The 115,343-nt window shown below is 40.2% G+C and carries 96 protein-coding genes and 10 tRNA genes (2 of these 106 cut by a window edge); 43 read left to right on the top strand and 63 right to left on the bottom strand.

Translation table 11 applies throughout. The annotated features are described in order from the left end of the window. From AOG27_RS11080 to AOG27_RS11055, 6 genes are all read left to right on the top strand, one after another. Positions 1–514 carry the 3' portion of a TonB-dependent receptor gene (locus tag AOG27_RS11080; RefSeq protein ID WP_054553075.1) on the top strand. 2,300 nt of this gene lie to the left of the window's left edge, so only the last 514 of its 2,814 coding nucleotides appear in the window; the start codon falls outside the window, past its left edge; the stop codon is at positions 512–514. Positions 515–562: 48 nt separating this feature from the next. Next, positions 563–1,867: a DUF5690 family protein gene (locus AOG27_RS11075; protein WP_054553074.1), complete on the top strand. Its 1,305-nt coding sequence runs from the start codon at positions 563–565 to the stop codon at positions 1,865–1,867. A gap of 20 nt (positions 1,868–1,887) precedes the next feature. Next, on the top strand, positions 1,888–2,697 hold the full coding sequence (phnX, locus tag AOG27_RS11070) for a phosphonoacetaldehyde hydrolase (RefSeq protein WP_054553073.1): 810 nt from the start codon (positions 1,888–1,890) through the stop codon (positions 2,695–2,697). Then, positions 2,697–4,091: an FAD-dependent oxidoreductase gene (locus AOG27_RS11065; RefSeq protein ID WP_054553072.1), complete on the top strand. Its 1,395-nt coding sequence runs from the start codon at positions 2,697–2,699 to the stop codon at positions 4,089–4,091. Before phnX ends, AOG27_RS11065 begins: the two co-directional genes overlap by 1 nt. Before the next feature lie 10 nt (positions 4,092–4,101). Next, positions 4,102–4,662: an HD domain-containing protein gene (locus tag AOG27_RS11060; protein WP_054553071.1), complete on the top strand. Its 561-nt coding sequence runs from the start codon at positions 4,102–4,104 to the stop codon at positions 4,660–4,662. A gap of 64 nt (positions 4,663–4,726) precedes the next feature. Continuing rightward, positions 4,727–5,413, top strand: a complete 687-nt coding sequence (locus tag AOG27_RS11055) for a UTRA domain-containing protein (protein ID WP_054553070.1) — start codon at positions 4,727–4,729, stop codon at positions 5,411–5,413. A gap of 56 nt (positions 5,414–5,469) precedes the next feature. On the opposite strand, the gene phnW is transcribed toward AOG27_RS11055, so the two are convergent. From phnW to AOG27_RS11030, 5 genes are all read right to left on the bottom strand, one after another. After that, complete coding sequence (phnW, locus tag AOG27_RS11050) at positions 5,470–6,564, bottom strand: 2-aminoethylphosphonate--pyruvate transaminase (RefSeq protein WP_054553069.1); 1,095 nt, start codon at positions 6,562–6,564, stop codon at positions 5,470–5,472. A 142-nt stretch (positions 6,565–6,706) separates the two neighbouring features. Beyond that, positions 6,707–9,613 (bottom strand): TonB-dependent receptor plug domain-containing protein, encoded by a 2,907-nt coding sequence (locus AOG27_RS11045; protein WP_371319654.1) that lies wholly within the window; start codon positions 9,611–9,613, stop codon positions 6,707–6,709. Positions 9,614–9,738: 125 nt separating this feature from the next. After that, complete coding sequence (locus AOG27_RS11040; protein WP_054553067.1) at positions 9,739–10,809, bottom strand: FecR family protein; 1,071 nt, start codon at positions 10,807–10,809, stop codon at positions 9,739–9,741. After that, positions 10,806–11,366, bottom strand: coding sequence for an RNA polymerase sigma factor (locus AOG27_RS11035; RefSeq protein WP_054553066.1), 561 nt, complete (start codon positions 11,364–11,366; stop codon positions 10,806–10,808). The genes AOG27_RS11040 and AOG27_RS11035 overlap by 4 nt, the downstream gene beginning before the upstream one ends. An 85-nt stretch (positions 11,367–11,451) precedes the next feature. Beyond that, positions 11,452–12,327, bottom strand: coding sequence for a LysR family transcriptional regulator (locus tag AOG27_RS11030; protein ID WP_054553094.1), 876 nt, complete (start codon positions 12,325–12,327; stop codon positions 11,452–11,454). 106 nt (positions 12,328–12,433) lie between these two features. Here AOG27_RS11030 and AOG27_RS11025 point away from each other — a divergent pair, with 106 nt between their 5' ends. The 10 genes from AOG27_RS11025 (at position 12,434) to AOG27_RS10980 (ending at position 25,770) form a co-directional block, all read left to right on the top strand. Next, positions 12,434–13,087 (top strand): peroxiredoxin-like family protein, encoded by a 654-nt coding sequence (locus tag AOG27_RS11025; RefSeq protein WP_054553065.1) that lies wholly within the window; start codon positions 12,434–12,436, stop codon positions 13,085–13,087. Between the two features lie 55 nt (positions 13,088–13,142). Further along, positions 13,143–13,835, top strand: a complete 693-nt coding sequence (locus AOG27_RS11020; RefSeq protein ID WP_054553093.1) for a haloacid dehalogenase type II — start codon at positions 13,143–13,145, stop codon at positions 13,833–13,835. 202 nt (positions 13,836–14,037) lie between these two features. After that, positions 14,038–15,243, top strand: a complete 1,206-nt coding sequence (locus AOG27_RS11015; protein ID WP_054553064.1) for an efflux RND transporter periplasmic adaptor subunit — start codon at positions 14,038–14,040, stop codon at positions 15,241–15,243. Between the two features lie 14 nt (positions 15,244–15,257). After that, positions 15,258–18,431 (top strand): efflux RND transporter permease subunit, encoded by a 3,174-nt coding sequence (locus tag AOG27_RS11010; RefSeq protein WP_054553063.1) that lies wholly within the window; start codon positions 15,258–15,260, stop codon positions 18,429–18,431. A gap of 105 nt (positions 18,432–18,536) precedes the next feature. Next, on the top strand, positions 18,537–19,130 hold the full coding sequence (locus AOG27_RS11005) for a PilZ domain-containing protein (protein ID WP_054553092.1): 594 nt from the start codon (positions 18,537–18,539) through the stop codon (positions 19,128–19,130). An 84-nt stretch (positions 19,131–19,214) separates the two neighbouring features. Beyond that, a complete protein-coding gene (locus AOG27_RS11000) occupies positions 19,215–20,273 on the top strand; it encodes an agmatine deiminase family protein (RefSeq protein WP_054553062.1) in 1,059 nt (352 codons plus the stop codon). Next, positions 20,266–21,159, top strand: a complete 894-nt coding sequence (locus AOG27_RS10995) for a carbon-nitrogen hydrolase (RefSeq protein WP_054553061.1) — start codon at positions 20,266–20,268, stop codon at positions 21,157–21,159. The genes AOG27_RS11000 and AOG27_RS10995 overlap by 8 nt, the downstream gene beginning before the upstream one ends. Before the next feature lie 29 nt (positions 21,160–21,188). After that, positions 21,189–24,662 carry a transcription-repair coupling factor gene (mfd, locus tag AOG27_RS10990; RefSeq protein ID WP_054553060.1) on the top strand — a complete coding sequence of 1,158 codons (3,474 nt, stop codon included), beginning with the start codon at positions 21,189–21,191 and terminating at the stop codon, positions 24,660–24,662. Further along, positions 24,662–25,495: a peptidoglycan binding protein CsiV gene (locus tag AOG27_RS10985; protein ID WP_054553059.1), complete on the top strand. Its 834-nt coding sequence runs from the start codon at positions 24,662–24,664 to the stop codon at positions 25,493–25,495. The genes mfd and AOG27_RS10985 overlap by 1 nt, the downstream gene beginning before the upstream one ends. Before the next feature lie 11 nt (positions 25,496–25,506). Continuing rightward, the gene (locus tag AOG27_RS10980) at positions 25,507–25,770 is read left to right on the top strand and encodes a hypothetical protein (protein ID WP_054553091.1); all 264 of its coding nucleotides are present in this window, start codon (positions 25,507–25,509) and stop codon (positions 25,768–25,770) included. A gap of 70 nt (positions 25,771–25,840) precedes the next feature. On the opposite strand, the gene AOG27_RS10975 is transcribed toward AOG27_RS10980, so the two are convergent. From AOG27_RS10975 to AOG27_RS10965, 3 genes are all read right to left on the bottom strand, one after another. Further along, complete coding sequence (locus AOG27_RS10975) at positions 25,841–27,217, bottom strand: hypothetical protein (protein WP_054553058.1); 1,377 nt, start codon at positions 27,215–27,217, stop codon at positions 25,841–25,843. A 108-nt stretch (positions 27,218–27,325) separates the two neighbouring features. Further along, positions 27,326–30,070: a TonB-dependent receptor plug domain-containing protein gene (locus tag AOG27_RS10970; RefSeq protein ID WP_054553057.1), complete on the bottom strand. Its 2,745-nt coding sequence runs from the start codon at positions 30,068–30,070 to the stop codon at positions 27,326–27,328. A gap of 589 nt (positions 30,071–30,659) precedes the next feature. Next, the gene (locus AOG27_RS10965) at positions 30,660–31,058 is read right to left on the bottom strand and encodes a hypothetical protein (RefSeq protein WP_138600035.1); all 399 of its coding nucleotides are present in this window, start codon (positions 31,056–31,058) and stop codon (positions 30,660–30,662) included. Positions 31,059–31,424: 366 nt separating this feature from the next. Here AOG27_RS10965 and ccoN point away from each other — a divergent pair, with 366 nt between their 5' ends. From ccoN to uspE, 10 genes are all read left to right on the top strand, one after another. Continuing rightward, complete coding sequence (gene ccoN, locus AOG27_RS10960) at positions 31,425–32,858, top strand: cytochrome-c oxidase, cbb3-type subunit I (protein ID WP_036967883.1); 1,434 nt, start codon at positions 31,425–31,427, stop codon at positions 32,856–32,858. A gap of 12 nt (positions 32,859–32,870) precedes the next feature. Beyond that, positions 32,871–33,545, top strand: coding sequence for a cytochrome-c oxidase, cbb3-type subunit II (ccoO, locus tag AOG27_RS10955; protein ID WP_054553056.1), 675 nt, complete (start codon positions 32,871–32,873; stop codon positions 33,543–33,545). A gap of 5 nt (positions 33,546–33,550) precedes the next feature. Next, complete coding sequence (locus AOG27_RS10950) at positions 33,551–33,736, top strand: cbb3-type cytochrome oxidase subunit 3 (protein ID WP_010373992.1); 186 nt, start codon at positions 33,551–33,553, stop codon at positions 33,734–33,736. Then, the gene (ccoP, locus tag AOG27_RS10945) at positions 33,733–34,698 is read left to right on the top strand and encodes a cytochrome-c oxidase, cbb3-type subunit III (protein WP_054553055.1); all 966 of its coding nucleotides are present in this window, start codon (positions 33,733–33,735) and stop codon (positions 34,696–34,698) included. The genes AOG27_RS10950 and ccoP overlap by 4 nt, the downstream gene beginning before the upstream one ends. A 149-nt stretch (positions 34,699–34,847) precedes the next feature. Continuing rightward, complete coding sequence (locus AOG27_RS10940; protein WP_054553054.1) at positions 34,848–35,339, top strand: FixH family protein; 492 nt, start codon at positions 34,848–34,850, stop codon at positions 35,337–35,339. A 9-nt stretch (positions 35,340–35,348) separates the two neighbouring features. After that, complete coding sequence (locus AOG27_RS10935) at positions 35,349–37,724, top strand: heavy metal translocating P-type ATPase (RefSeq protein WP_054553053.1); 2,376 nt, start codon at positions 35,349–35,351, stop codon at positions 37,722–37,724. Then, positions 37,721–37,888, top strand: coding sequence for a cbb3-type cytochrome oxidase assembly protein CcoS (ccoS, locus tag AOG27_RS10930; RefSeq protein WP_054553052.1), 168 nt, complete (start codon positions 37,721–37,723; stop codon positions 37,886–37,888). Before AOG27_RS10935 ends, ccoS begins: the two co-directional genes overlap by 4 nt. Next, positions 37,881–38,552, top strand: a complete 672-nt coding sequence (locus AOG27_RS10925; protein WP_054553051.1) for a sulfite exporter TauE/SafE family protein — start codon at positions 37,881–37,883, stop codon at positions 38,550–38,552. The genes ccoS and AOG27_RS10925 overlap by 8 nt, the downstream gene beginning before the upstream one ends. 36 nt (positions 38,553–38,588) lie before the next feature. Beyond that, on the top strand, positions 38,589–39,323 hold the full coding sequence (locus tag AOG27_RS10920) for an FNR family transcription factor (RefSeq protein WP_054553050.1): 735 nt from the start codon (positions 38,589–38,591) through the stop codon (positions 39,321–39,323). Positions 39,324–39,425: 102 nt separating this feature from the next. Next, positions 39,426–40,349, top strand: coding sequence for a universal stress protein UspE (gene uspE / locus AOG27_RS10915; protein ID WP_054553049.1), 924 nt, complete (start codon positions 39,426–39,428; stop codon positions 40,347–40,349). 64 nt (positions 40,350–40,413) lie between these two features. Here the strand turns inward: uspE and ttcA are convergent, their stop codons facing one another. From ttcA to AOG27_RS10875, 8 genes are all read right to left on the bottom strand, one after another. Next, a complete protein-coding gene (gene ttcA / locus AOG27_RS10910; RefSeq protein WP_054553048.1) occupies positions 40,414–41,307 on the bottom strand; it encodes a tRNA 2-thiocytidine(32) synthetase TtcA in 894 nt (297 codons plus the stop codon). Positions 41,308–41,549: 242 nt separating this feature from the next. Continuing rightward, positions 41,550–41,963: a hypothetical protein gene (locus tag AOG27_RS10905; RefSeq protein WP_054553047.1), complete on the bottom strand. Its 414-nt coding sequence runs from the start codon at positions 41,961–41,963 to the stop codon at positions 41,550–41,552. A 23-nt stretch (positions 41,964–41,986) separates the two neighbouring features. Beyond that, a complete protein-coding gene (locus AOG27_RS10900) occupies positions 41,987–42,502 on the bottom strand; it encodes a demethoxyubiquinone hydroxylase family protein (RefSeq protein WP_054553046.1) in 516 nt (171 codons plus the stop codon). Position 42,503: 1 nt separating this feature from the next. Then, positions 42,504–42,926 (bottom strand): hypothetical protein, encoded by a 423-nt coding sequence (locus tag AOG27_RS10895; RefSeq protein WP_054553045.1) that lies wholly within the window; start codon positions 42,924–42,926, stop codon positions 42,504–42,506. 117 nt (positions 42,927–43,043) lie between these two features. Continuing rightward, positions 43,044–43,358: a hypothetical protein gene (locus AOG27_RS10890; protein WP_054553044.1), complete on the bottom strand. Its 315-nt coding sequence runs from the start codon at positions 43,356–43,358 to the stop codon at positions 43,044–43,046. An 11-nt stretch (positions 43,359–43,369) separates the two neighbouring features. Next, positions 43,370–44,263: a polyphosphate kinase 2 gene (gene ppk2, locus AOG27_RS10885; protein ID WP_082389257.1), complete on the bottom strand. Its 894-nt coding sequence runs from the start codon at positions 44,261–44,263 to the stop codon at positions 43,370–43,372. Positions 44,264–44,763: 500 nt separating this feature from the next. Next, entirely contained in the window at positions 44,764–45,432 is a 669-nt protein-coding gene (locus AOG27_RS10880; protein ID WP_054553043.1) for a DUF2987 domain-containing protein, read from the bottom strand. After that, entirely contained in the window at positions 45,425–46,243 is an 819-nt protein-coding gene (locus tag AOG27_RS10875; protein WP_054553042.1) for a glucosaminidase domain-containing protein, read from the bottom strand. Before AOG27_RS10875 ends, AOG27_RS10880 begins: the two co-directional genes overlap by 8 nt. Before the next feature lie 214 nt (positions 46,244–46,457). Between AOG27_RS10875 and AOG27_RS10870 the strand changes: the two genes are divergently transcribed. After that, complete coding sequence (locus AOG27_RS10870) at positions 46,458–47,753, top strand: anti-phage deoxyguanosine triphosphatase (protein WP_054553041.1); 1,296 nt, start codon at positions 46,458–46,460, stop codon at positions 47,751–47,753. A 101-nt stretch (positions 47,754–47,854) separates the two neighbouring features. Then, positions 47,855–48,946 carry a DUF481 domain-containing protein gene (locus tag AOG27_RS10865; protein WP_054553040.1) on the top strand — a complete coding sequence of 364 codons (1,092 nt, stop codon included), beginning with the start codon at positions 47,855–47,857 and terminating at the stop codon, positions 48,944–48,946. A 79-nt stretch (positions 48,947–49,025) separates the two neighbouring features. Here AOG27_RS10865 and AOG27_RS10860 read toward each other — a convergent pair whose 3' ends face one another. From AOG27_RS10860 to AOG27_RS10835, 6 genes are all read right to left on the bottom strand, one after another. Further along, positions 49,026–51,179: a prolyl oligopeptidase family serine peptidase gene (locus tag AOG27_RS10860; protein ID WP_054553039.1), complete on the bottom strand. Its 2,154-nt coding sequence runs from the start codon at positions 51,177–51,179 to the stop codon at positions 49,026–49,028. A gap of 161 nt (positions 51,180–51,340) precedes the next feature. Next, positions 51,341–52,342: a branched-chain amino acid aminotransferase gene (locus tag AOG27_RS10855; protein WP_268795040.1), complete on the bottom strand. Its 1,002-nt coding sequence runs from the start codon at positions 52,340–52,342 to the stop codon at positions 51,341–51,343. A 178-nt stretch (positions 52,343–52,520) separates the two neighbouring features. After that, complete coding sequence (locus tag AOG27_RS10850; protein WP_054553037.1) at positions 52,521–53,309, bottom strand: SDR family oxidoreductase; 789 nt, start codon at positions 53,307–53,309, stop codon at positions 52,521–52,523. Between the two features lie 21 nt (positions 53,310–53,330). Next, positions 53,331–53,834 carry a DUF962 domain-containing protein gene (locus AOG27_RS10845; protein ID WP_054553036.1) on the bottom strand — a complete coding sequence of 168 codons (504 nt, stop codon included), beginning with the start codon at positions 53,832–53,834 and terminating at the stop codon, positions 53,331–53,333. A 104-nt stretch (positions 53,835–53,938) separates the two neighbouring features. Next, positions 53,939–54,343, bottom strand: coding sequence for a hypothetical protein (locus tag AOG27_RS10840; protein WP_054553035.1), 405 nt, complete (start codon positions 54,341–54,343; stop codon positions 53,939–53,941). Positions 54,344–54,397: 54 nt separating this feature from the next. Beyond that, the gene (locus AOG27_RS10835) at positions 54,398–55,060 is read right to left on the bottom strand and encodes a Crp/Fnr family transcriptional regulator (protein ID WP_054553034.1); all 663 of its coding nucleotides are present in this window, start codon (positions 55,058–55,060) and stop codon (positions 54,398–54,400) included. Between the two features lie 109 nt (positions 55,061–55,169). Here AOG27_RS10835 and AOG27_RS10830 point away from each other — a divergent pair, with 109 nt between their 5' ends. Further along, a complete protein-coding gene (locus AOG27_RS10830) occupies positions 55,170–56,459 on the top strand; it encodes an amidohydrolase (RefSeq protein ID WP_054553033.1) in 1,290 nt (429 codons plus the stop codon). A gap of 116 nt (positions 56,460–56,575) precedes the next feature. Next, complete coding sequence (locus tag AOG27_RS10825; RefSeq protein ID WP_054553032.1) at positions 56,576–57,205, top strand: trimeric intracellular cation channel family protein; 630 nt, start codon at positions 56,576–56,578, stop codon at positions 57,203–57,205. On the opposite strand, the gene AOG27_RS10820 is transcribed toward AOG27_RS10825, so the two are convergent. From AOG27_RS10820 to AOG27_RS10780, 9 genes are all read right to left on the bottom strand, one after another. Then, complete coding sequence (locus AOG27_RS10820) at positions 57,202–57,657, bottom strand: GNAT family N-acetyltransferase (protein ID WP_054553031.1); 456 nt, start codon at positions 57,655–57,657, stop codon at positions 57,202–57,204. The genes AOG27_RS10825 and AOG27_RS10820 overlap by 4 nt on opposite strands. Then, complete coding sequence (recD, locus tag AOG27_RS10815) at positions 57,644–59,728, bottom strand: exodeoxyribonuclease V subunit alpha (protein WP_054553030.1); 2,085 nt, start codon at positions 59,726–59,728, stop codon at positions 57,644–57,646. Before recD ends, AOG27_RS10820 begins: the two co-directional genes overlap by 14 nt. Further along, on the bottom strand, positions 59,725–63,300 hold the full coding sequence (gene recB / locus AOG27_RS10810; protein WP_054553029.1) for an exodeoxyribonuclease V subunit beta: 3,576 nt from the start codon (positions 63,298–63,300) through the stop codon (positions 59,725–59,727). Before recB ends, recD begins: the two co-directional genes overlap by 4 nt. Further along, the gene (recC, locus tag AOG27_RS10805; protein WP_054553028.1) at positions 63,287–66,631 is read right to left on the bottom strand and encodes an exodeoxyribonuclease V subunit gamma; all 3,345 of its coding nucleotides are present in this window, start codon (positions 66,629–66,631) and stop codon (positions 63,287–63,289) included. The genes recB and recC overlap by 14 nt, the downstream gene beginning before the upstream one ends. 153 nt (positions 66,632–66,784) lie before the next feature. Next, a complete protein-coding gene (locus AOG27_RS10800) occupies positions 66,785–66,994 on the bottom strand; it encodes a hypothetical protein (RefSeq protein WP_054553027.1) in 210 nt (69 codons plus the stop codon). Between the two features lie 220 nt (positions 66,995–67,214). Further along, positions 67,215–68,108, bottom strand: coding sequence for an alkaline phosphatase D family protein (locus tag AOG27_RS10795; protein ID WP_082389255.1), 894 nt, complete (start codon positions 68,106–68,108; stop codon positions 67,215–67,217). Next, positions 68,105–69,232 carry an alkaline phosphatase family protein gene (locus tag AOG27_RS10790; RefSeq protein WP_054553026.1) on the bottom strand — a complete coding sequence of 376 codons (1,128 nt, stop codon included), beginning with the start codon at positions 69,230–69,232 and terminating at the stop codon, positions 68,105–68,107. Before AOG27_RS10790 ends, AOG27_RS10795 begins: the two co-directional genes overlap by 4 nt. Positions 69,233–69,289: 57 nt before the next feature. Then, complete coding sequence (locus AOG27_RS10785) at positions 69,290–71,647, bottom strand: TonB-dependent receptor domain-containing protein (RefSeq protein WP_054553025.1); 2,358 nt, start codon at positions 71,645–71,647, stop codon at positions 69,290–69,292. A gap of 212 nt (positions 71,648–71,859) precedes the next feature. Continuing rightward, positions 71,860–72,903 (bottom strand): alkene reductase, encoded by a 1,044-nt coding sequence (locus AOG27_RS10780; protein ID WP_054553024.1) that lies wholly within the window; start codon positions 72,901–72,903, stop codon positions 71,860–71,862. Between the two features lie 200 nt (positions 72,904–73,103). Between AOG27_RS10780 and AOG27_RS10775 the strand changes: the two genes are divergently transcribed. Next, positions 73,104–73,685 (top strand): TetR/AcrR family transcriptional regulator, encoded by a 582-nt coding sequence (locus AOG27_RS10775; RefSeq protein ID WP_054553023.1) that lies wholly within the window; start codon positions 73,104–73,106, stop codon positions 73,683–73,685. A gap of 85 nt (positions 73,686–73,770) precedes the next feature. Next, entirely contained in the window at positions 73,771–74,169 is a 399-nt protein-coding gene (locus AOG27_RS10770; RefSeq protein ID WP_054553022.1) for a DUF2750 domain-containing protein, read from the top strand. A 27-nt stretch (positions 74,170–74,196) separates the two neighbouring features. Here AOG27_RS10770 and AOG27_RS10765 read toward each other — a convergent pair whose 3' ends face one another. After that, complete coding sequence (locus AOG27_RS10765; RefSeq protein WP_054553021.1) at positions 74,197–75,081, bottom strand: AraC family transcriptional regulator; 885 nt, start codon at positions 75,079–75,081, stop codon at positions 74,197–74,199. Positions 75,082–75,310: 229 nt separating this feature from the next. Between AOG27_RS10765 and AOG27_RS10760 the strand changes: the two genes are divergently transcribed. After that, the gene (locus tag AOG27_RS10760) at positions 75,311–75,835 is read left to right on the top strand and encodes a carboxymuconolactone decarboxylase family protein (RefSeq protein WP_054553020.1); all 525 of its coding nucleotides are present in this window, start codon (positions 75,311–75,313) and stop codon (positions 75,833–75,835) included. Between the two features lie 114 nt (positions 75,836–75,949). Here AOG27_RS10760 and AOG27_RS10755 read toward each other — a convergent pair whose 3' ends face one another. The 22 genes from AOG27_RS10755 to AOG27_RS10650 all read right to left on the bottom strand — a co-directional run bounded on the left by AOG27_RS10755 (position 75,950) and on the right by AOG27_RS10650 (position 92,446). Next, positions 75,950–77,659, bottom strand: coding sequence for a hypothetical protein (locus AOG27_RS10755; RefSeq protein ID WP_054553019.1), 1,710 nt, complete (start codon positions 77,657–77,659; stop codon positions 75,950–75,952). A 988-nt stretch (positions 77,660–78,647) separates the two neighbouring features. After that, positions 78,648–78,735 (bottom strand) — tRNA-Ser (locus tag AOG27_RS10750). 152 nt (positions 78,736–78,887) lie between these two features. After that, positions 78,888–79,928 carry a quinolinate synthase NadA gene (gene nadA, locus AOG27_RS10745; RefSeq protein ID WP_054553018.1) on the bottom strand — a complete coding sequence of 347 codons (1,041 nt, stop codon included), beginning with the start codon at positions 79,926–79,928 and terminating at the stop codon, positions 78,888–78,890. Positions 79,929–80,057: 129 nt separating this feature from the next. Continuing rightward, positions 80,058–80,133, bottom strand: a tRNA-Lys gene (locus tag AOG27_RS10740). A gap of 51 nt (positions 80,134–80,184) precedes the next feature. Beyond that, positions 80,185–80,260 (bottom strand) — tRNA-Lys (locus tag AOG27_RS10735). A 51-nt stretch (positions 80,261–80,311) separates the two neighbouring features. Beyond that, positions 80,312–80,387, bottom strand: a tRNA-Lys gene (locus AOG27_RS10730). Between the two features lie 57 nt (positions 80,388–80,444). After that, positions 80,445–80,520, bottom strand: a tRNA-Lys gene (locus tag AOG27_RS10725). A gap of 56 nt (positions 80,521–80,576) precedes the next feature. Then, positions 80,577–80,652, bottom strand: a tRNA-Lys gene (locus AOG27_RS10720). Between the two features lie 55 nt (positions 80,653–80,707). After that, positions 80,708–80,783, bottom strand: a tRNA-Lys gene (locus tag AOG27_RS10715). Positions 80,784–80,838: 55 nt separating this feature from the next. After that, positions 80,839–80,914, bottom strand: a tRNA-Lys gene (locus AOG27_RS10710). A gap of 63 nt (positions 80,915–80,977) precedes the next feature. Beyond that, positions 80,978–81,053, bottom strand: a tRNA-Lys gene (locus AOG27_RS10705). 168 nt (positions 81,054–81,221) lie between these two features. Then, a complete protein-coding gene (gene ybgF, locus AOG27_RS10700) occupies positions 81,222–81,983 on the bottom strand; it encodes a tol-pal system protein YbgF (protein ID WP_054553017.1) in 762 nt (253 codons plus the stop codon). A 12-nt stretch (positions 81,984–81,995) separates the two neighbouring features. Further along, positions 81,996–82,538 (bottom strand): peptidoglycan-associated lipoprotein Pal, encoded by a 543-nt coding sequence (pal, locus tag AOG27_RS10695; RefSeq protein WP_054553016.1) that lies wholly within the window; start codon positions 82,536–82,538, stop codon positions 81,996–81,998. 34 nt (positions 82,539–82,572) lie between these two features. Then, positions 82,573–83,931 (bottom strand): Tol-Pal system beta propeller repeat protein TolB, encoded by a 1,359-nt coding sequence (gene tolB / locus AOG27_RS10690; protein ID WP_054553015.1) that lies wholly within the window; start codon positions 83,929–83,931, stop codon positions 82,573–82,575. Between the two features lie 9 nt (positions 83,932–83,940). After that, complete coding sequence (gene tolA, locus AOG27_RS10685; RefSeq protein WP_054553014.1) at positions 83,941–84,879, bottom strand: cell envelope integrity protein TolA; 939 nt, start codon at positions 84,877–84,879, stop codon at positions 83,941–83,943. A 1-nt stretch (position 84,880) separates the two neighbouring features. After that, complete coding sequence (gene tolR, locus AOG27_RS10680) at positions 84,881–85,306, bottom strand: protein TolR (protein WP_054553013.1); 426 nt, start codon at positions 85,304–85,306, stop codon at positions 84,881–84,883. Further along, positions 85,293–85,997 carry a protein TolQ gene (gene tolQ / locus AOG27_RS10675; RefSeq protein ID WP_054553012.1) on the bottom strand — a complete coding sequence of 235 codons (705 nt, stop codon included), beginning with the start codon at positions 85,995–85,997 and terminating at the stop codon, positions 85,293–85,295. The genes tolR and tolQ overlap by 14 nt, the downstream gene beginning before the upstream one ends. Positions 85,998–86,938: 941 nt before the next feature. Beyond that, on the bottom strand, positions 86,939–87,943 hold the full coding sequence (gene ruvB, locus AOG27_RS10670) for a Holliday junction branch migration DNA helicase RuvB (RefSeq protein WP_054553011.1): 1,005 nt from the start codon (positions 87,941–87,943) through the stop codon (positions 86,939–86,941). 7 nt (positions 87,944–87,950) lie between these two features. Then, positions 87,951–88,571: a Holliday junction branch migration protein RuvA gene (gene ruvA / locus AOG27_RS10665; RefSeq protein WP_054553010.1), complete on the bottom strand. Its 621-nt coding sequence runs from the start codon at positions 88,569–88,571 to the stop codon at positions 87,951–87,953. A gap of 1 nt (position 88,572) precedes the next feature. Further along, on the bottom strand, positions 88,573–89,097 hold the full coding sequence (ruvC, locus tag AOG27_RS10660) for a crossover junction endodeoxyribonuclease RuvC (protein WP_054553009.1): 525 nt from the start codon (positions 89,095–89,097) through the stop codon (positions 88,573–88,575). A gap of 138 nt (positions 89,098–89,235) precedes the next feature. Beyond that, positions 89,236–91,737, bottom strand: coding sequence for an ABC transporter permease (locus AOG27_RS10655; RefSeq protein ID WP_054553008.1), 2,502 nt, complete (start codon positions 91,735–91,737; stop codon positions 89,236–89,238). Next, complete coding sequence (locus AOG27_RS10650; protein ID WP_054553007.1) at positions 91,727–92,446, bottom strand: ABC transporter ATP-binding protein; 720 nt, start codon at positions 92,444–92,446, stop codon at positions 91,727–91,729. The genes AOG27_RS10655 and AOG27_RS10650 overlap by 11 nt, the downstream gene beginning before the upstream one ends. Between AOG27_RS10650 and AOG27_RS10645 the strand changes: the two genes are divergently transcribed. After that, positions 92,447–93,064 (top strand): arylesterase, encoded by a 618-nt coding sequence (locus AOG27_RS10645; RefSeq protein ID WP_054553006.1) that lies wholly within the window; start codon positions 92,447–92,449, stop codon positions 93,062–93,064. A gap of 105 nt (positions 93,065–93,169) precedes the next feature. Beyond that, positions 93,170–93,246, top strand: a tRNA-Pro gene (locus tag AOG27_RS10640). Between the two features lie 217 nt (positions 93,247–93,463). Here the strand turns inward: AOG27_RS10640 and AOG27_RS10635 are convergent. Next, positions 93,464–93,796 carry a hypothetical protein gene (locus tag AOG27_RS10635; RefSeq protein ID WP_054553005.1) on the bottom strand — a complete coding sequence of 111 codons (333 nt, stop codon included), beginning with the start codon at positions 93,794–93,796 and terminating at the stop codon, positions 93,464–93,466. Positions 93,797–93,904: 108 nt separating this feature from the next. On the opposite strand from AOG27_RS10635, the gene AOG27_RS10630 reads away from it, so the two are divergent. From AOG27_RS10630 to AOG27_RS10620, 3 genes are all read left to right on the top strand, one after another. Next, a complete protein-coding gene (locus tag AOG27_RS10630; protein ID WP_054553004.1) occupies positions 93,905–94,219 on the top strand; it encodes a hypothetical protein in 315 nt (104 codons plus the stop codon). A 49-nt stretch (positions 94,220–94,268) separates the two neighbouring features. Next, entirely contained in the window at positions 94,269–94,661 is a 393-nt protein-coding gene (locus tag AOG27_RS10625) for a hypothetical protein (RefSeq protein WP_054553003.1), read from the top strand. 744 nt (positions 94,662–95,405) lie between these two features. Further along, on the top strand, positions 95,406–95,642 hold the full coding sequence (locus tag AOG27_RS10620; RefSeq protein ID WP_054553002.1) for a hypothetical protein: 237 nt from the start codon (positions 95,406–95,408) through the stop codon (positions 95,640–95,642). A 126-nt stretch (positions 95,643–95,768) separates the two neighbouring features. Here AOG27_RS10620 and AOG27_RS10615 read toward each other — a convergent pair whose 3' ends face one another. The 3 genes from AOG27_RS10615 to AOG27_RS10605 all read right to left on the bottom strand — a co-directional run bounded on the left by AOG27_RS10615 (position 95,769) and on the right by AOG27_RS10605 (position 99,979). After that, a complete protein-coding gene (locus AOG27_RS10615; RefSeq protein ID WP_054553001.1) occupies positions 95,769–97,178 on the bottom strand; it encodes a UvrD-helicase domain-containing protein in 1,410 nt (469 codons plus the stop codon). Positions 97,179–97,181: 3 nt separating this feature from the next. After that, the gene (locus AOG27_RS10610) at positions 97,182–98,909 is read right to left on the bottom strand and encodes an ATP-dependent nuclease (RefSeq protein ID WP_054553000.1); all 1,728 of its coding nucleotides are present in this window, start codon (positions 98,907–98,909) and stop codon (positions 97,182–97,184) included. Between the two features lie 197 nt (positions 98,910–99,106). Further along, entirely contained in the window at positions 99,107–99,979 is an 873-nt protein-coding gene (locus AOG27_RS10605) for a hypothetical protein (protein WP_054552999.1), read from the bottom strand. A gap of 991 nt (positions 99,980–100,970) precedes the next feature. On the opposite strand from AOG27_RS10605, the gene AOG27_RS10595 reads away from it, so the two are divergent. The 3 genes from AOG27_RS10595 to AOG27_RS10585 all read left to right on the top strand — a co-directional run bounded on the left by AOG27_RS10595 (position 100,971) and on the right by AOG27_RS10585 (position 103,583). Next, positions 100,971–101,375 (top strand): hypothetical protein, encoded by a 405-nt coding sequence (locus AOG27_RS10595; protein WP_054552997.1) that lies wholly within the window; start codon positions 100,971–100,973, stop codon positions 101,373–101,375. Positions 101,376–102,142: 767 nt separating this feature from the next. Further along, the gene (locus AOG27_RS10590) at positions 102,143–102,379 is read left to right on the top strand and encodes a hypothetical protein (RefSeq protein WP_054552996.1); all 237 of its coding nucleotides are present in this window, start codon (positions 102,143–102,145) and stop codon (positions 102,377–102,379) included. A gap of 1 nt (position 102,380) precedes the next feature. Continuing rightward, positions 102,381–103,583 carry a tyrosine-type recombinase/integrase gene (locus AOG27_RS10585; RefSeq protein WP_054552995.1) on the top strand — a complete coding sequence of 401 codons (1,203 nt, stop codon included), beginning with the start codon at positions 102,381–102,383 and terminating at the stop codon, positions 103,581–103,583. A gap of 223 nt (positions 103,584–103,806) precedes the next feature. On the opposite strand, the gene AOG27_RS10580 is transcribed toward AOG27_RS10585, so the two are convergent. From AOG27_RS10580 to AOG27_RS10560, 5 genes are all read right to left on the bottom strand, one after another. Further along, entirely contained in the window at positions 103,807–107,280 is a 3,474-nt protein-coding gene (locus AOG27_RS10580; protein ID WP_054552994.1) for an ATP-binding protein, read from the bottom strand. 1 nt (position 107,281) lies between these two features. Beyond that, complete coding sequence (locus tag AOG27_RS10575; RefSeq protein WP_054552993.1) at positions 107,282–109,540, bottom strand: hybrid sensor histidine kinase/response regulator; 2,259 nt, start codon at positions 109,538–109,540, stop codon at positions 107,282–107,284. Positions 109,541–109,549: 9 nt separating this feature from the next. Beyond that, positions 109,550–110,818 (bottom strand): ABC transporter substrate-binding protein, encoded by a 1,269-nt coding sequence (locus AOG27_RS10570; RefSeq protein WP_054552992.1) that lies wholly within the window; start codon positions 110,816–110,818, stop codon positions 109,550–109,552. An 84-nt stretch (positions 110,819–110,902) separates the two neighbouring features. Beyond that, the gene (locus AOG27_RS10565; RefSeq protein WP_054552991.1) at positions 110,903–111,826 is read right to left on the bottom strand and encodes a diguanylate cyclase; all 924 of its coding nucleotides are present in this window, start codon (positions 111,824–111,826) and stop codon (positions 110,903–110,905) included. Further along, complete coding sequence (locus tag AOG27_RS10560) at positions 111,817–113,928, bottom strand: EAL domain-containing protein (protein ID WP_054552990.1); 2,112 nt, start codon at positions 113,926–113,928, stop codon at positions 111,817–111,819. The genes AOG27_RS10565 and AOG27_RS10560 overlap by 10 nt, the downstream gene beginning before the upstream one ends. A gap of 374 nt (positions 113,929–114,302) precedes the next feature. Between AOG27_RS10560 and AOG27_RS10555 the strand changes: the two genes are divergently transcribed. Together AOG27_RS10555 and tyrS are read left to right on the top strand one after the other, a co-directional pair. Next, positions 114,303–115,103, top strand: coding sequence for a response regulator transcription factor (locus AOG27_RS10555; protein ID WP_054552989.1), 801 nt, complete (start codon positions 114,303–114,305; stop codon positions 115,101–115,103). Between the two features lie 92 nt (positions 115,104–115,195). Further along, on the top strand, positions 115,196–115,343 hold the 5' portion of the coding sequence (gene tyrS, locus AOG27_RS10550; RefSeq protein ID WP_054552988.1) for a tyrosine--tRNA ligase. It continues 1,103 nt past the right edge of the window; 148 of the gene's 1,251 nt are visible here — the first part of the coding sequence; it begins with the start codon at positions 115,196–115,198; its stop codon lies beyond the right edge, outside the window.

The following is a 115,343-nucleotide window of genomic DNA, read 5'->3' as shown; positions in this document are numbered from 1 at the left end:
GTTCGGCAATAACACTGGGGTTAATATTATTCGCCCTGAAAATGGCGATAGCGCATGGCTTGCAGGTCTCGAGGTCGCGTTCAATCGTGATTTAGGGTTTATTACACCTGAACTAAATAACTTTGGCATCATGGCTAATGCGACCTTCATGGATTCAGAAATGACGATTCCAGATCGCGCAGACAAAGTCTCCATTCCTCGCCAAGCAGATAGTCTCTACAACTTTACGGTGTATTACGATAATACGCATTTTGCAGCTCGATTAGCCGTTAACTTCAAAGGTGAATACATTGAAGAGCATGGCAGCAGCAAACAATTTGATAGCTATTATGGCGACAATACAAGCGTTGACTTTACCACGTCATATCAGCTTAACGAAAACGCATTAGTCTACCTCGAACTGAATAACTTAACCAACGAGCCTCTTAAATACTACCTAGGCGATGAAAGCCGTCCTCTACAAGTAGAGTACTACGGTGTACGCGGCATGGTTGGCTTTAACTATCAGTTCTAATCAGTTTTTGAGTTGTATGCGGGGCCATTGCCCCGCAAAGGATACCTAATGTTTTCACACCCTAATTGGCTTAAACGTGCGCAAGGAACCGGTTTTGTGTTATTTGCAGCCAGTGCTGCATTTCTCACTTACTTTTCTATGTACGCATTTCGTAAGCCATTCACTGCAAATAGTTACACTGAATTCGACGATCCGAGTTGGCAGATAAGCTTTAAGATTGCACTGATTTTGGCGCAAGTTTTTGGCTATTTATGCGCTAAATTTATTGGCATAAAAGTTATTTCAGAGATGCAGCATCAGCAACGAGGTTTAACAATTATTGGCCTTATTGCCGCTGCAGAAATATCGCTGGTGTTATTTGCTATCACTCCGATTGGGTTAAATGTTATTTGGCTATTTTTTAATGGCCTCTCACTAGGCATGATTTGGGGACTTGTTTTTAGCTTTCTTGAAGGAAGAAAAACCAGTGAAATTCTAGGCGCTATTTTGAGTGTCACTTTTATATTGGCATCAGGGCTTGTTCGCAGTGTAGGCAAATGGCTTATTGATACACTAAATGTACCTGAACTTTGGATGCCTGCAGCAACAGGTGCGCTATTTTTCCCGCTGCTATTGTTTAGTGTTAAATGCTTAACCCTCATTCCAGAACCAACAATAGAGGACGAACAAGCAAGACAAAAACGCTTACCTATGGATGGCAAAGCTCGTTGGCAATTTTTTAAACAGTATTGGTTTGGTATTAGCAGCCTCATTTTAAGCTTCATGCTGTTTACTGGTTTTCGTGATTTCCGTGACAATTTTGCAGCTGAAATTTGGCAAGCTCTTGGCCATGGTGAAGAACCTGCCATTTTCGCCTACGCGGGGATCAGAATGTCATTTATTGTCCTTATCGCATTAGGCGCGATGGTTTTGGTAAAAAACAACAAAACCGCATTTTATGTCAATCACGGCTTTATTTTATTCGGTGCCGCTTTGTTATTGTCGAGCACCTTTGCTTTCGAAGCTAACTTGATATCCGCAAAAGCGTGGATGGTCTTACTTGGCTCAGGTCTCTATATCAGTTACATCCCGTATAACTGTTTTCTATTTGACCGAATGATTTCTGCCGTTGGCTCTGTCGCTAATGCTGTTTTTTTAATTTATCTTGCTGATTCTGCAGGCTATCTTGGCTCTGTCAGTATTTTACTGTACAGAACATTTGCTATGCCTGAACTCAGCTGGCTTAACTTCTTTATTAACGCTTGTTACTTAGTTGGCATTGTTGCCGCCGCTTTAGTTGCATGTTCACTGTGTTATTTCACAGTACGTTTATCCCCTATTCGAACTCATCACTCAAAACAGGTTGTGACCTGAAACAATTAAAAGAGAATCTTATGAAAAACATAGAAGCTATCATTTTAGATTGGGCTGGAACTGTCGTGGATTATGGCTCAGTTGCCCCCACTACCATTTTTGTTGAAGCATTTAAACAAGCTTATGACTTTGATATTTCACTTGCTGAAGCGCGTATTCCAATGGGTATGGGAAAATGGGATCACATTGCCACACTTGGAAAATTGGAGTCAGTTGCTTCACGCTGGCACTCACAGTTTGGCCGAGCAATGTCAGACTCAGATATTGATCACATCTATCAAACTTTCATGCCATTGCAAAAGGCAAAAGTAGCAGACAGAGCAATGCCTATTCCTGGTGCGCTTGAAGTGATCAATCGCTTGAAACAGCAAAACATCAAAGTAGGCAGTTGTTCGGGCTACCCTCGCCAAGTTATGGAAGTGTTAGTCAGTGCCGCTGCAGACTATGGCTATCAACCGGATCATTGGGTAGCAAGTGACGACCTTAAAGCCGGTTCTCGCCCTGGCCCTTGGATGGCTCTTGAAAATGTAAATGCTTTAGGCATTAAAAAAGTTGCTAACTGTATCAAAATTGATGATTCAGCCCCCGGCATCGAAGAAGGTTTGAATGCCGGCATGTGGACAATTGGCCTCGCATTAAGCGGTAATGCGGTTGGCTTAACAGAGCAAGAGTGGCAAGCATGTAGTGCTGAACAAAAGCAGCAACTGACACGTCAAGCTTACCAAAGCTTGTACTCTGCAGGTGCGCATTTCGTAGTTGACTCACTGGCTGATATTGAAGCTGTTTTAATGGAGATTGATGCAAAACTAAGCCGAGGGGAGCGCCCATAATGCAGTTTCAACCTTTTTGGTTTGATAATGCAATGCAAGAGGAAGCCTATGCGCTTCCTCTTTCATTACCTGCAAAGCACCAATGCGATGTATGTATCATAGGTGGTGGTTTTACAGGCCTTTGGACCGCTATCAAACTTAAGCAGCAACAAGCTAATTTAAAAGTTACCATCATTGAAAAAGGCTATTGCGGGCAAGGCGCATCAGGGCGAAATGGCGGTGCAATGTTAACTTGGTCAACTAAGCTGCCCAGTTTAAGTAAGTTAGTCGGTTTCGAAAAGGCACTGTTTTTAGTCAGAGAGTCTGAGTCAGCGGTTCATCAAATTGCAGAGTTTGTTTGTCAGCACGGTATCGACTGCGATTGTCGAATTGATGGCTGTTATTACACCGCCTCAAATGAAGCACAAAAGCACTTGTTAGCCCCCGCAATAAAAATGCTTGAGGATAACAATCTTAATGCATGGCAACACTGTGATACTCAAGCTCTTATCAATACAGGATCAGCCGCCAATATTAGCGGTCATTATTCACCTCATGGTGGTAGTATTCAGCCGGCAAAATTAGTTCGTGGTTTAAAACAGGTCGCTGAAAGTTTAGGCGTTACAATTATTGAACAGTGCCAGTACACAGCACATAGCGGACAGTCCCCCCTAAATGTTGAAACAAGCCAAGGTAATATTTGTGCTAATTATCTAGTATTTGCCGTTAATGCGTGGCTCCTTACCCTAAAGCCGCAGTTTCAACGTAATATCGTGCTGGTTTCAAGCGATATGGCAATTACTAAACCGATGCCTGAAACGCTAAATCATTTAAGTCTCAATCATGGCGCTGCAATAATAGACTCCCGTATTTTTGTAAACTATTACCGAACCACTACTGATGGTCGATTAATGCTTGGCAAAGGCGGAAATTATTTTAGCTTCGCAAACAGAATGAGTGATAAATTTGAGCAGCCGAGTCGCTATCAAACGCTATTAAATAACTCTTTATCACACTTTTTCCCTAACCATAATTTTGAAATTGATCGAACTTGGACAGGCCCTTCTGACCGAAGTGTCACTGGCTTCCCGTTTTTTGGACATTTGAATAATCAAGCAAACGTTATCTACGCCGGGGGTTATTCTGGTAATGGCGTCGTACAGTCTTTTTTAGGGGCAAATATTCTGTGTGCTTTAATTTTAAAAAATGCACCTGTTTGGCAACACTGTGGCCTTGTAAATCAAACATTAGACAACTTTGTAGTTGAGCCCTTTCGAACTGTCGGCGCTTACCTAATTCGTAATGCAATTCGTCGTAAAGAACGAGCAGAAGACAATAACACCCATGTAAATCCAATAGATACGTATCTTGCCAGCCTCATAGGCAGCGCAGGAAAAGTCGATATGAAATCGTAGAGTTTTTTAGATGACCATTACACACCAACAAACAATTACACAGATCTGTTATTTATTTGAGCAGTTTGGTTACCAACACTATGACGAAATTTGTACTCAGTATTCTCATGCAGCCCAGTGCGCTGGGCTTGCATTGCAGCAAAAATTAAGCGCTGATACTGTCGTTGCTGCATTTTTACATGATATTGGGCATTTAATCGCACAGCAGCAAAATCTCACGATGACCAAGCAAGGATATGTGAATCACTGCGAGCTTGGCGCAATTTTTTTAAAAGAAAATAACTTTAATGATGCTGTCGTTTCCATGGTTTCTCAACATGTTCAAGCTAAACGCTATTTAGTCGCAAAGAATGCAGGTTATGAGCAAACACTTTCGCCTGCCAGTACACTCACCTTGCAACAACAAGGTGGCCCTTTGTCGTTACAACAAGCTAATCAATTTTCAGCCCAGCCATTTTTTGAAGAAATTTTACAATTAAGAGAACTTGACGACTGTGCAAAAGATCCAAATATGCATATTGAACCACTTTCTTTTTGGCTAGATTACTTAGATAACTATTTAATTTCATAATCAAACGTTATAAATCCCTTTATTATCAGTTAAGCTAAAGCTGTATTTAGCAAAAAGGCACGGTATGCTTTTATATCAACAAATAAGAAATTACATACATCAATTACTAAGCGAAGGGACTCTGAACACGGGTGACAAACTCCCTTCTGAGCGTTTGTTACAAGAACAATTTAACTCGACCCGTATTACAGTCCGTGAGGCACTACTTCGTTTAGAAGCTGAAGGATTGATCTATAGCCAAACGCGCCGTGGTTGGTTTGTAACACCAACAAAACTTAAGTGGAATCCTGCCACTAAAGTAAATTTTTATGAACTTGCAAAACAGCAAGGCTTTGTTGCTGATACCCAAGTGATTAGCCATCAAGAAATTAGCAATCATGATTTAAAAGCAGAATTTTCTGCATCCACTTTGCACCATTTGCAGCGTGCCCGCAGCCTTGATGAGCGCTTAGTGATGTTTGAAGATATTTTTTGTGATGCTGCGCGTTTTGATAGCCTTGCTGAGCACAACCTAAATGGCTCGATAACACAAATAATGGCAAATCAATACGCAACAAATGTAGTCAATGAGCAGTGCGCAATTAGTGTGACTGTCCTTCCTGACGATGTAGCGCAGGTATTGCAAAAAAATAGTGGTACACCCTGTTTAAAAGTTATTCGTAAACGCTTTGATGAACTAGGCAGTTTAGTGGATTACAATATTGAGTATTGGTTGCATAATGCTATTGAAATGACTGTAGAAGGTCACTAAGGCAATAAATTAAAAAAGGCTTTGTTAAACAAAGCCTTTACACGGGTGAACATTCTTTATAACCAATATCTGCTGTTTGATATTGCTTTAATTAAACGTGTAATATCGTTTTCGAACACATGACCAATATTGCCAATTCTAAAGCAGTCAGCATCTGACACCTTACCTGGGTAAATCACAAACCCTTGGTTTTTAAGCAACAAGTAAAACTCTTTAAAGTCATACCCATTCGCTGTTGGAGAATAAAATGAGGTGATAATCGGTGAATGTAAGCTATCATCTAAGAGCGTTTGAAAACCTAACTCTCTCATCGCAGTGACTAAAAGTTGCTGATTGTCTTTATAACGCTTATGACGTGCTGCAACACCCCCCTCTTGTTCTAATTCAATAAGAGCTTGATGAAATGCGCGTACAACATGTGTAGGAGATGTGAAACGCCATTTACCTAGGTTGTTCTCCATACACTGCCACTGTGCATGTAAATCAAGTGACAACGAACGTGCAACCCCCTGTGATTCTTCAATTAACTCTCGCTTGCAAATTACAAAGCCAAAACCTGGAACACCTTGAATACACTTATTAGATGAGCTAATCATTACATCAATGTGCCAATCTGCTAAGTCAAACGGTACGCCACCAAAGCTGCTCATTGCGTCTAAAATATACACTTTGTTATGGCGTGATAATAGTTCGCCCACTTGCTTTGCTGGGTTTAGCATGCCGGTCGTCGTTTCGCAGTGCACCATTGCAACATGACTAATGTTTTCATCACTCAAGAGTGTTTTTTCAATGTCGTCACAGCTTGGTAGCTGAGTTTCAGTGTAATTTAAAACACAATGGTCAACACCTAAATACTGGGCAATTTCTGCCATCCGTTTACCATATGCGCCATTGTTTATTATTAATAACTTATGTTCATTTGCGACTAAACTACCTAAAGCACTTTCTACACTCGCAGTGCCACTGCCCTGCATTAATGTGCACGTATAGTCAGAACTTTTAGTGGCCAAAGTTACAAGTTTGCTGCGAATAGCCTGTACAACACCTAAGTTATAATCGTCATCCCATGTACACCAATCCTTTAACATCGATTGTTTTACACTGTCCGATGTTGTTAATGGGCCAGGAGTTAACAGTAAATATTCATTCATTTTTAATATCGCCTAAAATCTGGTCTAGTCCAGATATTATTAGGGATTTATGTTGATAAAAAAAGTGAAGTTTTTATGACTGCATTAAAAAAGGGCCTAACGGCCCTTTGCAAGTTAAATAATAAAGGAATCTAAAGGGAGTTTAGAACTTGTACTCTGCACCTACGTAGTAGTACGCACCGTTAAAACCAAATGGTGCTGAACGACGTGAGTAAGTGAATACACCAGGGCTTGAAACAATTGTGTTGCCGCTAGCATCAACAATCGTACCCGAGCGTGAATTACCAATGGTGTTCTTATCTGGGTAAACATCAAATAAGTTATTTGCACCAATGTTAAATGATAGGTTTTCGTTAAAGAAATAGTTAACTTTAACATCAGTTAAGATTTCAGCACCGTATGTTTGACGGCCACCATCTTCAACTGTGTATTCGCCGTAACGGTTTAAAGATAGGTTTACAGTCCAATCTTCTAAGCGGTAAAGCGCGCTTAAGTTAATGCGGTCTTCAGGTTGCCATTCTTCGATAATTGACGTTTCTTGGGCAGAAAACACATCTTCTACCGGAATAGTTTCAAGACCACTGCCTGATGGCGTGAATAAATCAACTACATCTGTTTTAGTAAAGTTAGCAGCAAAGGTGAAATCTAGCGTGCCGCCAAGGCCTTCTGTGTTCCATGTAGCAACTAAATCAACACCTTCTGTTTCTGTGTCGGCACCATTTAAGAAGAACTGACCCGCACCTGCGCCTGAGCTTTCAAGTGCAGCATCGAGCGTATCTGATAAACCTTTACCTAAACGGTTAGAAATAACGATACGGTCGTCGATATCAATCGAGTAGTAGTCAATGGTTAAATTGATATTGTCGGTCACGTTATACACAATACCTAAACTACGGTTTTGTGATTTTTCTTCTTTTAACTTAGGAATACCAATTGATTGCGCTAAGGTACTGTCGTTTCTAAACGTACCTACTTGCTCAGCCACTAAGCTGCCATCATCACCTACAACGAACTGTGTACTTACGTTATTAAAGTAAAGTTGTTGCATAGAAGGTGCTCTAAAACCTGTGCTTAATGCACCACGTAGAGACACATCTTCAGTGACAGACCAGTTACCTGCTAACTTAAAGTTAACGGTATCACCAAAGCCTTTGTAGTTATCGTAACGTACCGCACCTGAAATAATTACATCATCGATAACATAGGTTTCTGCATCCATATAGAATGAGATCACATCGCGCGACTCATCAACTGATGATGCCGGATCTGAACCACCAAAACCTTGTGTACCGCTTGCAGCGTCAACACTACCTACACCGCCATTTAAGCCAGAATAGATGCTCATACCATCAACAGTGTCATAATCACGGTATGCGTATTCGCTACCTTCAAGAATACGGAACTCATCGGTACGAAGCTCAGCACCTAGTGCTAATGAGAAGTTGTCGTAATCTTTGGTGTAATCAAGGTTTAGAGTTTGAAGCGATAATTCAAGGCCATATGCATATGCTGAACGCGGAATAGTGGCACGAATTTCATCAGCCGTTAAACCTTGGTCATAGCGAAGGTAGTTAGCATAAGAGCCGTTGATAGTGTCACTTGTGGTGTAATCAATGCTGTTTTCACCGTAGGTGTACGATAAATCAATGCTTGAGTCATTATCGAACGATTTTTTATAACCAAAGTTATAAGATACGTCATCAATGACAGTATTAATTTTCGGTAAGAAACCCATAGGAATGGTTGCATCACCATCTTGTAATACAGGGTTACCATTAGCATTTGCGTTATGACGGAAAAACGCAGCTGATTCGTTTTCACGATTTGAATAAGTGATGAAGCCATATAGCTCACCACCAGCAAGCTCATAGCCTGTATTAACGGTTAGAGCAAATTGCTGTGAATCTGCATCACCAATTCTAAACGTATCACGAGGTGCCGTTAACTCACGAGGGTCGCCTGCTAAAAGCGTACCGTCATCAAGTTCAGTACAGCCGTAAAATTGACATGAGCCATGAAGGCCAGCACGGTTTGTCGGCGCACGGTCACGGTAGTTGATTGTGGTATTTAAATAACCTTCATCACCTAAAGCAAAACCTTTGTTGAAATCAACAGTTACAGTTTCGCCATCGCCCTCTGAGTACTCACCGTAATTAATAGCCGCTTTACCGCCCTCTTCAGCGTCTTTTAATACGATATTAATAACGCCTGCGATGGCATCTGAACCATATTGCGCAGCAGCACCATCACGTAATACTTCAATACGTTTGATTGCAGCAGCAGGAATAGCATTCATGTCGGTACCCGCCGTACCACGACCTACTGACGTATTAATGTGAATAAGGCTCGCTTGGTGGCGGCGTTTACCATTGATAAGAACTAAGGTTTGATCTGGCCCTAAGCCACGTAATGTTGCAGGGCGAAGTGCATCAGTACCATCACTGATAGACGAGCTTGAAAAGTTAAAAGACGGTGCAATAGCCTGAAGCATACGGCCAACTTCTGTTTGACCTGTATTCTCGAGTGCTTCGGCACTTAAAATATCAACCGGAACCGGTAAATCTTCAACCGAGCGTCCTGCTACACGGCTACCGACAACGGCAATTTTTTCGATGTTTTGTTCTGCTGATTGATCTTCTGCTAACGCTTGCGTATTGGCGGCAAGCAGTAATGGCACGACTGCAGCGCTGACCCCTGATACTTTGATCATGTTATTATCTATCCTATCTACTTGTTTGAGTTTTATACTCAGCAAGCCTTGTTGATCAACAACCGCATCGAGCTCAGTGCCTTCTAGCATCGCATTCAGTGCATCAAGTTTGGTGTAAAAACCAAACACTGATTGCGCTTGATATTGCTTTGCTAATTCGAAAGAAAAAATGACTGTTTGTTCGGTTTGCTTTGCAAATTCGATTAACGCCAAATCAGCTCGTTGCGCTTTGATGTCAAATTGCAGCATTTGTTTTTCAGCCGCTATTGCTACTTGGCCTGCTGTAAGGCCATAAATAACAAAAGAGGCAGGTAACAACGGCAATTGCTTACTGCGCAATTTAAACAAACAAGTGAGGAAGAAAAATCCGCTATGTAAATTTAACTTTTTTTTAATTAATTTTTTGTGACGAGAAAGTGGCGCACAATTAACATCATTAGATTGGCGTATTCTCATAGACAGAACTAACCTTTTGCAGCGATAGTTAAGCTAACACGATGTTCACCTAAACGTTGATGTTCTACACCTAAGTTGACCTGTAAAGAATCAAGCAAACCTTTAATGTCACCAGTTTTAAACACGCCAGCCACTTTTAAAGAGGCAAGTTCTGGATCATTTAATTCAAAACGTGTGGCGGTATAACGACTCACCTCTTGCAGAGCTTCGTCTAAAGACTCGCCATTAAAAATCAGCATTTCTTGTTGCCATGCCAAATCACGTTGTACGTCATCAACCGATAACTGCTTAATTGGCTCAGTTTTACTTTGTTTTATCAGTGCTTTCTCACCAGATACAACAACGTTAGCGCGAAGTGCTTTAATATCTGCACTGTTATCTGAGGCATCTTTTAAACGATTAAAATCACTGGCATCAACCTGAGTACTCGGATCAGCAATCATCACCTTGCCCTCAGTCACCACAAGCTCTAAGTCTGAAGCAGTATTTCGCTGAACATTAAACACCGTACCAAGTGCAGTAAATGATTTATCACCAGCAATAACCGTAAACGGGCGGCTCGGATCTTTGGCAACATTAAAGCGCCCTTCACCGCGACTCAAAATTAATTGACGACGATCGCCTGTGTAAGCAACTTCAAGTTTAGTATTGGTATTGAGCTGCACAATAGTGCTGTCTGGTAACACAAATTCAGCTTGCTCACCCACTTTAGTGCGGTAAATTTTGCTAAATTTGGCGTAATCATTTTCTTCACTTTGCCAATAGCTTGAATAGATAAGCATGATACAACCAAGCAACATCACCACTAAAAAGCTAGCAGCGGTTGACAAACCAAATACAGCAGGTTGTTTTTGCGGTGCTTTATAAGGAAACAAACTACTTAACTCATTAAGCACACTCATTTCATCCCACAAGGTCGCAAGTTCAAACAGTGCCTCTTGATGAGCCATACTTTGATGAGCCCAGATATGTAATTGGCTTACTTCATCTTTAGATAAGCCACGATCAATGGCACTAACCCAATGACTCGCTTGCTCTTGAATCATGTCTTTTGATGAAAATGGATGAACATTACTCATTTGTTCACCTCTTTAGCAGTGAACTCTGTGGTAGGGATAAATGTATGAGGTTGTACATCGTGTGATTTCATTGCTCGGTGAACATGCAATAAGCCTTTAGCAATATGTTTTTCAACAGTACTCTCGCTGAGATCCATTTTAGCTGCAATTTCCTTTTGGCTTAAGCCATAGACTTTTTTTAAGATAAAACATTTTTTAACCTGAGGGCTTAATTCGTTAGTTACTCGGCAAAAAAACAAAAAACGCTCTTTAGAAGTCACTTCATCTTCAAGTGCCATTGAACGCATATGATGCTCAACCTGTTGTTGTTCATCTAACGATTCTTTGTATTTATTGTCCCATTTAGCAATATGATTAAGCGCCAAATGCTTAGCCGTTTTCAGCATGTAACTGTGAGTATATTCGATATTTTGCTTAAGATCAGCTTCATAACTTTTTATAAACGTCTCTTGCACAATATCTTCTACATCATCAGGGCTGACGATACGTGATACAAAGCGCCTAAGCTTGCTCGATATCTCGGTAAAAGCGGTGATAACCCCAGTTTGATCTGTCATCCTTAACTCACCTTTATTATATTTTTATTGCTTTAGGGTACGAGATTTCAGTTTAATTACAAGCCATTTGTTAAGTTTTTGTACCTTAAGTAAACAAAGATTTCATAAAGTCATAAAAAACCTCTGTTTTGCGCGTCACTAGGCTGTTTTGTGGTTTTAAAAACCACACTGGCGCGTCAGCATCAACAAGGCTATTAGGGAGTACTTCAATTAACCGCCCTTCGGCTAAATCTTCTTTAATTGCAATATAAGATTTAATCGCTATGCCATGGCCTGCAATCGCAGCCTGTGTCATGTTATCTGAATTAGATACAGTAAAACGCGTTCTCACATTATAATTAACTATTTGCCCGCCTTCGCTAAATTTAAGCTGTCGCTGCCATGGCAAACACACCCAGTAATGGTCTTTAAGATCAGCCACCGACTTAGGTTGCCCATATTTTTCAATATAGCTCGGTGCTGCGCACAAAATACGAGAGTTACTAACAAGCTTACGAGAAAGCAGGTTTGAATCTGCTAACTGACCAACTCGAATAGCCACATCTTGGGCATCATCCACAATATTCACAAATTGGTCTGTGATCATAAAATCGAGTTTTAAGTCGGGAAATTGCTGTTCAAAGTGGCCAAGCTCAGGCATCACAAATTTTGAAAATACCCAAGGCGGCATAGTGACTCGTAAAAGCCCTGTCACTGCTGAGCCCCGTGCGCCAATTTGATGCTCTGCATCATACAAGGCCTCTAAAATGGCACCAGCACGTTGATAAAACAGCTCTCCTGCTGGTGATAAGCGTATTCGCCGACTATCACGAAACAACAATACAGTACTTAATGCTTTTTCTAACTTACTTAAGCGATGACTTACCGTAGCTGGTGAGAGGCCCTGAGCTTTAGCGGCGGCAACTACACCTTGGTTTTCAACTATGGCAATAAAGGTTTCTAAATCACATAAACTGTACATGGCTTTCATTCAATATTTTCGAATTTAGGTTTCAGTTTTGTATTGTATATATAAATATTTAAAACTCTATACTTGCTACTAATTGTAAAAAATGATTGGAGCATGTATGTCTTTAAAAACCCAAATCGACGCCTTTGAAGTGCAAAAGAAAGCCAATGTCCCAGCTGATATCTTAAATTTGATGGATGTAACGACTGAAAAACTAATTGCTGAACAATTAAGTGAACATGCTTTAAAAGTCGGTGATAAGTTTCCAGCATTTGAATTACCCGACAGCAAGGGCAAACAAATCAGCTCGACTGAACTGCTAACTAAAGGCCCGCTTGTGCTGAGTTTTTACCGTGGTGGTTGGTGCCCGTATTGTAATTTAGAGCTTCGCGCGCTTAACAATATACAACAAGCATTTGCTGATCAAAATGCACAGTTAGTTGCTGTTTCGCCACAGTTACCTGATGAATCACTGTCTACCCAACAGCAAAACGAGCTAGCTTATACGGTGCTTTCTGATGTGTCTAACTCTTTGGCTAAAAAGTGTGGTTTGGTATTCACTTTGGATGAACGCTTGATCCCAGTTTACGATCAACTTGGTTTAGATATTCCAAAAGCCAATGGTGACGAAAGCTACGAATTACCACTACCAGCAACTTACGTTATTGATAGCCAAGGAGTGATTCAATTTGCATTTGCTCATGAAGATTACACTCTAAGAGCAGAGCCTTTAGATGTTCTTAACGCAGTTAAGGCACTAAATCATGTTTAAAAAAGTATTTTTTAGTCTAGTTTTATTGGTAACCCTAACTTACTCGGGAGGCACAATGGCAGAGTCTCAACACCAAGCAAAACCAAAAGTAATTGTGTTTGATGTCAACGAAACCTTGCTTGATCTTGAACAAATGCAAAGCTCAGTCGCTAAAGCGCTTGATGGTAATACCCAGCTATTACCACTTTGGTTTTCGACCATGCTGCATCATTCCTTAGTGAGTACGGTGTCGAATGATTATCATGACTTTGGTGAAATCGGCGTTGCAGCACTGATGATGGTGGCAAGTAATAATCAAATTTCGTTAACCAACGAGCAAGCTAAACAAGCGATTGTGCCACCGCTTTTATCTTTACCTGCGCATAGCGATGTTAAACCAGCTTTAGCGAAATTAAAGCAAAACTACAAACTGGTCAGCTTTACAAATTCGTCAAATAACGGTGTAAAAGCACAGTTCCAACATGCTGGTTTAACAGATTACTTTACTCACCGTTACAGTGTTGAAGATATTAAAGTGTATAAACCCGATCTGCGCGCTTACAAGTGGTTGCTTGAACAATTAAATGTAGCGCCTCACGAAGCTTTAATGGTTGCTGCTCACGGCTGGGATGTAGCAGGCGCTAAAGAAGCGGGTATGCAAACAGCGTTTATCGCAAGGCCCGGTAAAGCGCTTTACCCACTGGCAAAGCAACCAGATTACATTGTTAAAAACCTTGAAGAGTTAGCCTCTTTACTAACGAAAAAGTAAAAAACGATTTAAACCCTTAAATTAACGCAAAGCGAAAATGCTTTGCGTTTTTTTGTGCCTAATAAAAAAGTAAACTACAGGGTGTACCTTTCTCTTTTTTGGGTATAAACTAAACGCTAATTGAAAATGCATAGTGACGTCTTTCATCCTGATAGACTACTTTTTATGTATACCTACTTAACAATTGGACTGTGGAGTAAACATGCGTCTGCCTTTCGCACCTGCCAAATTATCATTATCTGCGTTGTTATTAGTTTCTGCTCCTTTGCTACTGCAAGGTTGTTCTGAAGCGCCACAGCAACAACAGGGTCAAATGCACCCCGCTGCTGTCGCGACTATGACAATGGAAACTCACGATGCACCCTTTACTATTGAGCTGCCAGCTACGCTGTCTGGTTCTAAAGAAGTTGAAGTTCGTGCCCGTGTCACCGGTATTCTTGAATCACGCAACTTTGAAGAAGGTCAGCGTGTAGAGCAAGGCCAATCACTGTTTACAATTGACCTTGAACCTTATCAACTTGCGGTTGATCGTGCGCAAGCAGCACTTGATGGTGCAAAAGCAGCGCTTGTTCAAGCTGATCGTGACGTTAAACGATTAGCTAAACTACGTGCCGAAAAATCTGTTTCACAACGTGATTACGATAACGCAAGCTCAGCCAATGATATTGCTAAGACAGATTTAGCCGCTGCAAAAGTTGCCTTAAAAGAAGCACAACTAAACCTTGAATATGCGCAAGTTAAAGCTCCTGTCGCAGGTGTAATGGGTCGTGAGTTTGTTTCTGAAGGCACTTATGTTTCTGGCCCAGATTTATTATTGACGCAAATGACTCAGTTTGATCCGATTCGAATTCGTTTTGGCTTATCTGAGCGTGAACAACTGCAAATGCGTCAAGATGTTAAAAATGGCTCACTGACATTACCTGAGCAAGGCCATTGGAAAACACAAATTAAACTGCAAGATGGCTCGTTATACGGACAAACCGGTGAAGTTAACTTCTCTGATGTGCGTATTAATCCAAACACAGGTACCAGTGAGTTTCAGGCAATTATTCCTAACCCTGATTTTCAACTTCGCCCGGGCCAATTCGTTCGCGTTGAGTTAAGTGGTGCAGTACGCAAAAACGCTTTCATTGTTCCGCAACGTGCAGTGCTTGATAACGGCACCGGTAAGTTTGTTTATGTAGTAAGTAAAAACGAGCAAGGTATGGATGTCGCTTTACCTGCCCCTGTTACTGTAGGTGAATGGATCAAAAAACCAGAAAACGAGCAATACCAAAACTTTTGGTTAATTCGCAGTGGGTTAAAAGAAGGTGACCAAGTTATTGTTGATGGCATGGCACGTATTTTCTTCCCGGGTATGCCAGTCAATGTTGGCCAACCTGCCGCTAACCAAAGCCACGCAAAATAAGCACAGGGAGTCTTATGTTTTCTCGTTACTTTATAGACAGACCCATTTTTGCGTTTGTTATCTCTATTGTTATTGTACTTGCGGGCCTTGCTGCGATGCGCAGCTTACCTGTGGCGCAATATCCTGAAATAGCCCCACCGGTTGTACAAGTAACCGCAGCCTACCCAGGTGCATCTGCCGATGTGCTTGAGCAAACGGTTGCGACACCGATTGAAAATGCCATTACCGGTGTTGAAGGCATGATGTATATGTCATCAACGTCAACCAGTGCAGGTTCAACGACCATCGAAGTTACTTTTGAAATTGGTACTGATGTTGACCAAGCAGCCGTTAACGTAAACAACCGTGTTAAGCAGGTTGAAGCGCGTTTACCTGAAGAAACACGCCGCCAAGGTGTGGTGGTTCAAAAAGGTTCTTCTAGCTTTTTACAAGTTCATGCCTTTTACTCACCAGATGGAACACGTTCAAGTTTATGGACATCAAACTATGTCACTATGAACGTGCTAGACCGTGTTAAACGTATTCCAGGCACTACCAGTGTACAAATTTTTGGTGCCAAAGATTACGCAATGCGTATTTGGCTGCGCCCTGATGTAATGAGCCAGTTAGGTGTTACTGTTGAAGAAATTGCAGGGGCAATTCGCGTACAAAATTCACAATATGCGGCAGGTAAAATTGGTGCAACACCAACTACACAATCTCCACAAGAGCTGGTTTACAGTGTAACTGCACAAGGGCGTTTGTCTGAGCCTGAGCAGTTTGAAAATATCATTATTCGTTCAAACACTGACGGCAGTAGCTTACGCTTAAAAGACGTTGCCCGCGTTGAGCTTGGCTCTAAAGATTATAACTTCAAAGGGACGATTAACGGTAAAGAAGCGGTACTGTTAGGTATCTTCTTGCAACCGGGTGCTAACGCTCTTGATGTAGCTGAAGAAGTAAACAGTGTTATTGAAGAAATGAAAAGCCAGTTCCCGACCGGACTTGCACATTTAACCTCGTACGACACAACCCGCTTTGTTGAAGTATCGATTCGTGAAGTTGTAAAAACACTGCTTGAAGCCATGGTATTAGTATTCTTAGTGGTGTACTTATTTTTACAAAACTGGCGCGCCACGCTTATTCCAACTCTTGCAGTGCCAGTATCACTACTGGGCACATTTGCCGGTATGTATATGCTGGGTTACTCAATTAACTCACTCACCTTATTCGGTATGGTGCTGTCGATTGGTATTGTTGTTGATGATGCCATCGTGGTACTTGAAAACGTTGAGCGTATCATGCACGAAGAAGGGCTCGGTGCTAGAGAAGCCGCTGTTAAAGCGATGGGCGAAGTAAGCGGCCCGGTGGTGGCAATTGTTTTAGTACTTTGCTCAGTGTTTGTGCCAATTGCGTTTTTAGGTGGCTTAACCGGTGAACTATTCCGCCAATTCGCTATTACTATTTCGATTGCTGTAAGTTTATCGGGTGTCGTTGCTTTAACGATGACGCCAGCGCTTTGTGTACTTATTTTAAAACAAGAACACAAGCAAACTGCCCGCTTCTTCTTATGGTTTAACGACATGTTTACCAAGATCACCGGCCGTTACGTTGGTGCTGTTGGATTTATGGTGCGCCGTGGCCTGTTAGGGCTTATCTTAATGACAGGTATGATTGCCGCAACGATTGGCCTTTGGCAAAACACCCCTGGTTCGCTTGTGCCAGATGAAGACCAAGGTTATTACATCTCTGCAATCTTCTTACCTGACGGTTCGTCACTTGAACGCACTGAGCAAGTCACGCAGCAAGTTGTTGAGGCCGTGCAATCAAACCCAGCGAACGAAAACGTGGTGGCGTTTACCGGTTTTGACTTTATTGGCGGTGGTTACAAAAACAGCGCTGCAACTTTATTCGTGACACAAAAACATTGGGATGAGCGTGAAGTTGATACCAAGGCACTGGTGCAAGAGCTCTTCATGAAAACAGCAGGTATTAAAGAGGCGCTCGTTCTTGCCTTTAATCCTCCGGCTATTTTTGGTTTAGGTAACACAGGTGGTTTTGAGTTTTACATTCAAAACAAAGGTGATAGCGACCCAGACAAACTTCAACATGCAATGCAGTTGATGACAGCTGAAGCGCAAAAGAGCCCTATCATCAGTGGTCTGCAAACACTTTGGCGCCCTGATGCACCACAGCTACGTGTTGATGTTGACCGTGAACAAGCCCGTGCCATGGGTGTCGAAATTGATGATGCATTTACTGCTCTTGCAGGTAACTTAGGGACTTATTACGTTAACGACTTCAATAAATTTGGTCGCGCATGGCAAGTACTAATGTCTGCAGACGCTGAATTTAGAATGAAGCCTGATGACATTGGCCGTATCTATGTTAAAAACAACCAAGGTACTATGGTGCCGCTTTCAGCCTTTACCACTATCGAGTATAGCCGTGGCCCAGAAAACCTAAATCGTTATAACAACTTACCTGCTGTTAAACTGATGGGTAATGCAGCGCCGGGTTACAGTTCGGGTCAAGCTATTGCTGAAGTTGAGCGTATTGCACAAGCCGTTTTACCACCTAATATGACCTACGAGTGGACAGGCTCTGCATTCCAAGAGAAACGCAGTTCAGGCACCACAGGAATTGCCTTAGGCCTTGCTGTGATCATGGTATTTTTGATTCTAGCAGCGCTATATGAGCGTTGGTCACTACCACTGTCTGTGATGCTTGCCCTGCCATTTGGTACCTTTGGTGCGCTTATAGCAGTTTGGGTTGTTGGCATGACAAACGATGTGTACTTCCAAATTGGTCTGGTAACACTACTTGGTCTTGCCAGTAAGAACGCGATTCTTATTGTTGAATACGCCTTGATGAAACATCAACAAGGCTGGAGCGCAAGTACGGCTGCTCTTGAGGCTGCACGTTTACGTTTTCGACCAATCATTATGACTTCGCTTGCTTTCATTTTGGGCGTTGTGCCTTTAGTACTAAGCTCTGGCGCAGGTGCAGGTGCCCGTCACAGTGTTGGTACCGGTGTCATGGGCGGTATGATGGCAGCGACATTCCTGGCTGTATTCTTTGTGCCGCTGTTCTTTTATTGGTTAACGGCGCGTAAGTTAACTGAAAAACGTTCAAGACAAGAGCTCGCTGATGAGATAGCAGAACATCATCAACAAGAACATGTTAAAACCCAAGAGGGTAACCTGTAAAAAATGAAGGGCAAACAATGAGTTTGCCCTTTTTTTTGATTATTTGATTACTAGCAATTTACTGCTTCGAACGCTAGTATTAAGGAAAGATGTGTGGAGTACAGCATGAATAATCAAAAATTAGCCGAATTTGAACAATATTTTCAAATCAACGAGAGCAACCGTGTCAATTTATATGCGGTTGAACCAAGTGCTGTGCCAAAAACCAATGCTGAACTTGAAGCGGATATCCCTGCCCTGTTTAAACTTGCCAACGAAGTAAACGAACTTGAGCAAACAAGCTTACGACCACTTCGTAATCTAGGTGATGTTGCACAAGAACTGGCGGCCTTTTTACAGGCGCAATCTCGTAAAATTGATTTAATCATGAGTCACATCTTAGCCTCAGAGCAACCTGACGATAACGCAAACTATTGCGATAGTTATGGCGGTGGCGGTGTAAAACTTACCTCCGCTGATGTGTATGAATTAGGGCAAACATTTCGCACTAAGTTATTCTTACAACACGAAGCATCAGCTATTTATTGCTATACCGAATTAGTGGCCATTGAAAAATGCGATGATGATAAATACCAATACACATTATTGTTTACTGCCATTCGCGATGCTGACCAAGATTTAGTCGTAAGAGCAGCCCTGCACGCACAAACACGCCAACTTAAAAAACGTCAGCAAGAAAACAATCAGCAAGACAAATAAAAATCACGCTGGATCGCGCACAAAAAGCTGACATCTATGGCTAAAATGCTAAACTAGCCCCACCTTAGTTTGTTTAATACCTTCATGAAATTTAGACTTTTACCTGAATGGGCTGAGCAAGATGCTGTTATGCTTACTTGGCCTCATCAAGACACAGATTGGGCAGCAAATTTAACCGCTGTTGAGCCTGTGTATGTAGCACTTTGCCAAGCAATAAGCCAACAACAAGATGTTGTGATTGTAGCTCATGATAATGCTCTCAAAGCACATATTGCAGCTTTACTTGCAAATGCAGAGGTTGATGCTAATCGCATTCACTTTGTGGTGACACCCTGTAACGATACCTGGGCACGTGACCATGGCCCATTGACCTGTGCGAATATTGATGACGCAACAGAATTGAAAGTAATGGATTTTATTTTTAATGGGTGGGGCAATAAGTTTGCAAGTGATCTTGATAATCAAATTAATCAAGTACTTGTAAAGCAAGTCGCTAATTCTAAAAATGGCTATCAGCAAAGTGAGCTGGTTCTTGAAGGCGGTGGCGTCGAAATCAATGAACACGGCGTGTTACTCACAACTAGCGAGTGCTTATTAAACCCAAATCGTAATCCTGAACTCACAAAAGCAGATATAGAACAAACGCTGGTTGAGCAACTAGGCGCTACGTCGTTTCTTTGGGTTGATCACGGTTACCTTGCGGGTGATGATACCGACAGCCATATTGATACGCTGGTACGTTTTGCTCCAAACAACACCCTTGTTTATGTTAAGTGCGACGATAAAAATGATGAGCATTTTGCAGCCCTTGATGCAATGGAAAAGCAACTGCAATCATTTAAAACAGCCGAGGGTGAAAACTACACGCTGATTGCCTTACCTTGGCCAAAAGCAGTGTTCGATGAAGATGGTGACAGATTACCTGCCACATACGCTAATTATTTAATTATCAATAAAACCGTTTTAGTACCAATTTATGGTGATGAAAACGATCAACTGGCGCTTGGTCAGGTTGCCAAAGCATACCCAGATCACACTGTAGTGGGTATTAATTGTGTGCCAATTATTCACCAATTTGGCAGCTTACACTGTATTACAATGCAATTACCGCGCGGCTTTTTAGCAGGAACAAACAATGACTAAACCAACGCATTTAAAGGTTGCTCTTGTCCAGCAATCAAACACCGATAATGCTCAAGACAATATGGCAAAATCAATTGCTGGTATTCGTGATGCAGCAAGCCAAGGCGCTAAGCTTATTGTTCTTCAAGAGCTACACCGTAGCTTGTATTTTTGCCAAACCGAAGATGTAGACGTTTTTGATTTAGCAGAAACAATCCCGGGCCCAAGCACAGACACCTTAGGTGCACTTGCTAAAGAACTTAATGTGGTGATCGTGTCATCATTATTCGAAAAGCGCGCTACAGGACTTTATCACAATACTGCTGTGGTACTTGAAACTGACGGCAGCATTGCCGGTAAATACCGTAAAATGCATATTCCTGATGACCCAGGCTTTTACGAGAAGTTTTATTTTACACCAGGTGATTTAGGTTTTGAGCCTATTCAAACCTCTGTCGGTAAACTTGGTGTATTAGTGTGTTGGGATCAATGGTTCCCTGAGGCTGCACGCTTAATGGCAATGGCCGGTGCTGAAATTTTAATTTACCCAACAGCCATTGGTTGGGACCCGCGTGATGAAAAAGACGAGCAAACACGTCAAAAAGACGCTTGGGTTATTTCCCAACGCGCTCATGCAGTTGCCAACGGCGTGCCGGTGATCAGCTGTAACCGTGTTGGCCACGAAAGTGATCCAAGCGGTCAAAGTGAAGGTATTCAGTTCTGGGGGAACTCGTTTATCGCGGGCCCTCAAGGTGAAATCTTAGCCGAAGCGAACAACAGCGATGAGCAATTATTAGTTGTTGAATTAGACCAAGCACGTAGTGAAAACATACGTCGAATTTGGCCTTACCTTCGTGATCGTCGTATAGATCACTATCAGGACTTAACCAAGATTTATCGAGACTAAGCAGTAAAAACAGTTTAAAGGAGTAGTAAATGGCGTTTGCGCAATGGGCAGCATTGCCTTGGGTAAAATCTGAAAAAGATAAAATTCAATGGGGACAACTTACCGGTAGCGGGCTTAGCATCGCTATCGCAGAAGGTGTAAAACAACACAACGAGCTGGTTGTGATTGTCACCCCAGATACGCCAAGCGCCCTACGCCTTGAAACTGAACTCGAATTTCTGTTGCCTGAAAACCCAGTCATGGTCTTTCCTGACTGGGAAACACTCCCATACGATCATTTTTCGCCGCATCAAGATATTATTTCTGCGCGCTTAGCCACGTTAAATACATTAAAAAAAGAACAACAAAGTGTATTAATCGTGCCAGTGTCGACCTTGATGCTGCGTACTGCCCCTGCTTCGTTTATTTATGGTTCAACCCTTAACTTTAAAGTGGGCGATACCTTAGATACGCACACACTACGTGAAAACTTAGAACAAGCGGGCTATTTACATGTACAACAAGTGATGGAGCACGGCGAATACGCGATTCGCGGCTCTATCGTTGACTTATACCCTATGGGTAGCCCGCACCCATTCCGTTTAGACTTTTTTGATGATGAACTGGACAGCATTCGCTTATTTGATGTTGAAAGCCAGCGCTCAGATGAAAAGGTCGACAAAATTGAGTTACTGCCAGCTCACGAATTCCCAACTAACGACGCTGACATTGAGCGTTTTCGTATCAACTATCGTGAACAATTTGGCGCAAGCTCTGAGCAAGACTCAATTTATATGCAGGTGACTAAAGGAACCTGGCCTGCGGGTATCGAATATTACATGCCACTGTTTTTTGATGAATTGGCAACTATCTTCGATTACCTACCAAGTAATACAACCTTTATGCATTTTGGCGATATTGAGCATGCTGCTGATCAGTTTTGGCATGATGTGAATGTACGCTATGAAAACCGCCGTGTTGATCCGCTCAGACCTTTACTTGAACCTGTAAAACTGTATCAAAACGTTAATGAACTATTTGGTGAGTTTGGTAAATACGCGCGTATTCGCTTATCACAAGCCAAGCTAGGTACCAAAGCGGGTCATACAAACCTGGCTAGTAAAGAGCTGCCAAATGTTCGTATTGATCATAAGTTACATGAACCGTACCAAGGTTTAATTGACTATGTTGCCAGTGAGAAAAAACAAAAAGGCCGCGTGCTGCTCTCGGTTGAATCAGATGGCCGCCGCGAATCATTACTCACTTTATTAAAGCCAAGTGGTTTAAAGCTTAAAGAATTTGAATCGTTTAGCGATTTTACCAATAGTTCGAGTGATGTTGGCCTAATCGTTTCGCCACTTGAGCAAAGTGTGGTGCTAGACGGTAAACCGCGTTTAACTATTATCACAGAGCAAGAATTACTAGGCATTAAGGTTTCGCAGCGTCGACGCCGTAAACATAAATACGAAGCCAGCCAAGATGCGCTTATTCGTAACCTTGCTGAGCTACGTGAAGGTCAACCTATTGTGCACCTCGATCACGGTGTAGGCCGCTACCAAGGCCTTGAAACCATTGATGCAGCCGGTGTGATCACTGAATTTGTTACGATCATCTACGCTAACGAGGCAAAACTATACGTGCCCGTTTCTGCGTTGCATATGCTGAGCCGCTACTCAGGTGGTGAAGAAGCCTCTGCCCCGCTCCATAAATTGGGCTCCGATGCGTGGGAAAAAGCAAAAAAACGTGCCGCTGAAAAAGTTCGTGATGTGGCTGCTGAGCTTTTAGATATTTACGCTAAACGCCAAGCAAAGCCTGGCAATAAATTTAAGCTTGATGGCAGTGCTTATCGTCAGTTTAGCGACAGCTTCCCATTTGAAGAAACTGACGATCAACGCAACGCCATTGAGTCTGTGCTCGGTGATATGCAAAGTAAGCAAGCGATGGACCGTTTAGTATGTGGTGACGTTGGCTTTGGTAAAACCGAAGTGGCAATGCGCGCAGCCTTTGTGGCAGTGAATGATAACAAGCAAGTTGCGGTACTTGTACCAACCACACTGCTTGCACAGCAGCATTATGAAAACTTTAAAGACCGCTTTGCCGATTTACCAATTGAGGTTGGCGTTTTATCGCGTTTTAACTCAACCAAAGAGCAAAAAGACACCCTAGATAAAATGGCTGAGGGTAAATTAGATATCGTGATTGGTACTCACAAGCTTATTCAACAAGATATTCAATTTAAAGATTTGGGCTTATTGATTGTTGACGAAGAGCACCGTTTTGGGGTGCGTCAAAAAGAAAAAATCAAAGCATTACGTGCCGATGTCGATATTTTAACGCTCACAGCAACCCCTATCCCACGTACATTAAACATGGCAATGAGTGGTATGCGCGACTTATCAATCATAGCCACACCGCCTGCGAAACGTTTAGCGGTTAAAACCTTTGTTAGACAAAGAGATGCTGAACTTATTCGTGAAGCAATTCTGCGTGAGATTAAACGCGGTGGTCAGGTGTATTTCTTACATAATAATGTTGAAACCATAGACCGAGTTGCTGAAGAAATTAGCGAATGGGTACCTGAAGCAAGCGTAACAACCGCACATGGTCAAATGCGAGAGCGCGAGCTTGAGCAAATTATGAGTGATTTTTATCACCAAAAATATAACGTGATTGTGTGTACCACTATTATCGAAACCGGTATCGATGTACCCACTGCCAACACCATTATTATGGATAGAGCAGATAAGCTGGGTCTGGCACAACTGCATCAGTTGCGTGGTCGTGTAGGCCGAAGCCATCACCAAGCGTATGCCTACCTACTGACTGGTAACCCTAAATCACTCAGTAAAGATGCGGTTAAACGCCTTGAAGCGATTGAATCCCTGGAAGACTTGGGTGCAGGTTTTGCGCTCGCAACCCATGACTTAGAAATTCGTGGTGCCGGTGAGCTGCTTGGTGATGATCAATCAGGTCAAATGCAAACCATTGGTTTTAGTTTGTATATGGAAATGCTTGAGCAAGCGGTTAACTCCCTCAAAGAAGGTAAAGAGCCAACCCTTGAGAACCTACTCGGTCAACAAACTGAAGTTGACTTAAAGCTGCCAGCGTTATTACCTGATGATTATATTCATGATGTAAACGTACGTTTAGGAATCTATAAACGCATTGCAAGCTGTGCTAACCTCAATGATATGGACGAGTTACAGGTAGAGCTGATTGACCGTTTTGGTCTACTGCCTGACGCCACGAAAAACTTATTCAGTTTGCAGCAATTAAAACTGCAAGCAAGTAATATTGGCATTAAGAAGATTGAAGCAAACCCGAAAGGCGGTTATTTTGAGTTTAGCCAGCATACAAAGGTTAACCCTAGCTTCATTATAGGTTTGATACAAAGTGCACCGCAGGTGTATAAAATGGATGGCGCAAATAAACTGCGCTTTGCAATTAGCGAAGCCAACGCTCGCGAACGCTTAAAAATGGTCACTGCAATGATTGCAGATTTCGAAAAAAAGGTTAGCCATTAATGTTGTTTAGAAATAGTTTACTACTGCTTTGTTGCTTATATACAAGCTCGTCATTTGCAGCACGTTGGTTCGAAATAGAAGTTCTTATTTATAAACAGCGCCCAGCCCCTTATTTACAGGAAGATTTCAGTTTAAAACACGATGAGATCAAGGCAAAGCGTAGCAAAGATTTATTATCTCCTGCATACACAGCACAAGCGAAACAAGCGTGTATTGAAGGTGATAGCCGCTTTCGCTCAAATTCGTTTACCGATTCTTTAGTGAATAGCAACCCTCACTCTAATGTATGTGACGACAGTGTTGATTTTTTAGCAAGCTATAATCAACTGCCTGTTACACCCGTTGTTGAGCCCCGTGAAGACACTGACGACATTTACTTAATGGCGCCAGAACAATTACAATTTGTTGAGCAAAAAAATCAGCTTGATAGAAAAGGCTTAACCCCTATTTTGCACACTGGCTGGCGTTTTCCTGAAATGAGTGAAAGAAACGCACCCAGTATCCGTTTATTTTCCGGTGAACACTTAGCAAAACACTCAACCCCAGTAGAGAATGAAAATAACGACTTTATAAGCCTAGTGGGCCCTACTGAGCGCTATATTCCCGACCAGCTGCAAAATGTGCCAAAGTGGGAATTTGATGGTTTAATGAAAATTTATGTTCGTCACTATCTATTTATAAACGCAGATTTTGATATTAGTCAGCGCCTAGAAAACGGTGATTACGAAAAAGCACGTTTTTCACAATTTAAACGTGTGATAAGTAACGAGATACATTATTTTGATCACCCACGTATGGGTATGATCGTGCAAATAAGACGCTACAACCATTAATGGATACAATTATGAAAAAATATATGGCAATTGCAGCAGCGGCTGCAACACTTACTTTAGCGGGTTGCTCAAAAGTAAATTTAGAGAACTACGAAAAAATTAAAATTGGCATGGATAAAACTGAGGTTGAAGCTATCTTAGGTTCAGCGGATAAGTGTGAAGAAAAGACATTACACACTAACTGTATTTGGGGTAACAAAGATAAAAATATCGAAATTACCCTAGTATCAGACAAAGTGTCGCTTTACAGCAAAACAGGTTTAGACGCTAAATAAACCGAAATGGGTGGCCAAGGCCACCCTTTCATCTTTCATCTTTCATCTTTCATCTTTCATCTTTCATCTTTCATCTTTCATCTTTCAGAATGTCAGTTTGTGAGTAAATACGCTCAATATTCACAATTTTGCTGCGATTTAACGTAATCTTGTAGCGCTGATACAAAGTTTCATCTTCGCTTTGTGTAAACACTAATACCACATTTAACTGATAACGCCTCTCTACGGCTTTCTTAGAGATTTTATTACTATCTAGATGATAGAGCTTACCTTCACCCCGCTTTAAATAGCGAGCAAACGGTGCCAAGCTAAATTGCATGGTTTGTTGCAAGGTATCGTAGCCAGGTAAAAACTCTTTCGCGTTAACTTGTGTTTCGCTTGCAAAATGCAGCCACTGAGCAGCCTGTTTATTTTGATGACGTCGCTTCGAAAAAATTCTTCTTACCGCTTTAGGCAGGCGTTTAAAACTGGTGTATTCAAGCCAAATGTATTGGCTGGCAATTTTGTCTTTAGTAATGCTATTTTTAAATTGAAAGCGCCATTTTGGTCGCCCTCTTACGATAGCTCGCCAGATCACCCGTGTTATGTCTTCTTTAAATATTTCACGAAGACCATAAATAACACCCAAGATCAAAATCAACGTCGCTGTTACTTCGGTAAAGTTTGAGCGAGCATTTAACACAACCAACATCACAAAGGCCATGATCACAGCGGTCACCGTACCCTTTACCATACGTTTTAAATAACTGTTTAAATGCCGTGTAGTGCGATTAAGTACCACCCCATGTTCAATTAAACGTTGTAACAGGCGCATTTTATTAGTGATACGGTTGGCATCTTCGAGTGTTGATTGCGAATTATATTCTTGCTCATCACGATAACTGTTTTCAGCTTTGCAGAACTCTAATAAATCACTGCGCTCTTTTGCAAAATCACTACTGCGCGGCCCTTCATCCAATAGTTTCAAAAATGACTGCTCTACATGCCAACTTAAGTAGTTATCAGCGTTTTTATAAAATGGCAGCAGCTTTTCATCATCTGGGGTATAGCGTCTTAGCTTTTTCAACAAGCCTTTGGTTTGCTCGCACAACTCAATGGCTGCAGGGTAAAACTCATCGGCTTCTTGGTGTTTTAGGGTGTCTTTGATATCTGCATTCAGCGCGAGTCGAACTTGATAACAATATAAGTTTAAGTTTTGCCGATAATCTTGCTGTTCACCTTTGTTTTTACTAACAAAGCGGCTTCTTACTAAGGGTAAGTGAATGTTGTTAGCGTTATACGCAAGGTGCGATTTAAAATTGTTGTTAAAGAATGATTCTTCGCTCAGTGTTTGTGGATTTACACTCATTTCATTCGGAATGGAGAAATACAGGTCGAGTCGTTGCTCTGTGCGTGGTTTAAGCTCAGGCTCAATAATGAAGGATAAGTTTTCGTCTTGTTTAAGCAATATCACCTCGTTTTTTAATAATGCTCCCTTAGTTTACGCGTTGATAGGCTTTCAGACAATAAAAAAGGCCCAGTAAAAACGGGGCCTTAGTAATCATTTCAAACTAGATTAGAACTTAACGTTAATACCAGCGTGGAAACGACGACCTAATACATCATATGTGTACGGGTCAGTGTTTGAGTCATTGTTACCAGTGTAATATGGTGGTTGTTTATCAAATAAGTTATTTACACCTGCAGAAAGTGTAATTGAGTCATTGATAAGGTATGAACCACTGATATCATGGTAAATAACCGTTGGTGTTGTAGGCGCATAACATGAATCTTCATCACCGATACATGCAAAACTATCCATACCAGCAATATAACGAGCTTGGTACTGAGCATCCCAGTTATCACCAGCAACATTAATTGTTAGGTTTGATTTAAGATCTGCATAACCACCAGAGCCTGACGTAATAACACCTGCGTAGTCAACAGGTTCACCAGTAACTTGAACAACATACTCGTCTAAGTAAGTTGTATCTAAGCCCGCTTTCCAGTTAAGGCCAGCAGCTTCAAATGAGTAAGAAAGATTTAAATCGATACCAGATGTTTTTTCAGAACCAATGTTTTGTAGCTGGTTATTGAAAATGATACGACCCGTTGAATCGATTGATACATTTGCCGAGTTACATAACGCAGAACCATTATTTGCATCTGTCTTCAAACACTGATCAACAATGTATTGGTTATCTACTGTCGCAATCGCATTTTCAATTTCGATATCGTAGTAATCTAGCGTCATGCTGAAGCCTTCAAACCACTCAGGCTCATAGACGATACCAGCAGTTAAAGTATCAGCTTCTTCAGGTGTTAAAGATGAGTTACCACCTACAGTAACTTCTGCTTGGTCTTGCGCACCAGGGTACTCAACTTGTTCGAATGAAGGTGAGTTACCAGAATAAAGCTCTGAAACAGTTGGTGCACGGAATGCTGTTGATACAACACTACGTAGCATTAACTCATCGTTTACTTTCCAAGTTAAACCAAGTTTCCAAGTCTCATCTGAACCAAATGTGCTGTAATCAAATGCACGGATAGCAGCGCTTAATTCTACATTTTGTGCAAGTGGCGCATCTGCAAGAAGTGGTAATGCAAATTCAACATATGCTTCGTTTACATCAAAACCACCTGATGTTGGCTCAACCATCGGATCATTAGCTAGGCCTTGAGCAGTTAAAGAATCAGGCGTGTACCAAGCTTTTTCTTGACGGCGCTCAACACCTGCTGCGAATGCTGCATAACCTGCTGGTAATTCAAATAACTCACCTGATACAGAAGCCGCTAGGATAAATAGTTGACTACCACCATTATTTACTTCAGTGTAAACGTTTCTACGGAAACCTTCAGAAGTCCAAGCATTTTGATCTAGTGGGTTAAATGTGCCCACAACTTGACCTTCATCATTCGTGTACATAATGCTATCAGTTAATGAACCAATATTGTGAAGGTTGCTCAATTTATCTACTGAATCATTACGACCAAAGTTAGCAGATACATCCCATGAATAGTCACCGATGAAACCATCAGCACCAATTACAGCACGAACAGTATCTACAGATTGCTCAAAATAACGTGCGCCAGTGTCTGACATACGACGACCGTAGAAAATTTTATCGCCATACGCGTAATTAGCTGTTTCAGTGATGTAGTTACCATCTGCATCACGGTCAGCAATACCATCGCCATCACGGTCAACTTTACTGTTATATGTTTGACCTAATAGTGAGTCACCCATTGATTCATCATAAGTAAAACCAAACCAAATTGGTTGAGCAGCCATTTGTTGCTCAGACCAACGCTTAGTATAAGTGAACTCAGTGAATAAACGCGTCTCGTCGCTTAGTTCATAAGTAGCAAGACCTGTTAAGTTTAAGCGCTCCATTGGCGTGTAAAGGTAGCTATCAGGTGCAAAGTTGTAACGATCAGCATCAGTAAATGGGTGTAAACCACCAAGACCGCTCAAACCATTATCTTGGTGGGCTAGGCCAGAAGTAATTGGATTACCATCTGCATCTACAGACTCACCCGCTTTATTTACATCACCAATTGTACCGTCTTGCCAAATGTGACCACCTTCAGCATAAACAGAACCGCCGTTACAGTTTAAACCATTAGCGCCTTCAGAGATTGGGCAATCAGAAAAGTCACGGTCAGATTGTTTTGCTTTGCCACGATCGGTGTATTGCATACCGATAACAATGTTACCTTTATCAAAAGACGAACCAACTGTGAAGTCGAATGAATTCTCTGTTGCATCACCTTCACCAGTGATTGCAGAGTTAACATTCATGTCAAGACCTTCAAAATCGTCTTTTAAGATGATGTTAACAACACCAGCTACCGCATCAGTACCGTAAACAGCAGAAGCACCGTCTTTAAGTACCTCAACAGATTTGATCATAGAAACAGGAATTGTATTTAAGTCAACAGTAGATGCCGCACCTGTACCAGATGCAATCATACGACGACCATTTACTAAAACTAATGTGCGGCTAGCACCTAAACCACGTAAATCAATACGTGCGTTACCACCAGAACCATTATTTACGCCTGGGTTAGTCATCGCGCCGCCTGTTGCGGTCATTTTTTGTAATACGCTATCGATGCTTGTTGCACCCATTGCTTTGATGTCATCTGCACCAATTAATGTTACTGGGCTTGCGTTTTCCATATCAGAACGCTTAATGCGAGAACCCGTAACTTGAATTTTTTCAATAGACTCTGCTGCATCATCAGCAGCTAAAACTTGCATGCTTGAGAACATTGGGATTGCTGAAACAACAGCTAAACCAAGAATTGATTTTTTCATGTGAAAACCCTACTTGTTGGAAATTTACCTTTAGTCAGGTAGCGCTCGTTATTATTAGAATCACGAGTCAGCGGAGGGCAACTTAGGCGCAGTTAACTGAACGAAAACTGAATGAAAGATCAAATAAAAAACAACCCAAAAATGGCGTACCAACTTTAGGTAATAAGGTTTCACGATGTATCAATGTTAATAAAAAAAAACACTTATACATCAGCAAAATAACATTATTAAGTAGCAAAAAAAACACGATTGAAATCAATTGCACGCACTTTGTAATCAAGTGTAATCAAAGCCCAATTAATGCTACAAATGAAATTTTTACAAGTTGATCACACAACGTTATAAAAACCGTAAAAGCTTGGTAAGACTGCTAACCATAGTTATTCACTTAAATTAACTAAATAGACAAAGTTAGTCTGTTAAACAGTGTATTAGAGGATGATTTTTTGTTTTTGTTCCGTCAGTTTGTAATACCGTATAAAAATACGGCTAATAAAGAACATCAAGTAAAAAAAGGTGAAGGAGAAATTGCGCTAATCACAGCTTTTAGATAATTAAAAACTGCGATCAACAATAATAAGGGAAGATGTTATCGAGTTTGCAGTGAATCGAAATAATAAAGCAAGGTTTGAGGTTGATTATCGCCAGAAGTGTAAGTGAGCATCATTTTCCAAGTCATAACAGGTTCAGAGCATGCGCCAACCATAGTATCAGCAACCCAAACTTGTCCTGTCTGTTTAAACTGCAGTGGGATAAAACCCATATACATGGTGACACCTTCAAGTTTTGCTGAGAGGTTTTTAGCCTCCTTTGGTAACTTTAGGTTAATCGTAAACGGTGTTTCTGGACTGATATCTGGGTTACTTAGCCAAACTTCTACATTATTAGGGTAATTGCAATGACTATTGTTCTGACAACTTGTACTTGTGCTGCCCTTATCTATACTTTGGCTATCACATGCAGCTAAAAAAAGACTAAAAAGGAACACGGGAAATAAGCTTATTCGCACTCTATTTGCCTGTATAAAATAAAGTCAGATACTAATTAGAATGCCCAAAAAAGACAACAGGCACCTAATAATAAGTCAATAAAAATACAATCTCTGACAAAAAATAACCAACAAAGCGCTAAAATTTGATTGATGTCATAATTTTATGCAATTGACCTATCTTTTTAAGGTCAAAAATTTTATCATTTCCATCGCAAAAATAAGGGTTTCTCGAGTTTGTTTTCTGAAGCTAGCACCGCTAAGTTGGCTTTAGGTAACATGCTTGTGAAGTAATAGTAGGCCCCACTTTGAATAAAAGTGGGTAATTCATTTCTAAAACGCATTTATTGCAGCGGAAGCCAGAAAATGAGCCAAACAGTAGCATCACAAACTGAGTACAATTATAAAGTTGTACGCCAATTCGCTATTATGACAGTGATTTGGGGCATCGTTGGCATGAGTGTTGGGGTTCTGATTGCTGCCCAATTAGCTTGGCCAGCACTTAACTTTGATACACCATGGTTAACTTACTCTCGACTACGTCCGTTACACACGAACGCAGTAATTTTCGCATTTGGTACAAGTGCACTTTTTGCGACGTCTTATTACGTCGTACAACGTACATGTCAAACGCGCCTTTTCTCAGATAAATTAGCAGCCTTCACCTTCTGGGGTTGGCAACTTGTTATCGTACTAGCAGCGATTACCTTACCATTAGGTATCACAAGCTCAAAAGAATACGCAGAACTTGAATGGCCAATCGATATTCTTATCGCCGTTGTTTGGGTAACTTACGCAGTGGTATTCTTTGGTACGTTAATCAAGCGTAAAGTATCGCACATCTATGTTGCGAACTGGTTCTACGCTGGTTTCATCATTACTGTTGCCGTTTTACACATCGTAAACAGCATGGCAATTCCAGTTTCACTTACTAAATCATACTCTATCTACGCAGGTGCTGTAGATGCAATGGTTCAGTGGTGGTACGGTCACAACGCTGTTGGTTTCTTATTAACTGCTGGTTTCTTAGGTATGATGTACTATTTCGTACCAAAACAAGCAGGCCGCCCTGTTTATTCTTACCGTTTATCGGTTGTTCACTTCTGGGCTCTTGTTTCTTTATACATCTGGGCAGGTCCTCACCACCTACATTACACTGCGCTTCCAGACTGGACGCAAAGCTTAGGTATGGTTATGTCAGTTATCCTATTCGTTCCATCTTGGGGTGGTATGATCAACGGTATCATGACGTTATCAGGTGCATGGCATAAACTACGTACTGACCCAGTACTTCGTTTCTTAGTTGTTTCTCTATCTTTCTACGGTATGTCTACGTTCGAAGGCCCGATGATGGCTATTAAGTCAGTTAACGCGCTTTCTCACTACACTGACTGGACTGTAGGTCACGTACACTCAGGTGCACTAGGTTGGGTTGCAATGATTTCTATCGGTGCTATCTATCACCTAATCCCTGCACTATTCTCACAAGGCCGTATGTACAGTGTTAAACTAGTTAACACGCACTTCTGGTTACACACTGTGGGTGTTGTTCTATACATCGTAGCAATGTGGATCTCTGGTGTAATGCAAGGTCTAATGTGGCGTGCAGTAAACTCAGACGGTACGTTAATGTACAGCTTTGTACAGTCATTAGAAGCTTCGTATCCGTTCTATATCATGCGTTTCCTAGGCGGTGTATTCATCGTAACAGGTATGCTAATTATGGCTTACAACGTTTATCGTACTATTGCAGCGAAGAAAGATTCGCTTCAACTAGACGCTGACGCACAATTGGCATAATGGAGTAGCACGATGAGCAATAATAATTCACAAAACAAACACGAAATAGTCGAAAAGAACGTTGGCCTAATGGCTATCTTGACTGTCTTTGCAATCAGCTTTGGTGCATTAGTTGAGATTACTCCACTAATGTTCCAAGACGATACGACTAAACCTGTTGATGGCTTACGCCCTCTTACAGCGTTAGAAATGGAAGGCCGTGATATCTACGTGCGTGAAGGTTGTTACAACTGTCACTCACAAATGATTCGTCCTTTCCGTGACGAAGTTGAGCGTTACGGTCACTACTCTGTAGCTGGTGAGTCAGTATGGGATCACCCATTCCAATGGGGTTCTAAGCGTACTGGTCCTGACTTAGCGCGTGTTGGTGAGCGTTACTCAGACGATTGGCACCATGCTCACTTAATGGATCCACGTGCAGTGGTTCCTGAGTCAAACATGCCAGCGTTTCCTTGGTTAGACGAAAACAGAGTCGATACGACCCATACACTTAAAAAGCTTCAAATATTCCGTGATAGCTTCGGAATTGATAAAGCGAGCGACCGTTACGACGGTAAAGGTTACGGAAGTGACGAAGAGCTACAAGCTGACATTGCGAAAATCGAAGCCATGAACGGTGGTCAAGGTGCAACTGAAATGCAAGCTCTAATCGCTTACTTACAACAGCTTGGCACACACTTGAAGTAATTATTATGGATTACGGAACATACAGAGGCATTTTGACTCTGGTAATTTTAGTACTGTTTATTGTGATTGTTGTATGGGCATACAGCAAGCGTAGCAAACGCCGTTTTGACGATGCTGCTAATGCCATATTTGAAGATGAAAAAAAACACAACAACACAATCTCTAATGAGGAAAAGGAGTCTGAGAAATGACTAGCTTTTGGAGTATATGGGTTATTGTATTAACCCTAGCGTGTCTTGCTATCATCTTCGGCCTACTTCTGTGGAACTTAAAAAACTACGCAGGTGTGAAAGAAGGCGAAAGCTGTGGTCACGAATTTGACGGCATTGAAGAACTTAACAACCCACTACCAAAATGGTGGACTTATATGTTCTTCGCGACATTTATTTGGTCTGTATACTACCTTGCTGCTTACCCAGGTTTAGGTAACTGGGAAGGTTTAGGTAAATGGACAAGTTCTAACCAAGGTATTACCTCTTTAGCTGAGTCTAAAGAAGCGACTGAACAAGCATTAGCTAACGGTGAGAACGTTCAATTAGACCAAGAATTTATCGCTGCTGATGAGCGTTTTGGCCCAATCTTTGAGTCATTCGCAAAACAAGATATTGAAACACTAGTTAAAGACGAAAAAGCGCTTGAGATTGGTCAACGTTTATTCTCTCAAAACTGTGCACAATGTCATGGTTCAGATGCACGTGGTGGTCAAGGCTTCCCTAACCTAACAGATAACGATTGGTTATACGGCGGTTCACCGGACAAGATCAAAGAAACACTTCTTTACGGTCGTGTTGCTGCGATGCCACCTTGGGGTGATGCGCTTGGCGAGCAAGGCATTAAAGAAATGACTGCTCACGTACTTAGCCTTTCTGGCCGTACTGTTAACCAAAAAGACGCTGCTGCAGGTGCTGCTAAGTTTGCAATGTGTGCTGCGTGTCACGGTGCTGACGGTAAAGGTTCAGTTGCACACAACTTACCATTTGGTGCACCTAACCTAACAGATAACATCTGGTTATACGGTGGTTCTAAACGTGCTGTTGAAGAAACACTAATCAATGGCCGCGCCGGTGTAATGCCAGCATGGAAAGACATTTTAGGTGAAGATAAAGTTCACTTATTAACAGCGTACGTTTACAGCTTATCGCAAGATAAATAACCACGCGGTTAATAAAATGTATAAACAATTAATCTTTTAATTCAATAGATTAATTAAGATCAAAAAAGCCTCCATCTGGAGGCTTTTTTTTAGTCTTTTGCTTTTAAATCCGATAAAATGCGTACAACGTTTTTAAAGGTATAAGTACTATGAAACCCACTCCTTGGTATAAAAACTTTTGGCCATGGTTTTTAATCTCTTTTCCTCTTGCAGCTATCATCGGCTGTGCTGGTCTTATTTATATGGCAATTGGCAACGGCCCAGATATGGTTGTTGACGATTATTATAAAAAAGGCAAGGCAATTAACCTTGAACTCAGCAAATTTAATAAAGCAAAAGCACTTTACTTACATGGCGATTTAAATGTTGCAGACGACAAAGTAACATTCACTTTCACCAAGGGTGATGCAAGCAATGTTCACTCTTTAAAAATGTCTTTTTATCATCGCACCATTAAAGCCAATGACTTTGATGTAAGCTTAATGAAAAACGCCCATGGCGATTTTACTGCCCTACTCGACACCCATGTTGACGGTGCATACACAGTGTTTATTGAACCAATCGATAACAGTTGGAAACTTAAAGAAGATGTCATTTTACCAACTGATAAAACGATTTCGATTAGCCCTGAATATAAGTAGTAAACTCTAATGTCCGATAATTGCTTTCATTGTCTTGAAAGTGTGCCAAAAGGCTTTAATGCGACTGTCGAAATAGACGGTAAGGCACAACCTATGTGTTGTATTGGTTGCCAAACGGTTGCTGAGAATATCGTCGCCCAAGGCATGACCGATTATTATAAATTTAGAACTGTTCGCTCTGGTAAAGTTGAACAGCTTGTTCCAGAGCAACTCGAGTTGATTAAAAGTTACGATAACGAAGATATTCAAGACGAGTTTATTTCAGCCACTAATGATTTATCAGAAGTACTATTAACGGTTGAAGGCATCACCTGTGCTGCCTGTGCTTGGTTAATCGAAAAACAACTACTTAACTTAAAAGCAATCAAACGTGTTGATGTAAATACTTCGACCAACCGTGCCATGATACAATGGGATAAATCGGTTACACCGCTTAGCCAAATTATCACCTCATTACATGAAATCGGCTATAAAGCCTACCCGTTTCAGGCAGACCTTGAAGCGAGCCAAAAACAACAAGCCGCGAAAGCTTATATCCGCCGTTTAGGGGTTGCCGGTCTGATGACCATGCAAGTAATGATGTTTGCTTTCGCTATGTATTTTGGCATGTTCTCTGGCATGGAAGAGAACTTCGAGCAGTATTTTCGCTGGATAAGCTTAGTACTTGCATCTCCTGTAATTCTTTACAGTGCCCTGCCATTCTTAACCAATGCTATTAATGGTTTAAAAGCCAAACAGCTGAATATGGATTTACCCGTCTCATTAGCGATTTTTGGTGCTTATGGGGCAAGCTGTTATGCCACATTAATGTCGGTTGGCGAAGTTTATTTTGAATCTATCTGTATGTTTACCTTCTTATTATTATTAGGTAAATATTTAGAATTTAGAGCCCGTTTAAAAGCCAGTGAATTTACCGCTAACTTGCAAAAGTTACTGCCTCTTACAGCTCGTATTATCGATGAGAATAACCAAGAATCGATAATTGCGGCCAAAAAACTAAAACTGGGTGATGTTGTGTTGATCAAAGCAGGTGAAACCATTCCTGCTGATGGTATTGTTACAAAAGGTCAAACAACCGTTGATGAAGCAATGATGACGGGCGAGCATCAACCCGTTAACAAGTTTATCAGTCATCAAGTTTACGCAGGTACTATTAATCACGATGGCGTTATCAGTATTGAGATCAACAAAATCGGTCAAAATACCCTGCTTAATCAAATTATTAAGTTGCAACACACAGCGTTAACCAAACGCCCGCGATTAGTTGAGATCACAGATAAAGTAGCACAGTGGTTTGTTGCCTGCTTATTAGTATTTGCCTCAATAACAGCGATTGGTTGGTATCAAATAGACCCCGAGCATGCCTTTTGGGTGACTATTTCTGTACTTGTTGCTACCTGCCCTTGTGCGCTTAGTTTAGCGATTCCAACTGCCCTAACTTGTGCAGTTGCAAGCTTAACAAAGCGTGGGATTTTAATTAAGCAAGCCCACGTATTAGAAACGCTACCACAATTAACTGATATCGCCTTTGATAAAACAGGTACCTTAACGCAAGGTCGCTTTACCATTGAACGCGTTGAGCTAGTAAACAGCCAGTACAGTGAAGCTGATGCATTACGCTTATCTGCCCAACTTGAAAGCTTCTCTGAGCACCCTATAGCTAATGCATTTGCTGGTTTCAACGACTCAATAAACCCTATTGAGAATGTGACTATCGAACCGGGTAAAGGCATTACCGCTTTACTCAATGATCAACACCTTGCGATAGGTAAAAGCGGTTGGTTTGATACCGAAAAAGCTGATGCTCAAGCAACCTTGTATATCGATAAACAAGTCATTGCGCGCTTTTACTTAGCAGACAGCTTACGTGATAACGCAGAAAAACTGGTTACTACACTTCATTCACAACAGCTCAAATGCCATATGTTAACGGGCGATGCCTCTAACAGTGGTGAGCGAATTGCAAAACAGCTAAATTTAGATACCGTGCATGCAGCATGCAGCCCTCGCGATAAACAAGCCCATGTTGAAACATTGGCAGCTAAAGGTGCCATTGTTGCTATGGTGGGTGATGGCGTGAATGACAGCCCGGTATTTGCCAGTGCCCATTTATCTATCGCAATGGAAACCGGCGCTGATATTTCCAAAAATAGTGCTGATGTGGTATTACTCAATAGTGATCTAACGGCTATAGAACATTTGCTTACTGTCTCGAAAAAGACGCGCCGTATTGTTAAGCAAAACTTGGCATTGTCACTTATTTACAATGGTTCGATCTTACCTCTGGCAGCCCTTGGGCTCGTTGCTCCTTGGATGGCCGTCATCGGTATGTCTGCAAGCTCCATTTTGGTTATTACCAACTCATTAAGGTTATTAAAACTATGAGTATCATCTATATGCTTATCCCAATTGCCATTTTATTTGTGCTAATTGCAATTGGGGTATTCTTTTGGGCTGTAAAAAGCGAGCAGTTTTCTGATTTAAATAAACAGGGTCACAGTATTCTGTTCGAAGACGATAAAGAGCAGCATAACAAAAGTAATGATTGATCCGCTGTTTATTAGTGCATTTATAATGGGCTTGTTAGGCAGTGGTCACTGCCTAGCTATGTGTGGCGGCATTGCCAGTAGTTTACAACTTGCTGCCAACAAAAATCGAGCAGTAAGCTTTTCGGTTGCATACAACCTAGGCCGAGCACTCAGTTATATGCTGGCCGGTGCACTCGTAGCTGGAATTAGTAGTCGCTTCGCGGCGCAAAATACCAGTATATCGGTAGCTTTGTCTTTTTTGAGTGGTATTTTTATGCTACTAGTTGGGGTTTACATAATGCGCTTAGCGGCAACCCTACAGTGGCTAGAAAAACTAGGCAAGGCGCTCATATGGCAGCATTTAGCTAAACTCAATCGTTTTTTATTACCGGTCGATACAACCCCTAAAGCCTTGCTTTATGGCGCTTTGTGGGGTTGGTTACCCTGTGGCCTAGTTTATTCTGCGTTAACCTGGGCACTCACAAGCCCATCAGCTCTTCACGGTGCAGGCGTAATGTTATTTTTTGCTTTGGGAACTTTTCCAGCAATGATCAGTGTTGGTCTTGTTAGTCAAAAAATAAATACTCTTTTTAACCATGTTTGGATAAGGGTTATTCTAGGCAGCGTAATAATATGGTACGGTATATACTTATTAATTATAGCAACCGATAAGTTAGTTCATTAACCTAAAGTTGTTAACCTATTTGAATGGATTTGATGTATGGACTTCTCACAAAACAAGTCAAAAGGCTTATGCACAATTAGCTGTAATAATTGCAGTATCAGCCAGCTATGTTTGCCATTTTCATTAAACGGTCAAGAAATGGATCGTCTCGATGAAATCATCGAACGTAAAAAGCCTCTACACAAAGGTGATTATTTATTTGAGTCTGGCGAAAGCTTAAATGCTATTTATGCGGTACGCTCTGGCTCGTTTAAGTCTTATACTTTGTCTGAACAAGGTGATGAACAAATTACTGGCTTTCACTTGGCTGGTGATTTAGTCGGTTTCGATGCAATCAACAAAATGGCTCATCAAAGCTTTTCGCAAGCCCTTGAAACTTCAATGGTATGTGAAATTCCATTCGATACTCTAGACGAATTAGCAGGTAAATTACCTAAGCTACGCCAACAAATTATGCGTTTAATGAGTAATGAGATTAACTACGACCAAGAAATGTTATTGTTACTCAATAAAAAGTCAGCTGAAGAGCGTCTAGCAAGTTTTATTTATAATCTTGCAGAGCGTTTTGGTGAACGTGGTTTCTCACGTAAAGAATTCCGTTTAACCATGACACGTGGTGAAATCGGTAATTATTTAGGCCTTACTGTTGAAACAATTAGCCGCCTTTTAAGCCGCTTCCAAAAAGCGGGCTTTATTAAAGTTGAAGGCAAATTTATCACCATTTTGGACCAGCAAGCGCTTGCAGCAACAGCAGCGATTAAATGTAAATAGAGTTTGATTTAACGCAACTTTATATTGTTTGCCCCTTTAACTGTTCTAAATTTAGGTTACACTCAAAGTACTACTTTTTGCGGAACAGTTAAGGAGCAGCACATGGACGCAATTAAACGAATTTTAGCAGTTATAGACCCAACCAAAGAGCAGCAACATAGTTTAAGCCGCTCAATTGATCTAGCCAAAAAATCTGGCGCGACCATCACCGCTTTCCTCAGTATCTACGACTTCTCTTATGAAATGACCACAATGCTTTCTGCTGATGAGCGTGAAGCAATGCGCGAAGCCGTAATAAAAGACCGCCAAGAATGGTTAAACGAGCAGATTGCCCTTTACCCAGAGCTTACCATTGATAGCTGTGTGGTTTGGCATAACCGCCCTTACGAAGCCATTATCAATACCGTGATCAACGATGGTTTTGACCTTGTTGTCAAAGGCACCCATCAACACGACACACTTAAGTCTGTTATTTTCACCCCAACTGACTGGCACCTCATTCGTAAGTGCCCTGCTCCAGTATTGCTTGTTAAAGAAAAAGAGTGGCCGGCAAAAGGCAATATTTTAGCTGCTGTAAACGCCGTGAGTGAGAATGAACAACACCTTGAACTTAATAAACGTATTATTAATGACGCTCGTTTCATTTGTGATTTAGCCAACGCAACGCTTAACCTTGTGAATGCCTACCCAGCAACGCCAGTTAATATCGCTATTGAAATTCCTGAGTTTAACCCTGGTGTTTACAACGAATCAGTTAAAAAACATCACTTTGAATCAACGCTTTCATTAGCTGAAGGCTTTGATATTGACCAAGCTCATTGCCATATTGAAGAAGGTTTACCTGAAGATGTTATTCCTGATGTGGCTGCACGCCTCAACAGCGAATTAGTAGTGATTGGTACAGTTGGACGTACTGGCTTAAGTGCAGCGCTTGTCGGTAACACAGCAGAGCATGTTATTGATAGCCTTGACTGCGATGTATTAGCACTAAAACCAGACGGCTATGTAAGCCCACTTGCTAAATAACCTATTGAATAGATATTAAAAAAGCCCCTATTTGGGGCTTTTTTATATATACAGTTTAAGAGTTTTATATATTTGTTACATCAATAAATAATGATTCATCAATGTTTGTTGATGAGACCACCGCCTCGCTAAAGTCATAGCTTTCACGATTGCCTTCTCTATCAAGTGGTAAATTTTCAAAATCAAATAAGTTTCTGTCTGCAAGCTGGCTTGGGCTAACATTTTGTAAAGACTTAAAGATACTCTCAACACGACCTGGAGTTTTTTTATCCCACTCTGTCAGCATCGCTTTGATTGATTGACGCTGCAGGTTTTCTTGTGAGCCACATAAATTACAAGGAATGATCGGGAAGTCTTTGTGCTCGGCGTATTTAATTAAATCTTTTTCACGGCAATATGACAACGGACGAATGACCACGTTACGTTCATCATCAGAGCGTAATTTTGGTGGCATCGCTTTTAGTCGTGAACCATGGAACATATTTAAGAACATTGTCTCAACGATATCATCCATGTGATGACCAAGTGCTAGTTTGGTTGCACCAATTTTTTCTGCAAATGAATAAAGTGTGCCGCGACGAAGTCGTGAACACAGACCACAGGTTGTTTTGCCCTCTGGTACTTTTTCTTTTACTACTGAGTAAGTATCTTTATCAACGATGTAATACGGAATATTTAGCGTCTCAAAGTAATCAGGCAAAATGTGCTCAGGAAAACCAGGCTGCTTCTGATCAAGGTTTACCGCAATAACTTCAAATTTAATCGGCGCTGCTTTTTGTAAATTAAGCAAAATATCTAGCATTGCAAAAGAATCTTTACCACCACTGATACATGCCATAACAACATCACCGTCTTCGATCATGTTATAATCAGTAATCGCGGTACCAACATGCCTTCTTAGACGCTTTTGAAGTTTATTAAATTCAAGAGTTTCTTTTCTAGTATCAGTTTGATTCATTTGCTCTGCTCATACAGGCTTTAGTAAGCCATGTTTCATAGTAAAAAGTTCGGCGTGGATTATACGGACTTTTTGAGCGAGTTGAAATGATTAGCGTGGGATAATTAAAACGCTTCTCTTGTAGAGATACCACGTACAGCACAGCGCTTTGGGAATGAAGGTTAAGGATTCAGGTTATTTATATTTAAAACAGGTTAAGTGGTGTTTTCTGGATTTACTAAATAATTTATATGAAACAACAATTAATCTAAAAAGTTCGAAGCAGCTACTTCCGCCTCGATTATGGCTCTATGCGCTTTTAAACCAATATTTGTTGAATAAAAATCTGCTGCTATTTTAAGCTCTTGTGGTGATAATAAACTAAGAATTTTAAGCTTAAAAGCCATCTTGGCGGCACTCATGTCTGTTGGCTCTGCCAATACCGATGTCCCCATCGCATTTATCAACAATTGCTTTTGACTTTCAGGTAAATCTTTTAGTGTATCTGCTAATATTTGCTTTGTATCGATCTCTACAATACCACCAAGGCCATTGAAGATTTCATCCATTTTCAATGCATTATAGAACCGTTCAAATTCTAATTCTGCATTTGGCTCAGACTGAGCCGAACAAACGATAAATGGCAACGAAAACAAAATCAGCAAACAAACTCTCATTTAATTATCCTTATTTTTTAGTTTTACAACTTAGTCGAAAGCCAAATAGCAAATTTAGTGGAGTGCTTAACGACTAATCTGATTGGTGAATAATAAAGTGAACTTGAACCATTCACTTTGCCTAGGTTCTGGTGTTCAATTTCATCTTGTTGAATGCTTAGTACCGTTTGATATGCGCTTTTATTATTTTTCTCTAAATAGCTTAATTGCCATTCTAGATGATGAAGAACCGTTGATTCAACGGCTTCTGTACACACCCAAATTGCTTTACGGCCAAATAAAGCAGTAATCAAACCTAAACAATAACCACCCAAAGACCAAAACCAGATTGCGTGGCAATGCCGTACTTTATGTTCCTTTAACCAACAATCAAAAGTTTTGAAATGCTCGATTTCATGATTTAGCATTTCTTTAAGCTGTACAGAGATATCTTGATATAAAAACTTAGCGACAAATAACTGAGCCTTATAAATGCTTATCGCCCCAAATTCACCTGCATGATCAACACGCACAATTCTAGCGACTTCTTTTGAGATCATCTTAATTGCTTACTGTGCATTTATAACGGGAAGCTGTACAAGCAAGATCAGCCCAGTCATCTCTACCCCAGCAATACTTATCATTTCTAAGTGGTTTTAGATGCCAAACTACTGGCTTGCCCTTATTATCTAAACGAGTTTCATTTTCAAGCTGCACACGGACTAAATTTTTCTCTGCTGAGAGAATATTATAAACGAAGGTTTTTCTCGCTTCAGACTCAGAAATATAGCCCTGTTCGTCATATGAGATTTCTAATGTGTTGTTTTTGAAAGCTACGGTATGAAAATTAGCTTCACAAACTGGGCTATTTGTAGACTGCCATGAGCCTTGCAACTTAGTTTGCATTTCTTGGTTGATAAGTGAATGACTACTACACGCTGAACATAGCAGTAAAATAACAAAAATAGACGCTAAAGGTTTCATTAAGATGCTTTTAAGTCCCTGAAAAATTGACATTTAGCATATCGAGAATCGTAAAAATGTCCAGCGATACGCTTAATAAAAACAAAGGGCACAATAGCCATGTGCCCTTTGTTAACTTTAAGCGCTTTTAGTTTTAGCTTTTTTATTCTTTGCCAATCGTTTGGCACGTTTTATAGCCGATTTTTTCGACGCATTTTTCTGCGCAATTTTTAACACTTTAGCCTCTTTTAATTGCTTTTTTGCTGCTTTAAAGCGCTTTTTAGCATTTTCAGCTAGGTTCTCAGCTTCGCTGGCACACTCTACAGCTGCTTGTGCTTTTAGTGCTGCATCTTTTGCAAGTTCAGTGGTTCTTGCCACTTCTTTTTTACTCTTTTCAAGAATTTTTTCGAGCTTAGCAAGACGTTTCTCAAATACTGACTGTGAATTTTGCATAGTATTCTCCTTCACTGGCGTATAGACATGCGGGTAGGTTCGGTAACAATAAGCGAGTCGACACAATTTACTACATCGTGATCTTTCTCCGGGTAATCTAAACAACTTAAGAAGTGGCGCATACAGTTGATTCTCCCGCGCTTTTTATCGTCAGAGCGAATTTGTGTCCAAGGTGCATCCTTAGTATGGGTATGAAACATCATGGCATCTTTGGCATCACTATAATCATGCCATTTAGCCAGTGATGCCATATCAACTGGGCTTAGCTTCCATTGTTTGAGTGGGTCGTTTTGGCGCGATTTAAAACGTCTAAATTGCTCTTCTCTACTGACCGAAAACCAATATTTAAATAGCTTGATACCGCTATTCACCAACATACGCTCAAGTTGAGGTGTTTGACGCATAAACTCCAAATATTCGTGATCATCGCAAAACCCCATTACCTTCTCAACACCGGCTCGGTTATACCAAGAACGATCGAAAAGTATGATTTCACCCTTAGTAGGTAAGTGGTTAATGTAACGCTGGAAGTACCACTGATCTCGCTCTCTAGTAGTTGGCTTTTCTAAGGCTACCACGTGTGCCCCGCGAGGATTTAAATGCTCCATAAAACGCTTTATAGTGCCACCTTTACCTGCCGCATCTCGACCTTCAAATAAAATCACAATTTGTTGTTCGGTCTCTTTTACCCAGCCTTGCATTTTTAAAAGCTCGATTTGCAATTCGTGTTTATGGCGCTCGTATTCAACTACGTCCATTTTGCGTTTATATGGGTATTTACCGTCAGCATTCCACTTTAAGCTTGGGTTTTTAACATCTAGATCAAAAACCACATCCTGTTTAGCATTGTGTTCGGATAAATTCTGCTGTTTTACTGATACAGGTTCGACATTGACTGTCTGCATAACGACTCCTATTAAACTATAACTACCTATATTGAGAACTTTATAGTTTTACTTTAAGCCAGTTATAGCTAAGTAACTTGATCTAAATCTATATTTTCATTCCTTAAAAATTCATTTAAAAATAGAAAGTTAGCACTTAATAATTAAGTAAAGATCAGGCTAGCAATATACAATCAAGTCTTTTTTCTATAATAAAAAACAATCAGAGAAAACTAATACATTCCGACTATTTCTATGTTTCAAAACACACTGAACCTTAAATACACAGCAATACAAATAGTTAGGAAAAATATGAATCAAGGGAATAATTTAGAGCAAAGAAACAGTCATAGTAATTGTACTAACTACGATGAATTTTCAATTTTGCTCATACGTCTAAATGCTGAGATAAACTTTTGAAAAAAGAAACATAAGAACTATCTGTGCTTCACAACGAAAAAAGGACCTAATTAAGGTCCCTTTTGTCGAAGTTTAAACGCTTTTAGCCAATATATAGTCCGTTATTTAACAATCCAAGGTGTGGCGCTGATAAGCTCAGCATGACTGTTAAACACTGTGTTATCGTCTTGCCAGTCATCTGTTACTTTTATTGAGCAACGCTGCTCTTTACAGCTAACGCCATTTGCCGAGATAGCGTCTTGACCATTAAATTTAAGTACAACACCTTGTTGTTCAGGAAGCAAAAACCACATTAATTTGCTGACAAAAAAGCCTGATAAATCAGATAACAGCTCGTCAAACTCTTCATTTAACGTATATAAGTTTGCTTTACTAAGTTCAAAATCTGCCAAATCAGTCGCTTCAATCTGTAACTTTAATTGGCATTCATGTTTAGGGTTTTCTGGTTGCACAACAATAACAGCTTTATCTGTATCTAATTGCTTATCAAAAGGTAAAAGTAACTGAGCTTTATCTGTATAAGTTAAGTCAAACTCTTGTTTTTCTGTAATTATTTTACCTGATTTAATAGTGCATACTTCGTTACTAGCAATATCAGACAAATAAAAGTTAACTTGAGCGTATTGAAACTCACCTTTATTCACGACTTTTAAACGATCATAAAAGCCATCATAAGCAATAACAAATTCAGTTGCTGCGGCTTTAGAGGAAACCGCGCTTAGCGCAACCGCGATAGTTGCGACTTTTAACCATGGAAGGAGTTTATTCATCAAAGTAAGCTCTATTTTGATTTATCATAGTGTTTAATTCATCAATATATGCTTCACGGCGCTCAGAGTATGATAACAAACCTTGTGTTAACTTGGTTGCTTCTATAGGTTTTTGCTGGCGACGTAAATCGGCACGAATTAATCGTAAATCTTTATACGCAGCATGGGTATTAATATTTTTAAAATATGAGCTTACAGCAGCACGTACCGATTTAAATGCTGTCACTTCATGGGCCGCTTCGTTAGCACGGCGACGAGGAACCATGCCACAACCCTTTTTGTAACACCATTGACCGAAAAAGTTTAAACCAATCCGTGCAAAGCGTGACGTGCCCCATGCTGATTCATTTGCTGCTTGCATTAGCGCAAGCTCTTTAGGAATGATATCAACTCGACGTAGTGCTTGGGTAAGCGATAAAGTGTCAATAGTGTTAGGCAACTTGTAGCTGGTAAGAATTTTTTTAATATCTGACTTTTGCTTGCTCGTAAGCGGCTCATTGTACTCAAGCATCATGCGCGCAATTTCTAGTTTAGCTCGCTGCTGTAAAATTTTTTTATTTTCGGCCTCAACATGTGGGCGAATAAAATCAAAAAAAGCATGTTTCTTTTCTTTTACATCAGTAAATGCTGCAAAGTCAGGCAGTTTTACATTATGTAATGGTTTTTCTTTTTTGATTACGCGCTGGGTTCCGGTAGGCGTGCTCTGAGTTTGTTCAGATTCTTCAACTGTCACTTCTTTTTCGATAAATGGCGAAAATAACGCCCATGCAAAAAAAGCGGTTAATAAAGCTCGAAAAACGTACTTAAGCATGTATTCTCTCAAATAAACTACTACTCATGTGCGGTTAACTCACGCACACACAAAGGCGAAGTATACCAAAGCAGATGATTTTTAGCGAATTCAGCACTATAAAACCACCCATAAAAGGGACAAACTATTGACGTAACAGTGTAGTTTGCTCGCAATTTTCAAGCGCTTGCGTATACTGAAAAGTAAGCAAACAAGGAATAGGAAGGTTATTTTTATGTGCCAATCTTGGCAAGCTCGCATTATTAATCAACAAAAATATCGTCCAAACGATAACCGCTCAGCTTGGCAGGTTGACCGCTCTCGAATCATACACGCCGCAGCATTTAGGCGTTTGCAGGCCAAAACTCAGATTATGGGTATTGGCTTAAATGATTTTTATAGAACTCGTCTTACTCATTCTTTAGAAGTTGCCCAAATTGGCAGTGGTTTATTACGCCATTTGAAAAAGCAGCACCCTGAATTTACGAATTTTCCTAGCGGTAGTTTACTCGAAACCTTATGCCTTGCTCATGATATTGGCCACCCTCCTTTTGGTCATGGTGGTGAAATAGCATTAAATTACATGATGCGCGATCATGGTGGCTTTGAAGGTAACGCGCAAACACTTAGAATTGTCTCTAAGCTTGAGCCCTATTCAAATGGCTATGGCATGAACTTAACCAGGCGCACCTTGTTAGGTTTTATTAAATATCCAGCCTTCATTGATGATTTGTGGCACAGCATTCCACCTTTGAGCGAGCAGCGTAGCTTTATTAAAGCTGACCATTGGCGACCAGCTAAGGGGTTATACACCGACGATAAAGATATTTTCGACTGGATAATGGAGCCACTGTCTAATAACGATAAAGCACTGCTGAGCAGTCATTATAAGGTTGATGAATTTAGAGCCAAAACCCACTATAAATCGATAGACTCAGCAATTATGGAATTAGCTGACGATATTGCGTATGCCGTTCACGATTTAGAAGACGCCATAGCTACAGAGGTTTTAACGCTGGCTGATTGGCAAAATCATGCCCTTGTACAATTACAAGAGCTTGACTCTGCGTGGCTAACCACTCATTTAAGCTCGATAACGGCCAGACTCTTTTCTCATCACGAGTATGAGCGTAAAGACGCCATTGGTGAGTTGGTAAACACCTTTATTATTAACGCTCAGTTAGTTGTACAAAACGCAGATTTCGAATCTGAAATATTACAGTACACGGTGAGTCTTCCAGATGAATTTGCCGAAATTCTTAACGTGCTAAAACATTTTGTTTTTAAACGCTTAATTCGTGAGCCGAAGATGCAGCAAGTGGAGTTTAAAGGGCAAAACCTGCTGATTGAATTATTTAGTGCTTTTGCCAGCGACCCAATGCGCTTATTACCAGAAACAACGCAAGAAATGTGGCTAAATGCGAACCAACAAGGCGATAATGCGATGCGCATAATCTGTGATTATTTGTCAGGAATGAGTGACGAATACGCCTACAAAACCTATCAGCGGTTGTTTTTGCCCTCTGCTTAAGTAATTTTTGAACACTATTTGATAGTGTTCTAAAATTAAGCAGGTTATTAATAAATAATCGCACTTCTTTAGATGCATTCTATTTAACATGGATTGAAATAATGCTCAAAAAATACCTGCTCATCAGTGCAGCTGTTGCAAGTTCATTTGCTTGCTATAGCGCAGAAACACTTCCAGATCCGCTTCTCGAAGAGCGCGGCATAATAATTAAAGATGCAACCCACTTTGATTGGATACGGCTTAATTCTGGCGAATGGCTCAAAGGCGAGCTTGTCTCTTTGTACGACAAAGAAGTTGAGTTTGACAGCGACATTCTTGATACATTAATGATTGATCGCGAAGATATCTATATGATTATTTCAGATCGCCATCATACGGTTCGCTTTAACGATGGCAATGAGCTCAGTGGTACACTTAATATATCGGGCGGTTATGTAAAAGTTGGCGAACAAGACGCTAAATACCGTTATCGCGATTTAGTCTCAATTGCTCCCTCAGTTGAAAGCGAACTCAGTGCATGGACTGTAAAGTTATCCATGGGTGCAGATTTGGCCCGTGGAAATACTGACCAAACTGAATATTCTATTAAAGCTGACATAAAGCGCCGTACTGCTTCAAGTCGATTTTTATCTGAGATTTTAGGCTATCGCACTACCAGTGATGATCAAATTACTAAAAACAATATTCGTGCTAACGGTACATTTGACTGGTTTTACACACAAAAAATGTATTATCGCCCTATTTTCTTCGAATACTATCGTGACCCGTTCCAAAATATCGCCAATAAATACACTGTCGGCGCCGGCGTTGGTTATTATGTGATAGATACCGACAAAACAGAATGGGATTTTACAGCGGGGCCTGCTTATCAAAAAACCCAATTTGACACTGTAGCAGCTGGAGAAGATAAGAGTAACTCATCAATGTCTTGGTTTATTTCTACAAATTATGAGTTAGAAATCACTAAGAAAATCGATTTTTCATTAAATTATCGCTACCTAACTGCAAGCAGTGATGCTGGCGGTGACTCACAATATGCTTTGGCTGCGTTTGAATTTGAAATCACAGATGATATCGATTTTGATGTGTCATTAGTTTGGGATTACCTTGCCGACCCGATTGCCGATGAAAACGGTGTAGTACCAGAAAAAGAAGATTACAAAATGATTTTCGCATTGGGTATCGATTTATAATATCAATTCGCTTGATCGATACAAAAACGCCGAGCTAAGCTCGGCGTTTTAATTTTAGTTAAGTAATATATACATTACCTTATAGCGATTTAACACCCATGTTGTATAGAGTAAAGCCATAAATATCAGCGTACTGATCGATGATCTTACTGGTTGGTGTTCCTGCACCGTGACCAGCATTTGTTTCAATACGAATCAGATACGGGTTTTGTTTTGCACCTTTTTCTTGCAGCTCGGCTGCAAACTTAAATGAATGCGCAGGCACAACACGGTCATCATGATCCCCAGTTGTCACTAAGGTTGCCGGATAACTAACACCCGCTTTAACATTGTGCACAGGTGAGTAGCCTTTTAAGTAATCAAACATTTCTTTACTTTGTTCACTCGTACCGTAGTCATACGCCCAACCAGCACCGGCTGTAAAGGTGTGGTAACGCAGCATATCTAAAACACCTACAGCAGGAAGCGCAACTTTAAATAGCTCAGGGCGCTGTGTCATAACCGCACCAACTAATAAGCCTCCATTTGAGCCACCACGTACCGCTAAGTAATCAGGTGAGCTGTATTGTTTTTTGTTTAAGTACTCAGCCGCAGCAATAAAGTCATCAAATACATTTTGTTTCTTAAGCTGTGTACCATTTACATGCCATTCTTTACCGTATTCGCCACCACCACGAATATTAGCAACAGCATAGATGCCACCGTGCTCAAGCCACGCCGCTACTGTAGGGCTATAACTTGGTGTTAGACTTACGTTAAAGCCACCATAGCCATATAAAATAGTCGGATTTTTACCGTTAAGCTCAGTGCCTTTTTTGTACGAAATAATCATCGGAACTTTGGTGCCATCTTTTGATGTATAGAAGACTTGCTCAGAGATATATTCTTCACTATTAAATTTAGCGCCCGACTTGCGATACACATCAGACTTTCCTGACTCAACATCAAACGAGTAGGTATTGCCTGGTGTAGTGTAATTCGTAAATGAGTAATACAGTGTTTGTGCATCGTGCTTACCGCTAAAGCCATATGCAGTACCTACACCTGGCAGGCTAATGTCACGCACCAATTTACCTGATTTATCGTATTGTTTTACTTGCGAAATCGCATCAACCATATACTTAGCAAAGAAGTAGTCACCGCCTTTCGAAATGCTAAGTACATTGTCAGTTTCAGGGATTAAATCTTGCCAATTTTCAGGTCTTGGATCAGCAGCATCCACTGTTACTACACGCATATTGGGTGCGTTTAAGTTAGTCACCAAATACAGTTTCGAGCCGTCATTATCAATAATTGAGGTATCTGAGTCAGTGTTATCTAAAATCGTCACTAGCTTGCTGTCAGTCTTAGTTAAATCTTTGATAAACAGTTTATTACCTGATGTTGAAGTACTTGCAGCAATAATTAAATAACGATTATCACGGGTCACATCAGCACCAATATAACGATGTTTCTGAGCCTCTGTGCCACCATAAACTAATTGGTCATCTGCTTGTGCCGTGCCTAACTTATGGTAGTAAACTTTATGTTGTTCTGTTTTTGCAGACAGCTCACTACCCTTAGGCTTATCGTAGCTCGAATAATAGAAACCTTCGTTGCCAAGCCAAGAGATACCACTGAATTTTACATCGACTAATGCTTCTTCAATTGGTTGTTTAGTCGCAGTATCAATAATGATAATTTTACGCCAGTCACTGCCGCCTTCAGAGATTTGATAAGCCGCTAAAGTGCCGTCTTCTGTGAATGTTAAGCCCGACATTGAGGTTGTGCCGTCACTACTGAAGGTATTAGGATCTAAGAACACCTCAGCTTCTGAGTCGCCTTTTTTACGATAAACTACATACTGATTTTGCAGACCATCGTTTTTATAAAAGTAGGTGTACTCACCCTCTTTAAATGGCGCTGTGACTTTTTCGTAGTTCATCAACTTTTCAAGCGTAGTTTTTAGCTCATCGCGATACGGAATATTTTTTAGATAAGAAAAGGTAACGTCATTTTCGGCTTTAACCCACTGAGCTGTTTCGTCGCTCATATCATCTTCTAACCAACGGTATGGATCGGCTACTTTCTCATCGAAGTATTCATCAACAACATTGCCTTTTTTAGTTTCTGGATAATTCACAGCAGCTTTAACCTCTGCAGTTTTCACTGTTTGTTCTGTTTTTGTTGGGGTAGATTCACCGCAGCCCGCCAATGCAACAACAATCGCACATGCTAGTGTTTTCTTGATCATAATAAATTTACTTTTAGTTATTGTTAATAAAATGAAAGTAAAATTAAAGCATTAGAATGTCTAGTAATTTGCGGTTAAACACAGGAAGTGCTGTAAACCAATGTAAAAACAAAAAAGCCACGTAGTAACGTGGCTCTTCAAAGCATGTATTTGCTCAGCGATTATACTTTTGTTAACCAGCCATGAGTATCTGCTGATTTACCCCATTGAATATCATTCAATGCTTGGCGTAATTTAGCAACTTTCTCACCTGGTTCACCCGACCCCACTTTAAACTCTTGGTCGTTATGAATAAGTGTGCCAACCGAGGTAAGAACTGCAGCGGTACCTGATAACGCAGCTTCAGTACCTGGTTTAGCGGCTCTTTCTAGTAACTCAGACACAGTAAAGTTACGCTCAGATACTGTCATACCTAAATCTTTAGCAATCGTTAAAATACTATTACGCGTCACACCGTGTAAGAATGTGCTATCAAGTGCTTTTGTGATGATCTCATCACCATCAATTAAAATGAAGTTTGCAGCACCCGTTTCTTGTACATCACCACCAGGGCAGAATAAAATTTGGTCTGCTTGATGCTCTGAGCGAGCTTCTAAGATTGGACCTAATGCACTTGCGTAGTTACCACCACTTTTAACCATACCCATGTGTGGTGCGCAGCGCATGCCGTCTTCTTCAAGTAATACACGTAATGCTGTAGCACCGCCTGAGAAGTAATCACCTACTGGCGAAAGTAATACATAAAGTAAGGAACTCATTGACGGTGCAGCCGCTTTACCGATTGCCGCTTCTGTACCAATGTGAGTTGGGCGAATATACATTGAACCCGGCGGTGTTGGTGTTTCGTCTGCATACTCTTTTACAATGTCTTTGATCATTTGCTCAAGCATGCTTTCGTCAAAGTCAGGTAAGTTTAGTAACTTAGAGCTTTGTTTCATACGCGCAATGTTAGCATCCATACGAAAGATATAGACCGAGCCATCTTCGTGACGAAATGCTTTTAATCCTTCAAAACAGGTGCTTGAGTAATGTAATACGTGAGCACCCGCATGTAATTCGATTTTATCAGATGGGACCAGCGCGCTTTCACTCCATGAGTTATCAGCAAAACGTGCTTGGATCATTTGTGGCATAAATACAGTACCAAATGCGGCCATTGTTATTCTCTCTTGTTTGGACTACTTTTACCCCATTGTATGCTAATCCATCCCCGTTTAACCATAGCAAACTAGTGCCTTTTATCGATTAAAGTGATAATAATCCGACCATTTGGTACAAAAAATGCGCAACCCAAGTTGCGCATTGTTTACTGAGAATCATTCGCTAACAAATGACAATGGATTATCGGTAATTCATTTTTGCTGTGAGGCGATTAAAAAAGCCCGGGAAAAAACGCTTGATAGTCGGTGCTAAACCACTTATTCCCTCACCAATAACAACTTCATCTTTCTCTGCTTCAATGGCTTTAATCATTTTTGCAGCCGCTTTTGCCACATCCATGCCGTTTTCGATTGATTGTTCTGGTTTATTTTGCGGTTTACCTTGGCCATCTAACGAATTATGCGCAATGGCTGTTTTAATTGAACCTGGGCAAATAGTCAGGCAATTCACATTTTTGTCGGCTAGTTCTGCTCTTAAGCAATCCATAAAGCCCACAACTGCATACTTAGAACCCGAATACCCAGTTCTGAATTTTGAACCGACTTTACCCGCTACACTGCTAATTGATACCACCATGCCCATACCTTGCTTCACCATCTGTGGTACGACCGCCTTAGTTAAAGCAATTAAACCAAAATAGTTTACTTCCATCAGTTGGCGATAAACCGTAAATTCGTTTTCTAAAAATAGACTACGCTGCGACACCCCACCGTTATTGATAAGCACATCAATGCGGCCAATTCGCTCGATCACTGCTGGCATATCTTCAAGTAAGGCTTCGGGCTTTGCCAAATCAAGGGCGACCACATGATGATTACCGCCGAGTCTTGTATTAAGAGCGTTGAGTTTTTCCTCATTACGGGCAGACAGTACTAGCGTTGCCCCTTTTGCCGCCAATTGCTCACAAAGTGCCTCACCAATTCCAGAAGATGCCCCAGTAACCCAAACTGTTTTACCATTTAATTGCATGTGTGTTCCTTATTATTGTTGTTATGCTTTATTAGGCCCTGCATGTTGTTCGATATGATCAGCAATATCTTTATAAAAACCAAGCATAATCAAGAACTCTGCTAATACAAATAACGGCCCTATGACCAAACCAATTAAATCATCAACAAAGGCTGGCTTTTTACCTTCAAAATAGTGACCAATAAACTGAAACACCCAACCAACAACGAAACTGCCAATGCTCACAGTTAGCCATAACTCTGTTGAAAGCGACACCACAGGCTCAGCAGCAATGCTTAACAAACTTAAGCATACAGCCATAATTAACCCCATAGATAAGCTAAGCATTAAGTAATAAAGACAGGTGAGCGCAATTACCACGGTTGCCAAGGAGATAACGGCAGGCTCTGAGATAAGCGTGACGCGTTGTAATAAACAAATAATTGCAAACACTATTAATGGGATGCCGATAAAGTGAGTGACAATATTGCGTTTAGAACGGTGATAAAGGGCGTAATTTGTCAGTTGTTGTTTTAATGTTTTCATTGTTTTTCCTGCCAAAACTGTGTTCAAAATTCAGATTAGCAGAAAATTCACCAACAAGAATGTCAACTAGCCGACATTTAAAGTTGCTAGCTTATAATCACACATTAAACCAGCGCATCAATAACTTTGCCTTTTTCAGCTTCTGGTCGCATATCCATGCGTTCGCGTCCCTTTTGATACTCTTCATCAAGCATCGCTTGCAGCTCATTCATTTTTTCTTGCAGTGCTTTAGTATCGGCACCTTGTTGTTGCATTTGTTCAGCAAGCTTCTCTATTTGCGCTTTTATTTCATCAATTTTCTCTTTATCAACCCCGAGCCGCTGATAAACCAAAGCTTCTTGAGCTTGTGCTAAAAAAGAGCTGGGCTCAGGCTGCTTTTGTAAAAGTTGTTGTGCTGAAGATGCTGGCGTATGCATGGCTTTCACACCCTCAGTGCGAGCCGTTTGCGACAGCTTAGCAGCAGCCGAAGCGTGATAAGGGTTATATTGATTATGAAATGTAATTGCCACAAGTTGTCTTCCATTTAAGCTTGATTACAACTTTGTAGCAATTTTAGTTCCAAGCTAGCATTGAGATTGCAATTTATCGATATCAATAATCTCAATCGTTTGATATTTAAGATTAATAATTGAATCAGCTTGCAGGGATTGTAATATTTGGTTAATGGTTTGCCGTGTTAAATAGGTCATATCGGCAAGTTGTTGCTGGGTAAGCGGCAAACAGCTTTGGTGTGACGATTGAAAAAGCATGCATAACCGCTTACTCACCTTTTGCTTTGCTGTAAGCAGTGCGTGATCTTCTAATGAGTCAAACAGGTTTCGCACTTTATTGGTAAGCAGCAGCCCAAAATCATGCCAATAAGCAGGATGCTCTTGTAATAACTGAGTTAATGCCCGCTCAGGTAAGTGTAAAAGTCGTACCGCAGTTTGAGCATACACATCGTGGGTGCGTTTACCACCATCAAACAAAGCCACTTCACCAAACCACATAGCACCGGTTACAAAACTGAGCACGGCTTCTTTGCCTTGGCTATTGACCCCAGAAACTCTAAGCACGCCATTAATAACACAATACAGACCGGTATTTTCATCACCACGCAAAAACAATGCATCACCCGCATTTAAGGTGATTAATTTAGCATTTTTTACTAGCTTGTCCCTAAATATTTGTGTGCGATTTTTAAACCATTTGTCTTGGTTAATTACCGAAAGGTCTTGTTCATTCAAGTGTTTATCCTTTACATTGGAGTAGTGTGCATATATCCAAGCCATCTCAAAATGCAGAATTCAGCGTTTCACAGGTTGTTTGGATATCCAAATAATAAAAGGATACGGGATGTTAAACAAACTACTTTCGACCAGCCTACTTCTCAGTGCTATTTCTACCCCTGCATTTGCGAGTGATATTAATTCTGAACTTAAATCTGCAAATAAAAGCGTCAGCGAAAAAGTCATTAAATGGCGCCGTCATTTGCATCAAAACCCAGAGCTTAGTAACCGTGAGTTTGAAACAGCTAAATACGTTGCTAAGCATTTACGTTCTCTAGGCCTTGAGGTTCAAACAGGTGTGGCACATACCGGTGTGGTTGCCAAACTTAAAGGGGGCAAAAAAGGCCCGCTTATTGCGCTACGTGCTGATATGGATGCACTACCTGTAAAAGAGCAAGTAGACTTACCTTTCGCGTCAACTCAAACAACAGAGTACAAAGGTAATACCGTTGGCGTAATGCATGCCTGTGGTCATGATAACCATGTGGCTATTTTAATGGCAGCCGCTGAGTCTTTAGTAAAAATTAAAGAAGAGCTCGCGGGTGATATTCTGTTTGTCTTCCAACCTGCTGAAGAAGGTGCTCCTGATGGCGAAGAAGGCGGTGCAGAGCTGATGCTTAAAGAAGGCTTATTTAAAGAAAAGCCAGAAGCTGTATTTGGTTTACACGTAACCAGCTCTCTTAATACCGGACAAATTGGTTTTCGTGAAGGGCCGCTAATGGCCAGCGCCGACAAATTTACAATCACAGTAAAAGGTCGCCAAACTCACGGTTCTCGCCCTTGGAATGGGGTTGACCCAATTGTGGCGTCATCACAAATTATTATGGCAACACAAACCATCGCTTCTCGCCAAGTTGATGTGACTAAAGCGCCTTCGGTGGTTTCATTTGGTGCCATTAATGGCGGTGTGCGTAACAACATCATCCCTGATCAAGTTGAAATGGTGGGCACAATTCGTACCTTTGACCAAGAAATGCGTGCTGACATTAAAAAACGTTTAGCTAAAACCGCTGAGATGGTAGCTGAATCAGGTGGCGCAGAAGCCCATGTTCACATTGACCATGGTTACCCGGTAACAGTGAACGATGTTGAACTAACCAAGAAAATGACACCAACACTTGCTGGTGTAGTTGGTAAAGAAAACCTGATCACAACACCACTTATCACAGGTGCTGAAGACTTTAGTTACTACGCCTTAGAAACACCAGGCATGTTCTTTTTCTTAGGTGTCACACCAAAAGGTCAAGATGCAGTTACAGCACCAAGTAACCATTCACCACACTTTTTTGCAGACGAAAAAGCTTTACAGCTTGGCGTAAATGCAATGACGCAATTAGTGGTTGATTATCTAAAATAATAATTATTTTCTTACCGGCGGGTGACATCACTACCCGCCCTATTTTCTTAGCTGTTCAGCATCAATAAAGTTCATTTTGCTAGGGTTAGATTACTATAAACAGGTAAGGAAGCCCCATGACATCAGAATACTTTCATTTTTTAAGCATTATCGGTGTAGCGTTTTTTGCTATTTCTGGCACCTTGCTGGGCCATGAAAAAAGTGTTGGTGGTTTTGGTGTGGTGGTTGTTGCCACAGTCACAGCTCTAGGTGGTGGCACACTTCGAGACATATTGCTTAACAAACCAGTATTTTGGATAGCTCAGCCCGATTATTTGTACGCAACTTACATAGCCATATTCGCCTCTATTCTATCAATTCGTCACTTACCCGATTTAAGTAACACCACCATGCTATTAATGGATGCCGTAGGGATGGCAATTTTCAACATTATTGGTATCGAAAAGGCGCTGATCGGCGGCGCAGATATGATTGTTGCCATCACCATGGGTATGACCACAGGTATTTTTGGTGGCCTGATGCGTGATGTGATCTGCCGAGAAGTGCCTTTAGTAATGGGTGAAGAACTCTATTCCACCGCTTGCTTATCTGGCGGGTTAACTTACGCGGCTTTATTCACCCTTGAGGTGAGTTATATTTGGTGCATTCTTGGCGCATTTGCTGTGACGGTATGTTTAAGATTAGGCGCCATACACTTTGGCTGGCAACCTAATCTGTTTCGTAAAAGCAGCTTTAAACGCTCTTAGCAGGTCATATAAATACAGCCATCGAGTGGCATGTCCGCGGGGTACTGAGTTTGAATAAACCCCATTTTTTCATAAGCTGCTTTAGCAAGGGTATTGTGGCTATACACAAACAACGACAAGCTATCACACTGCAATTGCTGTTTGCCCTGCTCTCCTAGTAAATTTATCAACACTTTTGCAAGACCTTTACCACGTTCACTTGGCGCGATAACTAGCCGCCCTAAATGGCAACGACCTTCACGTAAATAGTATTGACCAAACCCTAACATCTGGCCTTCGTCATTAACCAACGCGTAGGAATTCAGCGCATCTAGGTTTAAATCGTGTTTAAAGCTTTGCGTATCAAATGGGTAATTAAAAAATGGCCCTGACCAAATACGCAGCTCAGCCTCTGTGTTAAACCAACCCATTAACTCGTTGAGTTGGTCACTCGTTACTTTAACTAGCTTCATGTTTTAACCTATCGTATAAACCCGATGCACGAGTAACAGATTTATTCATCGCCATGAGCAATACATTTTTATCGGCCACCAGCTCAAATGTGGTTTTCGCGCGGGTGATCCCCGTGTAAACCAATTGTCTGTTAATGCCCTGATTAGCCTGTTTTAATGGCGGTAAAATCATCGCTGTGTAAGCAAATTCAGAGCCTTGCGACTTATGAATTGTCATGGCATACACTTTGTCGTGAGCAGGTAAGCGTGCGGGCGAAAAGGCACGAATATTTTCTTGTTCATCAACAAACATGGCTTTTAACTGACCTTGCTCATCGTGCATTAAAATACCTATGTCGCCATTAAACAGTTTTAGTTGGTAGTCGTTTTGGCTGATCATAATTGGCATACCCACGTAATGCCTTTGATATGGCGAAATTAAACCTTGTTGAGCCAGTGCTTTTTCAATACGCTGATTAAGGCTATTTACACCGTAATCTCCCTCTCTTACGGCAGCTAGCAACTGATAATGCGAAAATGCCTTATGCACACTGGCAACACTTGCCCCTTGCTGGATAAGCTGCAAATAATCGTGATATTGCAACGCCGCTTGTTGCACAAATTGCTCAATCGGTTTACTAATTACGCTGTAATTAAGTTTAAGGTCTTTAAAGCCACCTTGATTAATCGTTTGCTCAACATAGCCCAGTAAGCCACTGTTATTGGTATTTACAGCTTGTGCTAATTGACCAATGCCGCTGCTGCCATCAAAACGATAACTTTGCTGTAAAAACGCAATACAATCGTTAAGTACAAAATGACTGCTCGCCGCAGGTATCTCGCTCTGATTATTAAAACAAACGCGATTAAGCTGCGCTGCTCTTTCACTACTGTAATCAGGCATTTTGCCAAGCTCTAACCCTTGGCATAGGTCGCTAAGAATACTGCCCGTATCAACCGAGGCTAATTGGTCTTTATCACCCAGTAAAATAAGCCTTGCATGGCTCGGTAATGCCTCGATTAGTTTTGCCATAAGCGATAAATCAACCATCGACGCTTCATCAATGATAAGTACATCTAAATGCAGCGGGTTACGCTTGTTATGGCGAAACTTATTGGTATGCGGAATAACGCCCAGTAAACGGTGAATCGTTTGCGCACTGTCTGGAATAAGTGGCGCGATATTATTAGGGATCATATTAAGCTTTTGCTTTGCCCCTAAAATCGACTCGGTTAAACGCGCTGCCGCTTTACCTGTCGGTGCAACCAGCTTTATTGTTAGCGGTGCACTGGCATACAAAGATTGTAAAATGGCCAGTAGCTTAGTTACTGTGGTAGTTTTACCTGTACCTGGGCCGCCAGTGATCACACTAAAGCCTTTTGTTGCAGCAATCGCACAGGCTACTTTTTGCCAGTTTAATGTTTTAATAGGATCGCTTGGGTTGGTTGTATGGTCACTGCGAGGAAAATACACCTCAAGTAATGACGTTAATTCAGTTTCATCAAGTGTGAGTTCTTTCGTTGCTAAATGATGTAAACGCGAAGCCAGTGTGGTTTCGTACTCTGCCAAGCGGGCAAAATAAAGTTTATTCGCAAACAACAGTAGTGGCTTGTCGTCCCCTACGCACTCTGCATTCATTAGTTTATTAACAGCCTCATTAAGGCCAAATTCCATAGCAAACGGGGTTAAAACCTCAGGGGCTGCAATGCTGGCATCAGCAAAGCTTTGCTCTCTAATTTCAAACGGATTTTGCCAGTTTATATTCACGAGCTCTAAGCAGCTGTGCTGACTTTGCTGCGCGGCCGCAAGTAATAAAATCAGGTAAAAAACCTCACTGTGCGCTGCTTTGTTATTCTCTATCAGTGTTTGTGAACCGGTTACAGTCTCTGCGCCAGTCAATAACTCTGCGAGTTTCACATCCACTAAGCGAATACGTTTTGCCTCAAGTAAATAACTCAGTAACGGCTGTGTTTTAAGTTCAATAGCAGGCAACACTGAATCGCTTTGGGCAGGTTGCACTGGTTTTTCTGGCTGCTTATTCATTGGCTCGTTTGGCTCATGGTCATCAAAGCCGAATGTCAGTTGACTCATAGCATGGCTCCTTGTGCGAATAAGCTATCCAGCTCAGTTATCTGCTGTTTTGTTAACTGATTAAAATACACCCCTTGTCCTTCGCTCATACCACGTAAGAAGGTGTAGTAAACACCCCCTAAATGCGTAACGCTATCGTAATCTTGAATACGTTGTTTTAATAAACGGTGCAGTGCCACGGTATAAATTAAATACTGCAAATGATACTGATGACTGGTCATGGCTTGCTCTAGTTGCTCATGTTGGTAATCAGCCGCATTATTACCTAAAAAGTTCGATTTATAATCAAGAATATAATACTTACCCTGCCAGCAAAATATTAAATCTATAAAGCCTTTTAGTAAGCCTTGCACCTCACTAAAATCAAGCTGCCCTGGTAAATTAAAGTGCTTTACCAACACTTGGTTAAGCTTATCACTTGAGAGTGATAACAGCGGTAAGTTAAATTCCATTTCGACCAAACAGGTATCGGGCTCAAGTACTGATAAACTAAGCCCTTTATCGTTTAGTGGGCAATTCAGTGCAGCAAGGATCCACTGCTCGGTCATTTCCTGCCAGCTATCGTCAATATGGTATTTTTCGAATAACGTTTTGATCACTTTATCAAGGGCGTGGTCATCTTGCTCGCTGGCTGGGCGCGTTAACGCATAAGGGTCGGTAAAGTCTAATTGCTCAAATATTTCATGCAAACAACTACCCGGCTTTGCCCCTTTAGGGAAGCTGTAAGGTGTTAGAGCATTGGCATTTTGGGCTAAAAACTCATCTTTTTCGTGGTCTTCATCACTGCGGCCAAGTTCAATATGATCAGTATGCTTTTTCAGCGTTAAGCTACTAAAGCTGGTTGAGCGCCAATCACGCTGAATGTCTGCTTTAACAGTATTAACTTGGTAGGCTTGCTCACTGTCTGCACCAGCAAATGTTAACTTTTCTAGTTCATCCGCTTGGCTAAACGCTTCATAGTGCATGTGCGCAGAGCCTTCACAAAATTGTTGTAACAACGCGCGCCATTCATCGCCCGATTTAATCTCTAACCCTGCAAATAATACGTGGCCAATGCTGGTACTTTGAATTCCAGGGCGAGCACTGCGACCTTGCGCAATGTTATACATACCCACAGAACAAAAATGCACGGCACGAGTCAGTGCCACATAAAGTAAACGTAAATCTTCAGCCAAGCGCTCTTGCTCTGCTTTTTGCATTGCGTCGTCACTTTTAGCAAGGTCATAAATCAACTTACCGTCTTTGTGGTAAAGGGCTTCTTTGCTTTCGCGATAGCCACAGGCAAACGGCATGAATACAATCGGGTACTCTAAGCCTTTTGAAGCGTGCATGGTGACAATTTTCACCAAATTAGCATCGCTTTCTAGGCGTACTTGCACCGCTTCACCATCTTGTTGACTAACTTTTTGCGCAAACCAACGCAGCAATCGATGGGTTCCCTCAAGCTCAATTTGCTTTTGCTGCAAGATTTCCCCTAAATGACGGAAATCGGTGAGCCAGCGTTCAACGTTGTAACCTAAACCTTGCCAACGCGCTGCAAGCTGATTATGGCTTAATAAACGCTCGAGCATCGCCATAGCGCCTTGTTTATGCCAAATGTGAGCAAGCTGAGCAAAAAAGTTTAAATGCTCTTGCCATGCACTTTCATTTTCGTGAAGTTCATAAATGTGGTTGTAACTTAAGCAAAACAATGGCCCGGCTAGCACACCACGCAGTAATGATTCATCATACTGTCCATGCAAGGCCGTTAAAAAGTTCAGTAAATGATGACTAAGCTCTTGGTTAAAAACACTATCACGGGATAAATACACGCTGGCAATAGCGGCTTCTGCCAGTGCAGCTTTCATTAACTGTGCTTCGTTTCGGTCACGCACTAACACACAGATATCGGCGGCCGTGAGAGGCTTTCCTGCAATAGTTGCAGCGCCTGCATCGGCTTGCTTGAGTAGCTCAGTAATTTTTTTCGTATACTGCAAAGCCAATGCCTGTTGAGCCACCCCTTTGCTGGTTGGCTTGTTGTTCGCTTCGGCGTATTCATCAACAAAAACCGAAAATTCAAACGCACTTGGCATTTCACCGTTTATTAAAAACGCTTTGTCTTGCTGTTTTCCCTTCGCATTAACCTTTTGAAATGGGATTGCGTCGTTGTAAATAAAGCTATTTTCATTTTTAGCAAATAAACGGTTTACGCTATCAACAACCCCTTCACTTGAGCGGTAGTTGGTATCTAGGGTGTATTGCTTATCATCTGAAACAGCTTGTTTTGCGCCAATATAAGTAAAAATATCTGCACCACGGAAACCATAAATAGCCTGTTTTGGATCACCTATCATGGCAAGCGTGGTGTTTTTAATGCCATAAATGCGGCTAAAAATACCATATTGAACTGGGTCGGTATCTTGGAATTCGTCAATCATGGCAACCGGAAACAAAGTCGCAATTTTTTCACTTAACGCTTGGCCTTGCTCACTTAAAAGTGCCTGATGCAAGTTACTCAGTAAATCATCTGGAGTAATAACGCCTTGCTCTTGCTTGCGTTTAGCTAATGCACTTGCCACCCATTTAGCAGCGTATTGCACTATCGCAATATTTAACCCGTTATTAATAAGGCTACTAAGTTGCGCCATTTCAGTAAACTGAGCCTGCATTGCATGACTAAGTAAGCTGCCGTTTTTCTTGTAATTTGCAGGGTCGCTTAAATTCTCTGTGCTCCACACTTCGAACGAGTATTTACTGGTACCAAATACAAAAAATAGCTCATCATTGTTTATATACTCTTCAAGCGCAGCAAGGCTGTTTTTTCGACCTGGGGTTTTTGAGCCACTTAAATCAGACGCTTTTACGGCATTAATAAATTCACTCTCACGGCACGCCTTTTTAAATGCTGGTACTTTTGCCACAAAGTTGTCGCGCGCTTGCCATATTTCATCAAGGTCATACTCAGGGGTAATTGTTGCCCCTTGTTTATTGAGTAAACTCACCACCTGTGAGTACAGTGACGCTGGCACAGGGAAAATATCGGTAATTGCTTGCGTGCGCTCTTTTGATTGTGGGTAAACAAAGGCACGCCAAAAGTCATTAAGGGTTTCTTGAATAAGCTCACGCTCATCTAAAATAAACTCTAAGTTAAACGCCACCCCTGATTCAAAAGCATGTTGTTTCAGCATTCGCTGACAAAAACCATGAATGGTGAATATAGCGGCTTCATCCATCGACTTTGCCGCGGCGTCTAGCAAATCAAATGCGACGTGTTTGTCAGTCACCTCGTTAATTACTTGCTCAATCAGCTCATCATCGGGCTTTTTACCAAGCAGTGCATCTCTGGCATTGATTATACGCGCCCGTACACGGTCTTTAATTTCTTGAGTTGCGGCTTCAGTGAAGGTCACCACCAGTATTTGCTCAACACTTAGAGGCGTATTTAATTGTTCATCTTCACCAGTCGCTTTTTGTAAGCCCAACAAATACCGTAAATACAAACCTGTAATGGTGTAGGTTTTACCTGTACCGGCACTTGCTTCAATAAGGCTTTGCCCACACAGCGCCATACTCATTGGATTAAGCGTTTGCATGATCTGCCTCCTGTGCTAATTCAACAATTGGCGATAACAGCAGCTCGCTCCATTTTATAAACTCTTCTTCACAGTCTTTAAGGTTTTTTATGGTTAAGCGAATGTATGGGTTTTCACCTTCACCTATGCCTATGTATTGCGGCGCGAATTTATTGTTTGCTTTAACCATGTCTTTATCTGTTTTTATGTACTCGTAACCACTGACCGGAAAAAACGCCACAGGACGAGTTAAAAGCGTTTCATAAAGCGAAAACCAATCATTTAAATAGCTACGGGCATCGTCTTCTGACAAAGGTGAAAAACTAATTTGCTTGTCTAAACCAAGAATAAGGGTTTCAACAGGCTGACCCACTATTTGCGCCGCTAAATGATGCACAAAGCCACGAATTACATCTTTTGCTTTAATACTGGCGGTGCGATAAAACACCTGTTTTTGACCATAAATATGATTTAACCAACCTTCTAGTGTGGTATTGGCAATTTTAATATTTACTTCAACGGGTAATGCTTCATCACCTTGAATATGCGCTTTCACTTGCCCAGCAAGCGCATCAACTCGGTGCTGCATACTTTCAAACACAAGGTCGCCAACATGGGCTTGGGGTAATTCACCGCGCTGCATAATTTGCGCTTTATTAAGCGGTAGCTCTTGAATGCTCGCTTCGAGAATTTCATCGAGGTAAAAGTAGCGGCGTAATGCATCTAAACTAAATGGCTCTTCATCTTTAGCGATATCGTTAAATTGCGGTAAGCGTAAACCCAAACTTTGTTGATAAAAGCTCTCGTGCGGCTGGCAAATACTGCGAATAAACTGAGTTAACTCAACACTACTTTCTGGCTGAACACTAAGAGCTTGCTGTGGCTCAGGGTTAACAGCTTGAGTTGGCATCCACACAGGGTTATAGCTGTGTAATTGTGTGGCTAAAGGTTTGTTTGCTTTTTGCTCGTCATCAGTTTGGCTTTTATTACCTTCTTTGTTAGTGGTCAGATAATAAGCCGAGTTAAATGGCTGTAAGTGCTGATAATTAATCAGCGCCTCTGGTAGCTTTAAGTGAGTGTCTTGTTCAGCAAACTCAAAGCTACGGGCTATGTATTCCAAAAGCTCGCTCACTAAAGTTGAGGGCATTCTTGGTTGGTTATCAAAACAAGAACGGCCAATATAACTGATGTATAAATTCTCACGGGCACTTAAAATCGCTTCTAAAAACAGGTAACGGTCATCAAGTTTGCGAGAGCGGTCGCCTTTTTGGCGTTTTGAGAAAGGCACTAAGTCAAAACCGATTGGCTGAACGGTACGCGGGTAATCTGCATCATTTAAACCTAGCATGCACACCACTTTAAATGGCACTGCACGCATTGGCATCAGCGTACAAAAGTTAACTTGCCCCACTAAAAAGCGCTGTCCTACGCCTTTTTCTTGAATACCTTGTTTTACAAGGTAACTAACAATGCGCTGCGAAACAGCTTGTTGGTAATCGCCATTGTCATAATGCTTAATCAGTGTATCGAGCACTTTTTGCAGCACTAATAAATCCCAGCTTTGTTCGCCTTCATCGCTATATATATCGTTTAATAACTCTTTTAGAATATCTGCCTTTTCGTTAAGCGGTGCATCAGCTTGCAACTTAGTTTTATAACGGGCCAGTACATCAATAAATTCAATAAGTTTATTTAAGGTATTCAGTGCCATACCTTCAACTTCATCGGCACTGTAAATCCCCGAAAACGGCAATTGCTCATCACGTTGTGCAACACCTAATAACAAGCGGTTTAGGCCATGTTGCCAAGTATTTAAATCTATTGCGGGTAAGCCAAAACTGTCTTTGTGGGCTGCATCTAAGCCCCATTTAACGCCAACACGCTCAAGCCAAAAACCAATTTGCTCATATTCATGGGATTCGAGGTTAAACTTCTCGGCAATTTGTGTGACTTGCAGTAAATCAAGAATGTCAGACACACCAAAGCGTGAGTATGGTAAATCGGCTAAACTAGCAAATGAGCTAAGTACTGGTTTTTCTTGCTCTATCGCTAAATCGGCTAACGCATAAGGGATAAAGCGTCGCCCTTCTGCACCACCAAACACCGCCTCAATATACGGGCTGTATGTGCCAACATCCGGCATCATTACAATAATATCTTTCGGTGTTAGTGCTTTATTTTCATTGAATAAGTTAAGCAAGTAATCATGTAATCGTTCTACTTCACGAAGAGGCGTGTGGCAATCGCTCAGCACAATGCTGGTATCGTCTGCCTGAATTGGCAACTTGCCTTCGTCATTAATAAACCATTCTTTGTCAGGCGTTAATGACTCACCCTTGAAGGCTAATTGGTAAATTTCAGACTGTATTTGCGATAACAAGCTTTGATCAAACTCGTTATCGAATCCGTCAAGCCACTGCGCATCTAGTTGTAGTAACTGCTCAAAATAATCTCGGCCTAATTTACCCCACGACGAGAGCAATGGGTTACCAATAAAAAAGTACTCGTGATCAGGGTTTTTCGCGCTGTCTTCAAGCGCTTGTAACTGCGGGCGTTTGGCATATTTAGCGGCAATCTTAGCTGCTGTTTTTTCATCGAGCGTGTCGCCCCAGTAATGCTCACTCGGGTTAAAGAAAAACAAAAACACCTGCGTTTTTTTCGCAATGGCCTGAAACACTTCAAGCTGGCTGCTCGCAATTGCAGAAATACCAAATAAACTAATGCGCTCAGGTAATAGGCTTGCGTCCATTTTTTCAAGGGCTGCAAGGAGTTTATCTTGCATATTGGCGCGGTGATATTGGCTTTGCCCAAGCTCTTTACTGTGCGCCACCAGCTTACGCCAAAGATCTGGCTGCCATGGTGCAATGCCCACATCAACATCATCAAGTTCATCAATGCCCTGCTCCCAAGTGGCAATCCAATTAGGGCGATACATTAAGTATTGGTCATAAACGTCGGCAATTTTCTCGCACAAGGCAAAGGTTTTTTGGCCTTCGCTATCACCTTCTAAATAGGTTTTAAGTGGTAAATACAGCGGCTCATCAATGCAGTTTGGTAAAATTGCAAACAGCTTCCAAGCAAGGTTCGCTTTGTTATACGGAGATTCACTGGGTACATCTGGTAATAATTGTTGGTAAAGCTGCCATATAAAACTCGAAGGCAGCGGAAAATCAACCTGAGCGGCAATCCCTAAGTGTTCGCTTAAACCGATTTTTAGCCACTGCGACATACCCGGTGACTGCACGAGCACAATTTCTTTTTTAAAAGGGCTCGTTAGCGGATTAACTTTAAGAAGAGCGTGAAACCGCGCTTGCAGTGCTTCCATGCGATTTGATTGAATTATATTCAGCACTTTACACTGTCCTTGCTTGAAACTAACTAATTGACACAGTGTAAGATATTTTAATTAGATGGGATAGAGAGAAATACCCGCAAACAAGGCTTATTCCATGTTTGCAGGCATGAGCTGCGGGCATATGTTAAGGATATGCACAGCAGGCAATATTTACTGGTATGGGCTTATCGTCGATAACGCGAACTCGGTGTGCATTATCTCATCACCCTTAATGCCTTTAAGCGCAATACGAATGGTAGGATCTGCTTTTTGCCAATCGATTGTTAAATCGCCGTAGTTTACCTCATGAGTGTAATCACCCACACGGTGTTTATTAGGGCTAACATCTTTCCACTTTTCTGTAAGCCCAGAGCTGGTCATTTCATGTATACCCAAACCACCCCAAGATTCGAGTTTCAGTTGGAATTAAAAGCGATTTAGGCAAGGCATTGATTGAAAAGAATGGTTATTCCCTTGTTAAAATCAATAACGCTGGATAAATCGCTTTTAAACCAACCCGTAGGGCGCTTCTCATGAACTTACTCTCTGCGTTGTTACTTCTTAAAAGGGAATGCCATTCCTGCAAAGTAACGCCTTGATATTAAGCCCATGAGAAACGCTGAATTCTAGATCTTGGGGTGGTTTGGGTATCTGGGTAATCTAGGTTATCTTGATATTTAGACAGCTCACCCCAGTGGGTATCGCCACTGACAATAATCACACCATTTACTTTATGCTTTTTAATAAGCGCAAATAAACGCTCACGATCAGCTGGATAATTTGCCCATGACTCCCAACCTGTAAAATCAGCCAATAACTGTAAGCTTGAGGCAATGATTTTTATCTTTTCATCTGACTTAAGCTCTTGTTCAAGCCATTGCCATTGGTTTTCGCCAAGCATAGAGGCGTTTTTATCGGTTGTTGGACTATAAGGCCCTTGTTTTGCAGGTTTACGCTCAAGTTGATAGGTCATCGCTGATACATGATTTAACGGTGCGCGATTAAAACGCAGATCAGGCATGATCACCTTTACTGTTTGCTCACCTTCACCGTACGTGTACGAAGTGTAAATACCATCTTCACGAGTTCTGCGAGCAGAACCTGCTGGCTCTTGCCAAAAGTCGAGCATGATTTTTCGTGATTGCTGTTTTTTGGGGTATTCGCTGCCAGCGTCATTTTCGCCATAATCATGGTCATCCCACATGGCTATTATCGGCGTATTCGCACGTAATGTTTTAAAGCCTGGCTTTTGCCCTAAACGTTGATATTTATCGGCAAGTACCGTCATATCTTCGGTATCACCATAAATGTTATCGCCAAGGAACATAAATAAATCGGCTTGCTCTTTGTTGATGGCATCAAAAATTGGAATAGCTTTGTCTTGATGACCACATGAGCCAAACAAAATTTTACTTGGCGCGGCAATCGCACTCACACTACTAACCAGCATTAACCCAGATAAGGCGCTTTTGAACAAACTAAAAGTTAAACTCATTTTAAAATCTCCTTAATTGGCGCGGCCATTTTCGGGTTAACTTGCTGACTGTTAATGCCTAAAATATTCAGCACAGTTGCCGCTACTTGCGCTTGTTTGAGCTCATTGCTTGGCTTAATTAAGCCTGTTGCTTTTATATCTGGGCCAATCGCTGCTAACCAAATATGCTCAGAGCCAACAATGCCGTTTGGAAAACGCTGCTTTCCTTGCTCTGAACGTGCCAAAGCACGCTTCGAACTATGATGCTGCCAATCATCAGCATGACTGCCACGGCCATGATCGGTGGTGATGATCAATGTGGTATTGTCTTTATAGCCCGGTGTTTGTTGAATTGTTTGCCAAAGGTCACGGATAAACGCATCACTTTGTTTAGCCGATTTTAAATAGGCATCGTATTTACCGTTATGAGCAAAGTCATCGGTTTCACCCAAGCTAATAACCAGCAAACGCGGCTGCTTATTTAATAAATATTGTTTGGCAAATCGGTAGGTAAAGCTGTCGAGGCGAACATTGTGCCAAGGACTGGGGATCTCGCTTTGCATTTGGTTTAGCAGAGTCACTTCCTTTGACTTCACCGCATCAAAATTTTCAAAGCCAGCATTAACATAAACCCCACTGCGCTCACGATTTACAATATAGGGAAACACATCCCAGCTACCAAAAAGCGCGGTTTTACCTTTAAATTCTGGCTGAGAATTTAAACTCTCTAAAATGGTTTTATTGGGGTTAGGCACTTTATCGTTACTATCGATATTTTCATCTACTATGCCAGTTAAAATTTCACTATAACCTGGGTATGAGAAATACCACGGGTTGCTTACCGACATGAATGAACCTTGCGTTCTATCGCCAATCAAAACACCTTGCTTTGCCAATGTTTCACTAAAAAATGGCATTAACGCTTGAGTTCGCTGTGCTTGGTCATCTCGCCAAAAAAGCGCCTTTAGTTCATCTGTATTTGCAACAAAATCAGTGTTATCAATTAGGTTTTTATCTGCACCAGAGAACACTTCTTGCCAGCGAAGCCCATCAAGAGTCACGAGCACAACATTGTCGGCAGCTTTACAGCTTATGCTTAATAGTGATGCTGCTAAAACCGCCGTGGCTAAAATTAATTTTTTCATATTTCACCTGCAAAAAAGCCCATCAACGATGGGCTATTTAAAACGTTAGCTTATTGCTTAAAACTGCGCTGTAAGTGTTAAAGCTGCGGTACGTGGTGCACCAATAAAGTAGGTAGAGCCATTACCTGTGCCACCTGCGAGATATGATTTATCAAACAGGTTATTCACCACAAATGCAAGGTCGATTGATTTAAACACACCTGAATCAAGGCTGGTATTATAACCAATATTTAAATCAACCAAGGTGTAACCATCAACCTCGTTACGCGAACGGGTTTGCTCATCAGTCCATGCACCTAAACGCTCACCTGTGTATTTAGCCGATAAACCAAAGCGGAAATCACCACTGTAGTAGTCTGCCGATACCACAAATAAATCTTGTGCTGAGTCAATCACTTCATCACCCGCTTTAAAGCTGGCTGATGCATCCTCAAGTAGCTCACCATCGCTGTTGTAAGCACTTGGATCGTTCGATTGATACTCAGAGTTATTGTAGGTATACGATGTGTAAAGGTTCCATTTGTCAGTCAGCATATAGCTTGCAGAAAGCTCCACACCCGTTGACTCAATACCACCTACGTTGATGTAAGAACCGTTCGTGCCAATCGTGTAGTCAATACCATCGGTATCACTGCCCGGAGCAATAAAGGTAATACGGTTATCAAATTCGATGCTGTAAGCGGTTGCCGTTAAACGTAAACGGTCATCACTGTAACGCACACCTAGGTCGATGTTTTCAGCTGTTTCAGGTTCAATTTCGGTCAGTGTTGATGAATCACGTTCAAGTACACCATCTTTAATTGCCGCAAAGTTTTCGCTGTAGCTGGTGAATAGCTCTGTGCTTGCAGATAACTGATACAGCACACCACCGCTGAATAGTACGTCTGAATCACTGTCGATTTTATCTGAGTATTCATCTTCAAAATGATTATAACGCTGCAGCTCAACAAGGTACTGTTTAGCACCTAAATTAAGTGTGAAATCACCTAAACTGATTGAGTCTTGTACGTACCATTTGAATGTATCTGTTTCGAAGGTGTTCTTGTACTGTGTCCAATACGGCGTATGGTCAAAGTGATGATAGACACGGGCGTCAATAACTTTATGCCAGTCACGTGACTCATCACGGTCTGTTTGTTCAAACCAAAAACCAGCTTCAATGTCATGGTTGCCAAGGGTTACTTGGTATTCACCGGTCATACCTAAGCGATCTTTTTTGTAGTGAGTATGACGATACGACATAACCGGAATAGCATCATCTGGGTAACAGGCTGGGTTTAAGCCAGGGCCTGAAGACCATGGCCACTCTAAACTTGCCGTACAGCCTGCAGCAGGTGCAAGTGGATTACCGTCGCTGTCGGTGAAGCCGTAGCTGCCAGCATTTTCGCCGCCAATCGTTGTTGGGTTGCCATCACCATCAACCGGTGATGTTAAATAAGGCGGGATCCAATCACCACGACCTGAATTTTTATGATAGTAAGGTGACAAGCTTAAGTTTGAAGTGGCACCTAATGCGTAATCAAACTTTACATACGCAAGAGTATTTTCACGCAGTGTACCCCAGCCCTCAGCAAACATTTGATCAAAATGCGGCACGCCAGTCCAATTCCAAGTTAAACGATCCCAATCAGGGTTTTGTTCAAACTCGCTAATGCTAATGCTGTTATAGTTAATTTCGTGAACATCATCATACGAAACACGACCTGTTACGGTTAGGTCGCTAAAGTCTGATACAAACTTCGCTTCGATGTGCTGGTTGTCTTTACCACCATTGCTACCATCTCCAACCCAACGGCTGGTGTCTGTTTGCGAATAGCTGATATAGGCTTGCGTGTTATCAAACACAGTGCCAGTTTCGTGCTTAACAAAGTAACGGCTAGCGTTATGATCGCCCGTTGTGTAAGCAAACGTAGTGCTTTGCTCAGTGCTCGGTTGAGCACTCACAAAATTAAAAGTACCACCTAATGCTTCGAGTGATGCAGAAGCAATATCAGACGTACCTTGCCCTACTTCAACTGTTGCTAAGTTTTCGCTGTCTAAGTAACGGTTTGCTTTTGCACCGCCACCATAGTTAGAACCGCCATTAGGAATACCATCAATCGTCATACCTAATTGCTGTTGATTACCATCGATACTAAAGCCACGCATAGTAATGGTGGTTGACCAGTCGTCACCACCGAATGCATCACCTTCGTTGATGCTAATACCCGGTAGGTTATCAATCACGGCTAACACACTTGATACTGAACTTTGTTGCTCAAGCATGGCAGGTTCAATAACGTTATTTGCATAACTGGTTGGCTTTGCAACAACGGTAATTTCTTCAATTTCGTTATTCGTGTTTGCATTTGCCGATGTTGCTAAAAGCGTTGCTACTACAAGGCTTAGCTTTGTTTTTTTAGTTACTGTGCTCATTGTTTTTCCAAGGTTACGTATTTAAAAGCGGGCACAGTATGCAGAGCGTGTATGACATTTAGGGTCAAAATTTTTGACACAACAATTAAACAATTAATGCATTTTCATGGCAGATTTAAGACTTAACTGTTTAATAAATAAGAAAGTATTAGAAAAAACGCCCAGTTAAATTAACTGAGCGCTTGTTGGTTGGACAATATTATTAGGTTTGCTTAAATCAGTTCAGCCAGCATTTCGTCGCTGTATGGTGTTAACGCTTCACCATTTTTAACTTTACTGATGTAATCTGGGTTCGCAATGAATGGGCGACCAATCGCAATTAAGTCAAATTGGTTATTATCAATAGCTTGATTAGCTGTCTCAAAGCTATAGCTACCTACCCCGACTAAGGTACCTTTGTACGCACCGCGCATATATTCAGATGCTGACTTATCACCTAAGCTTGCAAAGCGCATGCTGTCATCAAAAATACCAACATGTAAGTACGCAAGATTACGCGTTTCAAGGGCTGGCAATAGATAATCAAATACCGCCTTATCACCGTCACTTTCGGTCATATTAAAATACGCTCCTGGCGATAAACGTAATGCAGTTTTATCTGCACCAATTGCTGCAACTACTGCATCAACGACTTCAAGAGCAAAACGTGACATGTTTTCTGGTGTTTGACCGTATTGGTCTTCACGTTGGTTGGCAGCAAAGTGTAAGAATTGATCAATTAAGTAACCATTCGCACCATGAATTTCAACCCCGTCAAAACCCGCTTCAATAGCGTTTTCCGCCGCTTTTGCGTAGTCAGCAATTAAACCTTGGATGTCTTCGATGGTTGCCGCTTTTGGAGTAACGTAAGTTAACTCACGCATTCTCGGTACCGAACCTTCAACACCAATTGCTGATGGTGCCAGTACATCACCACCAAAAAAGTGAGGATGAGCAACACGACCTACGTGCCAAAGCTGAGCAAACATTTTGCCACCTTTTGCGTGCACAGCATCGGTGACTTTCTTCCAACCTTGAATTTGTTCGCTAGTAAATAGACCTGGTGTATTTGGATAACCTTGTGAATCTGGGCGAATAATCGTTGCTTCGCTAATAATTAAGCCCGCATCAGCACGGCGCGCATAATAGTCAACCATTGCTTGGGTAGGTACGAGATTATCGTCGCTCATACAGCGTGTAAGGGGTGCCATTAGTACACGGTTTTGCAACTCAATGCTGTCATTTAGTTTAAACGGAGAAAGTAAATCGGTTGTCATGGTTTTATCCTTATCTTGAACATACATTCAAGATAAGGGTGAAACAAACATACTTCAAGGTTTATTTTGAATAATCGTTCAAGATTACGTAAACTTTGTATATTCCAATTCGCTTAATTAAGTAGTCTATTTTGAGGCAGTAACCCTCTCAATGATTAAGTATTATTGCGGGTTGGCACTTTATACCGTGAGGAGCTTTAATGAGAACTGCTGAATTTGATACTGAATTTGTACTACGCAAAGCCATGCATGCTTTTATGCAATATGGCTATGCGAAGACCAGTATGCAAAAATTAAAAGAAGTGACTCACCTTCACCCGGGTTCTATTTACGCGGCTTATGGCAACAAAAAAGGCTTGTTTTTAGCCGCCACCGAGCAATATCAAAAAGACAGAAACCAACAATTTACTGCCCTTTTTAATGACCAACAATCAATTTTATCAACTCTTAAACATTACTTAACTGTGATTGTTGATGAGTGTATTGAAGGTGAAGTAGCTAAAGTATGCTTACTTACAAAGAGTATTTCTGAGGTTGAAGGCAATGACCCACAAATTTGCACTGTGCTGCGTAGCAACCTTAATGCATACGAGCATGCCCTCGCCGAGCAACTTCAAAAAGCCCTAGATAACAACGAATTTGTAAGTAGCAAGTCAGCGCAACAGTTGGCGCGCTTTTTAGTGATGGGCATATACGGTATTCGTACCTATGCCCTGACAAATCAAGACCCTAAATCTCTGCAACAACTTGCTGACGATCTATTTGCTGCATTAGTAAATTAATTTAGCTATTAACTTTACTTGTCATATTAATTTATCACCTTATGATTAAGGTGTAGCTGTGTATAACTAAAAGAGTGAGCCTGTCATGAATAATGCAACTGCTAAACGTGTTGAAACTGAATTTGATGCTGTACTCGCCTTAGGCGCAAAGAAACGACTCGCTTATATGTTTGAAACGGTACAAGAGTTTAAACAAGTGTGGATCCTCAATGATGAACATGGCTGCGTCATGCTCTCAAACGAAGATGACGACTGCGTGCCTGTATGGCCTAGCCGCGAATTTGCCCAAAGCTGGGCAACCGGTGAGTGGCAAGGTTGCACACCAAAAGCCATCCCTGTAAAAGATTGGTTAAGTCGCTGGACACCTGGTCTTGAGCAAGATGACTTACTTATTGCTGTATTTCCAACAGACCAAGACGACGGCACAATTTTATTCCCCGATGAGTTTGACTCACAACTGAGAATACCAAAAAGACGATTTTAAATGTAAGGGAGCCAAGCGCTCCCTTTTTTATGCGATTTGTTGTAACCGCAGTGCTGAAATATCTTTAATCGGTGGCTTGCCAAAAAAGCGTGTGTACTCGCGGCTAAACTGCGATGGACTCTCGTAACCCACTTTTAAAGCTGCAGAGCCTACATCTATTCGCTCATTCAGCATTAATTGTCTTGCCGCTTGTAGCCGTAAGTTTTTTACGTATTGCAACGGGCTCATCTTTACTACATCACGAAAATGCAGTCTGAATGTCGACGGGCTCATGTGTGCATCACGGGCTAAATCATCAATTGAAAATTGACTGCTAAAGTTTTCTTTTAACCAACACAAGGTCTTAGCGATTTTTTGATGGGCTGAGCCAGACATCACAATTTGCCTTAAATAAGGGCTATGCGGGCTATTTAACAAACGCAATATAATTTCTTTTTTAATAAGTGGCGCAAGATTAGCTTTTAATTGAGGTTCATTGTCGAGTTGAATCAGCCTTAGTAAAGCGTCAAGCAAACCATTATCAGTATCAACCACCGACATAGCTTGGTGCTTAGGAAACTTGTCTTGCCCGGCAAAATCCATTTCAGCAACAATGTGACTGATTTCATGAGCATCTAAACGCAAGTAAAGTCCGTAAAATGGCTGCTCTTTACTAGCACGAGTAATATGCGAGGCAACAGGCACATCGACTGAGGTCACCAATGATTGCCCGTCAGTGTAATCATAACTATGTTCACCCAACACAACTCGCTTTGCACCTTGCAAGCTAATACCCAGCCCTAACTCATACACGCAGGCCATCGGTAATGAAACTTCGCTTCGTCTGAACACCAATAATTCTGGAATCCCTGTTTCAAAATTACCGTCTGCAATCGCTATTGCTTTCACTGCTTCTATTAATGCCTGACGCATTTAGATTACCTCACATAAATACTCAATTAAGTGTATCACCGTAATTTAAGGTTAGGACCATTTTAGGTAACAGTTCGTTATTTTAGGCAAAAATTAAATCATTTATGGCAAGCAGAAATAGCCATCATCGACCATAATGTATTTTCAATTTTTCGATTGCATGCTCTATGTAATCAGCAACTGCTACAAAACTTCAATATATTCAATACCTAAAATCAAAAGAGATATTATGAACCATAACAACACGGATTTATTTGTGTTTGTCGCGATCGCTGCTTTGGTCACCGTTCTTGACAAGCCTTTGTTAAAACGAGCATGTCAGCACGCATTGAATGATGGTGTTTCAATGCAAGAGTTGTGTGATATTTTACCGCATATTAGTGTGTATTCAGGGGTGCCAAAAGCATTGCTGGCGCTAGAGATTTTAAAGTCACTTGATAATATTCAAGGTTCAAATGCGTTGCTTATCAAACGCACAGAGCAGCAGCTAAAAACCGCACTCACATTTGGCCAACTACCTTTTGGCATAGAACAGCAAAACAACCGAGTTTTTGAGCTTGCCTCTTTAGGCGCTTTATTTGCATTAGACGATGCCAGCAGCTTAGTTAGCGAGCAACTTAAACGCTGTGTATTACTTGGTTATAGCCGTGAACAACTTGAATTATTAGTGATAGAACTTGCAAGGAAAGTCAGTAGCCACATAGCAATGCGCGCCAAATGTAATCTTGAAAAACACTTTGCTATGGTGGGGTAAATTTAAGAAATGGCGGTGACGAGGAGATCCTCCGCCACAAATCACATAAGCTTTTGAAGTATTTATCATTCAAAACTTCTGAAAATCATCGAACAAAGCTGTGTGACTAACTTATCAACGGCTTTGTTCGATTATTTCAGCAACTTTCTTCAAGTTACGGTAGTTACCTTCAGCAAATGGGTTGTCATAATCCTCTATTTCCAAAACAGAGTTTGGTTTACTAAATACATTGCTAATTATTGATAGTTGCTTAACAACTCTTGCTTGCATCTTAGATATTTCAGATTTATCAATATCAATTTGTTTTCTATCCAAAATATTATCATAAGATTTTGTAATAATTTTCTCCTCAATTTCTTTAAGTTTTGACCAACTATCATCGTCTAACTCTTCTGGCTTTTCTCCTAAATTAGAGCCTCCTAAAATAGATTCAATATTAGAAAGTAGTTTTTCATAGAGAGTTGTGTTTTTATCAAGTTCGATATAAGCATTTGCTATTTCCTCCATTTTAGAGCGATCTTGATCATTCAAAAAGTCATAATTTGTGCCCGTCATCATGCGAATTGCATCAGAGTCCGTATTTTTATCAATAAATGATTTTGCATCGTAGATGGAAATAATTTGTCTTATATTCATCAATTTCAATTTATAAACAAAATGCTCGATTTTCTCCTTTTCGCGTTTTTCCAGCAAATTCAAATCTAAATCAAAATCACTCAGTTCTGTGGTGTGAGGATATAGCTTTTCAGATATATTTAATAAAATAAGAGTAAAGTACTTAAGCTTCAATGCTTGTATGTAATCTTGCCAAACTTCACTTTCAACATTTTTAGGTGGGGGCTTTCTTAAAATTTTAGCAACAGATGCTGGATTTTCATTTACATAATACTTCTCTAGATTATTGACGGCAAAAAGCTCTTTACAAGCTGTATGGTTCAATTCAATCCACTTTGATTCTATAAAATTTATCGGCTTTGTTATATTAAGAATTTTACCTAAGCTATCTGAATCAGTACTAACTTTTACCTTATACAAAAATAAATCTTCGTAGTGGCTTGCCATCGTATCAATGATTAAACTCCATTCAAAATCGGATACATGTTCTGGCTTACAAGAATTTAAAATTTTAAAACTTTCATGTTCTTGTAGGTTACTACAATGAAAATTTTTGATATCTCTTTTGCTTTTTATAAAGGACCTTCTCGCTTCATCCCAATCTTTTTGATTCACATAAAAAGGCTTGGGTTCATTCAATACGGTCAAAATACCATCATAACTACTAAGTTGTAATTTTCTAAATACATGTCCTTTGAAGGTCGAAATAATTATATAAATTAAATAGCCAACACTACACAATACATATATCAAAATAGTAGCATTTGAACTATTGGCAGGCTCCAAAGCATTTATTGCTTTACCTTTTGGGTATGAAATATCAATAAGCTTACTTGTGATCCCACCAACTGTTGATTTAATGGTGTAACTGAATTTTGAATTGGGGGGGAGTTTAGGATATTGTGCCTGAAAAAAAGTATCTGCAACATTTTGTACAACTTTATCATCTACAAAGTTCTTAATTACATTGGCTTCTTTAATTTTTCCGGTAATTTTAATTCCTATAGAATCAATAGCAACATCACCGCTATTTATTACTGTTAATTGCTGAACGCTTTCTTTTACCTCGCCCTTATCAATTATTAATGGGATAGGCTCACTTAGATAGTATTCAAGTTCAATTTTGTCTTGAGTTAAATAATATAATAGATAGCCCGACAAGACAGTACCAATGATAGTGAAAATAGTACTTACCAAATTCCCTTTCAAAATTAACCCCTTTCTTACAGTTCAAAATTTTAGAAAAAAATATATCAAAGTATTATCAGTTATTTTCAATTAAACTTGAAGCCTGTTTCTTAACATGGTTTTAGTAAGTCAACTATGAGACTTTCTAATAAAGTGAAACACTGCTAAAGAATCCCCCTTTAAGTATTAGCTTTAGGTTCGCATCAATAATTTTTAATTTATCAATAACTTTATTTATTGTTAGTTTTAACTGTAACTCAAAAAATTTTTGGTTCCCCCTTTATGTACAAATTTAAAGATGCGAGACTAACATCAATGGGTAACTACGAGTTTTTATTCATACAGAAACTCTACATTAATCATGAGAATATTCTGTCTTTTTTGGCGATGTTATGCACCAAAATTATAAAGCTCTAGGTATAATACTCAGCACCGCTTAGATGTAGTTATTAAAAATCATGCTATTATTCAAGCAATTAAAATAGCTTTAATACAAGGAATTGATATGAGCTTAAAAAGCGCAATTACAAATTTGAAAATTGTAAGCTAAACAGTAGTGAACATGGGGGATTCTTAGCTAGTAATATTACAGTTGAGCATGACGGCTTTGTTCTTAATCTCAGTAGTGGCTGGGGCACAGGGAAGTCATTTCATGACATAGTTAACTCTTCAACTGAGGTGACAGCATTTAAAACCATAATTTTGATTTACGACAAATATTTAAACGAGTTTAGATTGAAGAAATCTGAATTTTGGCTTTGAGATGATTATATAAGAATTTCTAAACTAGCAGGTTGGTTAAACTAGCCATACTTTATATACATATTTTTTGCCTTAAGTTAGACAAATATGATCTAAAGATTCTTTAAACTCGTTTTTGCCTATAATTGAGCAAATAGCACAGTAAGCCTATCTAAATCAAGCTTTTGTACCAGACTTCAGATGGAGTAATTCTCCCTGCCAGCAAACAAGCTTGGGACATCACAGGATAAAAGACTTTGAGGTAGGATGGCGGTGACGGAGAGATTCGAACTCTCGATACGTTGCCGTATACACACTTTCCAGGCGTGCTCCTTCAGCCACTCGGACACGTCACCTAAGGCGCTGCTTAGAGTTTAGCAGCGGCGTTATAGTATGAAAACAACCCTACAGACGCAAGGGCTTTTTAAAATTGTGCTGCTAAGTGATTAGTAATCAAACAAAAAAGGCAAGGTAAACACCTTGCCTTTTGTATATAGATATCTCGTTCTTAACGTTGAAGCGTTGCTGAAAAATCTAACATACGGTTAAGCGACTTTAATGCACCTTCGCGTAAGTCCATATCAACAAACACTTCTTTACCTTCAGGGTCTGTCAGTGCTTCCTCAATCGCTTTTAAGCCATTCATTGCCATCCACGGGCAATGCGCACAGCTTTTACAGGTTGCGCCTTCACCTGCTGTTGGTGCTTCAAAGAATTCTTTCTCTGGGCATAACTGCTGCATTTTGTAGAAAATACCTCGGTCAGTCGCTACGATGAACTTTTTGTTGTCCATAGTTTGCGCTGCTTTGATAAGTTGGCTTGTTGAACCAACCGCATCAGCTAAGGCTACAATCTCCGCAGGAGACTCTGGGTGAACCAATACAGCCGCATCTGGGTGTAAGGCTTTCATATCCTTAAGTGCTTTGGTTTTAAACTCGTCATGAACGATACAGGCGCCATTCCACATGATCATGTCTGCACCTGTGTTCTTTTGAATGTAAGAACCTAAGTGCTTATCTGGACCCCAAATGATTTTTTCGCCTTGCTCATCAAGATGCTCAACGATTTCTAGGGCACATGAAGAAGTAACAATCCAATCTGCACGCGCTTTAACAGCGGTTGATGTATTTGCATACACTACTACCTTGCGATCAGGGTGCTGATCACAAAACGCTGAGAATTCTTCAATTGGGCAACCTACGTCTAATGAACAGGTTGCAGCAAGCGTTGGCATAACAACTGTTTTATTTGGCGTTAGGATTTTTGCTGTTTCGCCCATAAAGCGAACACCGGCTACCACAATTACATCTGCGTCGTGCTTAGCGCCAAAACGCGCCATTTCTAGCGAGTCAGCAACACAACCGCCTGTTTCTTCAGCTAGTGCTTGAATTTCAGGATCAGTGTAATAATGGGCAACAAGAACCGCGTTCTTGTCTTTTAATAATTGTTTGATACGTGCCTTGTACTCAACTTGCTCGTCTTTTGATAACGGAGCTGGCTTTGGAGGGAAGATATAATCTTCAGGCATAATTTGTTCAGCTAGACTCATTTCTCGACCACTTAGTCCACAGTGCATTCATGGCGCGAATTATACGAGAATCTTAAGCTAAAGAACAGTATTGCTGTGAGCTGTTAAGATAAATAAAGGATAACTTAGAAAGAAAAGATAAATCAGGAATGGTGGGTCATGATGGACTTGAACCATCGACCAATGGATTAAAAGTCCACTGCTCTACCAACTGAGCTAATGACCCGCTCTGGATATTTAGATGCGTAAATCCGCCGATATGAGACCATTCGAAAAATGGTGGGTCATGATGGACTCGAACCATCGACCAATGGATTAAAAGTCCACTGCTCTACCAACTGAGCTAATGACCCGCTCTGGATATTTAGATGCGTAAATCCGCCGATATAAGACCATTCGAAGAATGGTGGGTCATGATGGACTTGAACCATCGACCAATGGATTAAAAGTCCACTGCTCTACCAACTGAGCTAATGACCCGCTCTGTTGCTTATAAAAAGCTGCGTAAATCCGCCGATATGAGACCATTCAAAAGAATGGTGGGTCATGATGGACTTGAACCATCGACCAATGGATTAAAAGTCCACTGCTCTACCAACTGAGCTAATGACCCGCTCTGATGCTTGTAAAAGCTGCGTAAATCCGCCGATTTAAGACCATTCAAAAGAATGGTGGGTCATGATGGACTTGAACCATCGACCAATGGATTAAAAGTCCACTGCTCTACCAACTGAGCTAATGACCCGCTCTGATGCTAATAAAAGCTGCGTAAATCCGCCGATATAAAACCATTCAAAGAATGGTGGGTCATGATGGACTTGAACCATCGACCAATGGATTAAAAGTCCACTGCTCTACCAACTGAGCTAATGACCCGCTCTGATGCTAATAAAAGCTGCGTAAATCCGCCTATATAGAACCATTCAAAGAATGGTGGGTCATGATGGACTTGAACCATCGACCAATGGATTAAAAGTCCACTGCTCTACCAACTGAGCTAATGACCCGCTCTAATTGCTTATAAAAGCTATACGTAAATCCGTCGATTAAAGATTACCATTCAAAGAGAATGGTGGGTCATGATGGACTTGAACCATCGACCAATGGATTAAAAGTCCACTGCTCTACCAACTGAGCTAATGACCCGCTCTTTTTTCCGCATTTTGGCTGTTGTTACCAATCGCCTGCTGCGGGCGCTTATAATACTTATTTAAATGCTGAGTGCAACAGAAAATATCTCTTTTTTTAAGTTTTTATGTCTAGTTGCCTAATTTTAGACCGCTTATGTCAAAAAGCAGTCTAATCAGGTCAAATCTACATTTGCGACAGACGTTCTGTGGCTAATTTAGCAGCGGTAGTACTTGGGTACTGATTAATTAAATCATTAAAGGTTTTAAGGGCTTGCTCGCCTAAACCTTGATCCGCTAATAAGTTTCCTAACTTTAACATTGCATCTGGGCGCTTATTAGAATTAGGGTATTCATTCACAACAACTTTAAAGTGCTCAGTCGCACCTGCTTGATCGTTTTGAATAGTTAACAGCTGACCTAACCAATAATGCGCATTAGATGCATACACTGAATTTGGGTATGTCGTTAAGAATGCTTGAAACTCAGGAATTGCTTGCTCATAACGTTTATCTTTCATGATTAACGCCACTGCACGCTCATAAGCTTCGTTTTCAGATAAGTCTGAACTGATTGCCTGTGATGCACCTACATCTGTATAAGTATTTGTAGGTTGAGTTTGTGTTGCAGCAGGCTGGCTATAAGCTTGGCTAACTCGGTTCTCAATTTCTTGATATAGCTCACGCTGACGTTGCAGTACTTTTTCAAGCTTATAGCTTTGCTCTTCTGTAATACCACGTACTTGGCTCACTTCGTCTTGTAAAATATTAAGCTGCTGCTGAAGCTCAGCTTGCAATAAATTACGTGACTTCATCATGTTTTCTAAAGCGACTAAACGCTTCTCAATGCTCGATTGCGAGCTTGCAGCTTCTGAAACAGGAGCGGGAGCAGCCCATAACTGGGTGCTCCCGCTTAAGATCATTGCTGCCAAAATAATTTTCGGCTTCATAATGACTCTTTATTAGTAAACTAATACTGCGCGACGGTTCTTCGCGAACGCTTCTTCAGTGCGAGACTTAACCATTGGCTTCTCTTCACCATAGCTCACTACTGACATTTGGCTAGCAGAAACACCTAAACTTTGTAAGTATTTTTCTACTGCTTGACCACGGTGCTCGCCTAGTGCGATGTTGTACTCAGGCGTACCGCGCTCATCAGCGTGACCTTCGATTAGTACTTTAACTGAAGGGTTTTGTACTAAGAATTCAGCGTGTGCTTGTAATAGTTCAGCATACTTGCTTTGGATTTTTGCGTTATCAAAACCAAAGTAAATGATTTGCTCTTGACGTAACGCTTCGTATTTTTCACGAAGTGCTTCTTCAGCTTGTTGCTCTGGAGTAAGCGTTGCAACTTCAACAGTATCAGTGTTGTTTGATTGCTCAACCATACCTTGGTTAGATTGGTTTGCAGCACCTTCATCAACACCTGAAGAAGAGCTACACGCCGCTAATGTCATCACTGGCACAGCAATTAGCAGGCCTTTTAAAGTTTTATTAAGTTGCATTTAATTGATTCCTATATTGAGTAAACCAGTATAATTACTGTAAATAAGGCGACCAAGCCGGTGCCTTAACTTGTCCGTCTAGCACAGGTAAGCGTGCTTTAAAGCGACCATCCATAGAAACTAACGCCAACACCTGTTTATTATTATGAAGCGTGCTGTAGATAATCATCGAGCCGTTTGGTGCGATACTCGGCGATTCATCAAGGCGTGTTCTAGTTAATACTTGGAACGCACCTGTAGCTAGCTCTTTCTTAGCAAGATGGTATTGACCGTTGGTACGGTTCACCATCACTAATTCTTTTCCGTCTGGAGAAACCGAACCTGCTAGGTTCATATCTCCGTCAAACGTCATGCGTTTTGACCTACCAGTTTGCAAATTTAACTTATAAATCTGGGCATTACCACCCCTTTCAGACGTAAACACAATATCTTGCCCATTAGGGAACCAAGATGGTTCAGTATCTATACTACGGTGATTTGTAAGGCGTCTTTCTTTGCGAGTTGCAAGGTCTAAAACATATACTTCTGTTGCACCATTGCGGTCTTTAGAGAGCACTAATAGTAGCTTTTTGCCATCAGGTGAGAACTGTGGCGCACCATTAATACCAGGGTGACTTGTGATCAGCTCACGTTTACCCGTGTATAAATCTTGAATGTAAATTTGGCTTTGACGATTTTCAAATGTTACATACGCAAGCTTAGTACCATCTGGTGACCATGCCGGTGACATTAATGGCTCTTTAGAACGAAGTAATACTTGCTCATTAAAACCATCATAATCAGCAACGACTAACTGATAAGGCATTGCCTGATTTTCTCTCACAATAACGTAGGCAATCTTCGTTAAGAATGCACCTTTTTCGCCAGTTAAAGCTTCATATACAACATCACTGATGCGGTGAGCGTAGCGGCGGAAACCCGTTTCAGCTATTACACTTTCTCTTGCATCAAGAATATGGTCTTGGCTTTTAACTAACTTACCGTTACTCATCATCTGTGTTTGACCACCCGTGATCTGACCACGAATAACATCAATAAGCTCATACTTAACTAAGTAACGTCCACCTGGCTGTTGTTCAACTTGACCAACAAGAACGGCTTCAACACCTTTATTAACCCATGCAGCATAGTCAACGTCAGTATCAGTTGCTGGTAATTGAGGCATTGTTGCTACATCAATAGGTTTAAATTTACCACTACGCATTAAGTCTGCTGCAATAACAGTACTTAACTTTTCAGGGATGGGGCCAACCCCATTGTATTGAAATGGCACAACCGCAATCGGACGTGCACCATCAACACCTTCGGTAATAACAATTTCTAGTGCAGCACTGGCGATGCCATGAAAGCCCAGTAATACAATAAAACATGCTGTTTTTATCTGGTTGAACATATCATTCCTTTAGAATTCTGGCTTGATTGTTAAATTAATATTTTTAAGTTGCTCAAATACGTCTTTATCAGGTGATACCGGGAGTGTATCTGCCATACGAACAGCTCGAAGCGCAGCTTCACACACTAATTTATCACCACCTAATGACTTAACTTGTGTTACTAAGCCATTAAAGCCAAGACGAATATTTACACGACATTGTTTATTCTTCATCTTTTCATCGATAAGTAAAGTTTGCTGAATACGTGCCATTATTAAGGCTTTGTATTTGTCGACTTCACTTACAATTTGCTGTTGACGAACTTTATTTCGTGCAGCTTGCTCAGCAGCTAACTGCTCTTGCAACATTTGCTCTTGCAATGCTTGCTGGCGTTTACGCTCGGCTTCGGCTTCTTTGCGTTTACGTTCAGCTTCTGCTTCGGCAGCTTTACGCTTACGCTCTTCTTCCGCTTTCTTTAACGCCTCTTCTTCAGCTTTGCGCTTTTCTGCTGCAGCTTTTGCTGCTGCTTCAGCTTCTTGCTTTTGCTTTTCAGCTTGTTGCGCTTTAGCACGTTCTTTTTGCTGAATTTCACGTGCTTTTTTCGCTTGTGCTTCGGCTTCTGCTTTTTCTTTCTCTTTCGCGCGGCGCTGTTGTTCTAGCTTTTTAAGACGACGGTCTTCCGCTTCACGTTGCTTGCGCGCGTCATTGGCACGTCGTTCAAGATCACGAAGACGCTTTGCTTCAGCTTGTTTTTTCGCTTCTTCTTGCTTTTTTAGCTCAGCAATTTTTTGTTCAACCTTTTGTTGGTCTACCGTAACTGCTGAAACAGCCTTTTCTGGCTCAGGCATAGCTGGATTCAAAGTTACTTCCATTACCTTAGGAGTAGGTAAATGAAAACTAGCTGATCCAATTAAAAAACCAATAATACCCAGATGTAATAGAATCGATTTGATTAATGACTCACGCATACTAACCCTCAAATGATTCGGTCATTAAACCCACTGAAGGCACACCGGCATTTTTCAAAAAGTCCATGAGTAGCAGTACTTCTTGATAAGAAACACGGCCCGAACCTTTGATCATCACTGGCGTATCTGGATTCTTTTGCAGCTGAAGTTTAATCACTGCAGCAACATCCAACGCTTCCATTGGTGCTTCAGGATCTGTACCTATACTTACATAGTACTTACCTTCAGCATCAATTGACGCAATAATTGGAGGCGTGTCTTTAGTATCAACAAGATCCGATTCTTCCATCTTTGGCAAATCTACTTTTACACCATGAGTAATAAGTGGCGCAGTTGCCATAAATATGATTAGTAGTACCAACATTACGTCAATGTAAGGAACTACGTTTATCTCACCTACTGGGCGACGTTTCTTACGCTGGTACATTCGCTTTAGCCTCTATTTGCGCAGCAGCTTGGCGGTGTAAAATATTGGCGAACTCTTCCATGAAGTTAATATAATTACCTTCAAGCTTTTCTACTTTGTTTGCAAAACGGTTGTAAGCAATAACAGCTGGAATTGCAGCAAATAAACCCATTGCTGTTGCGATTAGTGCTTCAGCAATACCTGGCGCTACCATTTGTAGCGTTGCTTGCTTAACTTCACCTAATGCGATAAATGCGTTCATAATACCCCACACCGTACCAAACAGGCCGATGTAAGGACTAATAGAACCCACTGTTGCTAAAAACGATAAACTTGACTCAAGCTTTTCAACTTCACGCGATAAAGCAACACGCATTGAACGGTGTGTGCCTTCCATAACAATACTTGCACTTTGTGGTGAATTTTTCTTATGACGTGCAAACTCTTTAAAACCTGCAACGAATAATGCTTCAACACCTGATGCGCCACCAGGACGCGCTGATACTTCGTTGTATAATTTACTTAGGTCAATACCCGACCAAAACTTCTGCTCAAAGCGCTTTGCGCCATTAAGTGCATCAGAAATCGCTTTTTTACGCTGAAAGATAATTGCCCATGACATTACCGACATACCGACTAATGCCAACATTACTAGCTGGACAAGTACACTGGCTTCTAGAATAAGATCTAAAAAGTTAAGCCCTGATCCCACGTTAAACTCCTAAAATAGATTTCTATGTAATTTGTTATATTTTTTACACTTGTATTTATTGACCACAAAGGCGGCCAAAAGTTACATCTAGTGTATCTAGTCAGCTGTGAACTGACAACGCTCTTGCTGTGAATTAGCGGCAAATAACGGTAAAAAGCAATTTGCTTAGTTATTTTTTAGCCATATTAGGTTTTATCAATACAATTATGCATATTTTCACCTTAATAATAAGTCATTACAGTGACACTAAAAAGCAACCAAAACAGCCAAAAACTCGGCGTTTATTCATAAATAACGCATAAACACCCAAAAGCACTTTTACGAATCTACTACAGAATACTTAAACTAATCCTGAATAAAGTTCTTAAAATTTATAAAAACCTTCCCATTCATAAACTTAAAATTAATATATTCACAATGTGAACAAAAAGAAAACAATTAAAAAATATACTCGCATTAGTTTTTTTTATCTGAAAATAAAATTTTTCTAGTTTGAAGAAAAATCCATCATTGCGTATTATTTACCTATACCGAGCTAGCAACCTCATGAAAGTTTCTTTCATTAAGCTCCGTTTTTAGCAATATGAAAATTCGTATTGCACTAGGTTTGCTTAGATCTGGATAAAACCTTTTTTAAGTAGACCGTAGTTCCCTGGATTACTTCCTTCAACTTGTTGTTTGCCCGCATCCTTATGCGGGCTTTTTTTTGCCTACACAAACGTCAATGAGAATACCTATCGATAACTTAACAGCATGTGAATTACAGATGTTAAAATGAGACAACAACCCAGTGGTAAGCGGTAAGCGGTAAGCGGTAAGCGGTAAGCGGTAAAAATCTACTTACCCGTTGGATACAAGCAATTTATCTCGATAAAAAGCAGCCCTTTCGAGCTGCTTGATACTTATAGCTTAAAGCTTGTAACTAACCGCGGGGTTTTTAGTTATTTTTCTGGCGTTAATCCAAAGTGCAGGTAGGCAATGTCTGAAACAAGTCGTCCGCGTGGGGTGCGTTGTATAAAGCCTTGTTGAATTAAAAACGGCTCTATCACATCTTCAATGGTTTCTTTTTCTTCGCCAATTGCAGCCGCTAGGTTATCAAGGCCAACGGGGCCGCCCATAAATTTTTCGATAATAGCTAGCAAGTATTTTCTATCCATGTAGTCAAAACCGCTTTTATCGACATCAATCATATCGAGGGCTTGCTCGGCAACTGTAGCATTCACTTTACCGTCTGATTTCACTTGGGTGTAATCACGAACGCGGCGTAATAAACGATTCGCTATGCGCGGTGTACCACGTGAGCGCTTGGCGATTTCTGTAGCGCCTTCATCGCACATGGTTAAATCTAAAAAGCTTGCTGAGCGAGCAACAATTTTTGAGAGGTCTTCAACTGAATAAAACTCTAATCGCTGTACGATGCCAAAACGGTCTCTAAGTGGTGAGGTGAGTGAGCCTGCACGCGTTGTTGCACCAATTAAAGTAAATGGTGGCAAATCAAGCTTGATTGAACGTGCTGCAGGGCCTTCACCTATCATGATATCCAGCTGATAATCTTCCATTGCTGGATACAAAATCTCTTCGACTTGCGGGCTCAAACGGTGAATTTCGTCAATAAACAGTACGTCACCTTCTTCAAGGTTCGTTAAAAGTGCGGCTAAATCCCCTGCTTTTTCAAGCACTGGCCCCGACGTTGTTTTAATATTAACGTTAAGCTCGTTGGCAACAATGTTTGCAAGTGTGGTTTTACCAAGACCCGGTGGACCAAATATTAATAAGTGATCCAGCGCTTCGCCACGATGGCGAGCAGCCTCAATAAAAATTTCCATTTGCTGCTTAACATGCGGCTGGCCTGTGTAATCGGTTAACAGTTTTGGTCGTATGGCACGATCAACACTGTCTTCGTTACTTTGTTCACTCGCATCTATTAAGCGATCTGCTTCAATCATGGTTTACTCACAACATTGATTTTAGAGCTTCTTTAATTAGAACCTCGGTCGTCATATCTGGTTTGTTCACTGTTTTAACCGCTTTTTGTGCTTGCGGTAGCTTATAGCCTAATGCCACAAGTGCTGATACAGCATCATCAGCAGCATTATTTGCTACTAGGGTATCATCACTTGATGGCTCAATGACGGCATTATCGCTAAATGGTGTAAATAAGTCATTACCCCAATTTTTAAGCCTGTCTTTCATTTCGAGCACTAAACGCTCAGCCGTTTTTTTACCAACGCCCGGTAGTTTAACCAGTGTGGTCGCATCTTCATTATTAACACAACTAACAAATTGCTGCGCCGACATACCCGATAAAATAGCTAGACCAAGCTTTGGCCCTACACCATTGGCTTTTAAAAGCTCTCTAAATAAAGCGCGTTCGGTTTTGTTGTTAAAGCCAAATAATAGCTGGGCATCTTCACGTACCACAAAATGGGTATAAATAATCGCTTGCTCACCCACTGCCGGTAAATCATAAAAGCAAGTCATGGGCATTTGTACTTCGTAGCCTACACCACTTACTTCGATAAGAATTTCTGGTGGCTGCTTTTCAACAAGTAAGCCATTTAATCGACCAATCATATTACTTCCTTAATCGTCCTCTTACGGTTTTGCTCGCACTGCCCGCAAGTTTTATTAAATTTTGTTCTGAGTGTGCATGACAAATAGCAATTGCTAAAGCATCTGCGGCATCGGCTTGAGGGGTACCTGGCAGCTTTAAAATGTTTTTAACCATATGCTGTACTTGAGACTTATCGGCTCCGCCATTACCTACAACGGCCTGCTTAATTTGCCGAGCTGAATATTCATAAACTGGCAGCTCTGCCATTGAAGCACCAACGATAGCAGCGCCACGTGCTTGACCGAGTTTAAGCGCTGAGTCTGGGTTGTGTGCCATAAACACTTTTTCGATAGCAAAACTGTCTGGGGAGAATTGCTCTACCAATTGACTGATCCCTTGGTAAATCATTTTTAAGCGTATCGGAAAATCGTGATCGGCCAATTTAATGCAGCCACTGCCTAAATAAGTGAACTTAGCACCTTGGTGAGCAATCACGCCGTACCCTGTTAATCGTGAACCAGGATCAATCCCTAAAATAATCGCCAACTAACTGAACCGTCTATTATCATTATTATCTGCGGTTAATAATGCCAGAGCACTGTATAAATTACCAGTAGCCAATTGCAATTCATAAAAAATGCCCGCAATTGCGAGCATTTTATAGTCAACCTTTAATTAAGACATTTACGCGAGCGAGCGTAATAAGCCTTGGGTATTTTTTCTCATTGTGCGCGCTATCATCAAATAACCTAAACATGCCACAAATAAGCCCCCGACTGCTGGGCCAATAACCCAAATATGAGGGTGGAACTTACCTGCTAAATCGAACATTTGTTTTTGCACTATTAACAGAGCGATGTCACTGACAATGGCAGCGACTAAACCTGCAGTAACGCCTAATAATAAAAACTCATATAAGGTGGCATTTTTAATTAAGCGCCCTTTCGCACCTAAAGTTCGCAAAATAACAATCTCTTGCATTCGCTCACCCAAACTTGCTTGTACTTGTGAAATAAGTACTAAAGCGCCACAGGCAACCACAATCGCTAGTACAAAGCCAATCGCTAACGATACTTGCTCTATGGTTGAGCGAATTTGTTTAATGAAGCTTTCAACATCTATCACGTTAACCGTTGGGTATTGACGCATTAGCTCATTAAACTCACGTTTTTTCTCTGCTTTTACATTCACTGAAGAAATATAAGTAGCCGGGAAACTCGCTAGCACATCAGGGCTTAAAATAATAAAGAAGTTAGGTTTAAGCGTGGTCCAATTAACCTTACGTACACTGGTAATTTTTGCGTCAAACGACTGCGCGCCAATTAAGAAAGTAAGCGTATCGCCTATTTTTACATCAAGGCGCTCAAGCATCGACTCTTCGACCGATGCCTCGGCTACTGAGTCTTCACTAAACCATGTACCGTCGATAAGCTCGTTTTGATTTGGTAAGTCTTTACGCCAAGTTAGGTTTAACTCACGGCCAATACCAGAGCGGGCTTCTTCGTCTTTCTTTTCGTTGTCTTCTTGCGATACTTCGCGGGCAACCAACTCACCATTTACGGCATTTACACGGCCACGAACAACCGGATAGAAATCAGACGTTGGCATATCGTTTTGCGCTAAGAAGCTAGTAATAGGCTCTAACTCTTGCTCAGTAATGTTCACTAAAAATGAATTAGGGGCATTTTCAGGAAGCTGCGACTGCCAATCCGAAATCATGTCGTTCTTAAGTACAATTAAAAACAGTAATAGCTTGATAGCCAAAGCAAAGCTAATTAATTGTACCGCATTCACATTGGCACGCTTTTGAATTGACGCAATCGCCAATGACCAACTGTTGCCCGGGCTTAAACCAAGTTTGCGGCCACCACCAAAAATAACCTTTGATAAACCAAATAACACCGCAATTAAAAATGCCGTCGAAAGGAATAAAATTGCACTAATTTTGAGGTTGTTACTAAATAACCACATCAGTAAAAACACAGTAAGCGCCGACATAGTAAGGTGCACTTTACTTACTAATAAACGGTCGCCTAAGTTACGGCGAAGCACACGGAGCGGCGGAATATCAAATAAATCGAGTAGCGGTTTAATTGAAAACATAACCGCACAAATCACACCCGTGCTAATCGCAATGATCCAAGGTTTTGCCGATGCACTTGGCAGTGCTGAACCCATGGTTTGTGCTAAATAATCAGTGGCAATCGCTTGTAAACCATAACCAATCAGTAAACCGACTATCACCGACATTGAACATACAAGGCTCAAATGTAATAAATAGATTTTACGGATCATAGCGCGGCTACCGCCAAGCGTTTTCATCATAGCAACTGGGTCGTACTGACGCTCACAATAACGTTTTGCCGATACCGCAATAGCAACGGCAGCTAAAATAATCCCAAGTAAACCAGCTAGCAATAAATAGCTTTCGGCACGATTTAAACTATTAGAAATAGGTGACTGGCGATCTTTAACACCATACCAACGCTGGTTTTCTTTCATTTGTGGTTTTAACCAAGCATAAAAGGTATCTAAGTTGTCTTTGTCGCCAGCATAAAGTTGGCGGTAAAACACCCGGCTGCCCGGCTGAATTACCTCGGTTACAGCAATGTCTGCTTCATTGATCAAGATCCGCTGGCTGCTCGAAAACACATTAAACGGCGCATCTGGCTCTTCAGCTACAACATGACTAGCCGTAAACGTAGCTGCGCCAAGCTCTACTTTATCGCCCACTTTAATATTCAGCGCATAAAACACCGATTCACTTAACCATACTTCACCACGGCTTGGGATCTCGGTTGTTACTTCTGGTTGGCCAGTCAGGCTGGTTTTTACTTTTAACTCACCTTTTAACGGATAAGTGTTTGATACCGCTTTAACCGAGCCAAGCTGCATTTCGTCACCGGCAAATAACATGGTATCGAAGTAGGTTATTTTTGCGGTGCGTAAGTTTTCTTGGTTGGCTTGTTCTAAAAACTCAGCAGGTAAAGTATGGTTACTTGCTAAAACGCGATCAGCGGCAATAAAGGCACTGCTTTTTTCTTCAATACTTTGACCAATTCGGTCGGTAACCATAGACAGTGTTAAAACAGTGAGAACAGCTAAGGCTATTGCTGCACTGATCACTGTTAATTCGCCACGCTTAAACTCACGTGAAAACAGTTTTAGTGCTAATTTAGCCCACATTCGCTTGCACTCCTTCGTTTTCTTTAACAGTTACTAGCTGCCCTGCTTCAATATGTAAAATTTGCTGGCACTTTTGTGCAAGCTGCTCATCATGGGTTACTAAAATAAGTGTCGTGCCGTGCTCTTTATTTAGTTCAAATAATAAAGACTCAATTAATTTACCGTTTTTGCTATCAAGGTTTGCTGATGGTTCATCGGCAAATAAGATTTTCGGTGTGCCTATAAATGCACGAGCAATTGCTACACGTTGCTGCTCACCACCAGATAATTGCGATGGGTAATGACCCACACGATGGCTTAAGCCTACTTTTTCAAGTAGCTCTAGGGCTTGTTGTTTAGCGTCTTTGCTTCCTGCAAGTTCAGCGGGAAGCATTACGTTTTCAAGGGCTGTTAAGCTTTGTACAAGCATAAAAGACTGAAATACAAAACCTACTTTTTCAGCGCGAAGTGCTGCGCGTGCTTCTTCATCTAATTCGTGTAATGCGGCTCCATCTAAATGGATACTACCACCGGTAGATTGGTCAAGGCCGGCCAATAAACTCAATAAAGTAGACTTACCCGAACCTGAGGTGCCTACTACAGCAACTGAGTCACCCGACTTGACATTAAAGCTGATGTCACTGAGGATGGTCAGGTCGCCCTCAACCGTGGTGACCGTTTTAGAAAGTCCTTTAACTTGAATGATGTTTAATTGAGAAAGCGCTGACATATGATGCATCCAATCCTACGTTTTATATTCGTTTTACTGTTAGTAATCAAACCACTTACGGCAGCAGCTGACAACACAATTTTAATTCTAGGTGACAGTTTAAGCGCCGCTTACGGACTTAAACAAGAGCAAGGCTGGGTTAAATTGTTACAAGATAAGTACGATGAAAAAGACCAATCTGTATACCTAGTAAACGCCAGTATTAGCGGTGAAACCACAGGCGGTGCCCTAAGACGACTCGACGCGTTACTGAGCGAATTTGAACCCACTCATGTACTCATTGAGCTTGGAGGAAACGATGGTTTACGAGGTTTCCCTATTAAACGCCTGCAAGCTAACTTACGTGATTTAATTGCAAAAAGCCAAAAAATTGGGGCGAAAACCGCCGTAATGGAAGTACAAATTCCACCAAACTATGGCCCGCGTTATACCAAACTTTTCACCGATAGCTTTAAAACCATTGCCGATGAAACAGATTCTGAGCTCATGCCCTTTTTCATGCTGAGCATTGCAGGCCGTCCAGAACTTATGCAAAACGATAACCTGCACCCTAATGCCGATGCTCAACCATTAATACGCGACTTTATGTACAAAACGATCAACGATTGGCTAGATTAACCTCTAGCCCATTGATTTAATACCGATTGCCTGAACAATTAACAGGCAATCGAACTGCAGAGATATTGATTTTTATAAAAAAAGCCGTACTATGGCTTGCAACGTCGGCATATAGCGCAGCTTGGTAGCGCACTGTCATGGGGTGTCAGGGGTCGCAGGTTCAAATCCTGCTATGCCGACCATCTTTTCCCCTTTTATATCAAACAGATATACATAATCACTTTTATATTAGAAACTGCTGATTTGTAAAAGTTTTGTATTAGTTTTGCATTAGCAATTGTGAAATTTCCCTTTTCTAGCACGTAAATCAAATAACTTTTTCTAATGATAACTTAAAACCCAAACAGGGCTTTTAGAGCACTCTTATTCATTAAAAAAGCCAGCAGAGCTGGCTTTAAGTCATAACGAGTCAAAAAACGCGTTAACTGATTTATCAAACAAATGATAAAAATAAAGAAATTGTCCAGTGTTGAGAATATGCGATTGCACCAATTGCTTGAACTGTTTCAATAAGCAGAAATTACAACTGAAAAACACGTTCGTAGCTGGGCGCATCTCCTCAGGTATTGCTTGCATAAAAGAGTCGCTAACAACTATAAACTCTTGCTGAGCTACATAATTTCTTACGTAATAAATGTAATCATTATTTTGCTCATATAAAGCAATATATTCTTCATCATTAGCAACTGCAGGACGCTTCTGAAATAGTTCCACAACGTTTGAGTTAGTCATATTCATCTCCAAAAAGTTTGTCTTCGAAAATAAATACGAGCTACTTATGCAAAATTTGCATGGTTTGCCGCTTCTTATTTGTAATTTTAATTACACGGAGTAAACGAAATGCAAAATGACAAATTTAATGCTGCTGTAGCGGCCGATTTTTTAGAGAAAGTTAGTCAGTGCCTTTATCAAGAGTATGACGCTATTTATGACTTAAACTTTACAGAAGATAATTTTGATATAGAGAAGCTGTTATTTCACAGCTTTTCGAGTAGCTACAAAATTAGTTTTAGCTATGAACAGTTACCTCTTCTAAGGTCACTATTATTACTGCTTTGTAGCAACACTAACTTATTAATGAGTAATGACGCTGGTGATAGTGAAGGCTTTGTTGATGAACGTCAGTTGGAATTTGACTTCGATAACTCGCATTAATTCGCTTGCAGTGAACATGTTTATCTTTAAGTACATACAGGAGATAAACATGAGTCAAACAAAACTTCAAATTGTCAGAAAGTACACAAGAGAGTCTAAGTCACCTTTTCAAGACGCATCGACGAGCCTTTGGCTTGCAAATGTCACTAACGAAGACAGGCTTGAGTTAGACTTTTCACAATACATATACGTACATCGTGATGATGTTGGAAAAGTCGTCGGGGTCAGTGTTAGTAAGTCAATTGCTCGAGAGCATAGTCTTGAAAGCCAGTATCTTGAAGGGAACGGTATGTATCGCATACTCATCTTTTACATCGATCAAATCAAAGATTTCTGCGAGCACTGGGCTGATGAATTTGAACAGTTCTTTTTACTGCCGCCTGATTTGTTCTTCGAATTAGCGCAGTGGCATTGGAACACAATCATTGAAAATGATGGTTAATTGAAGCGACTCGCAAGAGTCGCTTTTTCTTGAACATATTAATATCAGATAACGTTATGCCCTTACTTGCTATGATACTATTCGTTGGCATTCACTTTTTTATTATCTAGATATACCCAAATAGCGCCGCCAATCATCATTGATAGGGGGACCAGAAAAGTTAAGTATTCAATCTGAAAGTTCATAGTACTTCTCCTATTCAAAGCGAGAAAAAAATATATCTCGCTACTTTTGCTAGTAATTAACTATAACACATCGCAATCACAGCATGATTTCACTATACAGCCATAGAGCATTACCAATGCCATCTCTATTATTCAATGACATGCTAGCTCAAGCAGAGAATAGCGACGCTAACAAAATAACTAACCAAAAAATCACATCAATAAACTGGTAATAGACACACTTATTTTGCTTGTTTATTTCTTACTTAATAATGCGAGACATACTGAAATAAGCAGGACGCTCAATCATCACTTAGCAAATGTCGTTACCACCGCACCCTGGCGGAGGACCTAGATTTGGCTTCTTTAGGAAGTCAGCTCGCATATATAAGCGGTTTGCGATAAGAGTTAACTGTAGGGAGAGTTAGCTGTGTGAGTTGCACGAATGCGTTGCAGCAAACTCAGATGAATGACAGAGCAATAAAAGAGAGAAGCAGGCAGCATGTGCCTGCTTTTCTCCCTAGATTTCTCACCTATCAAACTTATGTATTTGCACAGTACATAAAACAGGAGGAACTGTGTGAAGACATTAAACTTAAAATTCGTTCTAGATTTAGTTCGAGTTATCGTGAATGTAATTTATATATTTGTGGTTATTGCAGTTGGGTTTTGGGTCGTGGATTATTTTTCAATCTACAAAGCTGCATCAGGTTACTCATTCTCGGGTATCGATGGATACGCAAGACTTATTATCGCATTCATATTTGCAGAAATTTTAGGCTATGTAGAATTGAGCTTAAGAGAAAAATACCTGTAATACTCAGCGCCCAAATGGGCGCTTTTCTTATAATTTTTAGCCAAGTAGCTGTGCCGCTATGTCTAACTTATTTTTGTACAATAGTAAGCTAGAGTAGATAGCTTTTCACTATTAATTCTACTAAAGCTAACCAACAATAGGTGAGCGAGCAAAAACGGTTATAGATTTAACTGCTCTAGACAAAGCCACATATAAATTTTGGCTATTCATATCATCAGCATTTTGAATTAAAACATGATCTGATTCTAAGCCCTTCAGCAACAGTGTACTTCCTATTGCTCTATTGGGAACTCTGTTTTCACCATTATGCCTTCTCGATTCACGAACTACTTCTGCCGATTGAATAAAAGTATAGGCAGGGTTAGAAACTTTTAGTTGCAACACTTCTTTGACAGCACTGAAAGCTGATGTTCGAAAGACTCTGGTATTTTCCGACTCTTCTAGCGCAAGGACTAATGAATTAGCTACTTCAGGGCAGAACGAATCAAGCATTTGGATATACGCTAATTCGATGGCAGAGGCTGGAGTTCGATTTCGACCATTAGTGATTGATTCTGCTCTTTGTTTTAATTTTGCCTTCTCTGTACCTGACATCATTGTTGTAATAACAGTCAAAAACTGTTCTAAACTAGTTTCTCCTTTGAAATTATCCAAAATATTTGCCAAGAAGATTACATCCTTCAAATCAACAGTTTCAACAACATCAACACCATTAACTGAGCTAGCGAAGCTATGGCGAGACTCAGCTCGATATGGATTTCCAATAATCAAAAGAGAGTCATTATTGTTCTTTCTAATTTCATACTGTGAATCGACCTGCTGCTGTTGATCTGCTCGGTGGTCACCTGTTAGCGGTTTCCAATATATATAATTTGGACAGGTAGTTAGATCTATTTTGTTTCCTTTTGCTAGTTGGTTACGACTTTCCAATAACCAACTTCCTAAGTGGCTAGTACCAGCATTTGCCCACCGCCAAGGCGTGTTTAACTCACAGATAAGTGGAAAGTTGACTAAAACTTCAGTTTCCCAATAGGGAAGCTTCACTCCTCTAAAGTTAAATATCCTTTGCATTGGATCGCCAAACACTGTTGTTGGCAATATGTTCGACAAAGTACAAATAATATTGTGCTGATCAAAATCACAATCTTGATACTCGTCAACTAATAGCCTTGAGTATGTAGAAATAATGATTTCATTGACTGAACCAGAGGCTAAGTAACTTACAACCGATTTTCTTAGCTCAGGATAGAACTTTCCAGGTACATCGACACTAGATTGAATCGGGCAAGAATTATTGAAGGAATTAGCAAACTTAATGCACCAACCATCAATTGTAGTAATAACACAATTTTTAGTAGGAATTTTAAGTTTTGTTAGCCGCTTTTTTAGCGCTGCTACACCTGCGGTGGTGTGAGTAAGAACCAGATATGGTGCAGGGAGAGCTTGCCCTAAAATCTCTGTTAAAAGGTGAGTTTTGCCACAACCCGCTGGCGCTATTACCGCTCCATTACCGCTATTGAGTACAGTTTTTATCATATACTAGCCTTTCGGGTTAAGAACATTTTGAAAGAGTTGATTTATTGGTGTAGTAAATTGGGCTGAAAAATTGCTGTAGTTTGGACCAATAATATTTAGAGATATGTATTCTGCTGGTTCTATATCTTTAAACCAGCCCTTCTTCTTTGCGGCATTCCCTAAAATTACTCTTAAATCAGGAGTGTCAGTAACTAATGCAGTCTGCAAGTTATAACTATTTTGAGACAAGTCAGAAATGTGCTGATTTATTGATTGCTCACCTTTCAGTAAAACAGCATAATTCAGTAATAGAGGAATACACGTTGATGGACAACAAGAGAACAACGCATTTTCAGTAGCGAAGTTATTGCCCCATGAAAAAATTCCTATTCCATTATTTATACATGTTTGAATATGTTGTTGATGTTCACCATCCTTGTCCGAATCTTTTAGTATCACGGTGTGATATCCTAGTTTTTTGAACACTAGAGCCCTAGTAAACATTGAGTCACCACCACCATCAGTACAAAAGACACCTTGCGCTTGAATGCTATCTCTACCTAACGATTGGCTATATAAGTCAATACCTTTAACTAAGCCGATTTCAGTTTTTCCTTCACACACAATAACAACTTTACTAAAGAAAGCTTCCGCACAAACCCTAAGCGTTGACTGATCTTCATAGCTGTTCGTTAAACTGTAAATAATATGCGAATACGATAGATTCGGTGGAGGCAATGGAGCTTGCAGTTTTCTGACTACAAATAATTGCTGTGCTTGTAACTCTCTCAGAACATATGGAGAATGAGTTGTAATGAATACTTGTTGCTGGGGTTCTGCATCTTTTGAGCCTAATTCATTCAACAGTCTTGTTATTCTGAACGGTTCAAGACCATATTCAGCTTCGTCAATAATCAATATATTCGAGCTACTAGATTCTTTCTGAAGACCACTAATCAACAATCTGGATGAGCCTGTGCCTAATTGCTTAAGTGGAGTGTTATTGTCTCCATGTAAACTGATAGCACCATTTGAAAAAGAAATACTCCCTACATCTAATTGAGCTTCTAATTGCTCAACGGAAACTCCCAACTTATTTGCGATTGTCTTAACTTTAGTAAGTATTTCATCAATACCATCTATTTTCTGCTCACTAAACGAGTCACGAGTAGCTCTACCTAGTCGAGTCAAGGTATCTGAAACGTCTATGCTATCTTCTGAAAGCTTATTCAGTACAGATCTATTGCTCCAACCTAAGTGGTGAGAAGATATTGTGCCAAGACGAGCTGGAGATATTAGTTCTCTGTGCTTCCAAGGAAGTCTCCTTTCAATATCTTCTGCAAGTGCTCTATCAGAATATAAAAGCCAATCAGGATTCAGATCTTTGTCTACTACTAACCTAATTGTTATAACCGTTTCACAACCATTAGCTGGCTCATCATGTAGTAATTTATTTTGTAAGTCGAATGCTCTTAGAAATTTCCCATACTTTTCGTAATTTAGTAAATCTGGAGCTAGTAGTCCTATGGTGACAAATATTTCGATAGGAGTATCTGTGTTTAATCCATTAAAATCAGCATCAGAAAACGAATAAGAGCGTCTAGCGCCTAAGGCTAAATCTATAGCCTCCAGAATTGTCGATTTTCCAGAATCACCAGCTCCAATCAAACAATTCAATCCGGGGGTTGGTTTCCAAATCAAATGCTTAACCACTCGAAAGTTTCTTATTTCAACATGCCTGATTTGAGACATAACTATTCCTTGTAATGATGCAATTAGAGGTAAATGGAATTAGTCAAATAATAGAAAGTTATCACATAAATCAGTATGCCAACTTCAATTGAAAAACGCACTCCATTTATAATTGAGTTGAGCAAAACTAATTTTAGGGCAGAAACGAGCTTGAAAAAATACTATTAGTAACACTACATTGGAGTGATTATTGAAATCTAATAAAACTTATCATTAACCAAGTTTATAAACTTTGTTCTGACAATTATTTGTTCTATCAGTACCTCAGCCTCTCTCTCCGTCAACAATGGCAGCTTTGTTTTCTTGTCATAACGTGTTGGCATTTCATCGAGTAGCTGCTTGTAGAAGCGTTGCGTGTCTTGCTGTATTTTTGTTGAAGCTACGATGAGAAACACTTTGTCATATAACTTCTGCTCACCAAATAGTGCGCTTTTAAATTTTAAAATGCTTTGTTCATGCTGTTGTTTTCGCTTGAATGAGTGCTCTATTTCAACTGCAGCGACTTCGTTATTGTTCAGTAACACTAGCGCATCAACGTTTTTTACATTATTTGATGGAAAGAGGCGTTTGAACTCTAATTCAGTCAAATAGGCTTTCCATAGCGGATTAGGTGTACCGTCTGTATTACTATTTTGAATACCAAGCGCAAGAACAAAGCTTAAAATGCTGTCATGCATAATGGAGTTTTGATTCACCTGGCGTATTGGCTCTGATGTTGAGCGAAAAGGGAAATCGATTTGTGTTAACTCACGCGCATACTGTGCCCCTGCGTATGATAATACATAGACGCGACCATCTGCCGCACGAATTGTTTTAGCTGCTTGAAGTAACCCCATACATACGAGTTTGTTTAAAAACTCTAACGTCTTCGCTCTGTTCGTTTGCCATACCTCTGCACACACAATCGCTGATATAAACCCAAACCGCATTGCATGTTTAATTGTCCACTCTAGTTTTGCCTGGCCTTGTTGTCGTCGGTTTTTATATTTTTTGTAATGCATATCGATGTCAAAGTAGGGCTGGTATACATTACTGTTGGTAATACCAGAAGTATATTTATCTATCGTCATTTTTATCTCCATTGTGATTTGTTTACTTGGAGATATGAAGGTTTGAGTGATACGAATTTTGCTAACTTAGCGATGATTTATCGGTTTTTCATTAGGAGAAGCATTCGCTTCACTGCACCTAATGAAAATACTTATAGATAAACTAAATATGAAGTTTCACTTCATTAATCACAAAGTTTCACTTTGAGATTAAACGCTTACAACCCACGCCAGCTCTCATGTTGACATTCGTCAACGAGCTGGCTCTACGAAGCGTTCGCTTCTAGGGTTGACGCTTAGCGCATGTCCGGCTTGCGCCGCACTAACCCCCCTTTTGCCATGCCAGGCTGCGCATTTATAAATCATGTTGCTTGTAACGCTGGCAGTCGTTCGTGTCCTCACTTTTAGGTTTACTGTTTCATTGCTTCGCTATTACACAGTAAATTTTTGCTCCACAAAAACAAAAGCGGGGTTAGTCCGCCACAGTCGGACATGCGCTGCTGCGCTCGAAAATTGGCTTCGCAATTATTCTTACTACGCGATTTATTGAGTTGTTTCACAACTGCTTTTATTGCAGTCAAAGCGGTTGCTTTGATGCGAGATGACGCTTCGCTTTGTAATTCACACCAGAATACTTTCTGCATAATCTACTTTTATTAATCTTTGATAATGCGTGTACGATTATCTCGTTGACAAAAAACAGATACAGAATCTCGAATTGTAGCGGGACGAGTATCTTTGCTTTTATTGATAAACAAGCTCTACAAAGAGCCAAGGATAACGAATTATGAGATAGATAAGATGGCTTGCCTGCACAGTATTAGCTGTGATTAAACCGTAAACAGGCTGGTGTTTAGTGCTGCACGAGAAACAAAGCCATAGATAAAAGCAGTCAACACTTTTTATCTTTGAAAACTTTTTAGTCGATAAAAGTTTTTATAAAAATATGTTTGCAAATGAGTTTTAAATTCTTAAAGTCAAATAGCGCCAAAACGAAAATTAAGGTGCAATTATGACAGACTTACTAAGTTTAAAACTATTCGGCCATTGTTCTGTAGAGCCATTTATAGAAGAAGATATAGACACACAAATAATCCAAACAGATGTATGTGATGACATACTGACCAACCCTTTAAACCTCTCAGCGCAGATAGATATGGCTGCTGCAACTGCTTGCGTGCTATCTACTGAAAGCGATATTTCAGAGCCCCTCATAGAGCCTGTATCGTTAATAGATATTAATGACAACTTAGCTTTGTCAGATTCAATATCGAGTACTGATGAATGCCATGTAAACCACACAGACCATAGCTTCATGTTGTCGGATGAAGGCGGGATCATAACGTTTGATGACGACCACGGTGCGTCAGACTGGGGGTTCGATGATGCAGGTATCAGTGATAATACAGATTTTTAGATTAAGCAAAGCTTAGTTTACGTAAGCAAAGAATTAAATATTTATGTCCTAGTAGTTAGTCCTACCAAAGCCCACATCAGTGGGCTTTTATAGTTTAAATATTCTTCAAATTTATTCACTATCAAGAAATCAATGTGCTATTTCTAATTCAAATTGTCATTAAAAGGCATTTAATTTTATATCATGCAATACGAGCCAGCCTCTACTGATCAAATTATGAACAAGCACTTTAAAAACAATTTGAACAAAATTTAAACATTAAATTACAAAAAATAAATAAACGATAGAAACATTACTACTGTCATTTAATTAACAAAAAAACAGGGTTCTATATTTATCATAGGTTTAAACGCTATTATCTAAAATCAACAGCCGCCCCACTACAAAAAGCCAATCAAATCAATAGCAAAACACTCGAACGCACAATTTTTGAGCTAAAAAAAATTTTTTTCTATTTAAATCCATATGGTTAAAAAGAATGAATAAATCAAGGGGTTGCACGAAGAAAAAATATCGCTAACATGTATAAGCAACACGAAGAAAATATATATTAAAAGTGAGGTAACAAATTAAAAAGACCACCGCCAAATTTAAATAAAACATATTGAAATAAAACATATTGAAATAAATCAAAATTAAACCCGTTATTCACAATTTAATATTTAGAATTACTGAATATTTACAATGATAAATATAAAAACTGTGGATAGTAAAATAAAACAATATGAATTTTTTTAAAATTTATATAATAACTTTGGAGGTTCTAAATGAATCATACAATTACAAATGGCGGTAGGCTGATGAAAGGCCAACTATGGGCCAGCATGTTTTTTACCGAGTGTTCAAGGCCATCAAATAAAACTCTGAGAAGTTGGATCAATGGCGGAGTTATTGAAGGTGAATTTGTAGGTAACAATGCTGAAGTATATGTTTACAGCAATCAACTTCCGCTCACTAATGTAGCCGCTTTCGCAAAAGCAGCTCAACTAGCGGAGTTAAGTTAACATGACAGGTAAAAGAAAAGCAGTCAATAAAAGTAGTGGTAACAGACGTAGCGAGAAGTACAGAGATCTTCCTCCTTATTTATACTTTGACAAGAAAGCTGGTTACTCTCTTAGGCTTACAGATGGCAGGAGAAAGATCGTCAGTCAAAATAGACAAGAAGCGATCACAGTTGCACTTGAGTATAATCGCCGAACACGCTCAGCTCCAATATTTGATAAGCTGATGAATGACAAGCCAGTGCAATTAAGTTTGAATCTTATTATAGATTCAATCCTTGAACGTATGACTTCTGACAAAGCCCCAAGTAATGGCTTGCTTTCAACCTGGAAAAATGATGTTCAGCGTATAAAAAGTTACTTCACTATGCCTTGCAATGAAATTGCTTTATCTCATGTAACTGACTACATGGAGGTTAATCATGAAGGCGCTAGTAATAATGTATATAATCGTAAACTTAGCTTCTTAGAGCTTGTATTCGACTACGCGAAGGATAGTGGCTATATGACAACAAACCCAGCCGCGTTAAAGATTAAAAAGCCAAAAGAGCACAAGAAACGAAAACCGTTAGATCTGGAAGCGTTTATAAAGATCCTAGAGGCAGCCCCTTTGTGGTTAAAAACTTCTATGAATTTAACGATGCAAACGACACATGCTGTTTTAGAGGTATCTAGAATTGAATACAAATTGACTAAAGCAGAGCCAGGTCGCTGTGGTTGTATTTGGTATGAAGTACCAAAGCAAGATCAATTTGGCACGGTTTATGGGGAGTTGGCTATCCATCGCCAAAAAACTCATAAAAGCGAAGCTTCACACGTGATTATTCCTATAAATGATACGTTAAAAACAATTATCGACAACAGCCGAGATGCAATCTTATCTCCCTATGTTGTACATAAGCTGCCGAAGAAGAACTCTAACCCTACTAGTTCTCTGGTTAATCACGTTACCCAGATAGTAAGTAAAAATATCAGTAAAGAGTTTTCTAAAATTCGTGATGAGTTAGGTTTATATGACCATCTAAAGTCAGAGGAGCGCCCTACTTATCATGAAATACGTGGCCTTTCAGCGCGTCTAATCAAAGCTCAAGGTAATGATCCTCAAAGCCGTATGGGTCATTCAGATAGTAAATCTACAAAGGTTTACACTGAGTTTGGAAAAGAGACTGAGTGGGTACAAGTACCAAATCTCACTGTTAACTTCTGAGTTTGAGAGTAATCTAACCTAATAAAAACCCGCTAATTAGCGGGTTTTTATTTATTAGCAATATATTAAGCTGAGTGAACTTTTCTATTAATTAGTTGATATTAATAAAGCAAAATCTAGCTCATATTTGGACAAAAAAGAGTTAGTGTCGGCGGATTGCTCTATGCAATTTATATAAAGTGACCCCCTAATTAGCACCGCCTCTCTATGACTTAAGCAGAGCTTACTTGTAAGGCACTGTACTTTTTATAACATCCTCTACTAACGTAGGTATCATTTGTTCAACAGAGGCTAGCTGAGTGCCGATATCCAAATTACCTTTCTCTGCTATCACCTCAATATCAGAGAATAACTCTCTTAATTTGTTAGCGCTTATTTCACCACACATCCCTTTTAACGCATGCGCTATTTGACGGACTTCTTCACTATTCCCTTGTTTGTGTTGCTCCATTAGTTCCTGCACTTTAATAGGTGCTTTAACAACAAACACTTCACAAATTTTATTTAGTAAGACTTCTTTATTTAATAATCGTGAAAGGGCTTGTTCGCGGTCCCACAGCTTTTCTTCTTTGAGTTCATTTCCGGCAAGAGGAATTGCTTTAGATTGCCCCTCGTAGCTTGATAAAGACCATTTGACGACCTTTTCTAATACTTTAACTGCCTCAATTGGCTTACTCACATAATCACTCATCCCCACTGCTAAGCATTTTTCCTTTTCACCAGCCATAGCGCTTGCGGTCATTGCAATGATAGGAATATCAATAAACGACTCTCCTGCTTTTCCTGTGCGTATTTTTTCACATACTTGATAGCCATCTAAAATTGGCATTTGGCAATCCATCAGTATGCAGTTTATTTGCTTCTCATTTGTGTTGAAGTGATTTAAAAGTTCAATTGCATCTTGTCCATTACTTGCTGTTAAAATATTTATAGGCAGCTCATCTAATGCGCCTTTAGCAACTTCAACGTTTATTTCGTTATCATCGACAATCAATATCGTACAATCGTTCAATTGCTCGGTAACATCATCTGAAAGTTCAAACCCGCTGGTTTCAGAAAGTAGATATAATGGTTCACTTTTTGGCACTTCGTAGCCCGCTACTCGCACCAGCTCTGTTTGGGTTATCGGTTTGGTGATTTGAGAAACTTTTGATGCAATACCCTTAGGGAGAGGATTTCCTGGTTGGTGAAGTGTTATAAACTGAGCGCTTTGGTTATTTTTGCTTAAAACTTCAATGATTGAACCTATGTTATTAGTAGTATCATCTTCATAGTCTAAGAACACGTAATCAAAAGCTTTGCTTTTGTGTGCACCCAATTCCGCCATAGAGCATGTGCTGACAATACCGCCCTGTAAACTGAGTGTTTTATCCAAAACTTCCCAAATATTCGGATTACTGCTCGCCACCAAAATGGCTTTATTCTCGTAGCATTTTTCAGTAACGTGAATGTTTTCTGCACTGCACCGAACTTTAATATTGAAGGTGAAAACACTACCTTGATTTAAAGTTGAACTGACAGAAATGTCACCATCCATTAATTGGCATAATTGTTTACAAATAGACAAACCAAGTCCGGTCCCCCCAAACTTTTCTGATATTGCTGTACTTGCCTGCTGAAATGCATCAAATAATTGTCCTTGTGTACTAGGCGCGATCCCTATTCCAGTATCTTGGACCTTCACTTTTAAATTATGTGTACCTTCTGATATGCGCTCAGAACTAACAATGACTTTGATATAGCCTTTGTCAGTAAATTTTATCGCATTACTGATTAAGTTATTTAAAATCTGGGTGAGTCTGAGAGGATCTGTTTTAACATTTTCACAGTTTAAGTTACTGGTATCTAAATATACATTTAACCCTTTATCAAATGCTCGAATAGCACTTGATTCAACAAGTCTTTCAATTAGAAGTTGTAGATTAGTTGTTTTAAGATTTAGATCCAGTTTACCTGCTTCGATCTTTGATAAATCAAGTATGTCATTAATTAATAGATTTAAATTTGATGCACTTAGATCCATCATTTCAACAAGGTTTCGTGATTTATCAGACAACTCTTCTCGTTTTAAAATGTTTAAAGTACCAATGACTCCATTAAGCGGAGTACGTAACTCATGGCTTATATTTGATATGAAAGCACTTTTTATATCGCTATGCTTGATAGCATCATCTTTGGCCTCTGCAAGCGCTTGAGTACGCTTTCGAACTTTCGCTTCAAGCTCTGTATTTAATCGTTTTACTTTTATCTCTGCATCTTTTTCTTTTGTTATATCTCTAATAATTAAAGCAAGCCCTATTAAGATATTGTGTTCAGAAAAAACGGGGCTAACAGATATAGCGTAATGAAGCGTTGTTTCGCCAAATTGTTCAGATAATTCATCTTTAATTTGTGATTTAGAGCTTTGAATATCAATTACGTAGGTGTGGATGGGTAATTTTGAGAGAAACTCAACATCTTTGGCTAGCTTCCCTAGTGCTGTCACTTTAGAAATTGATAACAAACGCTCCGCCGTATTATTTATACTTGTTAACTCACCTTCTAAATTTAACCCAACGATTGCATCAATAGACCCATCAACTATCGCAGACGCTTCTCTGCGGGCTTCTGCTAATAACTGACTTCTCGTCGCATTTCTGTAAAACATTAAAAGTAATATAGATGTAAAAACGCCTATCACTGCTAGGAAGCTATAAGTAATTTCACGCTTCTCATTAATTAATGTGTCTACATACTTTTCAGGCACTAAAAGATTAAAGTTGATGTAACCATACTTATTTCTAGGCCTTGTCTTCACTTTTGTAGAATGTACATAAAACTGCAAGTTGGGGTTAAGTTTTGATGTTACTGTATAGAGACCCTGATATTGAACCTTCTGACTATAAACTTTATCCCACGTTATGTCTGGGTTTAAATCTCTTGAAAATTGATATTCTTCTACAGGATGGTAAATAAAGTCACCTTCAGAACTGCTAATAATTAACTCCGAGTAATCGAACACTGTCTGTTTAAGGTTATTTATGAGTGCTTTAGCATTTACATTCATAATTAAAAAGGCATATCGTTTTCCTTTATCACTAAAGACAGGAATAGAAAAACGTAACATTGGCTGGTATGGAAAAACCACTTCACCAAATTCTTTATTTAAAGTAAGTGGCGACATATAAATTTGATTCGTTTCAAGCTGAGAGCTTGGTAAAAAATATGGCTCACCACTTTTAGCCTGCAATGAGTAATCAGGAACAGCCTCTACAGATGCGCCTACCCGTTGCACGCGTATTAACTCTTTACCCTCAGCAGTAACAGCAATAACACGAAGTTGCTCAACAGCGAGGTTATTTTCCATAAAACCAATAAATATGGTTTCTAGACGCTCTTTCCATTGGTTGTATGTAGTACCATCGTATGGATCAATTCCATCATTAAATTCAGCTCTTGGTAAACCAGATATGGGGGGAGTCGAGTATAAAAAGCGGAGATCTGATTTTGACTCAGCAATTGAACTAGTTACTATTTCTTTTAAGCGATCTTGAGTCTCAGTAAACTCTTGGTCAATTGAGCCTAAAACATCATTTTTAACGTGCCCTTCAAAAAAATAAACTGCGAATAAGCCAAAAATGCAAAACACAAAGGAAACTACTGTTAAAAATACCTTCGAACCAACAAAACTTGCACCACCTTTATCATGAATTTTCATACTATGTCCGTTCGATATTTGTTCTACACCACTTTAGCAAGATAGCTCTTAAAGCGTCATACTCGAGTGGTTTTGCGATATAATCATCCATTCCGGCATCAAAACAGCGTTGCTTATCTGCACTTAATACATTAGCAGTTAAAGCAATAATCGGCGTATGTTTGAAAGCAGAAATCTCTCTGATTTTTAAAGTGGCTTGGGGACCATCTAATACTGGCATTTGCATATCCATAAAGATGATATCAAATACACCTAGTTCACATTGCTCAACAGCTTCCTGACCATTATTTGCCATATTTATAGAGGTGATATTAAATTCATTAAGCATCGCTTCAATCACTATCTGATTAATGTCATTATCTTCAACAACAAGGGCATTAATATTCGATAAATCAATAACTTCTTTGGATGTAGTCAATAAAATATCTTCGTGATCTAAGTCCATTGAAGATAGTGTGCGCTTTGCTTTTAAATCAAAATAAAAGTGAGACCCCTCTCCCAATACACTTTCAACTTGAAGAGGTGCTTCCATCAAATTTAATAATTTATTTGATATAGTAAGGCCTAACCCTGTACCACCAAAACGCCTTGTGATAGACGTATCTGCCTGAGAAAATGCTTCAAATAGTGTACTCAAGTGTTCACTTGCAATCCCAATCCCTGTGTCAGAGACATTAAATGTAAGCTTTACTTCATCAAGCCCAATCTCTTGTATGTTAACTGTTAACGAAACACTGCCTCTTTCTGTGAACTTTACAGCATTCCCCAGCAGATTAATTAATACCTGCTTTAAACGTGTTTCATCGGCCAAAAACGCCAATTTTTCAACTTCCGGTGTTGTAGATATATAAAGCTGAATATTCTTACTATCTGCTTGTTCCTGAAATAAATGTTTAAGTTCTTCTAAAAGGTAGCCTAAATCTACTGGTTCAGATTCAAGCTCAATTTTTGAAGCCTCAATTTTACTAAAATCAAGAATATCGTTGATAATCACTAATAAGCTTGCACCTGAAGACTGTATTAGGTGTAGCATTTTGCTTTGTTCTGATGTGAGCGTCGTGCGGGCCATCTGGCGAGCCATGCCTAAAATACCATTCATAGGTGTTCTAATTTCATGGCTCATGTTGGCTAGGAACTCTGACTTAACTTTTGTTGTATGCTCTGCGCTGTACTTCGCTTCAGAAAGGTCTTTACTTAGTTCTCTAAACTTATTAGCTGCCTTGGCTAAAATACCAATTTCGTCTTTTCTTTTTAAATCATAAATTTGTGCTTCCAAATCTCCGTCTAAGAAATGTGTGAAGCTATTTGTTAAGTGTTTAATCGAACGTGTAATTTGCAAGTGAAAGAATGCTGATAGAGAGACAATGTAAATAACAACTATCAAAGCAAGTACATTTAAAATGCTTTCTGTCATTGAAACCGTTTTATGAGCATCCCGTTTTATTTGTTTTAGTTGAGTTAACGAATCTTCCCTTAAACTATTTGCAAGCGTACTAAATTCAATTGCATCTCCAGCCATTACTACATTTACTAAGCTTAAATAGTTTCGATTAGCCTGAACACTTTTTGAAAAAGTATTTCGATAGCTATTAGCCAAATCGATCATATTTTTAAATTTAGATCTATCTGCAACGTTTTTAGATAGCGAATTCAGTATTTTTTCAACGGCAGCTCTTTTGGCATAATCTTTTTTTGTTAAAAATTGATAAGCATCACGATGCAGCATGTGCCATAGGTTAAGGTACTCTGTAGCAAACAACTTCTCATTTGTGTCAGTAGCCTTAGCTTTTAAATCTTCAAGAAATAAAACTGCATTTAAATAAACTTGTGGTAACTCTTTTTCAATTAATTCATTCCGTTGTGTAAAACGAAGTGTCAGTACTTTTAAATTAGTGCCATAACGACTTACAAGCTCCGTCATACCATTAAGATGAATTTGAATACTTTCTGCACCTTTTCCTACATTAATTTCAGCTAATCGCTTTTCAATACTGTAATAATTTACCATGATTTTTTTAAAAACGGGTGCACTACCTGATGCACCATAAACTGAGATATCCCTTTGCATCTCAACAATATCTTTATTAATTTTTAAAATATCTACAGCATAGTTGCTAATCTTACCGATGTTATTGAAAGAGTCCTCAATCGTTTTAAGCCTTTGATTCATAATCAAGTAACTCGCGCTCACAGCGACTAAGACAAGCACCATTGCTAGCGACATTTTGACAGCAAGAGATTTTGAAAAAAAACTTAACAATTTACTTCCTTATGCGTTAAGTAGTTCATACCACTTATCTAAACTGTAGTCATAATTTGGCATCACAGTATTCCAAACCGCAATATTCGAAAAGCGTTTAATATAACTGCCACCATCCCTTATTTCGCCTGCTTTAATAGATACTTTTCCATCTGTTCCCTTCAAGTCAGTTGACGCTTCTTGTCCTTCATACCAATAGTTCCACTCAGGTTTCGACATAAGCGGTTGGCTACGACTAGGGTTAGAAATGTAATATCCTTGCCTTGCTATAAATGCACCAGGGTAGCCGGATAACCACCAGTTCATATACTCATACGCAGCATCTTGAACATGCCCATGGGTATTTTTTGATAAACACATAACTCCATGCCATGCTCTGTAACCTTCTTTTGGCGATGCATAAGTTACTGGGATGCCTTGCCCATTTAGCGCACTGACACCTGGTGAGAACATACTTTGAATGGTCACTCGGTTCATTTTCATAAAATCAACAGATTGCGGTACTGACGTCCAAAAACCTGAAAAATGACCTTGCCGTTTCTTTTCAAATAAAATGGCAAATAATTGGTCAATCTCTGCAATACTCATATTACCTAAATCATTAAACTTCATTAATCCTTTAGCTTGAGCGGCTAAAGCAGCATCAAAAATACCTATTGTTGGTGCATTAACTAATGCCACTTTGCCTTTATTCTTTTCATCTAATAACCATGCCCAAGATTCTGTTTCGTACGGAATACCTTTTTCGATAGCATTCGTGTTATAGCCAAATGAATCGACATTGTGTACATAAGGCATGAAGCTAATTAATTTGGATGGTGTTTCTCCCAAAGAGCCATCCGGCTGTGCATAAAGAAGCTTATTGGGTGAATCGCCTACACCTAACTTTGCATCCGGTACAATTTTGCCTGTCTTGGAAAGTGGGTTTATTTCATCCCAATAAACGAGTCTATCAACCTCGATTGGCTGGATTGCATCAGCTTGCCACAAAATATTAATAGAGTCAGACCATTGCTCATACAAATCAAAAGAACTAGGGTCTGCTGCTGCTTTTTGCAAAACGGCGGCACTACCCATAGGTGAAAACTCAATGTTTATACCTAGTTCGCGCATTGCTCTTTGTCTAAGCTCTTCTTGCAACGTAACATGTGTTCCCATTACACGAAGGGTTACTTTGTTCTTTGCAAAAACATAAGGGGCTTTAAACGCAAGTGTTGATGCCGCAGCACCAACACCGAGTGTTTTTAGAAAGTCTCGACGTTTTTGAGAATGTTCCATTGTATTTCTTGGTAAGTTAATTGTCTCAAAAGTATAGGCTATGTTCCTGAGGTTTCTACAAAAAGTAGTAAGAAAAACCCAAAATCAATCACAAAAACTTAGCCTAAAGCAGTTTCGCCCATCACTTTTAGCCGCATAAAGCGCTTTATCTGCGCAATTAATCAGTTCATCAAAGCTCACCTTATTTTGGTGCTCATAGATAACTCCACCGATACTGACTGTCGCGCGGCCCCAAATAGACTTGACATGCGGGATATTAATCGTCTCAAGCTCTGTTGAAATACGGTCACATATGAATTTAACTCCGTCAAAATCTGTATATGGCAGTACAATGAGAAACTCCTCTCCACCATATCGAATAACGATATCTTGAGGTCGCTGAATAGAACGTTCAATAACATCAGCAATTAGTTTCAGGCAAGTATCTCCTTGCGGATGCCCGTATTGATCGTTGTATAACTTAAAGAAATCTAGATCAAGCATTAGCAAACTGAACGGTTTCTTCTCTCTTGAAGTTTGTTTAAAAACATTAGCAACTTCAAGGTCTAAATAGTGCCGATTAAATAAGCCTGTCAATGAATCTTTATAGGTAAGCTCTATTAGTTTTTCTAGTCGAAGCTTATTCTCTAAGTGATTTTTCGTGCGGTGTATCAATGTCGATGCTGTGATGGGTTTACCAATAAAATCGGTAGCTCCGGCTTCCCAGCATGCATTTTGACACTCTGTATCGTAAGTCGAAGTGATGAAAATTATTGGGATATTTTCGAATGTAGCTTTAGCCTTAAGTCGCCTACAAATATCCAGACCACTTATATCCGGTAAATTAATATCTAGTAAAATCAAATCTGGAAGTAAATCCTCACAGGCTTCTAAAACAGCCTGACCAGAAGAGTATGCATCCACGGAAAAATGATCTTCTAAAATAACACCTAGACTTAACCTGACCATCTCATCATCATCAACAATGAATACTTTACACTGTGATAATGGCTTTAGACTTAAGGGCATAATATTCCTTCAACCTTACTACTTTGTATTAGTTTGTTAGCCTTGTCGATATCCAAAGGCTTGCTCAGTAAATAACCTTGGCCTATTTGACAGCCAAGCTCTTGCAGTAGATCTTTTTGCTCTAAAGTTTCAATCCCTTCAGCCACAATTTGGAGTTTTAAAGAGTGAGCTAGTTCAATTATTGTAGTTACAATATTGAGCGCTTGCTCATCGTTAAGCATATCACGTACAAAAGACTGGTCTATTTTTAATACATTTAGTGGAAACAGTCTTAAATATGAAAGACTAGAATATCCTGTTCCAAAGTCATCAAGGGCAATACTGACCCCCATACCAGAGATAAGCTTTAATTGACTTACAGTATAATCAAAGTTTTCAATCAAGGCCGATTCTGTCACTTCTAGCTCTAAGTAGCGGCTGGGTAATTGCGTTCTTTCAAGGATCTCGGCGACAGTATCTACAAGTTTAGTGTCTGTAAATTGTTTTGCAGATATATTTACTGCAACTTTCATCGGCAGACCTTTATCAAGCCACGTTTTTGCAGCAAAACAACTTTTTTCAAGAACTTGTTCTCCTAAGCGAAAAATAAGCCCCGTTTCTTCTGCATATTCAATAAAGTGAACAGGAGAAATAAAGCCACCTTGCCCATCTTTTAAACGAACTAAGCTTTCTACACCAATCAGTGTGTCAGTATTAAGGTCATATTTAGGTTGATAGTGAACGTCGAGGTCACTTTCATCTAATGCCTTTCTTAATTTATTTCCAACCTCAAGACGCCTATTCATTTCAACCTGTAAATCGTCACTAAAATAGAAGTAACTATTTGCAGATTCGTTTTTTGCTTTATACATTGCGGAGTCTGCATGGCGAAGCATTTCTTCAACATTCGAAGCATCATCAGGGTACACACTTATACCTAAACTTGCTGAAAGAACATGCTGCTCACCACCTGACCTGAAAGGCTTACCAATAACATTAAGAACCTGATTAACAAGTGGCTCTAAACTTAAAGAATTAGCAGAATGAGGAACGACGAGTGCGAACTCATCTCCACCGACACGCGCGACTGTAATATCATTACATGCGAATCGGTCCAAGCTGTGACCAATATGTGCAATAATCTCATCACCGACATGATGCCCTAAGGCATCATTAATAAACTTAAACTTATCTAAATCAAGTAACATTAAGCTTAACTTAGTGTTATTAAAAGCAGCCCTGGCAATACCTTGCGTAAGTCTATCGTGAAGTAATATTCGATTTGGTAATGATGTTAATTGGTCATGATGAGATAGATATGTCATCTGCATCGACATAGCCAATGCTTCGCTGACATCTTGAAACACCATAACAGCACCACATTGATTAAGGTTTTTATCAAGAATTGGAGCTGCGCTGTCTTCAACTCGATGTTCTATGCCTTGCTTACTGATCAATTGTGTATTTAAAGCCATAGCGACAGGTCTATTTTCTTTTAAAGCAACAGATAAAGGATTAATAGACGGTATTTTAGTTGTCGCATCGCATAACTTCATGACTTCTTCAATATGGCGACCTTTCGCGGCAGTTTGTGACCATCCTGTAAGTCTTTGAGCTACAGGGTTCATGTACACAATATTTGCGTTTTTATCCGTAGAAATAACAGCATCAGCAATCGAATCTATCGTAATTCTCAATTGCTCTTTTTCAGCAAATAGTTCTGCTTGTGTTAGTTGTAATATTTTTTCTTGTGTTCTGATTTTTATATGATTTTCAATACGAATTCGACAGAGTCTAAGGTTTAGCGGTTTAGAAATAAAGTCTATCGCACCTAAAGATAAGGCTTTTTCTTCTATCGCAGGATCACTGTGAGACGTAATAACAACAGTTCTAATATGTGCCAGAGTTGGCTTTTGCTGTATCACTTCTAAAATGTCAAAACCACTTACTGCAGGCATTTCTAAATCAAGAATTAAAATGTCTGGTTTAGTTTTTTCAATCAGCTGTATTGCTTCAGAGCTGTTATTAGAAGTTGAAATATTTCCGACTCCGTCTAAAGCATGCTCTAACTGTAAGGTATTAATCTCTTCATCATCTATGATAAGAACACTGCAATTGTCCATTAAGGGTCCCCTCAATACTTTGTACCTACTAACAATAACGCTAAAACACCAAATTTGCGACCCACTTTTTTATTAGCCTTAAAATATTATTTTTAGCTTTTTGAGTAGTTTTTGAGGTTGATTTACTTTGCCAGAAAACAGCAAATTCAGAACACAATAAAAATAATCACATCGCAATTACCTTCAATAATTTATAACTTAAAGCTAAAGAAATTAAAGAAATAAGCTGATTTCACAAAGCTTTCTCTCAAGACAGAGCTTTACAGTATTTAGATTAACGCATTTTGGGGCAAGAGTTTGTTAGTAAAGATCATCTTTGAGCAACTTAAGTAATTACGTTATGCTTTAGACCTATATTGTTAGTCTTATACGTTATGCCTAAATCTCAATTTAATAATCTACTTGCTGACTCTATTTCGTCTCTGAAATCAACGACTTTTACGCCTAATCTAATGGCTTTCATCGCTTCTCTAGTGAATTATGACTGCGCAGTAATTCTCGGTCTGCGTACAGATAAACATCCCATTTATCTTTATGATTCGATTGAAAATAATCGTGAATTACTTTTTGACCGTTACCTCACTTCTGCATTTCAAGATGACCCATTCTACAAAATGCTAACTACTGATGAGCAGCAAGGCGTTTTTTCATTAAAAGACGTAGCCAAACGGGATATGGATTATCAAACATACTGTAATCAATTTTACCTGCAAACTGGTTGGAAAGATGAGTTAAGTATTCTCATAAAAGTCGAAGCAACTCGCTGGGTCGTTATCTATTTAGGTTGCACCCATACAAGTAATCCATTTTCGCTATCAGATGTTGAGATGTTAAATTCATACTTCTCCGTCATTCAATCCTTATGTCAACAGCACTGGAAGCAAACGGAGTTTCTTCTTGCGGAACCTGTCTTTTCTCCTGAGTCCTACTCAGTAAAAAAACGAAAGTTCATAGAGGATGGTCTGCACTCTTTTGGCAAAGATTTTCTTTCAAGTAGAGAGAAACAAATCGCACGGTTAATATTGCAAGGACTTGATACCAAAGAAATAGCAAAACAGTTGGGCATTACAGAAGGAACGGTAAAAAATCACCGAAAGCGTATCTATGCTCAATTAAAGGTATCATCACTCAGTGAGCTTTTTCAAATCTTCCTCAACCATATTATTACCCACTAAATGAACCAATTATCCCTTTAGGGATATATCGCGCATAAGGTTCTATTCGTAATCTGTACATCACATTATTCATGACAGAAAAGACGTTATAGATGACATTCATTCAGGAACTACAAACACGCGGATTAATTGCTCAAGCCAGTGATTTAGAACAAATACAGCAACAACTTAGCCAGCCACAAACAGTCTACTGCGGTTTCGATCCTACCGCAGGCAGCCTTCATATTGGACACTTAGTTC

It is taken from the genome of Pseudoalteromonas lipolytica (assembly GCF_001306915.1).
GTDB lineage: Bacteria > Pseudomonadota > Gammaproteobacteria > Enterobacterales > Alteromonadaceae > Pseudoalteromonas > Pseudoalteromonas simplex.
The sequence above is the reverse complement of the archived record's forward strand: the minus strand, read 5'-3'. Positions and strand labels throughout refer to the sequence as shown.

Excerpts from the sequence above, each read along its gene's own strand:
- AOG27_RS11075 (WP_054553074.1), top strand. The coding sequence starts at position 563 with ATGTTTTCACACCCTAATTGGCTTAAACGTGCGCAAGGAACCGGTTTT.
- phnX (WP_054553073.1), top strand. The coding sequence starts at position 1,888 with ATGAAAAACATAGAAGCTATCATTTTAGATTGGGCTGGAACTGTCGTG.
- AOG27_RS11065 (WP_054553072.1), top strand. The coding sequence starts at position 2,697 with ATGCAGTTTCAACCTTTTTGGTTTGATAATGCAATGCAAGAGGAAGCC.
- AOG27_RS11060 (WP_054553071.1), top strand. The coding sequence starts at position 4,102 with ATGACCATTACACACCAACAAACAATTACACAGATCTGTTATTTATTT.
- AOG27_RS11055 (WP_054553070.1), top strand. The coding sequence starts at position 4,727 with ATGCTTTTATATCAACAAATAAGAAATTACATACATCAATTACTAAGC.
- phnW (WP_054553069.1), bottom strand. The coding sequence starts at position 6,564 with ATGAATGAATATTTACTGTTAACTCCTGGCCCATTAACAACATCGGAC.
- AOG27_RS11040 (WP_054553067.1), bottom strand. The coding sequence starts at position 10,809 with ATGAGTAATGTTCATCCATTTTCATCAAAAGACATGATTCAAGAGCAA.
- AOG27_RS11035 (WP_054553066.1), bottom strand. The coding sequence starts at position 11,366 with ATGACAGATCAAACTGGGGTTATCACCGCTTTTACCGAGATATCGAGC.
- AOG27_RS11030 (WP_054553094.1), bottom strand. The coding sequence starts at position 12,327 with ATGTACAGTTTATGTGATTTAGAAACCTTTATTGCCATAGTTGAAAAC.
- AOG27_RS11025 (WP_054553065.1), top strand. The coding sequence starts at position 12,434 with ATGTCTTTAAAAACCCAAATCGACGCCTTTGAAGTGCAAAAGAAAGCC.
- AOG27_RS11020 (WP_054553093.1), top strand. The coding sequence starts at position 13,143 with ATGGCAGAGTCTCAACACCAAGCAAAACCAAAAGTAATTGTGTTTGAT.
- AOG27_RS11015 (WP_054553064.1), top strand. The coding sequence starts at position 14,038 with ATGCGTCTGCCTTTCGCACCTGCCAAATTATCATTATCTGCGTTGTTA.
- AOG27_RS11010 (WP_054553063.1), top strand. The coding sequence starts at position 15,258 with ATGTTTTCTCGTTACTTTATAGACAGACCCATTTTTGCGTTTGTTATC.
- AOG27_RS11005 (WP_054553092.1), top strand. The coding sequence starts at position 18,537 with ATGAATAATCAAAAATTAGCCGAATTTGAACAATATTTTCAAATCAAC.
- AOG27_RS11000 (WP_054553062.1), top strand. The coding sequence starts at position 19,215 with ATGAAATTTAGACTTTTACCTGAATGGGCTGAGCAAGATGCTGTTATG.
- AOG27_RS10995 (WP_054553061.1), top strand. The coding sequence starts at position 20,266 with ATGACTAAACCAACGCATTTAAAGGTTGCTCTTGTCCAGCAATCAAAC.
- mfd (WP_054553060.1), top strand. The coding sequence starts at position 21,189 with ATGGCGTTTGCGCAATGGGCAGCATTGCCTTGGGTAAAATCTGAAAAA.
- AOG27_RS10985 (WP_054553059.1), top strand. The coding sequence starts at position 24,662 with ATGTTGTTTAGAAATAGTTTACTACTGCTTTGTTGCTTATATACAAGC.
- AOG27_RS10980 (WP_054553091.1), top strand. The coding sequence starts at position 25,507 with ATGAAAAAATATATGGCAATTGCAGCAGCGGCTGCAACACTTACTTTA.
- AOG27_RS10970 (WP_054553057.1), bottom strand. The coding sequence starts at position 30,070 with ATGAAAAAATCAATTCTTGGTTTAGCTGTTGTTTCAGCAATCCCAATG.
- ccoN (WP_036967883.1), top strand. The coding sequence starts at position 31,425 with ATGAGCCAAACAGTAGCATCACAAACTGAGTACAATTATAAAGTTGTA.
- ccoO (WP_054553056.1), top strand. The coding sequence starts at position 32,871 with ATGAGCAATAATAATTCACAAAACAAACACGAAATAGTCGAAAAGAAC.
- AOG27_RS10950 (WP_010373992.1), top strand. The coding sequence starts at position 33,551 with ATGGATTACGGAACATACAGAGGCATTTTGACTCTGGTAATTTTAGTA.
- ccoP (WP_054553055.1), top strand. The coding sequence starts at position 33,733 with ATGACTAGCTTTTGGAGTATATGGGTTATTGTATTAACCCTAGCGTGT.
- AOG27_RS10940 (WP_054553054.1), top strand. The coding sequence starts at position 34,848 with ATGAAACCCACTCCTTGGTATAAAAACTTTTGGCCATGGTTTTTAATC.
- AOG27_RS10935 (WP_054553053.1), top strand. The coding sequence starts at position 35,349 with ATGTCCGATAATTGCTTTCATTGTCTTGAAAGTGTGCCAAAAGGCTTT.
- ccoS (WP_054553052.1), top strand. The coding sequence starts at position 37,721 with ATGAGTATCATCTATATGCTTATCCCAATTGCCATTTTATTTGTGCTA.
- AOG27_RS10925 (WP_054553051.1), top strand. The coding sequence starts at position 37,881 with ATGATTGATCCGCTGTTTATTAGTGCATTTATAATGGGCTTGTTAGGC.
- AOG27_RS10920 (WP_054553050.1), top strand. The coding sequence starts at position 38,589 with ATGGACTTCTCACAAAACAAGTCAAAAGGCTTATGCACAATTAGCTGT.
- uspE (WP_054553049.1), top strand. The coding sequence starts at position 39,426 with ATGGACGCAATTAAACGAATTTTAGCAGTTATAGACCCAACCAAAGAG.
- ttcA (WP_054553048.1), bottom strand. The coding sequence starts at position 41,307 with ATGAATCAAACTGATACTAGAAAAGAAACTCTTGAATTTAATAAACTT.
- AOG27_RS10905 (WP_054553047.1), bottom strand. The coding sequence starts at position 41,963 with ATGAGAGTTTGTTTGCTGATTTTGTTTTCGTTGCCATTTATCGTTTGT.
- AOG27_RS10900 (WP_054553046.1), bottom strand. The coding sequence starts at position 42,502 with ATGATCTCAAAAGAAGTCGCTAGAATTGTGCGTGTTGATCATGCAGGT.
- AOG27_RS10895 (WP_054553045.1), bottom strand. The coding sequence starts at position 42,926 with ATGAAACCTTTAGCGTCTATTTTTGTTATTTTACTGCTATGTTCAGCG.
- AOG27_RS10890 (WP_054553044.1), bottom strand. The coding sequence starts at position 43,358 with ATGCAAAATTCACAGTCAGTATTTGAGAAACGTCTTGCTAAGCTCGAA.
- ppk2 (WP_082389257.1), bottom strand. The coding sequence starts at position 44,263 with ATGCAGACAGTCAATGTCGAACCTGTATCAGTAAAACAGCAGAATTTA.
- AOG27_RS10880 (WP_054553043.1), bottom strand. The coding sequence starts at position 45,432 with ATGAATAAACTCCTTCCATGGTTAAAAGTCGCAACTATCGCGGTTGCG.
- AOG27_RS10875 (WP_054553042.1), bottom strand. The coding sequence starts at position 46,243 with ATGCTTAAGTACGTTTTTCGAGCTTTATTAACCGCTTTTTTTGCATGG.
- AOG27_RS10870 (WP_054553041.1), top strand. The coding sequence starts at position 46,458 with ATGTGCCAATCTTGGCAAGCTCGCATTATTAATCAACAAAAATATCGT.
- AOG27_RS10865 (WP_054553040.1), top strand. The coding sequence starts at position 47,855 with ATGCTCAAAAAATACCTGCTCATCAGTGCAGCTGTTGCAAGTTCATTT.
- AOG27_RS10860 (WP_054553039.1), bottom strand. The coding sequence starts at position 51,179 with ATGATCAAGAAAACACTAGCATGTGCGATTGTTGTTGCATTGGCGGGC.
- AOG27_RS10850 (WP_054553037.1), bottom strand. The coding sequence starts at position 53,309 with ATGCAATTAAATGGTAAAACAGTTTGGGTTACTGGGGCATCTTCTGGA.
- AOG27_RS10845 (WP_054553036.1), bottom strand. The coding sequence starts at position 53,834 with ATGAAAACATTAAAACAACAACTGACAAATTACGCCCTTTATCACCGT.
- AOG27_RS10830 (WP_054553033.1), top strand. The coding sequence starts at position 55,170 with ATGTTAAACAAACTACTTTCGACCAGCCTACTTCTCAGTGCTATTTCT.
- AOG27_RS10825 (WP_054553032.1), top strand. The coding sequence starts at position 56,576 with ATGACATCAGAATACTTTCATTTTTTAAGCATTATCGGTGTAGCGTTT.
- AOG27_RS10820 (WP_054553031.1), bottom strand. The coding sequence starts at position 57,657 with ATGAAGCTAGTTAAAGTAACGAGTGACCAACTCAACGAGTTAATGGGT.
- recD (WP_054553030.1), bottom strand. The coding sequence starts at position 59,728 with ATGAGTCAACTGACATTCGGCTTTGATGACCATGAGCCAAACGAGCCA.
- recB (WP_054553029.1), bottom strand. The coding sequence starts at position 63,300 with ATGCAAACGCTTAATCCAATGAGTATGGCGCTGTGTGGGCAAAGCCTT.
- AOG27_RS10800 (WP_054553027.1), bottom strand. The coding sequence starts at position 66,994 with ATGACCAGCTCTGGGCTTACAGAAAAGTGGAAAGATGTTAGCCCTAAT.
- AOG27_RS10795 (WP_082389255.1), bottom strand. The coding sequence starts at position 68,108 with ATGAGTTTAACTTTTAGTTTGTTCAAAAGCGCCTTATCTGGGTTAATG.
- AOG27_RS10790 (WP_054553026.1), bottom strand. The coding sequence starts at position 69,232 with ATGAAAAAATTAATTTTAGCCACGGCGGTTTTAGCAGCATCACTATTA.
- AOG27_RS10785 (WP_054553025.1), bottom strand. The coding sequence starts at position 71,647 with ATGAGCACAGTAACTAAAAAAACAAAGCTAAGCCTTGTAGTAGCAACG.
- AOG27_RS10780 (WP_054553024.1), bottom strand. The coding sequence starts at position 72,903 with ATGACAACCGATTTACTTTCTCCGTTTAAACTAAATGACAGCATTGAG.
- AOG27_RS10775 (WP_054553023.1), top strand. The coding sequence starts at position 73,104 with ATGAGAACTGCTGAATTTGATACTGAATTTGTACTACGCAAAGCCATG.
- AOG27_RS10770 (WP_054553022.1), top strand. The coding sequence starts at position 73,771 with ATGAATAATGCAACTGCTAAACGTGTTGAAACTGAATTTGATGCTGTA.
- AOG27_RS10765 (WP_054553021.1), bottom strand. The coding sequence starts at position 75,081 with ATGCGTCAGGCATTAATAGAAGCAGTGAAAGCAATAGCGATTGCAGAC.
- AOG27_RS10760 (WP_054553020.1), top strand. The coding sequence starts at position 75,311 with ATGAACCATAACAACACGGATTTATTTGTGTTTGTCGCGATCGCTGCT.
- nadA (WP_054553018.1), bottom strand. The coding sequence starts at position 79,928 with ATGAGTCTAGCTGAACAAATTATGCCTGAAGATTATATCTTCCCTCCA.
- ybgF (WP_054553017.1), bottom strand. The coding sequence starts at position 81,983 with ATGAAGCCGAAAATTATTTTGGCAGCAATGATCTTAAGCGGGAGCACC.
- pal (WP_054553016.1), bottom strand. The coding sequence starts at position 82,538 with ATGCAACTTAATAAAACTTTAAAAGGCCTGCTAATTGCTGTGCCAGTG.
- tolB (WP_054553015.1), bottom strand. The coding sequence starts at position 83,931 with ATGTTCAACCAGATAAAAACAGCATGTTTTATTGTATTACTGGGCTTT.
- tolA (WP_054553014.1), bottom strand. The coding sequence starts at position 84,879 with ATGCGTGAGTCATTAATCAAATCGATTCTATTACATCTGGGTATTATT.
- tolR (WP_054553013.1), bottom strand. The coding sequence starts at position 85,306 with ATGTACCAGCGTAAGAAACGTCGCCCAGTAGGTGAGATAAACGTAGTT.
- ruvB (WP_054553011.1), bottom strand. The coding sequence starts at position 87,943 with ATGATTGAAGCAGATCGCTTAATAGATGCGAGTGAACAAAGTAACGAA.
- ruvA (WP_054553010.1), bottom strand. The coding sequence starts at position 88,571 with ATGATTGGTCGATTAAATGGCTTACTTGTTGAAAAGCAGCCACCAGAA.
- AOG27_RS10655 (WP_054553008.1), bottom strand. The coding sequence starts at position 91,737 with ATGTGGGCTAAATTAGCACTAAAACTGTTTTCACGTGAGTTTAAGCGT.
- AOG27_RS10650 (WP_054553007.1), bottom strand. The coding sequence starts at position 92,446 with ATGTCAGCGCTTTCTCAATTAAACATCATTCAAGTTAAAGGACTTTCT.
- AOG27_RS10645 (WP_054553006.1), top strand. The coding sequence starts at position 92,447 with ATGATGCATCCAATCCTACGTTTTATATTCGTTTTACTGTTAGTAATC.
- AOG27_RS10635 (WP_054553005.1), bottom strand. The coding sequence starts at position 93,796 with ATGACTAACTCAAACGTTGTGGAACTATTTCAGAAGCGTCCTGCAGTT.
- AOG27_RS10630 (WP_054553004.1), top strand. The coding sequence starts at position 93,905 with ATGCAAAATGACAAATTTAATGCTGCTGTAGCGGCCGATTTTTTAGAG.
- AOG27_RS10625 (WP_054553003.1), top strand. The coding sequence starts at position 94,269 with ATGAGTCAAACAAAACTTCAAATTGTCAGAAAGTACACAAGAGAGTCT.
- AOG27_RS10615 (WP_054553001.1), bottom strand. The coding sequence starts at position 97,178 with ATGATAAAAACTGTACTCAATAGCGGTAATGGAGCGGTAATAGCGCCA.
- AOG27_RS10610 (WP_054553000.1), bottom strand. The coding sequence starts at position 98,909 with ATGTCTCAAATCAGGCATGTTGAAATAAGAAACTTTCGAGTGGTTAAG.
- AOG27_RS10605 (WP_054552999.1), bottom strand. The coding sequence starts at position 99,979 with ATGACGATAGATAAATATACTTCTGGTATTACCAACAGTAATGTATAC.
- AOG27_RS10595 (WP_054552997.1), top strand. The coding sequence starts at position 100,971 with ATGACAGACTTACTAAGTTTAAAACTATTCGGCCATTGTTCTGTAGAG.
- AOG27_RS10590 (WP_054552996.1), top strand. The coding sequence starts at position 102,143 with ATGAATCATACAATTACAAATGGCGGTAGGCTGATGAAAGGCCAACTA.
- AOG27_RS10585 (WP_054552995.1), top strand. The coding sequence starts at position 102,381 with ATGACAGGTAAAAGAAAAGCAGTCAATAAAAGTAGTGGTAACAGACGT.
- AOG27_RS10580 (WP_054552994.1), bottom strand. The coding sequence starts at position 107,280 with ATGAAAATTCATGATAAAGGTGGTGCAAGTTTTGTTGGTTCGAAGGTA.
- AOG27_RS10570 (WP_054552992.1), bottom strand. The coding sequence starts at position 110,818 with ATGGAACATTCTCAAAAACGTCGAGACTTTCTAAAAACACTCGGTGTT.
- AOG27_RS10565 (WP_054552991.1), bottom strand. The coding sequence starts at position 111,826 with ATGCCCTTAAGTCTAAAGCCATTATCACAGTGTAAAGTATTCATTGTT.
- AOG27_RS10560 (WP_054552990.1), bottom strand. The coding sequence starts at position 113,928 with ATGGACAATTGCAGTGTTCTTATCATAGATGATGAAGAGATTAATACC.
- AOG27_RS10555 (WP_054552989.1), top strand. The coding sequence starts at position 114,303 with ATGCCTAAATCTCAATTTAATAATCTACTTGCTGACTCTATTTCGTCT.